The sequence below is a fragment of the Hydrogenophaga sp. ZJX-1 genome (genome assembly GCF_048590325.1).
In the GTDB taxonomy this organism is placed as follows: domain Bacteria; phylum Pseudomonadota; class Gammaproteobacteria; order Burkholderiales; family Burkholderiaceae_C; genus Hydrogenophaga.
Genome location: NZ_JBMBRA010000005.1, coordinates 1 through 108,570, shown reverse-complemented (window position 1 = coordinate 108,570; position 108,570 = coordinate 1). Strand labels below are relative to the sequence as shown.

The 108,570-nt window shown below is 67.2% G+C and carries 117 protein-coding genes (1 of these 117 only partly in view); 69 read left to right on the top strand and 48 right to left on the bottom strand.

The window, feature by feature from the left end; all coding sequences use genetic code 11:
- From ACN5W5_RS15495 to ACN5W5_RS15460, 8 genes are all read left to right on the top strand, one after another.
- A protein-coding gene (locus ACN5W5_RS15495) for a 2Fe-2S iron-sulfur cluster-binding protein (protein ID WP_420049393.1) crosses the window boundary here: on the top strand, positions 1 to 103 show its final stretch. It extends 578 nt beyond the left edge of the window; the window shows 103 of its 681 coding nt (coding positions 579–681); its start codon lies beyond the left edge, outside the window; its stop codon occupies positions 101 to 103.
- Positions 100 to 633, top strand: a complete 534-nt coding sequence (locus ACN5W5_RS15490) for an NADP oxidoreductase (RefSeq protein WP_420049392.1) — start codon at positions 100 to 102, stop codon at positions 631 to 633. The genes ACN5W5_RS15495 and ACN5W5_RS15490 overlap by 4 nt, the downstream gene beginning before the upstream one ends.
- Entirely contained in the window at positions 626 to 2,152 is a 1,527-nt protein-coding gene (locus tag ACN5W5_RS15485; protein ID WP_420049391.1) for a Ni/Fe hydrogenase subunit alpha, read from the top strand. Before ACN5W5_RS15490 ends, ACN5W5_RS15485 begins: the two co-directional genes overlap by 8 nt.
- Positions 2,149 to 2,631 carry a hydrogenase maturation protease gene (locus ACN5W5_RS15480; RefSeq protein WP_420049390.1) on the top strand — a complete coding sequence of 161 codons (483 nt, stop codon included), beginning with the start codon at positions 2,149 to 2,151 and terminating at the stop codon, positions 2,629 to 2,631. Before ACN5W5_RS15485 ends, ACN5W5_RS15480 begins: the two co-directional genes overlap by 4 nt.
- Positions 2,628 to 3,623 carry a HupU protein gene (locus ACN5W5_RS15475; RefSeq protein ID WP_420049389.1) on the top strand — a complete coding sequence of 332 codons (996 nt, stop codon included), beginning with the start codon at positions 2,628 to 2,630 and terminating at the stop codon, positions 3,621 to 3,623. Before ACN5W5_RS15480 ends, ACN5W5_RS15475 begins: the two co-directional genes overlap by 4 nt.
- A 7-nt stretch (positions 3,624 to 3,630) precedes the next feature.
- Positions 3,631 to 5,088, top strand: coding sequence for a nickel-dependent hydrogenase large subunit (locus ACN5W5_RS15470; RefSeq protein ID WP_420049388.1), 1,458 nt, complete (start codon positions 3,631 to 3,633; stop codon positions 5,086 to 5,088).
- Position 5,089: 1 nt separating this feature from the next.
- Positions 5,090 to 6,433, top strand: coding sequence for an ATP-binding protein (locus ACN5W5_RS15465; protein WP_420049387.1), 1,344 nt, complete (start codon positions 5,090 to 5,092; stop codon positions 6,431 to 6,433).
- 236 nt (positions 6,434 to 6,669) lie between these two features.
- Positions 6,670 to 7,428 carry a sulfite exporter TauE/SafE family protein gene (locus ACN5W5_RS15460; protein ID WP_420049386.1) on the top strand — a complete coding sequence of 253 codons (759 nt, stop codon included), beginning with the start codon at positions 6,670 to 6,672 and terminating at the stop codon, positions 7,426 to 7,428.
- Between the two features lie 19 nt (positions 7,429 to 7,447).
- On the opposite strand, the gene ACN5W5_RS15455 is transcribed toward ACN5W5_RS15460, so the two are convergent.
- Together ACN5W5_RS15455 and ACN5W5_RS15450 are read right to left on the bottom strand one after the other, a co-directional pair.
- The gene (locus tag ACN5W5_RS15455) at positions 7,448 to 7,648 is read right to left on the bottom strand and encodes a hypothetical protein (RefSeq protein WP_420049385.1); all 201 of its coding nucleotides are present in this window, start codon (positions 7,646 to 7,648) and stop codon (positions 7,448 to 7,450) included.
- A 12-nt stretch (positions 7,649 to 7,660) separates the two neighbouring features.
- Positions 7,661 to 7,855 carry a hypothetical protein gene (locus ACN5W5_RS15450; protein ID WP_420049384.1) on the bottom strand — a complete coding sequence of 65 codons (195 nt, stop codon included), beginning with the start codon at positions 7,853 to 7,855 and terminating at the stop codon, positions 7,661 to 7,663.
- A gap of 305 nt (positions 7,856 to 8,160) precedes the next feature.
- Here ACN5W5_RS15450 and ACN5W5_RS15445 point away from each other — a divergent pair, with 305 nt between their 5' ends.
- Together ACN5W5_RS15445 and ACN5W5_RS15440 are read left to right on the top strand one after the other, a co-directional pair.
- Complete coding sequence (locus ACN5W5_RS15445) at positions 8,161 to 8,748, top strand: hypothetical protein (protein ID WP_420049383.1); 588 nt, start codon at positions 8,161 to 8,163, stop codon at positions 8,746 to 8,748.
- Between the two features lie 2 nt (positions 8,749 to 8,750).
- Entirely contained in the window at positions 8,751 to 10,148 is a 1,398-nt protein-coding gene (locus ACN5W5_RS15440) for a hypothetical protein (RefSeq protein ID WP_420049382.1), read from the top strand.
- 42 nt (positions 10,149 to 10,190) lie between these two features.
- Here the strand turns inward: ACN5W5_RS15440 and mrdA are convergent, their stop codons facing one another.
- From mrdA to ACN5W5_RS15420, 4 genes are read right to left on the bottom strand one after another with little or no spacing between them, the layout of a single operon-like run.
- Complete coding sequence (mrdA, locus tag ACN5W5_RS15435) at positions 10,191 to 12,170, bottom strand: penicillin-binding protein 2 (RefSeq protein WP_420049381.1); 1,980 nt, start codon at positions 12,168 to 12,170, stop codon at positions 10,191 to 10,193.
- 2 nt (positions 12,171 to 12,172) lie between these two features.
- A complete protein-coding gene (gene mreD / locus ACN5W5_RS15430) occupies positions 12,173 to 12,703 on the bottom strand; it encodes a rod shape-determining protein MreD (protein ID WP_420049380.1) in 531 nt (176 codons plus the stop codon).
- Complete coding sequence (mreC, locus tag ACN5W5_RS15425; protein WP_420049379.1) at positions 12,700 to 13,626, bottom strand: rod shape-determining protein MreC; 927 nt, start codon at positions 13,624 to 13,626, stop codon at positions 12,700 to 12,702. Before mreC ends, mreD begins: the two co-directional genes overlap by 4 nt.
- A 52-nt stretch (positions 13,627 to 13,678) precedes the next feature.
- Complete coding sequence (locus ACN5W5_RS15420; RefSeq protein WP_177136899.1) at positions 13,679 to 14,722, bottom strand: rod shape-determining protein; 1,044 nt, start codon at positions 14,720 to 14,722, stop codon at positions 13,679 to 13,681.
- A 267-nt stretch (positions 14,723 to 14,989) separates the two neighbouring features.
- Between ACN5W5_RS15420 and gatC the strand changes: the two genes are divergently transcribed.
- From gatC to gatB, 3 genes are read left to right on the top strand one after another with little or no spacing between them, the layout of a single operon-like run.
- Positions 14,990 to 15,289, top strand: a complete 300-nt coding sequence (gatC, locus tag ACN5W5_RS15415) for an Asp-tRNA(Asn)/Glu-tRNA(Gln) amidotransferase subunit GatC (protein WP_177136900.1) — start codon at positions 14,990 to 14,992, stop codon at positions 15,287 to 15,289.
- The gene (gatA, locus tag ACN5W5_RS15410; protein WP_420049378.1) at positions 15,286 to 16,776 is read left to right on the top strand and encodes an Asp-tRNA(Asn)/Glu-tRNA(Gln) amidotransferase subunit GatA; all 1,491 of its coding nucleotides are present in this window, start codon (positions 15,286 to 15,288) and stop codon (positions 16,774 to 16,776) included. Before gatC ends, gatA begins: the two co-directional genes overlap by 4 nt.
- A 2-nt stretch (positions 16,777 to 16,778) precedes the next feature.
- Entirely contained in the window at positions 16,779 to 18,233 is a 1,455-nt protein-coding gene (gatB, locus tag ACN5W5_RS15405; RefSeq protein ID WP_420049377.1) for an Asp-tRNA(Asn)/Glu-tRNA(Gln) amidotransferase subunit GatB, read from the top strand.
- Positions 18,234 to 18,365: 132 nt separating this feature from the next.
- Here the strand turns inward: gatB and ACN5W5_RS15400 are convergent, their stop codons facing one another.
- Both ACN5W5_RS15400 and pyrE read right to left on the bottom strand, forming a co-directional pair.
- Positions 18,366 to 19,010: a DUF4124 domain-containing protein gene (locus ACN5W5_RS15400; protein ID WP_420049376.1), complete on the bottom strand. Its 645-nt coding sequence runs from the start codon at positions 19,008 to 19,010 to the stop codon at positions 18,366 to 18,368.
- Positions 19,011 to 19,019: 9 nt separating this feature from the next.
- On the bottom strand, positions 19,020 to 19,736 hold the full coding sequence (gene pyrE, locus ACN5W5_RS15395) for an orotate phosphoribosyltransferase (protein WP_420049375.1): 717 nt from the start codon (positions 19,734 to 19,736) through the stop codon (positions 19,020 to 19,022).
- On the opposite strand from pyrE, the gene ACN5W5_RS15390 reads away from it, so the two are divergent.
- From ACN5W5_RS15390 to ACN5W5_RS15320, 15 genes are all read left to right on the top strand, one after another.
- Entirely contained in the window at positions 19,735 to 20,538 is an 804-nt protein-coding gene (locus ACN5W5_RS15390) for an exodeoxyribonuclease III (protein WP_420049374.1), read from the top strand. The genes pyrE and ACN5W5_RS15390 overlap by 2 nt on opposite strands.
- Positions 20,539 to 20,923: 385 nt before the next feature.
- The gene (locus tag ACN5W5_RS15385) at positions 20,924 to 21,682 is read left to right on the top strand and encodes a class II aldolase/adducin family protein (protein WP_420049373.1); all 759 of its coding nucleotides are present in this window, start codon (positions 20,924 to 20,926) and stop codon (positions 21,680 to 21,682) included.
- A gap of 47 nt (positions 21,683 to 21,729) precedes the next feature.
- Positions 21,730 to 23,292, top strand: coding sequence for an ABC transporter substrate-binding protein (locus tag ACN5W5_RS15380; protein ID WP_420049372.1), 1,563 nt, complete (start codon positions 21,730 to 21,732; stop codon positions 23,290 to 23,292).
- 12 nt (positions 23,293 to 23,304) lie between these two features.
- A complete protein-coding gene (locus tag ACN5W5_RS15375) occupies positions 23,305 to 24,279 on the top strand; it encodes an ABC transporter permease (protein ID WP_420049371.1) in 975 nt (324 codons plus the stop codon).
- 9 nt (positions 24,280 to 24,288) lie between these two features.
- The gene (locus tag ACN5W5_RS15370; protein WP_420049370.1) at positions 24,289 to 25,131 is read left to right on the top strand and encodes an ABC transporter permease; all 843 of its coding nucleotides are present in this window, start codon (positions 24,289 to 24,291) and stop codon (positions 25,129 to 25,131) included.
- On the top strand, positions 25,128 to 26,765 hold the full coding sequence (locus ACN5W5_RS15365; RefSeq protein ID WP_420049369.1) for an ABC transporter ATP-binding protein: 1,638 nt from the start codon (positions 25,128 to 25,130) through the stop codon (positions 26,763 to 26,765). The genes ACN5W5_RS15370 and ACN5W5_RS15365 overlap by 4 nt, the downstream gene beginning before the upstream one ends.
- On the top strand, positions 26,762 to 27,670 hold the full coding sequence (locus ACN5W5_RS15360) for a 2-hydroxyacid dehydrogenase (RefSeq protein ID WP_420049368.1): 909 nt from the start codon (positions 26,762 to 26,764) through the stop codon (positions 27,668 to 27,670). Before ACN5W5_RS15365 ends, ACN5W5_RS15360 begins: the two co-directional genes overlap by 4 nt.
- A gap of 36 nt (positions 27,671 to 27,706) precedes the next feature.
- Positions 27,707 to 29,095, top strand: coding sequence for an aspartate aminotransferase family protein (locus tag ACN5W5_RS15355; protein ID WP_420049367.1), 1,389 nt, complete (start codon positions 27,707 to 27,709; stop codon positions 29,093 to 29,095).
- A gap of 85 nt (positions 29,096 to 29,180) precedes the next feature.
- Positions 29,181 to 30,218, top strand: a complete 1,038-nt coding sequence (locus ACN5W5_RS15350; RefSeq protein WP_420049366.1) for a histone deacetylase family protein — start codon at positions 29,181 to 29,183, stop codon at positions 30,216 to 30,218.
- Positions 30,215 to 31,459: a Zn-dependent hydrolase gene (locus tag ACN5W5_RS15345; RefSeq protein WP_420049365.1), complete on the top strand. Its 1,245-nt coding sequence runs from the start codon at positions 30,215 to 30,217 to the stop codon at positions 31,457 to 31,459. Before ACN5W5_RS15350 ends, ACN5W5_RS15345 begins: the two co-directional genes overlap by 4 nt.
- A gap of 70 nt (positions 31,460 to 31,529) precedes the next feature.
- Positions 31,530 to 32,414 (top strand): DMT family transporter, encoded by an 885-nt coding sequence (locus ACN5W5_RS15340; RefSeq protein WP_420049657.1) that lies wholly within the window; start codon positions 31,530 to 31,532, stop codon positions 32,412 to 32,414.
- A 43-nt stretch (positions 32,415 to 32,457) separates the two neighbouring features.
- Positions 32,458 to 33,150: a GntR family transcriptional regulator gene (locus ACN5W5_RS15335; RefSeq protein ID WP_420049364.1), complete on the top strand. Its 693-nt coding sequence runs from the start codon at positions 32,458 to 32,460 to the stop codon at positions 33,148 to 33,150.
- Between the two features lie 37 nt (positions 33,151 to 33,187).
- The gene (locus tag ACN5W5_RS15330) at positions 33,188 to 34,216 is read left to right on the top strand and encodes a histone deacetylase family protein (protein ID WP_420049363.1); all 1,029 of its coding nucleotides are present in this window, start codon (positions 33,188 to 33,190) and stop codon (positions 34,214 to 34,216) included.
- Complete coding sequence (locus ACN5W5_RS15325) at positions 34,216 to 35,316, top strand: phosphotransferase (protein ID WP_420049362.1); 1,101 nt, start codon at positions 34,216 to 34,218, stop codon at positions 35,314 to 35,316. Before ACN5W5_RS15330 ends, ACN5W5_RS15325 begins: the two co-directional genes overlap by 1 nt.
- Positions 35,309 to 36,586, top strand: a complete 1,278-nt coding sequence (locus ACN5W5_RS15320; RefSeq protein WP_420049361.1) for an aspartate aminotransferase family protein — start codon at positions 35,309 to 35,311, stop codon at positions 36,584 to 36,586. Before ACN5W5_RS15325 ends, ACN5W5_RS15320 begins: the two co-directional genes overlap by 8 nt.
- A gap of 63 nt (positions 36,587 to 36,649) precedes the next feature.
- Here the strand turns inward: ACN5W5_RS15320 and ACN5W5_RS15315 are convergent, their stop codons facing one another.
- The 3 genes from ACN5W5_RS15315 to ACN5W5_RS15305 all read right to left on the bottom strand — a co-directional run bounded on the left by ACN5W5_RS15315 (position 36,650) and on the right by ACN5W5_RS15305 (position 38,876).
- Positions 36,650 to 36,988: a chaperone modulator CbpM gene (locus ACN5W5_RS15315; RefSeq protein ID WP_420049360.1), complete on the bottom strand. Its 339-nt coding sequence runs from the start codon at positions 36,986 to 36,988 to the stop codon at positions 36,650 to 36,652.
- Positions 36,985 to 37,893, bottom strand: a complete 909-nt coding sequence (locus ACN5W5_RS15310) for a DnaJ C-terminal domain-containing protein (RefSeq protein WP_420049359.1) — start codon at positions 37,891 to 37,893, stop codon at positions 36,985 to 36,987. Before ACN5W5_RS15310 ends, ACN5W5_RS15315 begins: the two co-directional genes overlap by 4 nt.
- A 92-nt stretch (positions 37,894 to 37,985) precedes the next feature.
- Positions 37,986 to 38,876 (bottom strand): class I SAM-dependent methyltransferase, encoded by an 891-nt coding sequence (locus ACN5W5_RS15305; RefSeq protein WP_420049358.1) that lies wholly within the window; start codon positions 38,874 to 38,876, stop codon positions 37,986 to 37,988.
- Positions 38,877 to 39,020: 144 nt separating this feature from the next.
- Here ACN5W5_RS15305 and ACN5W5_RS15300 point away from each other — a divergent pair, with 144 nt between their 5' ends.
- From ACN5W5_RS15300 to ACN5W5_RS15290, 3 genes are all read left to right on the top strand, one after another.
- Positions 39,021 to 39,914, top strand: coding sequence for a LysR family transcriptional regulator (locus tag ACN5W5_RS15300; protein ID WP_420049357.1), 894 nt, complete (start codon positions 39,021 to 39,023; stop codon positions 39,912 to 39,914).
- Between the two features lie 336 nt (positions 39,915 to 40,250).
- Positions 40,251 to 41,207: a LysR family transcriptional regulator gene (locus tag ACN5W5_RS15295; RefSeq protein WP_420049356.1), complete on the top strand. Its 957-nt coding sequence runs from the start codon at positions 40,251 to 40,253 to the stop codon at positions 41,205 to 41,207.
- 43 nt (positions 41,208 to 41,250) lie between these two features.
- A complete protein-coding gene (locus ACN5W5_RS15290; protein WP_420049355.1) occupies positions 41,251 to 41,889 on the top strand; it encodes an MBL fold metallo-hydrolase in 639 nt (212 codons plus the stop codon).
- A gap of 21 nt (positions 41,890 to 41,910) precedes the next feature.
- Here ACN5W5_RS15290 and ACN5W5_RS15285 read toward each other — a convergent pair whose 3' ends face one another.
- Positions 41,911 to 42,147 (bottom strand): hypothetical protein, encoded by a 237-nt coding sequence (locus ACN5W5_RS15285; RefSeq protein WP_420049354.1) that lies wholly within the window; start codon positions 42,145 to 42,147, stop codon positions 41,911 to 41,913.
- 231 nt (positions 42,148 to 42,378) lie between these two features.
- Between ACN5W5_RS15285 and ACN5W5_RS15280 the strand changes: the two genes are divergently transcribed.
- The 3 genes from ACN5W5_RS15280 to ACN5W5_RS15270 are packed head-to-tail and all read left to right on the top strand — an operon-like array spanning position 42,379 to position 45,289.
- A complete protein-coding gene (locus tag ACN5W5_RS15280) occupies positions 42,379 to 43,125 on the top strand; it encodes an endonuclease/exonuclease/phosphatase family protein (protein ID WP_420049353.1) in 747 nt (248 codons plus the stop codon).
- Positions 43,122 to 44,330 (top strand): cardiolipin synthase ClsB, encoded by a 1,209-nt coding sequence (clsB, locus tag ACN5W5_RS15275; RefSeq protein ID WP_420049352.1) that lies wholly within the window; start codon positions 43,122 to 43,124, stop codon positions 44,328 to 44,330. The genes ACN5W5_RS15280 and clsB overlap by 4 nt, the downstream gene beginning before the upstream one ends.
- Entirely contained in the window at positions 44,327 to 45,289 is a 963-nt protein-coding gene (locus ACN5W5_RS15270; protein ID WP_420049351.1) for a lysylphosphatidylglycerol synthase domain-containing protein, read from the top strand. Before clsB ends, ACN5W5_RS15270 begins: the two co-directional genes overlap by 4 nt.
- A gap of 320 nt (positions 45,290 to 45,609) precedes the next feature.
- On the opposite strand, the gene ACN5W5_RS15265 is transcribed toward ACN5W5_RS15270, so the two are convergent.
- A complete protein-coding gene (locus tag ACN5W5_RS15265; protein ID WP_420049350.1) occupies positions 45,610 to 46,476 on the bottom strand; it encodes a M48 family metallopeptidase in 867 nt (288 codons plus the stop codon).
- Positions 46,477 to 46,523: 47 nt separating this feature from the next.
- Here ACN5W5_RS15265 and ACN5W5_RS15260 point away from each other — a divergent pair, with 47 nt between their 5' ends.
- Positions 46,524 to 47,942, top strand: coding sequence for an AmpG family muropeptide MFS transporter (locus tag ACN5W5_RS15260; protein WP_420049349.1), 1,419 nt, complete (start codon positions 46,524 to 46,526; stop codon positions 47,940 to 47,942).
- On the opposite strand, the gene ACN5W5_RS15255 is transcribed toward ACN5W5_RS15260, so the two are convergent.
- Positions 47,908 to 49,470 (bottom strand): class I adenylate-forming enzyme family protein, encoded by a 1,563-nt coding sequence (locus ACN5W5_RS15255; RefSeq protein ID WP_420049348.1) that lies wholly within the window; start codon positions 49,468 to 49,470, stop codon positions 47,908 to 47,910. The genes ACN5W5_RS15260 and ACN5W5_RS15255 overlap by 35 nt on opposite strands.
- Positions 49,471 to 49,616: 146 nt before the next feature.
- Here ACN5W5_RS15255 and ACN5W5_RS15250 point away from each other — a divergent pair, with 146 nt between their 5' ends.
- Entirely contained in the window at positions 49,617 to 50,348 is a 732-nt protein-coding gene (locus ACN5W5_RS15250) for a response regulator (RefSeq protein WP_420049347.1), read from the top strand.
- Positions 50,345 to 51,622, top strand: a complete 1,278-nt coding sequence (locus ACN5W5_RS15245) for a sensor histidine kinase (protein WP_420049346.1) — start codon at positions 50,345 to 50,347, stop codon at positions 51,620 to 51,622. The genes ACN5W5_RS15250 and ACN5W5_RS15245 overlap by 4 nt, the downstream gene beginning before the upstream one ends.
- A gap of 337 nt (positions 51,623 to 51,959) precedes the next feature.
- On the opposite strand, the gene ACN5W5_RS15240 is transcribed toward ACN5W5_RS15245, so the two are convergent.
- From ACN5W5_RS15240 to radA, 7 genes are all read right to left on the bottom strand, one after another.
- Complete coding sequence (locus ACN5W5_RS15240; RefSeq protein WP_420049345.1) at positions 51,960 to 52,790, bottom strand: glycosyltransferase; 831 nt, start codon at positions 52,788 to 52,790, stop codon at positions 51,960 to 51,962.
- A gap of 4 nt (positions 52,791 to 52,794) precedes the next feature.
- The gene (locus ACN5W5_RS15235; RefSeq protein WP_420049344.1) at positions 52,795 to 53,004 is read right to left on the bottom strand and encodes a zinc-finger domain-containing protein; all 210 of its coding nucleotides are present in this window, start codon (positions 53,002 to 53,004) and stop codon (positions 52,795 to 52,797) included.
- A gap of 118 nt (positions 53,005 to 53,122) precedes the next feature.
- Complete coding sequence (locus tag ACN5W5_RS15230) at positions 53,123 to 54,061, bottom strand: branched-chain amino acid transaminase (protein ID WP_420049343.1); 939 nt, start codon at positions 54,059 to 54,061, stop codon at positions 53,123 to 53,125.
- Positions 54,062 to 54,121: 60 nt separating this feature from the next.
- On the bottom strand, positions 54,122 to 54,562 hold the full coding sequence (locus ACN5W5_RS15225) for a glycerate kinase (protein ID WP_420049342.1): 441 nt from the start codon (positions 54,560 to 54,562) through the stop codon (positions 54,122 to 54,124).
- A complete protein-coding gene (locus ACN5W5_RS15220) occupies positions 54,559 to 55,755 on the bottom strand; it encodes an acyltransferase family protein (RefSeq protein WP_420049341.1) in 1,197 nt (398 codons plus the stop codon). The genes ACN5W5_RS15225 and ACN5W5_RS15220 overlap by 4 nt, the downstream gene beginning before the upstream one ends.
- Entirely contained in the window at positions 55,752 to 56,885 is a 1,134-nt protein-coding gene (locus tag ACN5W5_RS15215) for an acyltransferase family protein (protein WP_420049340.1), read from the bottom strand. The genes ACN5W5_RS15220 and ACN5W5_RS15215 overlap by 4 nt, the downstream gene beginning before the upstream one ends.
- 21 nt (positions 56,886 to 56,906) lie before the next feature.
- Positions 56,907 to 58,280, bottom strand: a complete 1,374-nt coding sequence (gene radA, locus ACN5W5_RS15210) for a DNA repair protein RadA (RefSeq protein ID WP_420049339.1) — start codon at positions 58,278 to 58,280, stop codon at positions 56,907 to 56,909.
- Between the two features lie 71 nt (positions 58,281 to 58,351).
- Here radA and ACN5W5_RS15205 point away from each other — a divergent pair, with 71 nt between their 5' ends.
- Positions 58,352 to 59,494, top strand: a complete 1,143-nt coding sequence (locus ACN5W5_RS15205; RefSeq protein WP_420049338.1) for a hypothetical protein — start codon at positions 58,352 to 58,354, stop codon at positions 59,492 to 59,494.
- A 16-nt stretch (positions 59,495 to 59,510) separates the two neighbouring features.
- On the opposite strand, the gene ACN5W5_RS15200 is transcribed toward ACN5W5_RS15205, so the two are convergent.
- Together ACN5W5_RS15200 and ACN5W5_RS15195 are read right to left on the bottom strand one after the other, a co-directional pair.
- Positions 59,511 to 59,807, bottom strand: coding sequence for an antibiotic biosynthesis monooxygenase family protein (locus tag ACN5W5_RS15200; protein WP_420049337.1), 297 nt, complete (start codon positions 59,805 to 59,807; stop codon positions 59,511 to 59,513).
- Positions 59,795 to 60,847 carry an NAD(P)H-dependent flavin oxidoreductase gene (locus ACN5W5_RS15195; RefSeq protein ID WP_420049336.1) on the bottom strand — a complete coding sequence of 351 codons (1,053 nt, stop codon included), beginning with the start codon at positions 60,845 to 60,847 and terminating at the stop codon, positions 59,795 to 59,797. Before ACN5W5_RS15195 ends, ACN5W5_RS15200 begins: the two co-directional genes overlap by 13 nt.
- Before the next feature lie 105 nt (positions 60,848 to 60,952).
- Here ACN5W5_RS15195 and hpaR point away from each other — a divergent pair, with 105 nt between their 5' ends.
- The 13 genes from hpaR to ACN5W5_RS15130 all read left to right on the top strand — a co-directional run bounded on the left by hpaR (position 60,953) and on the right by ACN5W5_RS15130 (position 71,241).
- Entirely contained in the window at positions 60,953 to 61,447 is a 495-nt protein-coding gene (gene hpaR / locus ACN5W5_RS15190; protein WP_420049335.1) for a homoprotocatechuate degradation operon regulator HpaR, read from the top strand.
- Between the two features lie 10 nt (positions 61,448 to 61,457).
- The gene (locus tag ACN5W5_RS15185; protein ID WP_420049334.1) at positions 61,458 to 62,120 is read left to right on the top strand and encodes a fumarylacetoacetate hydrolase family protein; all 663 of its coding nucleotides are present in this window, start codon (positions 61,458 to 61,460) and stop codon (positions 62,118 to 62,120) included.
- Positions 62,117 to 62,890 carry a fumarylacetoacetate hydrolase family protein gene (locus tag ACN5W5_RS15180; RefSeq protein WP_420049333.1) on the top strand — a complete coding sequence of 258 codons (774 nt, stop codon included), beginning with the start codon at positions 62,117 to 62,119 and terminating at the stop codon, positions 62,888 to 62,890. The genes ACN5W5_RS15185 and ACN5W5_RS15180 overlap by 4 nt, the downstream gene beginning before the upstream one ends.
- Entirely contained in the window at positions 62,887 to 64,359 is a 1,473-nt protein-coding gene (gene hpaE, locus ACN5W5_RS15175; RefSeq protein ID WP_420049332.1) for a 5-carboxymethyl-2-hydroxymuconate semialdehyde dehydrogenase, read from the top strand. Before ACN5W5_RS15180 ends, hpaE begins: the two co-directional genes overlap by 4 nt.
- A 340-nt stretch (positions 64,360 to 64,699) precedes the next feature.
- Positions 64,700 to 65,626 carry a 3,4-dihydroxyphenylacetate 2,3-dioxygenase gene (gene hpaD, locus ACN5W5_RS15170; RefSeq protein ID WP_420049331.1) on the top strand — a complete coding sequence of 309 codons (927 nt, stop codon included), beginning with the start codon at positions 64,700 to 64,702 and terminating at the stop codon, positions 65,624 to 65,626.
- 14 nt (positions 65,627 to 65,640) lie between these two features.
- Complete coding sequence (locus ACN5W5_RS15165) at positions 65,641 to 66,093, top strand: 5-carboxymethyl-2-hydroxymuconate isomerase (RefSeq protein WP_420049330.1); 453 nt, start codon at positions 65,641 to 65,643, stop codon at positions 66,091 to 66,093.
- Positions 66,094 to 66,100: 7 nt separating this feature from the next.
- A complete protein-coding gene (gene hpaH, locus ACN5W5_RS15160; RefSeq protein WP_420049329.1) occupies positions 66,101 to 66,928 on the top strand; it encodes a 2-oxo-hept-4-ene-1,7-dioate hydratase in 828 nt (275 codons plus the stop codon).
- A 33-nt stretch (positions 66,929 to 66,961) separates the two neighbouring features.
- Positions 66,962 to 67,723 carry a class II aldolase/adducin family protein gene (locus tag ACN5W5_RS15155; RefSeq protein WP_420049328.1) on the top strand — a complete coding sequence of 254 codons (762 nt, stop codon included), beginning with the start codon at positions 66,962 to 66,964 and terminating at the stop codon, positions 67,721 to 67,723.
- Positions 67,720 to 68,754 (top strand): 2-dehydropantoate 2-reductase, encoded by a 1,035-nt coding sequence (locus tag ACN5W5_RS15150; RefSeq protein ID WP_420049327.1) that lies wholly within the window; start codon positions 67,720 to 67,722, stop codon positions 68,752 to 68,754. The genes ACN5W5_RS15155 and ACN5W5_RS15150 overlap by 4 nt, the downstream gene beginning before the upstream one ends.
- Positions 68,751 to 69,560 carry a 4-hydroxy-2-oxoheptanedioate aldolase gene (gene hpaI, locus ACN5W5_RS15145; protein ID WP_420049326.1) on the top strand — a complete coding sequence of 270 codons (810 nt, stop codon included), beginning with the start codon at positions 68,751 to 68,753 and terminating at the stop codon, positions 69,558 to 69,560. Before ACN5W5_RS15150 ends, hpaI begins: the two co-directional genes overlap by 4 nt.
- 117 nt (positions 69,561 to 69,677) lie before the next feature.
- The gene (locus ACN5W5_RS15140; protein WP_420049325.1) at positions 69,678 to 70,298 is read left to right on the top strand and encodes a TetR/AcrR family transcriptional regulator; all 621 of its coding nucleotides are present in this window, start codon (positions 69,678 to 69,680) and stop codon (positions 70,296 to 70,298) included.
- Complete coding sequence (locus ACN5W5_RS15135) at positions 70,295 to 70,621, top strand: YciI family protein (RefSeq protein ID WP_420049324.1); 327 nt, start codon at positions 70,295 to 70,297, stop codon at positions 70,619 to 70,621. Before ACN5W5_RS15140 ends, ACN5W5_RS15135 begins: the two co-directional genes overlap by 4 nt.
- Positions 70,618 to 71,241, top strand: coding sequence for a DNA-3-methyladenine glycosylase I (locus ACN5W5_RS15130; protein WP_420049323.1), 624 nt, complete (start codon positions 70,618 to 70,620; stop codon positions 71,239 to 71,241). The genes ACN5W5_RS15135 and ACN5W5_RS15130 overlap by 4 nt, the downstream gene beginning before the upstream one ends.
- On the opposite strand, the gene ACN5W5_RS15125 is transcribed toward ACN5W5_RS15130, so the two are convergent.
- Positions 71,226 to 71,639 carry a VOC family protein gene (locus ACN5W5_RS15125; protein WP_420049322.1) on the bottom strand — a complete coding sequence of 138 codons (414 nt, stop codon included), beginning with the start codon at positions 71,637 to 71,639 and terminating at the stop codon, positions 71,226 to 71,228. The genes ACN5W5_RS15130 and ACN5W5_RS15125 overlap by 16 nt on opposite strands.
- A 68-nt stretch (positions 71,640 to 71,707) precedes the next feature.
- Here ACN5W5_RS15125 and ACN5W5_RS15120 point away from each other — a divergent pair, with 68 nt between their 5' ends.
- Positions 71,708 to 71,977, top strand: coding sequence for a hypothetical protein (locus ACN5W5_RS15120; RefSeq protein ID WP_420049321.1), 270 nt, complete (start codon positions 71,708 to 71,710; stop codon positions 71,975 to 71,977).
- 243 nt (positions 71,978 to 72,220) lie between these two features.
- Positions 72,221 to 72,466: a DUF2789 domain-containing protein gene (locus tag ACN5W5_RS15115; RefSeq protein WP_420049320.1), complete on the top strand. Its 246-nt coding sequence runs from the start codon at positions 72,221 to 72,223 to the stop codon at positions 72,464 to 72,466.
- A 197-nt stretch (positions 72,467 to 72,663) separates the two neighbouring features.
- Here ACN5W5_RS15115 and ACN5W5_RS15110 read toward each other — a convergent pair whose 3' ends face one another.
- The 19 genes from ACN5W5_RS15110 to ACN5W5_RS15020 all read right to left on the bottom strand — a co-directional run bounded on the left by ACN5W5_RS15110 (position 72,664) and on the right by ACN5W5_RS15020 (position 88,360).
- Positions 72,664 to 73,458, bottom strand: coding sequence for a 2-keto-4-pentenoate hydratase (locus tag ACN5W5_RS15110; RefSeq protein ID WP_420049319.1), 795 nt, complete (start codon positions 73,456 to 73,458; stop codon positions 72,664 to 72,666).
- Positions 73,459 to 73,498: 40 nt separating this feature from the next.
- Positions 73,499 to 74,887: an amidase gene (locus tag ACN5W5_RS15105; RefSeq protein ID WP_420049318.1), complete on the bottom strand. Its 1,389-nt coding sequence runs from the start codon at positions 74,885 to 74,887 to the stop codon at positions 73,499 to 73,501.
- A gap of 73 nt (positions 74,888 to 74,960) precedes the next feature.
- On the bottom strand, positions 74,961 to 75,755 hold the full coding sequence (locus ACN5W5_RS15100; protein WP_420049317.1) for a 1,6-dihydroxycyclohexa-2,4-diene-1-carboxylate dehydrogenase: 795 nt from the start codon (positions 75,753 to 75,755) through the stop codon (positions 74,961 to 74,963).
- A 2-nt stretch (positions 75,756 to 75,757) separates the two neighbouring features.
- Positions 75,758 to 75,949: a 2-hydroxymuconate tautomerase gene (locus ACN5W5_RS15095; protein WP_210829613.1), complete on the bottom strand. Its 192-nt coding sequence runs from the start codon at positions 75,947 to 75,949 to the stop codon at positions 75,758 to 75,760.
- 13 nt (positions 75,950 to 75,962) lie between these two features.
- Positions 75,963 to 77,003, bottom strand: coding sequence for a 4-hydroxy-2-oxovalerate aldolase (gene dmpG / locus ACN5W5_RS15090; RefSeq protein ID WP_420049316.1), 1,041 nt, complete (start codon positions 77,001 to 77,003; stop codon positions 75,963 to 75,965).
- A 14-nt stretch (positions 77,004 to 77,017) separates the two neighbouring features.
- A complete protein-coding gene (locus ACN5W5_RS15085; RefSeq protein ID WP_420049315.1) occupies positions 77,018 to 77,932 on the bottom strand; it encodes an acetaldehyde dehydrogenase (acetylating) in 915 nt (304 codons plus the stop codon).
- Positions 77,933 to 77,951: 19 nt separating this feature from the next.
- The gene (dmpH, locus tag ACN5W5_RS15080; RefSeq protein ID WP_420049314.1) at positions 77,952 to 78,740 is read right to left on the bottom strand and encodes a 2-oxo-3-hexenedioate decarboxylase; all 789 of its coding nucleotides are present in this window, start codon (positions 78,738 to 78,740) and stop codon (positions 77,952 to 77,954) included.
- Between the two features lie 19 nt (positions 78,741 to 78,759).
- Positions 78,760 to 79,536 (bottom strand): 2-oxopent-4-enoate hydratase, encoded by a 777-nt coding sequence (gene dmpE / locus ACN5W5_RS15075; protein WP_420049313.1) that lies wholly within the window; start codon positions 79,534 to 79,536, stop codon positions 78,760 to 78,762.
- Between the two features lie 14 nt (positions 79,537 to 79,550).
- Positions 79,551 to 80,420, bottom strand: coding sequence for an alpha/beta fold hydrolase (locus ACN5W5_RS15070; protein ID WP_420049312.1), 870 nt, complete (start codon positions 80,418 to 80,420; stop codon positions 79,551 to 79,553).
- Entirely contained in the window at positions 80,417 to 81,871 is a 1,455-nt protein-coding gene (locus ACN5W5_RS15065; protein WP_420049311.1) for a 2-hydroxymuconic semialdehyde dehydrogenase, read from the bottom strand. Before ACN5W5_RS15065 ends, ACN5W5_RS15070 begins: the two co-directional genes overlap by 4 nt.
- A gap of 22 nt (positions 81,872 to 81,893) precedes the next feature.
- The gene (locus ACN5W5_RS15060) at positions 81,894 to 82,325 is read right to left on the bottom strand and encodes a GlcG/HbpS family heme-binding protein (protein ID WP_420049310.1); all 432 of its coding nucleotides are present in this window, start codon (positions 82,323 to 82,325) and stop codon (positions 81,894 to 81,896) included.
- A gap of 147 nt (positions 82,326 to 82,472) precedes the next feature.
- The gene (locus ACN5W5_RS15055) at positions 82,473 to 83,417 is read right to left on the bottom strand and encodes a catechol 2,3-dioxygenase (RefSeq protein ID WP_420049309.1); all 945 of its coding nucleotides are present in this window, start codon (positions 83,415 to 83,417) and stop codon (positions 82,473 to 82,475) included.
- A 22-nt stretch (positions 83,418 to 83,439) separates the two neighbouring features.
- Positions 83,440 to 83,811, bottom strand: coding sequence for a 2Fe-2S iron-sulfur cluster binding domain-containing protein (locus tag ACN5W5_RS15050; RefSeq protein ID WP_420049308.1), 372 nt, complete (start codon positions 83,809 to 83,811; stop codon positions 83,440 to 83,442).
- A gap of 5 nt (positions 83,812 to 83,816) precedes the next feature.
- Positions 83,817 to 84,881: an NADH:ubiquinone reductase (Na(+)-transporting) subunit F gene (locus tag ACN5W5_RS15045; protein ID WP_420049307.1), complete on the bottom strand. Its 1,065-nt coding sequence runs from the start codon at positions 84,879 to 84,881 to the stop codon at positions 83,817 to 83,819.
- 7 nt (positions 84,882 to 84,888) lie between these two features.
- Entirely contained in the window at positions 84,889 to 85,245 is a 357-nt protein-coding gene (locus tag ACN5W5_RS15040; RefSeq protein ID WP_420049306.1) for a phenol hydroxylase subunit P4, read from the bottom strand.
- Positions 85,242 to 86,801, bottom strand: coding sequence for an aromatic/alkene/methane monooxygenase hydroxylase/oxygenase subunit alpha (locus ACN5W5_RS15035; protein WP_420049305.1), 1,560 nt, complete (start codon positions 86,799 to 86,801; stop codon positions 85,242 to 85,244). Before ACN5W5_RS15035 ends, ACN5W5_RS15040 begins: the two co-directional genes overlap by 4 nt.
- Positions 86,802 to 86,824: 23 nt before the next feature.
- Positions 86,825 to 87,094: an MmoB/DmpM family protein gene (locus tag ACN5W5_RS15030; RefSeq protein WP_305362195.1), complete on the bottom strand. Its 270-nt coding sequence runs from the start codon at positions 87,092 to 87,094 to the stop codon at positions 86,825 to 86,827.
- A gap of 34 nt (positions 87,095 to 87,128) precedes the next feature.
- Positions 87,129 to 88,124, bottom strand: a complete 996-nt coding sequence (locus tag ACN5W5_RS15025) for an aromatic/alkene monooxygenase hydroxylase subunit beta (RefSeq protein WP_420049304.1) — start codon at positions 88,122 to 88,124, stop codon at positions 87,129 to 87,131.
- A 35-nt stretch (positions 88,125 to 88,159) separates the two neighbouring features.
- Positions 88,160 to 88,360, bottom strand: a complete 201-nt coding sequence (locus ACN5W5_RS15020) for a phenol hydroxylase subunit (protein ID WP_420049303.1) — start codon at positions 88,358 to 88,360, stop codon at positions 88,160 to 88,162.
- Positions 88,361 to 88,696: 336 nt separating this feature from the next.
- On the opposite strand from ACN5W5_RS15020, the gene ACN5W5_RS15015 reads away from it, so the two are divergent.
- The gene (locus ACN5W5_RS15015) at positions 88,697 to 90,376 is read left to right on the top strand and encodes a sigma 54-interacting transcriptional regulator (protein WP_420049302.1); all 1,680 of its coding nucleotides are present in this window, start codon (positions 88,697 to 88,699) and stop codon (positions 90,374 to 90,376) included.
- Positions 90,377 to 90,384: 8 nt separating this feature from the next.
- Positions 90,385 to 91,212: a GntR family transcriptional regulator gene (locus tag ACN5W5_RS15010; RefSeq protein WP_420049301.1), complete on the top strand. Its 828-nt coding sequence runs from the start codon at positions 90,385 to 90,387 to the stop codon at positions 91,210 to 91,212.
- On the opposite strand, the gene ACN5W5_RS15005 is transcribed toward ACN5W5_RS15010, so the two are convergent.
- The 3 genes from ACN5W5_RS15005 to ACN5W5_RS14995 form a co-directional block, all read right to left on the bottom strand.
- Complete coding sequence (locus tag ACN5W5_RS15005; protein WP_420049300.1) at positions 91,112 to 91,732, bottom strand: MarC family protein; 621 nt, start codon at positions 91,730 to 91,732, stop codon at positions 91,112 to 91,114. The two genes, ACN5W5_RS15010 and ACN5W5_RS15005, sit on opposite strands and share 101 nt — an antisense overlap.
- A 110-nt stretch (positions 91,733 to 91,842) precedes the next feature.
- Complete coding sequence (locus ACN5W5_RS15000) at positions 91,843 to 92,370, bottom strand: MaoC family dehydratase (protein ID WP_420049299.1); 528 nt, start codon at positions 92,368 to 92,370, stop codon at positions 91,843 to 91,845.
- A gap of 13 nt (positions 92,371 to 92,383) precedes the next feature.
- Positions 92,384 to 93,154, bottom strand: coding sequence for an SDR family oxidoreductase (locus tag ACN5W5_RS14995; RefSeq protein WP_420049298.1), 771 nt, complete (start codon positions 93,152 to 93,154; stop codon positions 92,384 to 92,386).
- 83 nt (positions 93,155 to 93,237) lie between these two features.
- Between ACN5W5_RS14995 and ACN5W5_RS14990 the strand changes: the two genes are divergently transcribed.
- From ACN5W5_RS14990 to ACN5W5_RS14975, 4 genes are all read left to right on the top strand, one after another.
- Positions 93,238 to 93,837: a 2-hydroxychromene-2-carboxylate isomerase gene (locus ACN5W5_RS14990; protein WP_420049297.1), complete on the top strand. Its 600-nt coding sequence runs from the start codon at positions 93,238 to 93,240 to the stop codon at positions 93,835 to 93,837.
- A 32-nt stretch (positions 93,838 to 93,869) separates the two neighbouring features.
- The gene (locus ACN5W5_RS14985) at positions 93,870 to 94,553 is read left to right on the top strand and encodes a dienelactone hydrolase family protein (protein WP_420049296.1); all 684 of its coding nucleotides are present in this window, start codon (positions 93,870 to 93,872) and stop codon (positions 94,551 to 94,553) included.
- 102 nt (positions 94,554 to 94,655) lie between these two features.
- Positions 94,656 to 95,588: an amidohydrolase gene (locus ACN5W5_RS14980; protein ID WP_420049656.1), complete on the top strand. Its 933-nt coding sequence runs from the start codon at positions 94,656 to 94,658 to the stop codon at positions 95,586 to 95,588.
- Positions 95,589 to 95,590: 2 nt separating this feature from the next.
- A complete protein-coding gene (locus ACN5W5_RS14975; protein WP_420049295.1) occupies positions 95,591 to 96,241 on the top strand; it encodes a glutathione S-transferase family protein in 651 nt (216 codons plus the stop codon).
- A gap of 41 nt (positions 96,242 to 96,282) precedes the next feature.
- On the opposite strand, the gene ACN5W5_RS14970 is transcribed toward ACN5W5_RS14975, so the two are convergent.
- Positions 96,283 to 97,404 carry a magnesium transporter CorA family protein gene (locus ACN5W5_RS14970; protein WP_420049294.1) on the bottom strand — a complete coding sequence of 374 codons (1,122 nt, stop codon included), beginning with the start codon at positions 97,402 to 97,404 and terminating at the stop codon, positions 96,283 to 96,285.
- A gap of 33 nt (positions 97,405 to 97,437) precedes the next feature.
- Positions 97,438 to 98,439 (bottom strand): porphobilinogen synthase, encoded by a 1,002-nt coding sequence (gene hemB / locus ACN5W5_RS14965; protein WP_420049293.1) that lies wholly within the window; start codon positions 98,437 to 98,439, stop codon positions 97,438 to 97,440.
- A gap of 318 nt (positions 98,440 to 98,757) precedes the next feature.
- On the opposite strand from hemB, the gene ACN5W5_RS14960 reads away from it, so the two are divergent.
- The 10 genes from ACN5W5_RS14960 to tuf form a co-directional block, all read left to right on the top strand.
- Complete coding sequence (locus tag ACN5W5_RS14960) at positions 98,758 to 99,885, top strand: hypothetical protein (protein WP_420049292.1); 1,128 nt, start codon at positions 98,758 to 98,760, stop codon at positions 99,883 to 99,885.
- Between the two features lie 270 nt (positions 99,886 to 100,155).
- Entirely contained in the window at positions 100,156 to 100,584 is a 429-nt protein-coding gene (locus tag ACN5W5_RS14955; protein WP_420049291.1) for a CopD family protein, read from the top strand.
- 9 nt (positions 100,585 to 100,593) lie between these two features.
- Entirely contained in the window at positions 100,594 to 101,709 is a 1,116-nt protein-coding gene (locus ACN5W5_RS14950) for a VanZ family protein (protein ID WP_420049290.1), read from the top strand.
- A gap of 9 nt (positions 101,710 to 101,718) precedes the next feature.
- Positions 101,719 to 102,057: a (2Fe-2S) ferredoxin domain-containing protein gene (locus tag ACN5W5_RS14945; RefSeq protein WP_420049289.1), complete on the top strand. Its 339-nt coding sequence runs from the start codon at positions 101,719 to 101,721 to the stop codon at positions 102,055 to 102,057.
- Positions 102,058 to 102,123: 66 nt separating this feature from the next.
- The gene (locus tag ACN5W5_RS14940) at positions 102,124 to 102,747 is read left to right on the top strand and encodes an alpha/beta hydrolase (RefSeq protein WP_420049288.1); all 624 of its coding nucleotides are present in this window, start codon (positions 102,124 to 102,126) and stop codon (positions 102,745 to 102,747) included.
- The gene (locus tag ACN5W5_RS14935) at positions 102,636 to 103,967 is read left to right on the top strand and encodes a D-alanyl-D-alanine carboxypeptidase family protein (RefSeq protein WP_420049287.1); all 1,332 of its coding nucleotides are present in this window, start codon (positions 102,636 to 102,638) and stop codon (positions 103,965 to 103,967) included. The genes ACN5W5_RS14940 and ACN5W5_RS14935 overlap by 112 nt, the downstream gene beginning before the upstream one ends.
- Before the next feature lie 179 nt (positions 103,968 to 104,146).
- Positions 104,147 to 104,524, top strand: coding sequence for a 30S ribosomal protein S12 (rpsL, locus tag ACN5W5_RS14930; protein WP_056266875.1), 378 nt, complete (start codon positions 104,147 to 104,149; stop codon positions 104,522 to 104,524).
- 153 nt (positions 104,525 to 104,677) lie between these two features.
- A complete protein-coding gene (gene rpsG, locus ACN5W5_RS14925; RefSeq protein ID WP_068169697.1) occupies positions 104,678 to 105,148 on the top strand; it encodes a 30S ribosomal protein S7 in 471 nt (156 codons plus the stop codon).
- An 81-nt stretch (positions 105,149 to 105,229) separates the two neighbouring features.
- Positions 105,230 to 107,332 (top strand): elongation factor G, encoded by a 2,103-nt coding sequence (gene fusA / locus ACN5W5_RS14920; protein WP_420049286.1) that lies wholly within the window; start codon positions 105,230 to 105,232, stop codon positions 107,330 to 107,332.
- Between the two features lie 111 nt (positions 107,333 to 107,443).
- Positions 107,444 to 108,570: elongation factor Tu (gene tuf, locus ACN5W5_RS14915; RefSeq protein ID WP_420049285.1), on the top strand; the 1,127-nt coding region annotated here is incomplete at its 3' end.

Sequence of the window (108,570 nt, the reverse complement as noted above, 5' to 3'; positions counted from 1 at the left end):
CGCCGCCCACATCTGCCCGGTGGGCGCGTTGCTGCCCAAACGGGTGGGGTTTGCGGTGCCCATTGGTCAGCGGACCTTCGACGACACGGAGACACGCGGATGAGTGCCAAGAATCCCGCTCCCGCCAAGCTGCGCGTGGCCACGGTCTCGCTGGCCGGCTGCTTCGGTTGCCACATGTCCTTTCTCGACATCGACGAGCGCTTGTTCGACCTGATCGAGCACATCACCTTCGACCGCTCGCCGCTGACAGACATCAAGACCGTGGGCCCATGCGACATCGGCCTGATCGAAGGCGGTCTGTGCAACGCGGAGAACGTCGAGGTGCTGCGCGCCTTCCGCGCCAACTGCCGGGTGCTGGTGGCGGTGGGTGCCTGCGCCATCACCGGGGGCCTGCCGGCCTGGCGCAACCACCTGGATGTGGGGGACATTCTGCGTAAGGTGTACGGCACCGTGCCCGACGACCCCGAACTTCCGCTGCCGCTCAACCGGGTGCACCCCGTCCACGAGGTGGTGCGCATCGACCACTCGCTGCCCGGCTGTCCGCCACCGGCCGACGCGTTCTGGCAACTGCTGCAGGACCTGATGGCCGGGCGCGATCCCGTGCTGAACAAGGGGCTGATCCGCTATGACTGAACCCGCCCGCTCTCTCGAAACCGCCGCCGACCCCCAGGGCCTGCGTCGCATCGTGATCGATCCGGTCTCGCGCGTGGAAGGCCACGGCAAGGTCACGCTGCTGCTCGGCGACGACAACCGCGTGCAGCAGGTGCGGCTGCACATCGTCGAGTTCCGCGGCTTCGAGCAGTTCATTGTCGGCCGGCCCTACTGGGAGGTGCCGGTGATGGTGCAGCGCCTGTGCGGCATCTGCCCGGTCTCGCACCACCTGGCCGCCTCCAAGGCGCTGGACCGCGTGGTCGGCGGCTGGCCCGTGCCCGAAGCCGCCGACAAGATCCGCCGCCTGATGCATTACGGGCAGATCGTGCAGAGTCACGCGTTGCACTTCTTCCACCTGTCCTCTCCCGACCTGCTGTTCGGCTTCGATGCCGACGTTGCTCAGCGCAACATCGTCGGGGTCGCAATGGCGCACCCGGAGGCCGCACGCCAGGGCGTGATGCTGCGCAAGTTCGGCCAGGAATGCATCCGCATCACCGCTGGCAAGCGGGTGCACGGCACCGGCTCGGTGCCTGGTGGCATGAACCGGGCGGTGGATGTGGCCGAACGCGATGTGCTGCGCGCGCAACTGCCCCAGGTGCTGGCCTGGGCCGAGGCGGCGGTCGATCTGGCCGAGCGCCTGCACACCGGCTTGCCTCAGCACCTCGTCGGTTTCGCCGACACCCCGGCGGCCATGATGTCGCTGGTCGGTCCGGGCGGCGCGATGGCGTTCTACGATGGCAGCCTGCGCATGCGCGAGGCCGACGGCCGCATCGCGGTCGACGGTTTCGAAGACCAGCGCTACCGCGAGCTGATCGGCGAGGGCGTCAAGCCCTGGACCTACATGAAGTTCCCCTACCGCCTGGCCCTGGGGCCCGACGCCGGCTGGTACCGCGTCGGTCCGCTGGCACGCGTGCAGAACTGCGACTTCATCCCCACGCCCCGCGCCGAAGCGCGGCGCCAGGCCTTCGTGGCCGCGCACGGTGGCCGGCCGGTGCACGCGGTGCTGGCCACCCACTGGGCGCGCATGATCGAGATGCTGCACGGCGTGGAAGTGGTGGCGCAATTGCTGGACGACCCGGCCATCCTCGGCGGCCCGCTGCTCGCCTCCGGCGAGCGCCAGCGCAGTGGCGTGGGCATCATCGAAGCGCCGCGCGGGACCCTGATCCACGAGTACGCCGTGGGCGACGACGACCTCGTCACGAGTTGCAACCTGATCGTCTCGACCACCCACAACAACCAGGCCATGAACGAGGCGGTGCGTTCGGTCGCGCTGCGCTACCTCGACGGCCAGACCATCACCGAGCCGCTGCTCAACCACATCGAGGTCGCCATCCGCGCCTACGACCCCTGCCTGTCGTGTGCCACGCATGCGCTGGGCCAGATGCCGCTGGCGGTGACGCTGCGCGACGCGCGCGGCGAGGTGCTCGACCACGTGCACCGCTCGTCCCGCGGCGACACCGTGCGCGGCACCCGGCCGCATTCGGCGGAGGTGGCGCAATGACTGCCAAGGTGGCGCCGCTGCTGGTGTTCGGCTGGGGCAACCCGGGCCGTGGCGACGACGCGCTCGGCCCGCTGCTGGTCGAACAGCTGGCCGACCGGGCGCGGTCGCAGCTGCCGGCGGGGCGGATCGAATGCCTCACCGACTTCCAGCTGCAGGTCGAGCACGCGCTGGACCTCGTGGGCCGCGAACGCGTGCTGTTTGTGGACGCCGCCGTCGGCCTGCAGACCCCGTTTGCGGTCAGCACCGTGGTGCCCGCGCCGGTCGCCGGCTTCACCACCCACGCGCTGGCGCCCGAGGCGCTGCTGCAGATCTACCGCGATCTGGAACGCGCCGAGCCGCCAGCCTGCACGCTGCTCGCCATCCGCGCGCAGCATTTCGAGCTCGGTGAAGCGCCGGGTGAACAGGCGCTGGCCGATCTGGCCTTGGCCCTGGCCTGGGCGATGGCGTGGGCCGGGCTGACCGAGGAGATCCCCGCATGAATGTGCTCTGGCTTCAAAGCGGCGGCTGCGGTGGTTGCAGCATGTCGCTGCTGTGCGCCGACACCACCGATTTCCAGGGCCACCTGCGCGATGCCGGTGTGAACCTGTTGTGGCATCCCTCGCTCTCGATGGCGAGTGGCGAAGAGGTGATCGCGCTGCTGCACTCGGTGCTCGACGGCGGCACCCGGCTCGACGCGCTGTGCGTCGAAGGTTCCTTGCTGCGCGGCCCGAACGGCAGCGGGCGTTTCCACATGCTGGCCGGCACCGGCCTGCCCATGATCCACTGGGTGCGCGAGCTCGCGGCCAAGGCGCGCCACGTGCTGGCGGTGGGCAGCTGCGCAGCCTGGGGCGGCATCACGGCGGGCGGTGACAACCCCACCGACGCCTGTGGCCTGCAATACGAAGATGACCGCATCGGTGGCCTGCTCGGCGCGGATTTCCGATCGGGCAGTGACCTGCCGGTGATCAACATCGCAGGCTGTCCGACGCACCCGAGCTGGGTGATCGACACGCTCATGGCGCTGGCCGCCGAGGGCTTCGCGGCCGACGACCTCGACCCGCTGAACCGCCCGCGTTTCTACGCCGACCAGCTGGTGCACCACGGCTGCACCCGCAACGAGTACTACGAGTTCAAGGCCAGTGCCGAAAAGCCCTCCGACCTGGGCTGCATGATGGAGCACATGGGCTGCAAAGGCACGCAGGTGCACGCCGACTGCAACACCCGGCTGTGGAACGGCGAGGGCAGCTGCACGCGCGGCGGCTACGCCTGCATCGCCTGCACCGAACCCGGCTTCCAGGAGCCCGGCCACCCGTTCCACGAAACGCCCAAGCTCGCCGGCATCCCGATCGGTCTGCCCACCGACATGCCCAAAGCCTGGTTCGTGGCCCTGGCTTCCTTGTCCAAGAGCGCCACGCCCAAGCGGGTGAAGAACAACGCGGTGGCGGATCACCTCGTGGTGAAACCTGCCGTTCGCAAGACACGCTTGAAATGAGCACGCCATGAGCCGGCTTCTTGTGGGTCCTTTCAACCGCGTCGAGGGTGATCTCGAAGTCTCGCTCGATATCGCTGACGGCCGCGTGACCTCTGCCCAGGTCAACGCCACCATGTACCGCGGCTTCGAGCAGATCCTGCAGGGCAAGGTGCCGCACGACGCGCTGGTCTATGTGCCGCGCATCTGCGGCATCTGCTCGGTGTCGCAGTCGGTGGCGTCGGCGCGTGCGCTGGCCGATCTGGGCGGCATCACCATGCCGGCCAACGGACAACACGCGACCAACCTGATCCTGGCGACCGAAAACCTGGCCGACCACCTGACGCACTTCTACCTGTTCTTCATGCCGGACTTCGCCCGTCCGGTCTACGCCGCCCACCCCTGGCACGCCGAAGCCTTGCGCCGCTTCGCGCCCGACCACGGCGAGCAGGTGCGTGCGGCCACGGCGGCGCGCCAGCGCTGGCTCACGCTGCTGGGCACGTTGGGCGGCAAGTGGCCGCACACGCAGTCGGTCGAACCGGGAGGATCCACCCGTGCCATCGACGCCGCCGAACGTGTGCGCCTGCTGGCGAAAGTGCGCGAGTTCCGCAGCTTCCTGGAGCGCCAGCTGTTCGCCGCGCCGCTCGAAGCCGTGGCCTCGCTGTCCAGCGAAACCGCGCTCTGGGACTGGCACGCGCAGGACCCGCTGGGCGGCGATCTGCGCTTCTTCCTCACCTTGGTTCGCGACCTGCAGCTGGGCACGCTCGGTCCCGGTCCTGGGCGCTATCTGAGCTACGGTGCCTACGCCCAGCCGGGCGGCGGCTGGGCCTTGCCCGGCGGCGTGTGGCGCTCGCAGGCCGGCACGGTCGAAGCGCTGAACCCGCACACCATCACCGAAGACGCCACCCACGCCTGGCTGGCCCACGCACGCGAGCCGCTGCACCCGCTGCACGGCATCACCCGGCCCGAGCCGGACAAGCCCGGCGCCTACACCTGGAACAAGGCGCCGCGCCTGGGCGGCGAGGTGGTCGAGACCGGCGCCATCGCGCGCCAGCTCGCCAGCGGCATGCCCCTGGTGCGCGACGCCGTGACGCGCCACGGCGGCACGGTCTACACGCGGGTGCTGGCGCGGCTGATCGAACTCGCGCGCGTGGTGCCGATGATGGAAGACTGGCTGCAGGCGATGCGCCCGACCGAGGCCTTCTGCGTGCCGACGACGCTGCCCGACGAGGGCAGTGGCGTGGGTCTGAGCGAGGCCGCGCGCGGCAGCCTGGGCCACTGGCTGGTGGTGCGGCGCGGGCGCATCGCCAATTACCAGATCGTCGCGCCCACCAGCTGGAATTTCTCGCCACGCGACGCGGCCGGCACGCCTGGTGCGCTGGAGCAGGCGCTGGTGGACGCACCGGTGCGGGAAGGCGAAAAGACCCCTGTTGCTGTCCAGCACATCGTGCGATCGTTCGACCCCTGCATGGTCTGTACGGTGCATTGACATGAGCAAGCCCCGTTCCCCCAGCCCCTTGCCCACCGCGCCCATGGAAGGTGTGGACGAATCCACCTGGCTGGACGTGATCCAGAAGATGGACGAGGTCTACACGCGGCTGATCGACGACGAGGTCGAGCTGGAGAAGAAGAACACCGAGCTGGAGCAGTCGCAGCAGTTCATCTTCAGCGTGCTGACCTCGATGTCGGACGTGCTGGTGGTGTGCGACGAGCGCGGCCTGATCGAGCAGGCCAACGCGGCGTTGTGCGAGCTCGTGGGTCGGCGCGAAGACCAGCTGCGCGGCAGCAGCCTGGCCGACCTGCTGGCCGACGCCGCCAGCGTGGACGCCGCGCGCGCCGCGATGGACCGCAGCGATGCACCGCGCGCCGGTCAGGGCATCGAGCTCAACCTGCTCGACCGAGCGGGCCAGCCGGTGCCGGTGGACGCGAACTGCACACCGCGCATCGGCCCCAACGGCCGGCGTGTCGGCACCGTGTGGGTGGGCCGGCCCACGGCCGAGCTCAAACGCGCGTACCACGAGATGCGCGCCGCACACGAGGCCTTGAAGCGCACCCAGCAGCAACTGCTGCATTCGGAAAAGATGGCCTCGCTCGGCCAGCTCGTGGCCGGCGTGGCGCACGAGCTCAACAACCCGATCAGCTTCGTGCTCGGCAACGTGCACGCGCTGCGCAAGTACTGCGACCGGCTGCAGACCTACATGGCCGCGCTGCACGCGCACGAGCCCGAGCCGGTGCTGCAGGCGCTGCGGCAGAAGCTGCGCATCGAACACCTGCTGGGCGATCTGCCCTCGCTGATCGAGGGCACGCTCGAGGGCGCGCAGCGCACCGCCGACATCGTGCACGGGCTCAAGCGGTTTTCGGCCATGGACCCGGAGGAGCGCACGCCGGTGAACCTGGTCGAGGTGATCGATCGCGCGATCCACTGGGTGCAAAAGGGGCGACCGACGCCGGTGGACGTGCGCTGGCAGGCGGGCGCGCCCTGCACCGTGATGGGCAGCGCGGGCCAGTTGCAGCAGGTGATGATGAACCTGCTGCAGAACGCCTTCGATGCCGTGGGCGGCCCCGGGGTGGCCTCGCCCTGTGTGTGGGTGAGCCTGGCCTGCGCAGACGCACAGGCGCATGTGAGCGTGCGCGACAACGGACCCGGCGTTCCGCCCGAGCACCTGCTGCGCATCTTCGACCCCTTCTTCACCACCAAGCCGGTGGGCAAGGGCACGGGCCTGGGCCTGTCGATCAGCTACGGCATCGTCGAGCAGCACGGCGGGCGCCTGAGCGCGCGCAACGCCGAAGGTGGCGGGGCCGAGTTCGTGCTGGAGCTGCCCAAGGCGCAGTGACGCGCGCTCTCCTCTCCGGAGCGCGTGCCTGAACCCAGTGCACGCCGAGGATCCGGCTTCGCCGGTCCCAGGGCGTGGTCCCCCTCGGGGGGACGCCGCGCAGCGGCGCAGGGGGGGCGTTCCCCGCGTGCCTGAACCCAGTGCACGCCGAGGATCCGGCTTCGCCGGTCCCAGGGCGTGGTCCTCCTCGGGGGGACGCCGCGCAGCGGCGCAGGGGGGGCGGCGACAATCCCCACATGGAACTGTTGCTGGTCTCTGTTGCTTCGCTGTTCGCGGGTTTTGTCGATTCGATCGTCGGTGGCGGCGGGCTGATCCTCGTCCCGGCGCTGTTCGCCGTGTTTCCCAACACCCACCCCGCCACGCTGTTCGGCGTCAACAAGGGCGCGTCGATCTGGGGCACGGGGGTGGCCACGCTGCAATACGCGCAGCGGGTGCAGATGCCCTGGCGCGCGTTGCTGCCGGCGGCGGCCGTGTGTTTCGTGGGCTCGATGCTGGGCGCCTGGACGGTGACGGTCATCTCGCCCGATTTTCTGCGCCGCGCGCTGCCGCTGGTGCTGCTCGGTGTGCTGCTCTACACCCTGGCCCGCAAGGACCTGGGCCGTCACCACACGCCGCACTTCACGGGCCGCCAGGAGGCGATGGCCGCCGCCACGCTGGGTGCCACCATCGGCTTCTACGACGGCTTCTTTGGCCCTGGCACCGGCAGCTTTTTCGTCTTTCTGTTCGTGCGCTGGCTGGGCTACGACTTCCTGCACGCCAGCGCCAGCGCCAAGCTGCTCAACACCACCTCCAACCTGGCGGCGCTGATGTTGTTCGCCTGGAAGGGCCACGTCTGGTGGCATTTCGCACTGGTGATGGCCGTGGCCAACGTGGTCGGCAGCCTGCTCGGCACGCGGCTGGCGCTCAAGCACGGCAGCGGCTTCGTTCGCGCGGCGTTCATCGTCGTGGTCACGGCGCTGATTCTCAAGACCGGCTACGACGCCTGGGCACGATAGGCCCAGCCCGGGGGGGTCTTCAGACCTGCTGGCAGAGCTTGTGGGGCTGCTCCCAGCCCGAACCGAAGCGCGGCCAGTCGACCAGCACACCTTCATCGGTCTGGGCCACGACGCGGCCATCAAGGCGGTCGATGCTGCCTTTGTTGAAACGGTTGACGCGGGCACCGGTGGTGAACCGGGGCGTTTCGATGTCGAACAGGGATTTGAGGAAATTCAGCATGGCATTTCTCGCTCAGTAAGCACCGGAACTGTTGTGCCCCAGATGGGCTTGGTCCCAACGGCGCTGCATGTCTTCCAGCTGAGAGAGGCTGGTTGCCGTGCCGAGGTAAGTCTCCAGCGTGTCGGATGTGCCGACGCTGGCGCGGTTGAAGAAGTCGCGGAGGGTGCGGGTCACGCGGGACCAGAGGAATGGGGTGGGTGTGTTCATGATGTATCGGACTAGGGTTTACCCTAATTATAAATATGCTCATCATGAAAGCCAATGTCATAAGTTATGCTAATTAAGCATCGGAAGCCACTCCCCAAGGTATGACGGGGGACCAGGGCTGCGTGAACACAGACGTTGTTCAAAGCAGGCCATCCCGGGTGGCGCCCCTGAACGCAGGTAGACTGAGGCCAAAAGTTCTCAAAGGAGGTCCCTTGTTGTTCGAACACCGACTGCCATTCGCCTTGTGCCTGAGCCTGACGCTGTGGGTCACGGGCTGCCAACCCCAATCCACCACGGAGTCCACGATGACCCCAGATGTCCCAGCGAGTCCCGGCGCCGGCAAGAACGACAAGTCCGCGCAACAGCACCTCTATCGCCTCAACCCCACGCCCAAGCAGGGTTACGAGCTCGTGCTGACCCTCCAGGACGCACCGGGGCCCTTCAAGAAAATGGGCTGGAGCGCGCTGTACCAGGCCAAGGGCTGCAATTACGTCGTCAACGACTTCGCCGGGGTGCGGGGGGAGCCGGAACACACGGTGGAGCTGCCCTTCACCGAGCGCCCCGATGACAGCTTCGCCGCCACCGTCTACCTCGATGCCATGCTGGATGAGGACTACTACGGCAATGGGGTGTGCAAATGGCAGATGGTCAGGGTGGGCGCAGGGGTCATGGCAACGGGGGCTCCGGTTGAGTCCTCATTCAGAGCGAGCTTGCAGCCGGATCAGGTGTTGGCAGAGAAGCCGGTGCAGCTGTACTTTTTGAAAAGGTATTACCCCATGAGCGAGAGTGGAGGGGTGGCTAGCTTAGGAAGTCTGACGCGAGAGCGGTATTTGGAGCGTGATCGCGGTCACCTGTTTTCCATGACGTTGACACCTGGGAAAGTGCAGCCATGAGCATGAGCAGCCAAGACCATGCCGATCTTGCGAAAGACGCATACAACAGCCGCAAGGTGACCGGCATCAACGACGATCCCGTGCAGATTGGGCAACACCAATACAAAATTCTTGCTCATCACGACAATCCGAGCACCGGCTATCAGGGCACCATTTACCAACGCGCAGACACCGGTGCCATCATCGTGGCCCACCGGGGGACGGAGTTTGATCGTGAGGCCTTCAAGGACGGGCTGCTCGCCGACGGTGGCATGGTGCTCAGCCGTTCCAACCTGCAGACACCCGACGCGATCGCCCTTGTCCGCCAAGCCATGGTCTTCTCTCGGAGCAGAGCGGACGAGTTTGGTGTGAGTCAGCTCCCCATCACCGTCACCGGCCACTCCCTCGGCGGCACGCTGGCGCAGGTGACGGCCCACCACTTCGACCTGCGCGGAGAAACCTTCAACGCCTACGGCGCCACCAGCCTGGGCCTGCGCATCCCGGCCGGGGGCAGTTCGGTCACCAACCACGTCATGGCCGGCGATCTGGTCAGCGCCGCCAGCGCCCATTACGGCCAGGTCAAGGTGCACGCCACGGCCCAGGAAATCCAGACCCTGAATGCCCACGGCTACGACAACAAGACCCACTGGAGCGACCCATTGCGCGGTCGCGGCCCCATCCAGCTGGCCACCGGATTCACCCCGCCCACCACCACGGCCGCCGCCGTCGCCATGGCCGACAGCCACAAGATGCACCACTTCGCCAGCGTGGACGCCAACGGCCGACCCGACCGCTCCGTGCTGGAGGACCCGGCCACCGTGCAGCGGGCGCAGGACAACGTCACGCGCATCGGCGAGTACCGGCGCGATGTGCAGGGCATGCGCGGCGTCATCACCGCCGTCGGCCGGGGGCCCGTGGGCAATGTCCTGGATGCCGTGGATGTCCTGCGTGGCCCTCTGCCGCCCGGCGAACCTGCGCGGCGCGAGCGCGAAGCCGGTGCGCCGTCGGTGCAGTCACCTGCGTTCCGACCGCAGGCCACCGGGCCGGCGCTCTCACGGACCTCCCAGGCGCTGCTGAGCGACAGCCAGCGCGAAGTGCGCCAGCTCGCCGCTACCCACCACCTGCCCTGGGACCGGGGCCTGGACAACACGGTCTGTTCGTTGGCCCGTTGCGCGCGGGAAAACGGCCTGAGCGGCATCAACCTGCTGCGGGTGAACAACGGCCAGATCCGGTTTGGCCAGCACGAACATGGCGTGCTCAAAGACGGTGTGCTCGACGCCCGGCAGGCGGCCAACACGCCGGCCGCCGATTCGCTGTCGCGGCTGGCGATGCTCGACCAGCAGGCAACCCTGGAACCCCGCGACGCGATGCAGCCCGGCTGGATGCGGTCCCAGCACGGGCCACAGCTGCGTGCGATGTGAGTTTGTCGAGGCGCCACGGCCCTGGCCCCGGCCAGAAGATCGCTACGGTGCGGTTGCGGGGGACGTCAGCGGCGTGAGCGGTGGCCAGGGCATCGCGCTGGCCTTGAGCGGAGTGCCGATCGGGGCGGCGGCATGTCCCAGCTGTACCGCCTTGAGGTCTTCCGGATTCGGGTACTGGTCGAGCAGCAGGTAGTCGAACACACGCCGCGCAATGGGCGCGGCGTGTGCGGCGCCAAAGCCGGCGTTCTCCACCACCACCGCCAGCGCCACCCGGGGGTTGTTGACCGGTGCAAAGGCGAGATAGAGCGCGTGGTCACGCTGGTGTTCTTCGAGCCTGCGGGCGTCGTAGCGGTCTTTCTGGCCGATGGTCACGGCCTGCGCCGTGCCGGTCTTGCCGCCGCTCTCGTAGCCGGCACCGGCAAAAACGCGCGTCGAAGTGCCTTCGGTGGTCACGCCCTGCATGGCCCGCAGCACCACGTCGATGTTCTCCCGCTTGTAGCCCAGGTTGACCGGTGCACTCGCCCCCAGGGGGCTGCGCTGCCGGGTCACCACGTTTTCCGTGGCGAGCGTGAGGTGGGGCGTGTACTTGATGCCGCCATTGGCCAGTGTGGCCATGGCGTGGGCGAGCTGCAGCATGGTGAAGTTGTTGTAGCCCTGGCCGATGCCCAGCGAGATGGTCTCGCCGGCGTACCAGCGCTGCTGTTCGGGCCGCTTGTAGTTGCTGCGCTTCCAGTCCGTGCTGGGCAGCACGCCGCGCACCTCGCCCTTGAGGTCGAGGCCGGTGATCTGGCCAAAGCCCAGCGGCTTCATGAAATCGTGCATGGTGTCCACGCCCATTTCATTGGCCAGCGAGTAGTAGTAGGTGTTGCTCGACTTGACGATGCTGCGGTACATGTCGACCGCGCCCAGGCCGCCATCGCCGTGGCTGCGGAAGCGGTGGTTGCCGAACATCCAGTAGCCCGGATCGTTGATCACGGTGGATGCGCTGCGTGTGCCGAGCTCCAGTGCCCCCAGTGCCATGAACGGCTTGTAGGTGGAACCCGGCGGGTAGGTGCCTCGCAGCGCCCGGTTGAGCAGGGGCTTGTCCAGCGATTCGTTGAGGGCTTTCCAGTTTTCGGTATCGATGCCTTCGACGAACAGATTGGGGTCGAAGGTGGGCTTGCTCACGAAGGCCAGCACCTCGCCGTTGCGCGGGTCGATCGCCACCAGCGCGCCGCGGCGTTCGCCGAACATGTCTTCGACCAGCTTCTGCAGCTGGATGTCGATCGCCAGCACCACGGTGTTGCCCGGCGTGGCCGGCGTGTTGGCCAGCGAACGCACGGCGCGGCCACCGGCCGAGGTCTCCACGCGCTCAAAGCCGGTGATGCCGTGCAGCTCGCGCTCGTAGCTCTGTTCGGCGCCGAGCTTGCCGATGTGTTCGGTGCCCCGGTAGTTGGCCTGCTCTTCATCGGGCCATTCTTCGATGGACTCTTTTTCGCGCTGGTTGATGCGCCCGATGTAGCCGATCACGTGGCTGGCGACTTCGCCATTGGGGTAGCTGCGCAGCAACCTCGCGCGCACATCCACGCCGGGAAAGCGGTAGCGCTGCACCGTGAAACGGGCCACTTCTTCGTCGGACAGCCGGGTGCGGATCGGCAGCGAGTCGAAGCTGCGGGACTCTTCACGCAGCTTGCGGAAACGCCGTTTGTCCCGCGGCTGGATGTCCACCAGCTGGCCCAGCTCTTCGATGGTGGCATCCAGGTCTTCCACCTTGGCGGGGGTGATCTCCAGCGTGTAGGCCGAGTAGTTGGTCGCCAGCACACGGCCATGGCGGTCCAGGATCTGACCCCGGTTGGGCACCACCGGCAGCACGGCGGTGCGGTTGCTCTCGGCTTGCGCGAGCAGGTCCTCATGGCGCATGACCTGCAGGTAGACCATGCGCGCGGCCAGCAGACCAAAGGCGACCAGCACCGCCAGTCCGGCCGTCAGCACCCGGGTGCGGAACTGGGCGAGGTCGGCTTCGACGTTGCGCAGCTCAGTCATGCTCACAGAGGCCGGTTGTCGTCAGGATTCGGAGCGCGGCGCTGCGGTGCCAGCAGCAGCACGCTGACCACAGGCCACAACGCAGCTTCGATCACCGGCGCGAGGAAAAACGACCAGCCCGGAAACGCGCCACCCGCCACCATGCGCACGAGCAGCTCCAGCAGATGCGCCGCCATCAGCAGGGGCAGCACCTGCACCGCCTGGGTGGGCACGCCGAACCAGAGCAGGCGCCGGTGCATGGAGACGGCGAGGAAGCCCAGCACGGTGTAGGCCATGGCGTGCTGACCGAGCAGGGCGCCTTGTTGCACGTCCATGGTCAGGCCGAACACGAAGGCAACGCCGACGCCGATGCGCAGTGGCTGGTGCACGCTCCAGAACACCAGCGTGATCGCCAGCAGATCGGGCACCCAGGCGGCACGCCCCCACAGGCCGGTGTTCATGAGCATGTTGAGCACCAGGGCGCCCAGCAGGCTGAACCAGATGAACAGCGGGTTGGCGGGCAGCAGCAGCTGCTGGCCGGGACGCATGATCATGGTCGTGCACTCCCGATCCGGGCCTGCGGCGCCGCAGGGGTTGCTTGCAGGGGCGAAGGCGGCAGGTGTTCACCCACCGGCGCCAGCACCAGCACGTGCAGCGCCCCGTGCACCCGCGCCAGCGGCGTGCAGCTGATGCGGTTGAAGGCGGACTCGGCGCGGTGGCCCACGGCGTTGACCCGGGCCACCGGGAGGCCGGGCGGGTAGACGCCGTCCACACCGCTGGTGGTGAGCAGATCGCCCTCGACGATGTCCACATTGGCCAGGGTGTAGCGCAGTTCCAGCGCGTCGCCCTCGGGTCCGGGTTGGCCGAACGCCACACTGCGCACGCCGGTGCGCGTATTGAGCACGGGAATGGCCTGGTCGCGGTCGATCAGCAGGGTGACTTCGGACACCAGCGGATAGACACGGGTGACCTGGCCGAGCACGCCGCTGTCGTCGATCACCGGCGAGCCGAGTGCGATGCCGTGGGCCTGACCCCGGTCGATCACGATGCGGCGCGAGTAAGGGTCGGCGGCGTCGTACAGCACCTGCGCGCCCATCGACGGGGTCGTGATGCGTTCGCGCATGGACAGCAGCTCGCGCAGGCGCTGGTTCTCCAGCGCCAGTTGCTCCACCTGCAGCGCCCGTTCGGACTGGGTGGCGAGCTGCTGCATGGCAGCGCTTTCCCGTTGCTGGGCCTGGTGCAGGCTGGTGAAATAGCCGCCCATTTGACCCGCCGCCTGGACCGGTTGCATCACCAGCCACTGGAGCGGGTACAGGACCGTCGCCACGGCGCCGCGCACCGGCGCGGTGATGCGAAAGCGCAGGTCGGCCACCATCAGAAACAAGGCCACGGCGCTGAACACCATGAGCTTGGACAGGGCCGAAGGCCCCTGCTTGAAGAAGGGGGGCGGGGTGCGGTCCAGGGTGCCCAGTGGCATGTCGGGAAAGGCTCGCGGGTGGTGCGGTCAGGCCGGAAACCGGCGCGGGGACTTATTCGCTGGTGAAGATGGTGCCCAGGCGCTCCATGCGCTCCAGGGCCATGCCACAGCCGCGCACCACGCAGGTCAGCGGCTCTTCGGCCACCAGCACCGGCAGACCGGTTTCTTCGGCCAGCAGGCGGTCAAGGTCGCGCAGCAGCGCGCCGCCGCCGGTCAGCATCATGCCGCGCTCGGCGATGTCGGCCCCCAGCTCGGGCGGCGTGTGTTCCAGCGCCATCTTGACGGCCGAGACGATGTTGTTCAGCGGGTCGGTCAGGGCTTCGAGGATTTCGTTGCTGGAGATCGTGAAGCTGCGCGGCACGCCCTCGGACAGGTTGCGGCCCTTGACTTCCATTTCCCGCACTTCACTGCCGGGGAAGGCCGATCCGATGTTTTTCTTGATCGCTTCGGCGGTGGGCTCGCCGATCAGCATGCCGTAGTTGCGGCGGATGTAGGCAATGATGGCGTCGTCGAAGCGGTCGCCGCCGACGCGCACGCTGCCCTTGTAGACCATGCCGCCGAGGGAGATCACGCCGACTTCGGTGGTGCCGCCGCCGATGTCGACGACCATGGAGCCCGACGCGTCGGACACCGGTAGGCCGGCGCCGATGGCCGCGGCCATGGGTTCTTCAATCAGGTAAACCTCGGAGGCCCCGGCGCCCAGCGCCGATTCGCGGATGGCGCGGCGCTCGACCTGGGTCGAGCCGCAGGGCACGCAGATGATGATGCGTGGGCTCGGCTTGAACATCGAGCGCGGGTGCACCATCTTGATGAACTGCTTGAGCATCTGCTCGGTAACGGTGAAGTCGGCGATCACACCGTCCTTCATCGGGCGGATGGCTTCGATGTTGCCGGGCACCTTGCCGAGCATGGCCTTGGCTTCCTTGCCCACCGCCTGGATCGTCTTCTTGCCCTGGGGGCCGCCTTCGTGGCGGATCGAGACCACCGAAGGTTCGTCCAGCACGATGCCCTTGCCGCGAACGTATATCAGGGTGTTGGCGGTGCCAAGGTCAATGGCCAGGTCGGTCGAAAACTGCCGACGGAATGCTTCAAACATGGTGCAAAAATCCTGTGGGGCATGGCAGCAGCTTCGTGCGGCCATCGCCTGGTGTCTGTACGGGGAAGTCGGGGTCTACAAGTCTTTGATTCAGCGACAAAAACTGTTTCGGCGCGGGATTTGCCGCTAAACCTTGGATAATACCGCATCCCCTGTGCATAACTTCGCCCATCAAGGGGCTAAATCTTCCCTTTACACCCCGTTTCAGCGCACTTGGGGCGCTGTTTGGGTGGTTTCTTTTTTCTTACTCCGGAACCGAGTTCTGCCATGTCCCTGACCCTGTCCGACATCGGGCGCATCGCCAACCTGGCGCGCCTGGAACTGAGCGGTACCCAAAGCGAGCGCATGCTGGGCCAGCTCAACGGTTTTTTTGACATCGTCGAGCAGATGAACGCTGTCGACACCACCGGTGTCGAGCCGCTGGCCCATCCCACCGCCGTGATCGATCACGTCAGCCTGCGCCTGCGCCCGGACGTGGCGAGCGAACCCAACAACCGCGAAGCGAACCAGAAGAGTGCGCCCGCCGTCGAGCGCGGTCTGTTCCTCGTGCCCAAGGTGATCGAATGAACGAGCTCCACCACCTGGGCGTGGCCGAACTGGCCGCCGCCATTGCCGACAAGAAGACCTCCAGCGTCGAAGCCGCGCAGCACCTGCTCGCGCGCGCCAAGGAACACCAGAACCTCGGCGCCTATCTGGCGTTCAACGAAGACTTGACACTGGCCCAGGCCCAGGCCGCCGACGCACGCATCGCTGCGGGCGAGCGAGGCCCGCTGCTCGGCGTGCCGCTGGCGCACAAGGACATCTTCGTCACCCAGGGCTTCCCCACCACCGCCGGCAGCAAGATGCTGGCCGGTTACCAGAGCCCGTTCGACGCCACCGTGGTGAGCCAGCTCGCCGCCGCCGGCGCCGTGACCCTGGGCAAGCTCAACTGCGACGAGTTCGCCATGGGCTCGGGCAACGACAACTCGGCCTACGCGCCGGTGCACAACCCCTGGGACGCGGCGCGCGTGCCGGGCGGTTCCTCGGGCGGCTCGGCCGCCGCCGTCGCTGCGCGCCTGGTGCCCGCCGCCACCGGCACCGACACCGGTGGATCGATCCGCCAGCCCGCCAGCTTCACCGGCATCACCGGCATCAAGCCCACCTACGGCCGCTGTTCGCGTTACGGCATGGTGGCCTTCGCCTCCAGCCTCGACCAGGCCGGTCCGATGGCGCGCAGTGCCGCCGACTGCGCCACGCTGCTCACCGCCATGGCCGGCCCCGACATCGACCGCGACTCCACCAGCCTCGACCACCCGGCCGAGGACTACACGCGCCTGCTGGGTCTGCCGCGCGAGGGCGCGACCGCTGCGCAACCGCTCCAGGGCCTGCGCATCGGCCTGCCGAAGGAGTTCTTCGGCGAAGGCTGCGCGCCGGACGTGCTGGCCGCCGTGCGCGCTGCGTTGTCCGAATATGAAAAGCTCGGCGCCACGCTGGTCGACATCTCGCTGCCGCGCACCGAACTGTCCATCCCGGTCTACTACATCATCGCGCCGGCCGAAGCGTCGTCCAACCTCAGCCGCTTCGACGGCGTGAAGTTCGGCCACCGCGCCGCCAGGTTCGACGACCTGGCCGACATGTACAAGAAGTCGCGCAGCGAAGGCTTCGGCCCCGAGGTGCAGCGTCGCATCATGATCGGCACCTATGTGCTGAGCCACGGTTACTACGACGCGTACTACCTCAAGGCACAACAGATCCGCCGCCTGATCGCGCAGGACTTCCAGCAAGCCTTCACCCAGTGCGACGTGATCGCCGGCCCGGTGGCGCCCACGGTGGCCTGGAAGATCGGCGAGAAGAGCGACGACCCGGTCGCCAACTACCTGGCCGACATCTACACCCTGTCCACCTCGCTGGCCGGCCTGCCCGGCATGAGCGTGCCGGCCGGCTTCGGCGCGGCGAACATGCCGGTGGGCCTGCAACTGGTGGGCAACTACTTCAAGGAAGGCGAGCTGCTGCAGACCGCGCACGCCTTCCAGCAGGCCACCGACTGGCACACCCGCGCACCTCAAGGTTTCTGAATATGAGTTCCAGCAAATCCCTCCTGGTGCAAGGCTACGAGGTCGTGATCGGCTTCGAGACCCACGCCCAGCTCGCCACGCAGTCCAAGATCTTCAGCCGCGCGCCCACGGCCTTCGGCGCCGAGCCCAACACGCAGGCCTGCGCGGTGGACCTGGCGCTGCCCGGCACGCTGCCGGTGATGAACCGCGGCGCGGTGGAGCACGCCATCCGCCTGGGCCTGGCGCTGGGTTCGCACATCGCCGAACAGAGCGTGTTCGCGCGCAAGAACTACTTCTACCCCGACCTGCCCAAGGGCTACCAGATCAGCCAGTTCGAGATCCCGGTGGTGCAGGGCGGCGAGGTGAGCTTCTTCCTCGGTGACGAGAAGAAGACCGTGCGCCTGGTGCGCGCGCACCTGGAAGAAGACGCGGGCAAGAGCCTGCACGAAGAGTTCCACGGCATGAGCGGCATCGACCTGAACCGCGCCGGCACGCCGCTGCTGGAGATCGTGACCGAGCCCGACATGCGTTCCAGCGCCGAGGCCGTGGCCTACGCGAAAGAGTTGCACAAGACGGTGACATGGATCGGCATCTGCGACGGCAACATGCAGGAAGGTTCGTTCCGCTGCGACGCCAACGTCTCGGTGCGCAAGCCCGGTGCGGAGTTGGGCACGCGCCGCGAGATCAAGAACCTGAACTCGTTCAAGTTCATGCAGCAGGCGATCGACTACGAGGTGCGCTGGCAGATCGAGCAGATCGAAGACGGCCACGCCATCCAGCAGGCCACCGTGCTGTTCGATCCCGACACCGGTGAGACGCGCGCCATGCGCACCAAGGAAGACGCGGCCGACTACCGCTATTTCCCTGATCCGGATCTGCCACCGCTGGTGATCGCACGCGACTGGGTGGAGCAGGTGAAGGCCGGCATGCCCGAACTGCCGCGCCAGATGGCCGAGCGGCTGGTGCAGACCTACGGCCTGCCCGAATACGACGCCACCACGCTCACGCAGAGCCCGGCGATGGCCGCCTACTTCGAGACGGCGGCCAAGGCCTGCGGCCAGCCGAAGCTGGTGAGCAACTGGATCATGGGCGAGGTGTCTCGCCGGCTCAATGCCGAGGAGCGCGACATGGCCGGTGCGCCGGTGAGTGCTGCGCAACTGGCGGCGCTGATTGGCCGCATCGCCGACGGCACCGTGTCGAACAACGCCGCCAAGCAGGTGATGGACGCGCTGTGGAGCGGAGAGGGCCGCGATGTGGATGCCGTCATCGAAGCCAAAGGCCTCAAGCAGATGAACGACGCCGGCGCGCTGGAGAAGATCATCGACGAGGTGATGGCCGCCAACGCGCCCATGGTCGAACAGTTCCGCGCCGGCAAGGACAAGGCCTTCAACGCGCTGGTGGGCCTGGTCATGAAAGCCAGCAGGGGCAAGGCCAACCCGCAGCAGGCCAACGACCTGCTCAAGCAAAAGCTTCAGTGAAGAGCAGGGGCACCAGCTTCGGGCTATCTCCGGAGCGCGTGCCCCACCCAGCAAACGCCGAAGAACCGGCTCCGCCGGGCCAAAGGCGTTGTCCCCCTCAGGGGGAAGCCGCGTCAGCGGCGCAGGGAGGGACTACTTCTGTCCCCAGAGCTGACGCAGCTTCACCAGCTCTTCGTCGAAGCGCGCGTTCAGGCGCTGTTTTTCCTGGGTCTGTTCCACCACGAAGCGCTGCTGGACCGCCACCTGCTGTTCGTTGTCTTCCAGCTTGCGGCGCAGCCACTGCGGCGCTTTGCTCACGTCGTTCTGGTAGAACTCCAGTTCGGCGCTGATGTCCTTGCGCTGGTCGAGCAGGGTCTGGGCGCGTTTGTTGACCGCGCTGATCACGTCGTCGATCTGGGCCAGCGCGTCGGCGCGCTCCTTGTCGTGCACGGGCTTGTTCGGGTAGCGGATCAGCAGCGCCCGATCCCGGCGCTTTTCTTCGGCAATGCGGGCCTGCAAGGCTTCTTCGGCCTTCTTCTGGGCGTCGATCCTGGCACGTTCCTCGGCCGTGTAGCTCGGTGGCACGACCCGCTTGACCGTCCCGGAGCCCGTGAGTTCGCGCTGTTCACGGTCCAGGCATTCGGTGATCGGGCGGTCCGATGTGATGCGCCGTCCTTTGCCGTCAATGCAGGTGTAGATGCCTTTGCCCTGGGCCAGCGCCACCGTCGACACCACCATCAGCACCACGCCCCATGCGATGGACGTTGACGGGAGCAGCAGGCGAAGTGGAGCGGGCAAAGCAGGTCCTCAGGCTACGCCGTAGCGCTGGCGGTAGGCCAGCACCCGGTCGCGGTGGCTGGCAAGTTCGTCGCCAGTGTTCTGCCGCAGATACTGCAGCAAATCGGCCAAGGTCGCAATGGCACAGACCTGCAGGCCGAGCTGGTTGCGCACGTATTGCACCGCGCTGTGCTCCACGTCACGCTGCACGCCGTCGGCGCCGACCTCGGTGGCCTTCTCCTGGCGGTCCAGCGCGATCGCTACCGCGTGCGGCTTGGCGCCAGCGGCCTGGATCAGGGCGATGGATTCGCGCGCGGCGGTGCCGGCCGACATCACGTCATCGACAATCAGCACCCGCCCCTGGAGTGGCGCGCCCACCAGCGAACCCCCTTCACCGTGGTCCTTGGCTTCCTTGCGGTTGTAGGCAAAGGGCACGTTGCGCCCCAGGCGCGCCAGCTCGATGGCGACCGCCGCACCGAGCGGAATGCCTTTGTAGGCGGGGCCGAAAATCATGTCGAATTCGATGCCGCTCTCCAGCAGGGCTTTTGCATAGAATTGCGCGAGCCGACCGAGCTTGGCGCCGTCATCGAACAGGCCGGCGTTGAAAAAGTAAGGCGAGAGCCGCCCCGCCTTGGTCTTGAACTCGCCAAAGCGCAGCACGCCCGAGTCCACGCAGAACTGCACGAAGTCCTGCGCCAGCGCACCGTCTTTTGTTCCGGCAGCCGCCGAGCCCGCTTCCAACACCATGGGGAAATCCTTGTTCAAACTGACCAGCCTCAACCTCAACGGCATCCGCTCCGCCAGCAACAAAGGGCTGGAGGCGTGGCTTGCCAAGCATGCGCCCGATTGTATTTGTGTGCAGGAAGTCAAAGCGCAGGCGCCCGACGTGAGCGGGCGCTTCGAGGCCATCGCCGGGCTCAAAGGCCACTTTCACTTCGCCGAGAAGAAAGGTTACTCCGGCGTCGCCGTCTACACGCGCCATGAGCCCAGCGATGTGGTGGTGGGGTTCGACGGCGGCGAGTTCGACGCCGAAGGCCGTTACGTGGAACTGCGCTTCGACACGCCCAAGGCGAAGCGCTCCATCATCAGCGTGTACTGCCCCAGCGGCTCTTCAGGCCCCGAGCGCCAGGAGGCCAAGTACCGCTTTCTCGATGTGTTCTACCCGCACCTGATGGCGCTCAAAGGCCAGCGCGAGTTCATCATCTGCAGCGACGTCAACATCGCGCACCAGAACGCCGACCTGAAGAACTGGCGCAGCAACCAGAAAAACAGCGGCTTCCTGCCCGAAGAGCGCGCCTGGATGACGAAGCTGCTGACGGAAGGCGGCCTGGTCGACGTGTACCGCCGCCTGCAGCCCGACACCACCGAGACCTGCTACACGTGGTGGAGCAACCGTGGCCAGGCCTACGCGAACAACGTGGGGTGGCGGCTGGATTACCACCTGGCCACGCCGGCGCTGGCCGAACACGCGCGCACCGAAGCGATCTACAAGGGCGAGAAGTTCAGCGACCACGCGCCCATCACGATCGAATACGACTTTCAGCTCTGATGGTGGCGGGCGCACCAGAGGCGAAGCCTCAAGCCCTTTTCTTGACGGGTTGAAGCGGGGACACCCGCCCGCAGGCCGTGCCCGATCGGCCGCACTGCCCGGCGACCGCCTTGCTGGGCGTGTTCAGGTGACCGGGCAACCGAAGCGGTGCTGCCGAGGATCGTGCGCCCGCACGGCAAACAGCCATTGCCGCCCATATTTGGTGCGATCTGCGCACCTGAAACCACCTTTTTGATCGAGATCAACGGGTTTTTACCGATTCTGTGCTTGGCACGGATTCTGCACTATGCATTCTGTCGACAGATGACAGTAAACATTAGAGCAAACCGTGACCTCAGCCCAACGAAATACCCCCTTGCACGCGCTTGCCGGCGCAAATCCCGCCATGTCTGCCGCCGAGCGCGAAGTGCGTGGCGACCTGGCCGCCGCCTACCGGCTGATTGCCCAGTACGGCATGGATGACAGCATCTATACGCACATCTCGGCGCGCGTGCCGGGCACGAAAGACCAGTTCCTGATCAACCCTTTCGGCATGCTGTTTCGGGACGTGACCGCCTCCTCGCTGGTCAAGATTGACCTGGACGGCCATGTGGTCGAGCCCAGCCCCCACGACGTCAATCCGGCGGGCTTCACGATCCACAGCGCCGTGCACGCGGCCCGGCACGACGCCGTCTGTGTGCTCCACACCCACACGGTGGCGGGTGTGGCGGTGTCGTCGCTGGCAGGCGGGCTGCAGCCCTGCAACCAGTGGGCGCTGCAGTTCCACAACCGCGTCACGTACCACGCGTTCGAGGGCATTGCCTTGAACCATGAAGAGCGTGAGCGCCTGGTGGCCGACCTGGGCCCGACTTCGAACGCGCTGATCCTGCGCAACCACGGCCTGGTGACACTGGGCCGCAGCGTGGCCGAGGCCTTCATCCTGATGCACAACCTGGAGCGCGCCTGCCGCGTGCAGGTGGCCATCCAGGGCACGGGTCAACCCGTGAACCCGGTGCCCGAAGAGGTCTGCGAGCTGACCGCGCTCCAGTACGCCAGTGGTGACACCAACCGCCTGGCTTCCGCGCCCACCGACCCCTACGCCCGCGAATGGCGCGCCCTGTTGCAACGGCTGGAACCTGCCAGCACGGCCTCGTTCCGCGATTGAGATTTCTCCCTCCTTCCCCTGCCCCACACACTGAAAGGCCCGCACCCATGAAACGCCGCCACCTGATCCAAGCCGTCCCCGCCGCCTTCGGCCTGTCCATTGCAGGGGTGCCCCTGCACAGTTTGGCCCAGGCCAAGAAAGGCGTTGTCAACGTGCTGGTCCAGCCCGAACCGCCGGGCCTGATGATGGGCATCGTGCAGAACGGTCCTACCCAGCTGATCTCCGGCAACATCTACGAAGGCCTGCTGCGCTACAACGAAAAACTGGAGCCGCAACCCCAACTGGCCCTGTCCTGGACCGTCAGCCCGGACAACAAGACCTATGTCTTCACGCTCAAGCCCAACGTGAAATGGCACGACGGCAAGCCCTTCACGGCCGACGACGTGGTGTTTTCGTGCGACGTCTTCCTGCGCAAGACGCATGCGCGCCTGCGTGCCAGCCTGGCGCACGTGGACTCCATCAAGGCGCTGAACCCGCTCGCCGTGGAGTTCAAACTCAAGCAGCCGTTCGGACCCTTCCTGGGCCTCTTCGAGAACGGCACCATGCCCATGCTGCCCAAGCACATCTACGAAGGCACCGACTTCCTGAACAACCCGGCCAACGCCACGCCCATCGGCACCGGACCGCTGAAATTCAAGGAATGGGTCAAGGGCACCTACATCCACCTGGTGGCCAACGAGGCCTACCACCAGGCCGGTGCGGTCACGGTGGAGAGCGTGTATTTCCACGTGATCCCCGACGCCGCCGCACGCGCCGCGGCGTTCGAATCGGGCAAGGTCGACATCGCGCCGGGCGGCACGGTGGAGTACTTCGACGTCAACCGCTTGGCCAAACTGCCCGGCACTTCGGTGACCACCAAGGGCTGGGAGTTCTTCGCGCCGCACAGCTGGCTGTGGATGAACAACCGCACCGCGCCGATGAACAACGTCAAGTTCCGCCAGGCCGTGTGGACCGCCATCGACCGCGAGGCCATGGCCAAGATCGCCTGGTACGGTTTCGCCAAGCCGGCCACCGGGCCGTTCAACAGCCACATCGCTTTTGCCAGCGACGACGTGACCAAGTACCCGCGCGACCTCAACAAGGCCAAGAAGCTGCTGGCCGAGTCGGGCTACAAGGGTGAGACGTTGCGCCTGTTGCCGCTGCCCTACGGCGAGTCCTGGCAGCGCCAGGCCGACATCGTGCGCCAGAACCTCACGCAGGCCGGCATCAAGATCGACATGGTCGCCACCGATGTGGCCGGCTGGAACCAGCGCTGCAACGAGTGGGACTTCGACCTTGCTTTCACCTACGTCTACCAGTACGGAGACCCGGCACTCGGCGTGGCTCGCAACTACACCAGCAGCAACATCGCCAAGGGCTCGCCGTTCAACAACGTGAGCGGCTACGTGAACACGAAGGTCGACGAAATGTTCGCCGCCGGTGCGAAAGAGGGCGACCTGGCCAAGCGTAAAGCCATCTATGCGGAAGTGCAGAAGATCCTGGTGGACGAGGTGCCTGTGGCATGGCTGCACGAGATCAATTTCCCCACGCTGTACCGCAGCAAGATCCAGAACGTCGTGAGTTCGGGCATTGGCCTGAACGACAGCCTGGGTCGCATCAAGATCGGCTGAGCAGACCCCGCCATGAAACGTCTCCAGTTCATGTCCGTGCGAATCCTGCAAGGCCTGCTGGCCTTGCTGCTGATCGCGACCGTCAACTTCTTGCTGGTGCGCGCGGCGCCGGGCGACCCGGTGTCCATCATGGCGGGTGAGGCGGGTGCATCCGACCCGCAGTTCGTGGCCCAGCTGCGCGCCCAGTTCGGGCTGGACCAGCCGCTGCCCACGCAGCTGGCCAACTACTTGGGCCATGTGCTGCAGCTTGACCTGGGTTACTCCTACCGCCAGCAGCAGCCCGTGGTCGACCTGATCCTGGAGCGCCTGCCCGCCACGCTGCTGCTGACCGGCACCGCCTTCGCGCTGTCGCTGGCCATGGGCATCGGCCTGGGTGCGCTGGCCAGCCGCAACGCTGGCAAATGGCTGGACAGCGCCATCACCGTGGTGGCGCTGGTGTTCTATGCCACGCCGCTGTACTGGCTCGCGATGATGGCGGTGCTGCTGTTCACCGTGCAGCTGGACCTGCTGCCGGCCTTTGGCTTTTTCACCGTCGGCGCGGACCTCACGGGCTTGGACCGTGTGCTCGACATCGCCCAGCACCTGATCTTGCCGGCCGGCACCCTGGGCCTCTTCTACATGGCTGTCTACGCCCGCATGACGCGCGCCGCCATGCTCGAAGTGGCGCAGATGGACTTCGTCAAGACCGCGCGCGCCAAGGGCGTGCCAACTGGCCGCATCCAGCGCAAGCACATCCTGCGCAACGCGTTGCTGCCGGTGGTCACGCTGGCCGGTATCCAGGCCGGCGGAATGATCGGCGGCGCCGTGCTGACCGAAACCGTGTTCGCCTGGCCCGGCATTGGCCGGCTGATGTTCGATGCGCTGCTGCAGCGCGACTACAACCTGCTGCTGGGCTGCTTCCTGTTCACCGCGGCGATGGCCGTGCTGTTCAACCTGATCACCGACTTCGTCTACACGCTCGTGGACCCACGCATCGAACTGAGCTGAGGAACCCTGATGAAAAGCAGTTTCTGGCGGCGCTTTTGCCGCAACAAGGGCGCCGTGTTCGGCCTCATCGTGTTGATGCTGGTGGCACTCGTGACCGTGCTCGGCCCCTTCGTTGCCCAGCACGACCCCTGGGACATGGTCGGCATGCCGTTCGCCCAACCGTTGGCCGAGCAGGGCATGCCGCTGGGCACCGACACCCTGGGCCGCGACATCCTGTCGGGCATCGTGGCCGGCGCCCGCGTCTCGCTCCTGATTGGCGTGGTGTCCACCGTGGTCTCGTTGCTGATCGGTGTGTCCATCGGTGCCATCTCGGGTTACTTCGGCGGCTGGGTCGATGCCACGCTGATGCGCTTCACCGAGTTGTTCCAGGCGATCCCGAGCTTCGCGCTGGCCATCGTGCTGGTGGCGATCTTCGAGCCCTCGGTGCAGTCCATCGTGGCGGCAATTGCCGTGGTGTCGTGGCCACCCGTGGCACGGCTGGTGCGCAGCGAGTTCCTGACCCTGCGCCAGCGCGACTTCGTGGCAGCCGCCCAGTTGGCCGGGCAGTCCACGCCGCGCATCATCCTCACGCAAATCCTGCCCAACGCAGCCTCGCCCATCGTGGTCATGGCCTCGCTGATGGTGGCCACGGCCATCCTGCTCGAATCGTCCCTGAGCTTCCTGGGCCTGGGAGACCCGAACCAGATGAGCTGGGGCTACATGGTCGGCTCGGCGCGCACGGTGCTGCGCCAGGCCTGGTGGATGGCGGTGTTCCCGGGCCTGGCCATCCTGCTCACGGTGCTGGCGCTGAACCTGGTCGGTGAAGGCCTGAACGACGGATTGAACGCACGCGCAGACGGGAGGGGCAAATGAACAAGGAGATTCCCATGCAACCGGTGCTCGACATCCAGGCCCTCGACATCCGCCTGCCCTCTGGCGCCGACCGCGCGCTGGCCGTGCAAGGCGCCTCGCTGCAACTGATGCCGGGTCAGACCCTGTGCGTGGTCGGTGAATCCGGCTCTGGCAAGTCCATGATCGCCAACGCCATCATGGGGCTGCTGCCAAGGCCGCACGTGGAGCCCGTGGCCGGCCGCATCCTGTTCGACGGGCAAGACCTGCTGCAGTTGGGCGAACAACAGCTACGCACCTTGCGCGGCCGGCGCATGGGCATGGTGTTCCAGGAGCCCATGACGGCGCTGAACCCGGTGATGCGCATCGGGGATCAGATCGCCGAGGTGTTCGACGCGCATGTGCAGTTGGGTGCCGCCGAGAAGCGCCAGCGCATCCTCGCCGCGCTGGCCGACGTGGGCCTGCCGGAACCCGGGCTGTTGATCGACAGCTACCCGTTCCGCCTGTCCGGCGGCCAGCGCCAGCGCGTGATGATCGCCTGCGCGCTGGCGCTGGAGCCCGCGCTGCTGATCTGCGACGAACCCACCACCGCGCTGGACGTGACCACGCAGGCGCAGATCCTCCAGCTGATACGCGAGCTGCAGCAGCGCAAGGGCACGGCCGTGCTGTTCATCACACACGACTTCGGCGTGGTCTCCGAGATCGCCGACCAGGTGGTGGTGATGCAGACCGGCCAGGTGGTCGAGGCCGGCTCGGCCGCCGCCGTGCTGGCCCGCCCGCAGCATGCCTACACGCGCAAGCTGATCGCCGCCATCCCGAACGGCCAGATGCGTGGGTCGGCCGACCAGCGCTCTATCGAGCATGTGCTTCAGGTGCAGGACCTGCGCAAGACCTACGTGACCGGTGGCAGCCTGTTCAGGAAAGGCCGGCACGTCGAAGCCGCCAAGGGCCTCTCTTTCGACGTGCGGCGTGGCGAGACGCTGGGGCTGGTGGGCGAGTCGGGCTCGGGCAAGTCCACCGTTGGCCGATGCATCGTCGGCCTGGCGCCGTTCGACAGTGGCCGCGTGCTGTTCAAAGGCCGCACGCTGCAGTCGGGTGCGCAGTTCCGCGCACAGACGCAGGGCAAGATCCAGATGGTTTTCCAGGACCCGTATGCCTCGCTGAACCCGCGTCACCGCATCGGTGCGGCCATCGCGCAGGGGCCGATCGCGCAAGGCAAGTCCAGGGCCGAGGCCATGGCCGCCGCCGTGGAACTGCTCCAGCTGGTGGGCCTGGGCCCCGAGGCGGCCGACCGTTTCCCGCACGAGTTCTCGGGCGGCCAGCGCCAGCGCATCGGCATCGCGAGAGCGCTGGCCATGGAGCCTCAGCTGCTGGTGGCCGACGAGCCGGTGTCGGCACTCGACGTGTCGGTGCAGGCGCAGGTCTTGAAGCTGTTCTCCGAAGTGCGCGAGCGCTTCCAGCTGGCCATGGTCTTCATCACGCACGACCTGCGCGTGGCCGGGGAGATGTGCGACCACATCGCCGTCATGCAGCGCGGCGAGATCGTCGAATACGGCGAGACGGCGAAGGTGCTGGCCAATCCGCAGCACGCCTACACGCGCACGCTGATCGAGGCACAGCCGCGGCTGTCGGCCGCGGTCGAGGCGGTGGCGGCATGACGCTCAACATCGCCCTGGTCTCCGACCAGATCGCCATGGACTACCTGCGACCGGCCTTCCAGGCGCGCTTCCCGGAGGCCCGGCTGCACCGCATCGACACCGAGGTACAGGAGCTCGATGCGCTGGAGGCCATCGACGCCGTGGTCTGCTGGTCGCCCCCGCCGGGGCTGCTGGCGCGCATGCCGCGCCTGCGCCTGGTGCAGTCCGTCGGCGCCGGCACCGACCACATCACGCGCGACCCCGCGCTGCCCGACGTGCCGGTGTGCCGCATTGTCGACGCCGACATGGCGGCGGGCATGAACGCCTACGTCGCCTGGGCCGTGGTGCACGGCCAGCGCCACATGGGCCGCTACCTCGACAACCAGCGCCGCCATGCGTGGGAAGAGGCGCCCATCGTGCCGCCGGGCCGGCACCGCGTTGGCATCGCCGGCCTGGGCGTGCTCGGCCAATCGGTGGCGCACGCGCTGGTGGCCATCGGCTACACGGTGCGCGGCTGGAGCCGCAGCCCCAAGAGCAACCTGCCCGCCGGCATCGAAGCCTTCCATGGCGACGCAGCTCGTGGCGATTTTCTGGCCGGCTGCGACACGCTGGTCTGCCTGCTGCCCCTGACCGACGACACGCGCGGCATCCTCAACGCCGATCTGTTCGCGCAACTGCCGCCCGGCGCCCGCCTGGTCAACGCAGGCCGTGGCGCGCATCTGGTCCAGAACGACCTGATCGAGGCACTGGACAGTGGCCAGCTCGCCTCGGCCGTGCTCGACGCCTTCGTCGAAGAGCCACTGCCACCGGGCCACCCGTTCTGGCCGAACCCGCGCATCACCATCACGCCACACGTCGCAACCCGCACCGAGCCGCAGACCATCGCGCAGCAGATCCACGACAACCTGGCCCGGCTGAGAGGCTGAGCCGGGCCTGACAACACCCCAAGACAACCCCAGGCAATGCATCCCATGACCGAACACCGCAGCACCGGCGCCAAAGACGTCGCCACCCACCTGCATTCCTACACCAACCTCGCGGCCTTGCCGAACACGCCGCCTATGGTGATCGTGGGCGGCGACGGCATCCACGTCATCGACGACCAGGGCCGGCGCTACGTCGAAGGCATGTCGGGCCTGTGGTGCGCCTCGCTGGGCTTCTCCAACCAGCGGCTGGCCGACGCCGGCGCGAAGGCCTTGAAGACCCTGCCGTACTACCACACGTTCAACCAGCGCACCAACGTGGCTGTGGCCGACCTGGCCGAGCGACTGCTCGCGCTGGCGCCCGTGCCCATGGCGCGCGTGTTTTTCGCCAACTCGGGCTCCGAGGCCAACGACAGCGCGGCCAAGATGGTCTGGTACTACCACAACGCCATCGGCCAACCGGCCAGGAAGAAGATCATCGCGCGGCGCAACGCCTACCACGGCGTCACCGTGGCCGCGGCCAGCATGGGCGGGCTGGACGGCAACCACCGCGACTTCGACCTGCCCCTGGCCACCACGCCCGCGCGCTTCCTGCACGTGGACTGCCCGCACCACTACCGCTACGCCGAGCCCGGCGAGACCGAGCAGGATTTCTCCACGCGCCTGGCCGCGCAGCTGGAGCAGACCATCCTCGCCGAAGGCCCGGAGACGGTCGCCGCCTTCATCGCCGAACCCGTGATGGGCGCGGGCGGCGTGCTGGTGCCGCCCGCCGGCTACTTCGAGAAAGTGCAGGCCGTGCTGCGCAAGCACGGGGTGCTCATGATCGTCGACGAGGTGATCTGCGGCTTCGGGCGCACCGGCAACATGTTCGGTAGCACGACGTTTGGCATCGAGCCCGACATCCTGACCTGCGCCAAGGCCTTGTCCTCGGGTTATGTGCCGATCTCGGCCGTGATGGTCAACGACAAGGTGCACCGCGCGATCGCCGCCCACAGCGGCAAGCTCGGCAGTTTCGGCCACGGCTACACCTACTCGGGTCACCCGGTCGCCTGCGCCGTGGCGCTGGAGACGCTCAAGGTCTATGAGGACGAGCGCCTCGTCGAGCACGTGCGCGAACTGGCCCCCGCCTTCCAGGCCGGCCTGCAGGTTTTCGCCGGGCGGCCCTGGGTCGGCAACGTGCGTGGCGTGGGCCTGATCGGCGCCATCGAGCTCGTGGCCGACAAGGCCACGCGCACGCCGTTCGGGGTCGAGCGCAAGGCCGGCCACCGCTTCGCCGCGCTGGCGCTGGAAGAAGGCCTCATCGTGCGCGCCATGGGCGACAGCATCGGCCTGTGCCCGCCGCTGATCATCACGCAGGCGGAGCTGGACGACCTGCTCGCGCGCCTGACCCGCGCGATGGACCGCTTCGACGCCGAGCTGAAATCATGATGCCCTCACGCTCTTCACATCGCGTATCACTGCCCCCCGAAGGGGCGCTTCAATGCCTTCGGGCGGCCGGACGGTAATGATGACCATGCAAGCCTTCTTCTCCGACGACCAGTTGCTGCACGACCCGCAGCAGTACATGCGCGTGGGCCGCATCTGCAAGCCCGCCGACCTGCCCACGCGCGCCGAAGCGCTGCAGCGCGCGCTGGCCGCGCGCGGCATCACGGTCAGCGTGCCGCGCGAGGCCGGCCGCGAGGCCCTGGAGCAGGTGCACGCCACCGATTACCTGGACTACCTGGAATCGGCGTTCGAGCGCTGGCAGAAGATCGAGTCGTTCGGTCTGCAGCCGGGCATCGAGGTGCTGCCCAACATGTCGCCGCATGGCACACGCCAGGGGGTCTGCCCCTCGCCCTCGGTGCTGGCACAGACGGGTTGGTACGTCGGTGACCTGTCCTGCCCCATCGGCCCGAACACCTGGCGTTCGGTGCTGCGTTCGGCGCACGCCGCACTGGCCGCCGCCGAGACGGTGCGCAAGACAGGCGGCGTCGCCTACGCGCTGTGCCGGCCATCGGGCCACCACGCCCAGCGTGCGCGCGCGGCGGGCTTCTGCTACGTGAACAACAGCGCCATCGCCGCCGTCACGCTGCGCCAGACCCACGCCCGTGTGGCTGTGCTCGACATCGACGCCCACCACGGCGACGGCACGCAGCAGATCTTCTACGAGCGGGGCGACGTGCTGACCGTGTCCACGCACGCCGACCCGTCCAACTACTACCCCTGGTACACAGGGTACGCGCACGAGCGCGGAACGGGGGAGGGCGAAGGCTTCAACCTGAACCTGCCGCTGGCGCACGGCAGCGGCAACGCCGAATTCGCCCAGGCGCTGGACCAGGCGGTGGCGGCCATCGAGCGTTTCCAGCCGCAGGCCCTGGTGCTGCCGCTGGGCTTCGATACCTACAAGGACGACCCCATCAGCGTGCTGAAGTTCGACATGGAGGCCTTCCGCCTGGCCGGCGCGCGCGTGCGCGCACTGGGCCTGCCCACGGTGGTGGTGCAGGAAGGCGGTTACATGGTCGAGGCCATCGGTGGGGCGCTCGACGCGTTCCTGGAGGGGTTGAACGCATGACGGTCTCTGTGAATGGCCAGCGCCTCTGGCAGAGCCTGATGGACCTGGCCCGCATCGGCGCCACGCCCAAGGGCGGCAACTGCCGACTCGCTTTGAGTGTCCTGGACGGCCAGGGCCGCGACCTGGTGGTCGGCTGGATGCGCGAGGCCGGTCTGGCCATCACGGTCGACCAGATCGGCAACATCTTCGGTGTGCGTCCGGGGCGCGACCCGCAGCGCCGCCCGGTCATGACCGGTAGCCACATCGACACCCAGCCCACCGGCGGGCGCTTCGACGGCTGCTACGGCGTGATGGCCGGGCTGGAGGTCATGCGCACGCTGAACGACCACGGCATCACCACCGAGGCACCGCTGGCGCTGGCGATCTGGACCAACGAGGAAGGCACGCGCTTCGTGCCCGTGATGATGGGATCGGGCGTGCACTGCGGCGTGTTCCCGCTGGAGACCGCGCTGACCGCCACCGACCTGGATGGCCTGGCCGTGCGCGACGAGCTCGCCGCCATCGGCTATGCCGGCAGTGCGCCCATCGGCACGGTGCAGGCCGCGTGTTACCTGGAGGCGCACATCGAGCAGGGCCCGATCCTGGAGGCCGAGCAGACCGTCGTCGGCGTGGTCACCGGCTCGCTGGGCCTGCGCTGGTACGACGTGACGGTCACCGGCATGGAGGCCCACGCCGGCCCCACGCCCATGGCGCTGCGCCGCGACGCGCTGTACGCGGCCACGCACCTGATGCAGACCGTGATCGAGATCGCCAACGACCCCGCGTTCGCGCCGCTGGGTCGTGGCACGGTGGGCGTGGTCAGGGTGCACCCGGCCTCGCGCAACGTGATCCCCGGCCGCGTCGATTTCACGGTCGACCTGCGCCATGAAGACGCCGCGCTGCTCGATCAGATGGAGCAGCGCTTTCGCGTTGCGGCCGCCGCGCTCGCCGCGGGCGAGACCACGGGCACGCGTGTGGACGTGCAGATCGTCGACGTCCAGCAGTTCTCGCCCACGCCGTTCGACCGCGCGCTGGTCGAATGTGTGCGCAGCGAGGCCCGGGCGCGCGGCAGCTCGCACCGCGACATCGTGACCGGTGCCGGCCACGACGCCGTCTACATGGCGCGCCGCGTGCCCACCGCGATGATCTTCGTGCCTTGCAAAGACGGCATCAGCCACAACGAGGTGGAAGACGCCGATCCGCGCCATCTGGAGGCCGGCGCCAACGTGCTGCTGGGCGCCATGCTGGCGCAAGCCGAATGAGCACGGTCCGGCCGTTCCGAAGGCGCTCAGCCCCGCAGTGCGCGGCACGGAGGGTCGTCCAGTGAACGCGGTGCAAACGGTCGCCACCGCGCCGCGCCGCGACAGCACGGCCATCGGCATCGCGCTGTTCCTGTGCGCGCTGGTGCTGTTTGCGGTCTACGACGCCTTCGCCAAACAGATGGTGGCCATTTACCCGCCAGAGATCGTCAACCTGGGCCGCTACATCTTCATCGGCGCCATCGCGCTGGTGCTGCTGTTGCGCCATGGTGACTTCAGGCTGTGGCGCCAGCCGCACCAGAAGCTTCTGACGGCGCGCAGCGTGTCGCTGGCCATCGTGGCCACCTGCTTCATGACGGCGCTGGTCACCATGCCGCTGGCCGAGGCCACGGCGATCTACTTCACAGCGCCGCTGATGATGGTGGCGCTGTCGCCCTGGCTGCTGGGGGAGCGCGTGGGCCGCGCGCAGTGGACGGCCGTGCTGCTGGGCTTCGCCGGCATGTTGTGCATCGTGCGCCCGGGCGGCAGCCTGCCGCTGGTGGGCACGCTGCTGATGGCCGTGTCGGCCGTCTGCTACGCGCTGTTCCAGGTGCTCACGCGCCGGCTCTCCGGCCTGGTGCCGGCGCCCGTGCAGTTCGCCCACATGGCGCTGGCCTGCCTGCTGGTCACCAACCTGCCGGTGCTGTTCATGCCGCACATCACGTTGCCGCCCTGGCCCGAGATGGCGCTGCTGATTGGCGGCGGCGCCGTCAGCGGCGGCGCGCAGCTCTTGCTGCTGGCGGCGTTCCGCCGGGTTGGCGCGGCCACGCTGGCGCCGCTCAACTACGTGCAGCTGCTGCTGGCCGTGCTGATCAGCACGCTGTGGTTCCAGCGGCCGCCGGACGCGCTGGCGCTGGCTGGCATGGCACTGATCGTTGCCGCCGGGGTGTATCTGGCGCGGGCGCGCCGACCGGCATGATGCGCGACAGGCAATGTGACACATGCAAAACAAGGAGCACACCATGACATCCAGCCGGGCCAAAGCCGCACCTGCCCCCGCCTTTTCATCGATCCAGGTGCCTGACCTCGTCGGCGTGGTCGAGGCGCAGTTGCAGGAGGCCATCCTGTCGGGCCGCATCCCGCCCGGCGGGCGCATCGTCGAAGCCGAGCTGGCCAGGCAGATGGGTGTGAGCCGCGCACCCGTGCGCGAGGCCGCGCGCCGCCTGGAAAGCCTGGGCCTGCTGGTCTCGCGTCCGCGCCATGGTTTCGCGGTGCGCACCGTGTCACCCAAGCAGGTCAACGACCTGTACGAGGTGCGCATCCAGCTCGAACTGCTGGGTGCCGCGCTGGCCTGCCAGCACGCCAGTGACGCCGAGCTGGCCCAGCTCGACGCGCGCGTGGACGACATGGTGGCGCGCGCCGAGGCGCTGACCACCGTCGAGCGCGTGGCGCTGGACCTGGACTTCCACTTGACCATCAGCACGCTGTCGGGCAATGACTACCTGCACCGCCTCTTCGACAACATGCAAGCCGAGGTGCGCATGTTCCTCGCGCTCAGCGCAGACAGCTACGGCGACCTCAAGGACCTGGCCGAGTCGCACCGCCCCATCGCCCACGCGCTGGCGCGCCGCGACGTGGCCGCCGTGCAGCACGCGCTGCGCTTCCATCTGGAAGACGCCAAAGCCCACGCCTGCGCCCTGTTTTCGAAGAACTGAAGAACCATGCGCCCCACATGAGAACCATGAGCCCCACATGAAAGTCATCTACAGCGATCAGCACATCGGCCACGACCCGCAGCAATTCATCGTTCGCGGGCGCATGAAGCGCAGCAACGAGCAGCCCGAGCGCGGCACGCTGCTGCTGAACGCGGCTCGCCAGCAAGGCCACACCATCGTGGCGCCCGACGACCACGGCCCGGGTCCGCGCGCAGCCATCCACACGCCCCAGTACCTGCGCTTCCTGGAGACGGTGTGGGAACGCTGGCAGCAACTCGACGGTGCGTCCGACGAGGTCTTGCCCAACGTGCACCCGTTTCCGAACCAGCCCTTCACCTACCCCGACAGCCTGGTCGGCCAGGCGGGTTACCACATGGGCGACATGGCCTGCGCCATCGGCCGCCACACCTGGCATGCGGCCACCTGGTCGGCCCATGTGGCCACGCACGCCGCGCAGCTGGTGCTGGACGGCGAACGGGCGACCTACGCGCTGTGCCGTCCGCCCGGCCACCACGCCTACGCCGACCGTGCCAACGGCTTCACCTACCTCAACAACGCGGCCATCGCGGCCCAGCACCTGCGCCAGCAGCACGACCGCGTCGCGATCCTGGACATCGACGTGCACCACGGCAACGGCACGCAGGGCATCTTCTGGCGGCGCAAGGACGTGCTGACCATTTCCCTGCACGGCGACCCGCATTTCTGCACGCCCTTCTTCACCGGCCATGCGCACGAAGTCGGCGAAGGTGATGGCCTGGGCTACAACCTGAACCTGCCGTTGGCGCGCGGCACGCAGGACGAGGGATTCCTGCAGGCGCTGGCGACGGCAAACGCCACGATCCGCGCGTTCGCACCCGGCGCACTGGTCGTGGCCCTGGGCTTGGACGCGCACGAGCACGACCCCTACCAGGCACTGGCCGTCAGCACCCCGGGCTTCGCGCGCATCCTCGGCGATATCGCCCGTCTGGGCCTGCCGACCGTGCTGGTGCAGGAAGGCGGCTACCTGTCGGAAGACCTGGGCCCCAACCTGGCCAGCGCGCTGGGTGGATTCGAGAAGGCCGCGTGATGCTGCAAGACCTCGACGCAGCCATCTGCGCGGCCCTGCCCGAGGCCGCGGTGCTGACCGCGCCATCCGCGCCAGTGCGAGCCGACTGGGCCACCGACCTGCTGCAACGCCTCTACGGACTCTCCGGCACGCTCAAGCCGCTGACCGGCGAGCGCGACGCCAACTTTCTGCTGGAGCCGTCGGACGGCGGCGCACGCCGCATGCTCAAGCTCTCGCACCCGGACGAAGACCCGCTGGTCGCCGACTTCCAGACCCAGGCCCTGCTGCACGTGGCCACCACCGACGCGGGCCTGCCGGTGCAGCGCCTGCTGCCCGACCGGCACGGCGCCCCTTCGGTGCAGATCGAAGACGCCGAAGGCCGCACCCGTGTGGCCCGCGTGTTCAGCTACCTCGAAGGCCTGCCGATGCCGCAGGCACCGCGCTCGGCCGCACAGCGGCTCAGTGTGGCGCGCATGCTGGCCCGGCTGGACCTGGCCCTGTTGGGCCTGCGTCACGCCGCCGGCGCGCGCGAGCTGCCCTGGGACATCCAGCGCGCCGACCGCGTGCGCCCGCTGCTTGTGCACGTGGCCGACCCGGCGCGCCGCGCGCTGGTCGAGGCCGCGCTCGACGGTTTCGAGCGGCGCGCCAAGCCCCGGCTGGCAACGTTGCGCCGCCAGCCCATCCACAACGACTTCAACCTCTACAACCTGCTGGTCGACCCGGACGCGACCGACCGTGTGTCGGGCATCCTGGACTTCGGCGACATGGTGGAAGGCCCGCTGGTCGACGATCTCGCCGTGGCTGCGTCCTACCAGATCGACGAGACCAGCGATGCACTGGCCACGATCGCGCCGTTCGCGGCCGCCTACCACGCGGTGTCGCCGTTGCAGGAAGCCGAGACCGCCTTGCTGCTGGACCTGGTGCGTGCGCGCCTGGTCATGGTGGTGGCCATCAGCGGCTGGCGCGCCGCGCGCCAGCCCGACAACGCGGCCTACCTGATGCGCAACAACGCCATCTCGTGGGCGCGGCTCGCGGCCTGCGCCGCGCTGACGCCCGATCAGGTGCAGTCGGCCATCCATGCGGCCTGCCGCACGTCCACCCTGGAACCCCTTCATGACTGAACCCAGCCCCACGTCCGAGCTGCTCGCGCGCCGCGCACGCCTGCTCGGTCCAGCCTACCGCCTGTTCTACGAACAGCCCTTCCACCCCGTGCGTGGCGAAGGCGTGTGGCTGTTCGATGCGGCCGGCACGCCCTACCTGGACGCTTACAACAACGTGGTCTGCGTGGGCCATGCGCACCCGCACGTGGTCGAGGCCATCGCGCGCCAGGCCGCGACGCTGAACACCCACACGCGTTATCTGCACGACGGCATCCTCGACTACGCCGAGCGCCTGCTGGCCACCATGCCGGCCGCATTGGGCCATGCCACGTTCACCTGTTCCGGCAGCGAGGCCAACGACCTGGCCATGCGCATCGCCACGGCCCACACGGGTGGCAAGGGGCTCATCGTCACGCGCTTCGCCTACCACGGCGTGACCTCGGCCATCGCCTGCGCCTCGCCCTCGCTGGGCAAGTTCGTGCAGATCGGCGAACACGTGCGCCTGGTGGACGCGCCCTCGGGCGGCGATGACGACACCGGCCGCCGCTTCGCCGACGGCGTGAGCGCCGCCATCGCCGACCTGCGCGCGCACGGCATCGCGCCGGCGGCGTTGATGGTGGACACGGTGTTCTCCAGCGACGGCATCTTCACCGGCCCGACCGGTTTCCTGCGCGAGGCCGTGGAGGCCATCCACGCGGCCGGCGGCGTGTTCATCGCCGACGAAGTACAGCCCGGTTTCGCGCGCACCGGTGAAGCGTTCTGGGGCTTCATGCGCCATGGCGTGGTGCCCGACATCGTCACCATGGGCAAGCCCATGGGCAACGGCCACCCGGTCGCGGGCCTGGTGGTCAAGCCCGAGGTCATGCGGGCCTTCGGCCAGACCAGCCGCTACTTCAACACCTTCGGCGGTAACCCGGTCTCGATGGCCGCGGCATCGGCCGTGCTGGACGTGATCGAACAGCAGGACCTGCAGCGCAACGCCTTGCGGGTGGGCCGCTACCTGCGCGAAAGCCTGGCCGCACTGGGCCAGCGCCATGCCCTGGTGGGCGAGGTGCGCGGCGCCGGCATGTTCGTGGGCGTGGAGCTGGTCGACGACCGTTCCACACGCACACCGGCGGCGGCCGACGCCGCGCGCGTGGTCAACGGCCTGCGCGAGCGGCAGGTGCTGCTCAGCGCCACGGGCGAGCACGCCAACGTGCTCAAGATCCGGCCACCGCTCGTGTTCACGCGTGAGCACGCCGACCTGCTGGTGCAGCGGCTGGACGAGGTGCTGACGGCCATCGCGGGGTGATGGCCCCACGGTGGACCAGTGCCGTCCCCCTCCCGCCGAAGGCGAGAGAGCGGGGGACTCATTTCAGTGCCGCACCGGCAGCTGCGCCTGCAGCGAGCGCACCTGCTGCTCCAGCGTTTCGATGCGCTGGATGTGGTCCAGCAGCAGCGCCACGGCAAACAGGTCGAGGTCGAAGTCCTGGCGCAGCTTGCTGACGGTGCGCATGCGCGTGACGCAGTCGGCGCTGAACAGGCGCAGGTCCGCCTCGGACGGGCCGGTCTGCAGCGGCCGCAGCGCGCCGTATTCCACCAGCTCTTCCACGTCGGCGGTGCTGATGCCGCAAACCCGCGCCAGCTCGGGCAGCGTGACGCTCTGAACCTCGTCGAGCCAGACCCATTCGACGGCTTGCATGTCGGTGTTCATGAAGTGGCTCCTGTTGGCGCGGTGCGCGGATGGAACGAAGAGTCCTTGGCGAGCGCTTCGAACAGCTCGCGTTCGCGCTCGGTGAGGGTGGCGGGCACGTCGATCAGCACCACGGCGTAGAGGTCGCCCGGGGCGCTGCGGCCGTTCGCCAGGCCGCGCCCGCGCAGCCGCAGCTTGCGGCCCGAGCGCGTGCCGGGCGGCACGGTCAGTGTCACCGGACCGTCCAGTGTGGGCACTTCGGCTTCCGTGCCCAGCGCCGCTTCCCAGGGCGTGAGCACCAGGTCGAAATACAGGTCCTGGTGGTCGGTGCGGAAAATGCGGTGCGGCGCCAGCGTGATGTGCAGGTAGATGTCGCCATCGGCGCCGCCGTTCTGGCCTTTGCCGCCTTTGCCGCGCAGCCGGAGCTTCTGGCCATCGCGCACGCCGGGCGGCACGGTCACTTCCAGCGTGCGCTCCTGGCCGCCGTCGTCCAGGCTCAGGTGCACGGTGCGCCCGCGGTGGGCGTCTTCCAGGCTGATGCGAATGGTGGTTTCCAGATCGCGTCCGTCCCGGGGCAGAGGTCCCTGCGGATGGCGGCGGCCCCGGCCCATGGCGGCGAGCAGGTCTTCGAGGTCCATCTCGTCAAACACCGGGCCGTTCGTGGCGTGGTCGCGGCGCCATTGCGGCGGCGGCGAAAACGGCTCACCGGCCGGGTGCCTGCCCAGCTCGTCGTAGGCGGCGCGTTTTTCGGGGTCCTTCAGCGTCGCGTAGGCCTCGGCCACCTCCTTGAAGCGGGCCTCGGCCCCCGGCGCCTTGGACATGTCCGGGTGGTGCTCGCGGGCGAGCTTGCGGTAGGCCTTCTTGATGGCGTCGATGTCCGCATCACGCGGCACGCCCAGGGCCGCGTAATAGTCTTTGTACTTCATGCAAAACTCCCGGGGACACAGCTTGGGTGACCAGAATAACCGGGTCTGTGCACTGGTGTACCCTGAGCGCCTCCCGCTCCACCCAGATCGCTTCAGCGCTGCGCCGCCGTGAGCAGCAGCTCGTTGGGGCCGACCCAGCCCCCGGGCGTGTTGAACTGGCCGAGGCGCTCCTCCATGTCGGCCCACGCGGCCTCGGCGGCTTCGGGTGCCAGCCGCCCGAGGATCTGCTGGATGGGGCTGGCCGAGGCGCGCACGAAGTCAAGATAGTGGCGCGCCGTGGGCAGGCGAAAGGGCGCGTCCAGCGCTGTGGTGGCCACCTGCCGGAAGCCGGCGGACTGGAACAGCTGATCGCACAGGCCCGGCCGACCCAGGCTCAGCAGGCCACCGGGCTGGTAGGGGTTGCGCGGGGGCAGCCCGGCGTGGCGCAGGGCGGTGGCCATGAGCAGGCCGATGCAGGGGTTGCGCTCGGGTCGCGAGAACACCACGGCGCAGATGCCGCCACCCGTGCGCAGCGCCCGGTGCATGGCGCGCAGGCCTTGCTGGGGATCGGGAAAGAACATCAGGCCCAGGCGGCACACCACGGCGTCGAAGCTGGCGGGCGGCACCGGCAGGGCCTCGCCGTCGGCCACCAGGGTCTGGACGTTGTCGTGACCGGCCAGGCGCGCGTTGTCCCGCGCCAGCGCCAGGATGGCCGGCGACAGGTCGGTCGCGAGCACGCGGCCCGTCGGACCCACGCGCTGCGCGATGTCCAGCGACTGGTCGCCCGCGCCGGCGGCCACGTCGAGCACCGCGTCGCCGGGGCCGACGCCGGCCATGTCGATCATGGCGTCCGTCGCGGGGCGCAGCCAGGCACGGATCTCTTCGGTGTGGGCGTTCCAGCCAGGGGCAGAGAGGTCCCATTGTTCGCGGGCGGCGGCCTTGAACGCCGGGCCGTCCGGGGGTGTGATGTCGATGTTGGCGACAGGGGCTGAGGTGGTGGTCATGGTGGACTCCTCGGGAGGTGGTGGCGGTGCGGGATGGCCCGGCCAGTCTGTGCCGTCGACACCGCCACCACAAGCCGCAGGCTCGCATAATGGGACCGCAGAAATGCATCACCCGAGGCATCTGCCCACCCGAGGTCGCCCGCCATGTTCGACTGGAATGACCTGAAGTACCTGCTGGCGGTGGCGCGGCACCAGAGCACCACCGCCGCCGGGCGCGCCCTGCAGGTGAACCAGTCCACGGTCCAGCGCCGGCTCGCCGAACTGGAGCGCGGCCTGGGGCAAGCGCTGGTGGTGCGCCACCCCAGCGGCTACCGGCTCACGGCCTATGGGGAGCAGCTGCTGCCGCTGGCGCAGGATGTGGAGCGCGCCGCACTGGCACTGGCCCGGCATGTGGAAACCTTCCAGCGCGATGTGTCGGGTGTGGTGCGCGTGACCTGCCCGGAACCGCTGATGTTGCGGCTCTCCCGCTCGACGCTGCTGGAGCGCTTCCGCGCCCGCTATCCCGGGCTGGAGGTGGCGTTCGTGATGAGCGACAAATACCTCGACCTGGCGCAGGGTGATGCGGACATGGCCCTGCGCTCGGGCGACACCGAAGACAACGCCCTGATCGGCCGCAAGGTGGGCGATTCGCTGTGGGCGGTGTACGCCAGTCCGAAGTACATCGCTCGACGCGGTGAGCCCGACAGCGTGCAAGAGCTGGTGCAGCACGACTGGGTCGGCTTTGACGAGAGCATGGCCCAGCACCGCGCATCGGCATGGTTGCAGCATGTCGCCCCAGCGGCCCGTGTGGTGGCGCGCAACGACAGCGTGCTCGGGCTGGTCTATTCGGCGAAGGCCGGCATGGGCCTCGCCGCGCTGCCGACCGCGCTGGGTGACGCCGAGCCCGACCTGGTGCGGGTGCTGGGGCCGATCCCCGAGCTGGCGCGCATCTGGCGCGTGCTCACCACGGCGGAGCTGCGGCACACGCCGCGCGTCGCGGCGCTGTTTGACTTTCTGGTCGACGAGGTCGATGCCTTGCGGCCCATCATCACCGGCTGAGGCGGGTGATGGGGTCGTCCGTCAAGGGGCTTGCCCGGCACTGTGGTGCGTGCTGCGATCACGCGCCCATCTTCATCGAATGCGATTTCCCGTTCTGCGGTCGGACTCCTTGTGCCGGGAAGCCAAAGGCCCCGCACTTCCGGTAAGAGGTGCTTTTTGCCGGCATCGGGTGCCTGGTCGGCGGGTGTCTTCTGGCGGGTGGCTGGAAGAGATGGTCGGCAAAGTTGGTGAACGCATTAGAGGGGCGCCTGAATCATCTGTCCAATACAGATTAAGCAACTTGCCATCTTGAAACGAGATAATAGGTGCCGTCCTGAATCCCATTGCCCGCCCACCATGGAACTCCGCCAATTGCGCTACTTTGTGGCCATCGCCGACAGCGGCAGCTTTTCCAAGGCGGCCGAACGGGTGTTTGTCGCCCAGTCGGCGCTCAGCCACCAGGTGGCCCAGCTCGAAGACGAGCTGGGTGGCAGTCTCTTTCACCGCTCACGCCGCGGCGTCGAGCTGACCGACGCCGGGCAGCGCTTTTTTCCCCACGCGGTCTCGATCCTGCGGCAGGCCGAGGAGGCGTTGCACAGCGCGCGCCAGACCGACGATGAGCCACGTGGCAAGGTGGTGTTCGGCATCCCGCACAGCGCGTCCAACGCGCTGGCGCTGCCCCTGCTGCGCGAAGTCCACCAGCGCTTCCCCCGGATCGAGCTTGAACTGACCGAGGAGCTCACGGGCAACCTCACGCGGCAGCTGCGCACCGGGCAGATCAACCTGGCTGTGCTGTTCGACGATGGCCACCTGGGCGGTTTCACCCGCACGGGCCTGCTGAGCGAGCAGCTGTGCCTGATCGAGCCCGCCGGCCCCGGCACCACCTCGGGCGCCACGATCACGCTGGCCCAGGCACTGGCGCAACCGCTGATCCTGCCGGCGAGTCCGCACGGTGTGCGCCCCCTGATCGAGGCGGCTGCGGCCCGGGCCGGCCTTGCGCCGCCCCAGGTGTTTGCCGACATCAGCTCCATCAGCATCCTGCGCACCACGCTGCTGGCGGGGCTGGGTCGCACCCTGTTGCCCGTCATGCCGTTGCGGCCGGAAATCGAAGCCGGCCTGCTGGTGGCGACGCCGGTGGTGAACCCGCCCCTGGAGCGGGTCCTGGTGCTCTGCGCATCGGTCCACATCCCCTTGTCGTCGGCGTCCCAGGCCGTGGCCGGGCTGGCCGTGGCCTTGGTGCAGCGGCTCTGCACCGAGGGGCACTGGCCCGGTGGAACCCTGCTGCCGGGCGATGCCAGTTTTTCCGCGACCTGATTGATACAGTACCGCCAGTCCCTCAAAGCCGGCCCGCAGACCCATGTTCCAGTACCGCACCGTTCCCGTCACTGCTTTTGCCCAGAACTGTTCCATCGTCTGGTGCGATGAAACCCTGGACGCCGCCATCATCGACCCGGGGGGAGACCTGGAGCGCTTGCTGGCCGAAGTGAAGCGCCTGGGCGTCACGCTCAAGGCGATCTGGCTCACCCACGCCCACATCGACCACGCCGGCGGCACGGCCGAACTCGCCGCGCAGCTGAATCTGCCGATCATCGGCCCGCACCCGGGTGACCAGTTCTGGATCGACGGCCTTCCGCAGCAAAGCGCGATGTTCGGTTTTCCGCCAGCGGGCCATTTCACGCCCACGCGCTGGCTGGCCGATGGCGACACGGTGCAGATCGGCCACTGCACGCTCAACGTGCGCCACTGCCCTGGCCACACACCGGGCCATGTGGTGTTCCAGTCGCCCGAAGCGCGGCGCGCTTTCGTGGGCGACGTGCTGTTCGCCGGCAGCATCGGGCGCACGGACTTTCCGCAAGGGAATCACGCGCAACTGATCAGCAGCATCAGGGAGCGCCTCTGGCCCATGGGCGATGAGACGGTGTTCATCCCCGGGCATGGCCCGGAGAGCACGTTTGGCGAAGAGCGGCGCTTCAACCCGTATGTGAAGGGCGGCTGAACCGCTCGCCCGTTCACGGGCTCAAAGGCCGAGCAGCTTCTTGGCTTCGCCGAGCGCCTTCATGGACTCGTCGTGCTTGCCCGCCTTGTGCATTTTTTCGCCTTCCGCACGCAAGGACTTCACCTTGTCCATGTCGGACATGGACAGGCTCGGGTTGGTGCCGAGCTTGGCGTCGATCGCTTTCATTTCGTTGGGGCAGCTGTTGGCAAACGCCACGGAACACCACAGCAAGGCGGACACGGTCACCAGGGTTTTCATGCTTGTCTCCTACGGGTGGGCGTCGGCAGGCGCCGACTGGCGGATGCTAGCCGCGTCGTGCCCGCCCGTACAGTGTTTGCCCCTTTGGTCGTGGGGTGGTGGATGGCAGGGCAGGGGCGCCGGCGTGGTTTGCGGGGTTGAAAACGTCTGTGCGATGACGCACAGTCATGCGGGTTCCAACGGACCAAGATGGGAAGCTGCCCTGCCTTCCCTTTATCCGTACCCGAGAACATGAGCATCCTCCCGGCTTCGCGGTACCTGCGCGTGCTGACCGTCAACATCCACAAGGGCTACAGCGCCTTCAACCGCCGCTCCGTGCTGCACGGCCTGCGCGAGGCGGTGCGCGCGGTGGGCAGCGACCTGGTGTTCCTGCAGGAGGTCGAAGGCGGCTCGGGTGCCGCGAGCGCGCAATACGAGTTCCTGGCCGACCAGATCTGGTCCGACCACGCCTACGGACGCAACGCGGTGGCCGAGGGCCTGGACCACGGCAACGCGGTGCTGTCCCGCTTTCCGATTCTGCACAGCGCCAACCACGACATCTCGCTGCCCGGCGTCGAGCCGCGCGGCCTGCTGCACTGCGTGCTGGCCATGCCCGACGGCTTGCCCGATCTGCAGGTGATGTGTGTGCACCTGGGGCTGAGGGAGGCGCACCGGCGCCACCAGCTGGAGTGCCTGTGTGAGACGGTGCGGCGCGAGGTGCCCGCCGATGCGCCGCTGATCGTCGCCGGCGACTTCAACGACTGGCGTTCGCGCGCCGACGCGAGCCTGAATCCCTGCGGACTGACCGAGGTGTTCCGCCACCACCTGGGTGCGCACGCGCGCAGCTTTCCGGCGGGGTTGCCGCTGCTGCGACTCGACCGCATCTACGTGCGCGGCGTGGCCGCGGCCCGGCCGCTGCCGCTGCCGCACAGGCCCTGGTCCGGGCTGTCCGACCACGCGCCGCTGGCCGCCGGCATCGATCTGCAGGAGGCGCCATGAACTCGCACTGGGTGCCGGGCAACCGCATCACGCTGCTGGAGAACGGCGAGGTCTACTTCCCTCGCGTGTTCGAAGTCATCGCCGCGGCCGAGCACGAGGTGCTGCTCGAAACCTTCATCCTGTTCGACGACAAGGTCGGGCGCGAACTGCAGCAGGCGCTGCTGGGCGCGGCCGGCCGCGGTGCCGTGGTGCATGTGCTGGTCGATGGCTGGGGTTCGCCCGACCTGCCGCCGTCGTTCACCCAGCCGCTGCTCGACGCGGGCGTGCGGCTGCGCAGCTTCGAGCCGGCCCGGCGCCTGCTGGGCGCGCGCATCAACATGCTGCGGCGCATGCACCACAAGCTGGTGGTGGTGGATGGCCGACGGGCCTTTGTCGGCGGCATCAACTATTCGCTGGACCACCTGGCCGAGTTCGGGCCGCTGGCCAAGCAGGATTACGCGGTTGAGGTCGAGGGCCCGCTGGTGGGCCAGATCCAGGCCTTCTGCCGCGCCAACCTGGACGGGCCCCAACCCGCGCGCCACGACTGGCTGCAGCGCTGGCGCGCGATCCGCCATCGGCGCTCCGGACTGGAAGCCGTGGGCGAGGGCGCGGTGGCGGCCTTCGTCACGCGCGACAACCGCGGCCACCGCACCGACATCGAGCGCCACTACCGCGTTGCGGTGCGCAGCGCGCACGAACGTGTGCTGATCGCCAACGCCTATTTTTTCCCCGGCTACCGGTTCCTGCGCGACCTGCGCGCTGCGGCGCGCCGCGGCGTTCGGGTCGACCTGATCCTGCAGGGCTGGCCCGACCAGCCCTGGGTGCAGAAGGCCTCGGCGCTGCTGTACGGCCACCTGATGCGCGCCGGGGTGAACGTCTACGAGTACGTTGAGCGCCCGTTGCACGCCAAGGTGGCGGTGGTCGATGACCTGTGGGCCACCGTCGGATCGAGCAACCTCGACCCGACCAGCCTCAGCCTGAATCTGGAGGCCAACGTGGTGGTGCGCGACGGCGCGTTCGCCCGGCTTCTGAGTGGGCGCCTCGAACACCTGATGCAGCGCGGGTGCCAGCGCGTGCAGCTGCCGACGCCAGGGCGGCTGCGCTCGGCCTGGATCGCGCTGCGCAGCCTGGTGGTCTTCCACGTCCTGCGCCGCTACCCGACCTGGGCACGGCTCACCGGCACGAGCGCGCCGCAGGTGGTTCCCATGAGGACCGACTCAGCATGAAGCCCTGGGCCCGCACCACCTGGTTGTGGTTCAAGCGGGTGGCACCTTGGGCGCTGGCGGCGCTGGTGCTCACGCTGGTGGTGCGGCAGGCCCGCACGGTGGACTGGCCCGCGGTCTGGCAGGCGCTGCAGCAGATGCCGCCTGGTCGGCTGGCGGCGGCGGCCGGCCTGGCGCTGCTCAGCCATGGCCTGTACGCCAGCTTCGACCTGATCGGACGCCGGCTCACGGGCCACCGGCTGTCCACGCTGCGAACGCTCGGCACCGCTGCCATCAGCTACGCCTTCAACCTCAACGCCGGCTCGCTGGTGGGCGGCTTCGCCCTGCGGCTGCGGCTGTACACGCGCTGGGGCCTGTCCGCGTCGACGGTGGCGCAGATCATTGCGCACAGCATGGCGACCAACTGGCTGGGTTATTTGTGGGTGGGCGGCGCGGTGCTGCTGTGGACGCCGCCGCGCCTGAGCGACGGCTGGGCGCTGCCCGATCCGGCCCTGCGCGCCATCGGGCTGGCGATGGTGTTGGTGGCGCTGGCCTACCCGGTGCTGTGCTGCTTCGTGCGCCCGCGCCGGCTGGCGTGGCGCGGCCAGTCGCTGACGCTGGCCAGCGGCCCCCTGGCGGTGTGGCAGCTGGTGGCGGGTGGCGCGAGCTGGCTGCTGATCGGCGCCACCGTCTGGAGCCTGTTCGGTGGCCGCATCGACTACCCCACCGTGCTCGGTGCCCTGCTGCTGGCGGCGCTGGCCGGTGTGCTGACGCACGTGCCGGCGGGCCTGGGTGTGCTGGAGGCGGTGTTCGTGGCCACGCTCGGCACCCGCCTGCCGTTGGTCGAGGTGCTCGCCACGGTGCTGGCCTACCGCGCCGTGTACTACCTGTTGCCACTGGCGCTGGCCTTGCCTGCCTACGCGCTGAGCGAGGCGGCTGCGCGGCACCGGACCGGTGCGGACCGGGCGCCGGCCCAACGATAGTCCGGGCCGCCCCAAGGCAGGCCCAGCCCCCTCGAGGGGCAGCGACCCGCGCAGCGGCGGAGTGTGGGGGGAACGGGCCAGCCGCCGGGCCGCCCCAAGGCAGGCCCAGCCCCCTCGGGGGCAGCGACCCGCGCAGCGGTGGAGCGTGGGGGAACGGGCCAGCCGCCGGGCCGCCCCAAGGCAGGCCCAGCCCCCTCGGGGGGCAGCGACCCGCGCAGCGGCGGAGCGTGGGGGAACGGGCCAGCCGCCGGGCCGCCCCAAGGCAGGCCCAGCCCCCTCGGGGGGCAGCGACCCGCGCAGCGGCGGAGCGTGGGGGCTACCTACCCCTTCTGCGCCCGCTCGTACAACCCCTGTACCTTGGGCACATTCGCCTCCAGGTCGCGGATGCGGTTCGGGCCGGTGGGGTGGGTCGAGAGAAAGCCGATGCCTGGGCCCCCCGTCTGGGCGGCCATCTTCTGCCACAGGCTCACGCTGGCGCGGGGCTGATAGGCGCCGCGTGCCGCGAGCTCCAGGCCCACCAGATCGGCCTCGGACTCGTCCTCGCGGCTGAACCGCAGCGTGAGCAGCTGCGTCCCCAGCCCGGCGGCCACGTTGCCCAGATCGCCCAGCCCCAGCAGCTGGGCGCCCAGCCGCAGGCCGAGGTCGGTGGCGCTGCTCTTGGCCAGCCGTTCACGCGCGTGTTCGCGCAGGGCGTGGGCCATCTCGTGGCCCATGATCATGGCGGCTTCGTCGTCGTCCAACTTCAGCTGGCTCAGGATGCCGGTGTAGAAGGCGATCTTGCCGCCGGGCAGGCAGAAGGCGTTGAGCTGGTCGCTGTTGATCAGCACCACTTCCCAGCGCCAGTCTCTGGCGCGCGGGTTCCAGGCAACGGTGTGCGGAATGAGGCGTTTCGCGATCGCGTGCAGCCGCCGGGTCTGCGGGTGGCTGGCGGGCAGCAGGGCGTTTTGCTGCTTTGCTGCCTGCACGGTCTGCACAAACTGCTGGCTGCCGGCCTGTTCGATCTGATCGGCTGGCACGAGCTTGCGCAGGCTGGACGCTTTGCCCACGTCGACCTGGGCGGCTGCGGGCAGGGCGGCCGCTGCCGCGCCCGCGAGCACGAAGGCGCGGCGCGCCTGCCAGGGTCCTCGCTGGGGTGCCGGTTGGGGTGTGGGTGCGGAGGCTGTCTTGAGGTCGCAGAGAAAACACATGGGTCAATAATAGGCAAAGCCCCCGCCGGGCGCACCCACCTGCCGCAATGACCGAGAACGCCGTCACGCCTTCGACCCCACCAACCACCGCACGCCCCACCTGGAGCGAGACCCTGCGGGCCTATCTGGAGCCCGCCAGCCTGCGCATGTTCGCGCTCGGCTTCTCGGCCGGTCTGCCGCTGTTGCTGGTCCTGGGCACGCTGAGCTTTCGCCTGCGCGAGGCGGGACTGGACCGGACGACCATCGGTTACCTGAGCTGGGTGGGGCTGGCGTATGGCTTCAAGTGGTGCTGGTCGCCGCTGGTGGACCGGCTGCCCATCCCCTTGCTCACGCGCTGGATGGGGCGGCGGCGCAGCTGGCTGCTGCTGTCGCAGGGCGCGATCATGGCGGCGCTGGTGGGCATGGCGCTGTCGGACCCGCGCACCGGGCTGAACGTGGTGGTGTGGTGCGCGCTGGCGGTGGCCTTTGCCTCGGCCACGCAGGACATCGCGCTGGACGCCTTTCGCATCGAGTCCGCCGACACGCGGCACCAGGGCGTGCTCGCCGCGACCTACCAGACGGGCTACCGGCTGGCGATGATCTGGGCAGGGGCGGGCGTGTTGTGGCTGGCGGCGCGTGCCGAGGTGGCGCCGGTGGCCCAGGCCGCTGTCGCGGCGGTCACCGCCGCCGCTGATGCCGCGAAGCCCGTGCCGGGTGCGCTGTACCAGAACGCCGCCTGGACCTCGGCCTACCTCGTCATGGCCGCGAGCATGCTGGTGGGGGTGGTGACGGTGCTGTTCTCGCGCGAACCGGTGCAGCTCGCCGTGCCGCCCGCGCGCAACGCGGCCGAGTGGTTCCGGGGCGCCTTCGTCGAGCCGTTCGCCGACTTCCTCCAGCGCTACGGCAAGCAGGCCTTGCTGATCCTCGCACTGATCGGCGTGTACCGCATCAGCGACGTCGTGATGGGCATCATGGCCAATCCGTTTTACGTGGACATGGGCTACACCAAGGACGAGGTGGCCGCGGTGACCAAGGTCTACGGCGTGATCATGACCCTGGTGGGCGCCTTCATCGGCGGCGCGCTGTCGCTGCGCTGGGGCGTGATGCGGGTGCTGATGCTGGGCGCCATCCTCTCGGCCGCGAGCAACCTGCTGTTTGCGTGGCTGGCCGGTCATGGTCACGACGTGACGGCGCTGATCGCCGTGATCTCGGCCGACAACCTGAGCGCGGGCGTGGCCTCGGCCGCCTTCATCGCCTACCTGTCGAGCCTGACCAACGTCACCTATTCGGCCACGCAGTACGCGCTGTTCAGCTCCATGATGCTGCTGGCGCCCAAGTGGCTGGCGGGCTATTCGGGGGCGTTCGTCGATGCCTACGACTACCCGACCTTCTTCACCGCCACGGCTTTCCTGGGCGTGCCGGTGTTGCTGCTGGTCTGGCTCGCCACGCGGCTCATTCCGCTGCCGGAGCGTCCAGCAGGCGTTTGAGCTCGGCCTTCTGCACCTTGCCGAGCGCGGTCTTGGGCAGGGCGTCGACACGCATCCAGCGGCGCGGCCACTTGTAGCGGGCCAGACGCCCGTCGAGGAAACGCTGCAGGGGTTCGGCCCAGTCCGGTTGGTCGTGCTCCCCGGGCTGCAGCACCAGCACCGCGACCGCCACCTCGCCCCAGCGCGCGTCGGCCTGGCCGATCACACTGCACTCGACCACCAGCGGGTGTTGCAGCAGCAGGTTTTCGATCTCGGCCGGGTAGATGTTTTCGCCGCCGGAAATGATCATGTCCTTGGACCGGCCGACCACGGTGAAGCTGCCGTCGGGCGCCTGTTGCGCCAGGTCGCCGCTGTGGAAGAAGCCGTCGGCGTCGCAGGCCGCGCGGTCGGGCCAGTAGCGCCGGACCACATTGGGCGCCCGGATGCAGAGCTCACCCACGGCACCAGGCGCCACCACCGCACCCAGGGCGTCGCGCAGCGCCACCTCGACGCCGGGCGCCGGCCAGCCGCAGGAGCCGGCATGGTCCTGGGCGTGTTCGGCTGGCAGGGCGATCGAGAAAGGGCCGGTTTCGGTGCTGCCGTAGACGTTGCAGACCGGCACGCCGCGCGCATGAAACGCGGCCAGCGGTGCGGGCGGCAGCAGGCTGGACCCGGCCCAGACCGCGCGCAGGCTGGACAGATCGGTGCCGGTCCACCGCGGGTGTTCGGTCAGCGCCTTGAGGGTGGCGGGCACCTGCAGGGTGAGGGTGGGGCGTTCGTGCGCGATGCAGTCCAGCGTGGCAACGGCATCGAAACGTGAAAAGAGCAGCACACGCGCGCCGACCGACAGCGCCGGCAGCGTCTGGAGGCACAGGCCGCCGACGTGGAACAGCGGCAGCACGGTGAGCACGGTGTCGCTGGCCGTCAGGCCCTGGACCTGGGCGGCGATGGCCATGTTGGCCAGCAGGTTGCCCTGGGTGTGCACCGCGGCTTTGGGGGCGCCCGTGGTGCCCGAGGTGTAGACCAGCAGCACCGGTGCGTCCCATGCTTCGGCGTCCTCCGGGCTGTCCGGGTCCGTGGTGGTGTTCAACCGGCCAGGCAACTGCGCCATCGGAACGAGGTGGCGGGCGGTCGGCGAGGGGCAGGGCAGCGACTGGGCGGCCGATGCGAAGTGGGCGTCGTGCACCAGCACCCGAGGCTGGCAGTCGGCCAGCACGGCGGCCCACTCGGCGGCGGCGAGTCGGTGGTTCAGCGGCACCAGCAGCGCACCGAGCCGCGCCAGCGCAAACAGCAGCACGATCTGCAGCGGGTGGTTCAGCCCCAGCCAGGCGACCCGGTCACCGGCCTGCACCCCGTGTTGCGTCTGCAGGTGGCAGGCGACGGCCGCGGTCCAGCGCGCCAGCTCCGCAAAGTCCGTGTCAGGGCCCGCAGGCGCTGCGGGTTCGCGCGCACTCAGCGCGAGAGCGCCCGGCCGTTCGCGCGCCAGGCGCCGCAACAGGCTGTCCAGCGAACGGGCGGGCGGGGCGATCGGGGTCGGGAACTGGGCCATTTACCGAACTTTACGCGACCGGCGCACCGGGTTCACACACGCGCGCGACCATATGCATGGCCGGGCTCACCGATCCGCCGCCGGGCCGTCCCCGCAAAGGCGCGGGACGTTTGGAGGGCTCTATCCCGCCCGCTACACTGAATGCCATGACCTCCCCGACCCCCACCCGCCTCCTGATGATCGAAGACGATGCCCGTCTGGCCCAGATGGTCACGGACTACCTCGGCCAGTCGGGCTTCGCGGTCACGCACGCACCCGCCGGCGAAGAAGGGCTTGAGCAGCTGCAGCTGATCCAGCCCGAGCTGGTGATCCTGGACCTGATGATGCCCGGCATGGACGGACTGGAAGTGTGTCGCCGCATCCGTGCCATGCCCAACGAGAACGCGCGCGTGCCCGTGCTCATGCTCACCGCCAAGGGCGACCCGATGGACCGCATCATCGGCCTGGAACTGGGGGCCGACGACTACCTGCCCAAGCCTTTCGAGCCGCGCGAACTGCTCGCGCGCATCCGCGCCGTGCTGCGCCGCCGGGGCGAGCCGGGTGGGTCTGCGGCCGCGACGCGCAGCTCGCCCGTGCTGCGCTTTGGTTCGCTGGAGATCGACCGCGATGCGCGCACGGTGCAGGTCGCCGGACAGCTGTGCGAGCTCACGTCCTACCAGTTCGACCTGCTGGTGGCGATGGCCGAGCGCGCCGGGCGCGTGCTCACGCGCGACCAGATCATGGAGGCCGTGCGTGGCCGCGAGCTCGAAGCGTTCGACCGCAGCATCGACGTGCACATCGGTCGCATCCGCACCGCCATCGAGGTCGACAGCAAGGACCCCAAGCGCATCCTCACCGTGCGGGGTGTGGGCTACGTTTTTGCCAAACAACAAGAATGAAAAGCCTTTGGGGTCAGCGGCTGTACCTGCGCATCTGGTTCGCCGTGGTGGCGGCCGTGGCGGTGCTGACGCTGGTGGTGGGCTGGCTCTGGCAGATGGCGCTGGACCGCGATCGCGAGGAACGCGATGCCCGGGTGGCGCGCGAGATTGTCCTGCGCAACGGGGCGGGTGAAGAGGTGGGGCGGTCGCCCGCCAAGGCGGTGCGCATTCCGGGCCAGGGGCTGGAGTTCCAGGTGGAGATGAAGGACGGCCACACGCTGTACGTGTTGCTGCCGCGGGCCAACCGCGCGCCCGGCAGCTTGCCGTCCCGGCGCAGCCTGTTCGGCTTGCAGTCGCCTTTTGGTTTCGCCTGGCTGCTGGGACTGGTGGCGCTGGCGGTGGCGCTGGGGGCTTACCCGATCGTGCGCCGTCTGACCAAACGGCTGGAAGCCCTGCAAAAAGGCGTGGAGCGCTGGGGCCAGGGCGACCTGAGCACGCGCCTGCCCGTGCAGGGACAGGACGAGGTGGCGTTTCTGGCGACCCGGTTCAACGCCGCGGCCGAACGCGTGCAGACCCTGCTGCTGTCGCACAAAGCCCTGCTGGCCAACGCCTCGCACGAGTTGCGTTCGCCGCTCGCGCGCATCCGCATGGGGCTGGAACTGCTGGGACACGACCGTGCCGGGGCCAGTCAGCGTGCCGAGATCGCGCGCAGCATCGAGGAACTGGACCAGCTGATCGACGAGATCCTGCTGGCCAGCCGGCTGGACGCGCGCGACGCCAACGACGCTTCCGCGCTGGGTCCGACCGAAGAAGTCGACCTGGTGGGCCTGGCGGCCGAGGAGTGCGCCCGCACCGGTGCCGATCTGGAGATCGCGCCCGGCGGATCGACGCTGCTGGTGCAGGGCCACCCCAGGCTGTTGCGCCGCCTGTTGCGCAACCTGCTGGAGAACGCGCGACGCTATGGTCGCCCGGTCTCTGGCGCGGACGCAGACCCCGGAGAGCCCCAGGTGCGCCTGACGCTGTCGCAGCGGCCCGGCTCGGGGTCCCTGGCGCCAAAAGGCGCTTCGGCGATGGCGGTCCTGTGGGTGGACGACCGGGGGCCGGGGGTGCCGGCCGAGCTGCGCGAGCGCATCTTCGAACCCTTCTACCGCCTGCCGGGCGCCAGCGAAAAAGAAGGCGGGGTGGGTCTGGGGCTGGCTCTCGTCAAGTCCATCGCCGAGCGCCACCTGGGTTCTGTGCGTTGTGAATCCCGTCCGGGTGGCGGTGCCCGGTTCGTGGTCGAGTTGCCGTTGTGAGCTGCAACCCGGTCGGGGATGCGCCAAAGGCCCTGCGGTGGACCACAAGGCCCTTGTTTTTGGCAAATGGGGGTGTCAATTTCCTACAAAAAGGGCCGTTGCTCCCCCAAATGGGGGATGTTCGAAACCCATGCGGCAGCGCACAATTCACCCCGTTGCTGTCACAACATTCCGAAAATTGCAGATCCGGCAAACTCCATACGTTGATCCAATCGTTTGAAACTGGTCTCCCAACGACGTCCTTCCAAGGACTTTCAAAGCCACCGCAAGGTGGCTTTTTTTTGCCCGCCTGACGGCTTGGGCAGCGGATCGTGTCGGGGCGGTAGGGACCAAACACTCAGAGGCGGTCGATGCCCCGGTCCGAGAGGGTCTTGCCACCCTTGCGCACTTGCTGGGCCGTTTCCTTGTTCTTTTCCTTGCCCGCCAGGTCGGCATAGTCCCGTTCGTGCTCCAGATGCAGCACCGGCGCGGTGTACCGCAGGTGCCGGCCCCGGATACCCGCGTTGTTCAGCCGGTACCCGAGTTCGATGTCTTCTGCCCCGTAGCCGAAGTTCTCGTCAAAGCCGTTCACCTTGATCAGGTTGATGCGCCAGGTGGAGCTGTTGCCGCCGTTCCAGGTTTTGCTGACCGGGGTCAGGGTCTCGGCCAGGCCCGACAACCACGCCGGGTAGAGCCCGGCTTTCAGACGGCTGCCGAAGCTGTCCAGGGCCTGGTGGGCGGACAACCACTGCGCTGTGAATACCTCGCCGGATTCGATCTGCTCCCTGGCGATGGCGTTGCTGGTGGGCAGGTTCAGGCGGATCACGCCACCGGTGCAGAACCGATCCGGTTTGCTCAACGCGAGATGGCGTTCGACAAACACCCGCCCCGGCACACAGTCGCCATCCAGAAAAATCAGGTACTCCGCCGTGGAGCTGGCTATGGCTTTGTTCAGGATGCGGTTTTTCCGGAATCCATGGTCCGAGTGCCAGATGTGGCGAAGCCGCGGACCAAACGACAAGGCCCATTCGTTCAACAGATCGCGGGTGGCCTGCCCGGAGCCGTCGTCGGCAACGCACACGTTGAAGTCGGCGACGGATTGCCGCCGCAGGGCACACAAGGCCAGATCCAGGGCACGGGGGTTGTTGTAGGTTGAGACAACAACCTCGACGCTGCCCGGCCCGGCCATGAATTCAGTGCCGGTGCGCGAGCTGCTCGTTGGCGCCCAGGCGGTACACGGTGCCGCAATACGGGCAGCGCGCTTCACCGGTCTTGGCCACGTCCAGGTACACCTTGGGGTGGCTGTTCCAGAGCTTCATGTCGGCCTTGGGACTGGGGCAGAAGATGCCGCCCTGGTGGTTCAGATCGGAAGCCTTGAGTTCGATGGGGGATGTGGTGGTCATGTGGAATCTCTTGCAAAAACAAGGTCGCGTGGGACTGTTTCAAGGACACCGCGGAACCGGCTTTGCCGGGCCGCTGGTGTCGCCCCCTGGGGGGTGGCGCCGCAAGCGACGCGGGGGGTCAAACTTTCGTCAGCCAGTGGGCGTACTTGTCGTTGCGGCCGTTGACGATGTCAAAGAACGCGCTCTGGATCTTTTCGGTGATCGGGCCCCGGCTGCCGGCGCCGAGTTCGATGCGGTCCAGCTCGCGGATCGGGGTCACTTCGGCGGCGGTGCCGGTGAAGAAGGCCTCGTCGGCGATGTAGACCTCGTCGCGCGTGATGCGCTTCTGCACGATCTCCAGGCCAAGGTCCTTGGCGATGTGGAACACGGTGTTGCGGGTGATGCCGTTGAGGGCGCCGGCCGACAGGTCGGGCGTGTAGATCACGCCGTTCTTCACCACGAAGATGTTCTCGCCCGCGCCTTCGGACACGAAGCCCGAGCTGTCCAGCAGCAGGGCCTCGTCGTAGCCCTCGTCGGTCACTTCCATGTTGGCCAGGATGGAGTTGGTGTAGTTGCTCACCGCCTTGGCCTGCGTCATGGTGATGTTGACGTGGTGGCGGGTGTAGCTGCTGGTCTTGACGCGGATGCCGCGCTTCAGACCTTCTTCACCCAGGTAGGCGCCCCAGGCCCAGGCCGCGACCATCAGGTGGATGGTGTTGCCCTTGGGGCTGACGCCCAGCTTCTTGTCGCCGATCCAGGTCAGGGGGCGGATGTAGCAGCTCTCCAGCTTGTTTTCGCGCACCACGGCTTTCTGGGCTTCGTTCACTTCTTCCTTGGTGAACGGCAGCTGCATGCGCAGGATCTTGGCGCTGTTGAACAGGCGCTCGGTGTGCTCTTCCAGACGGAAGATCGCCGTGCCGCCCGCCGCGTTGTAGGCGCGCACGCCTTCGAAGGCGCCACAACCGTAGTGCAGGGTGTGGGTCAGCACATGGATCTTGGCGTCGCGCCAGTCGACCATCTGGCCGTCCATCCAGATCTTGCCGTCGCGGTCGGACATCGAGGGAATCACGGGGCTCATGCGGGGTCCTTTGGGGTGTATTGATCGATGGCCTGGGCGCAGACCGGCCAAACCCCGATTTTACGGCGCCGTCCCTGTGGCCGGCGCCTGGGCCGTTTCGTCTTCGGGTGCCGGTCGGGCCAGGTCCCAGCTCACCAGCCGGCCGTCGCGAAAGTGCGCCGTGACCGACGACTGGCTGGCATCGGTCCAGCGGTACTGCTCGGGCTGTTCGCCTTCGGGCGTCAGGCGTTCACCCAGCGCGCGCGTCATGGCGATCACGTGCATCAGCGTCACGCCCGGCTTGAGCTTGGCGTTGAGCATCACGGCGCTGGCTACAAAACCGATGGGCTGTTTCGCTGCGCGCTGCATGATGTTCATGAGGCGGGTGAAATGCAGCAGCAGCCACATCAACAGGCCGCCTCCTGCGGCGGCCAGGCCGGGCCAGCCCCAGGCGCGCCAGGCACCATAAAAAAGGACCAGGCCGGCGGCGAGAAACAGCAGGCTGCGAGAGTGTTTTTTCATGTCACCACGGGCTCCGGGGTTCTTTTGTGACTGCGGGCAAAGCGGTCGAGTACGGGTTTTTCGATCCAGCGGTAGCTGGCGGCGGCCAGCGGGAAGGTGATCAACAGGCAGACCAGCAAGGCCAGTGCGCTGCCGCCGGGTGTGCCCCAGAGCCCGGGAAACAGCTTGGGCAGCAGGCGCTGCACCGGGAAGTGCCAGAGGTAGACGCCGAAGCTCACCTCGCCCAGCCAGACCAGGGGGCGCGAAGCCAGCCAGCCACAACCGCGCAGCGGCTGCAGCATCAGCGCGATCATGCCCGCGATCAGGAGGCTCAGCACCAGGTCGGACAGCAACAGCACGGCGTCGTCCTGCAAGGCCACCCCTTTCTTGCCGAGCAGCACGTAGTGGAAGCCCAGGTAGAGCGCTGCCACCAGCAGCAGCATGCGCTGGCGCGCGCCGTCGGTCAGGCGCAGCGCGAAATGGTTGATCGCAAAACCGGTGGCGAAGACGAACAGCACGCCGGGCAGCACATTGCGGATGAAGAGCAGCGAAGGGTGAAAGCTGAAGCTGCTGTGGTGCAGTCCGGCGATGCCAAAGCGCCAGACCAGGGTGATGGCCAGGCTCGTGAGCAACAGGGTCCAGACGCCGGTGCGGCGGTAGAACAGGATCATGAAGGGCAGGGCCAGATAGAACGACAGCTCCAGGGGCAAGGTCCAGTACACCCCGTTGTAGATGGCCGTGCCGCCGGGCATGGGGGCAAACCACAGCAAGGCGTTGCCCAGCACCTGCTGCCAGCGAAAGTCGCTCACCAGTCCGGTCAGGTAAACAAACGGAAGCAGGATCAGCAGCTGGGCCCAGAGCCCGGGGTAGATGCGCAGGGCGCGGCGCTGGTAAAAGCGCAGGACCTGACCCGGGTTCAGGGGCGCGCGCCAGAGATTGGCCGCGAGCAGGTAACCCGAGAGCACAAAAAACCAGTTCACGCCGATCCAGCCGAACTGCACCAGGAACAGCGGGTCCCAGGTCGTGCCCAGAAAAGGCAGGTCCTGCCAGGCCTTGGCCAGCGCGGGGTAGCTGCCACGCCAGTGGTAGAGCAGCACGGCCATGGCCGCCAGGCCGCGCAGGCCGTGCAGAACGGGGTTGAACGCCAGCGCTGCACCTGTCGGGCGGATCGCCTCGGATGCCGGTTCGCCGGAAACAGGGAGCGCCATCGTCATGGTGTGGCCAGCGCCGTTGCCGCGTGCGAGCGCCGGTGGCGGGCGAAGCGGTCCAGAACCGGTCGCTCCAGCCAGTAGTAGCTCATCATGGCCAGGGCCAAGGTGATCGCCAGGCAGATCAGCAAGGCCACAAAACCGCCGGTCGCGGTGACGAACATGTCGGGCAGCAAGCGGTGCAGCGTGCTCAGCACTATCAGGTGCCACAGGTAAATGCCGTAACTCAGTTCACCGAGCCAGACCAGGGGCCGGGACCCCAGCCACAAGAAGCCGGTCAGTGGGTGCAGCAACAGGCCCACCAGGCCGGCGATGGCCACCGAGAGCGCCGTGCGCCAGCCAAACACCTCCCAGCCGCGGCGCGCGAATTCGACGCTGATCGGTTGACCCAGGTGCAGCAGCACGACATACGCAAGGCCGAACACGCACAGCAGCAGGTAGCGCTGGCGGTTCGTCAACTGGGGCGCGAAATGGTTCAGGGCAAAGCCCAGGACGAACACAATCTGCAGACCGGGCCCCACGACCCTGAGCAGTACCACGAGTGGCGTGTAGTCCGGGTCGCCCCGCATCCAGTGCAAGCCAAAGTGGGTGAACAGATTGATCAGCAGCACGCCCAGCAAGACGGTCCAGATGTTGGTCTTGCGATAGGCCATCAGGATGAACGGCAGCATGAAATAGAACGACAGCTCCAGCACCAGCGTCCACACCACGGGGTTGTAGGACGGAAAGCCGTACGGCAGGGGCCGGATCCAGAGCACCATGTTGGCCAGCGTGCGTTTCCAGTCGATGACCGGCAACCAGTCCAGTTGATGGAAGACCAGCAACACGATGAACAGTTGAAGCCAGATCGCCGGAAAGATTCTCAGCACCCGCCGTTTCCAGAACTGCAGCACATCGCGCCATTGCAGCGGCGAATGCCAGATGGTGGCGGCCAGCACATAGCCCGAGAGCACAAAAAACCAGTCGACGCCGATCCAGCCCATCTTGACAAAGAACATCAGGTCCCAGTGCATGCCCAGGAAGGAGACGTTTTCCAGGGCCCGGGTCGTGGCGGGAAACACACCCGTCCAGTGAAACAAAAGTACACCAAGGGCGGCTATTGCACGCAGGCCGTGCAGCGCGGGGTTGAAAGTCATGACCGGAGAATAAATGAAGCCCTACAGGCCACGGACCACGTCCATGGCCTCATCGATGCGTTCCACCGGGTGGATGGTCAGGCCCTCGAAGGCCTTGTCGTTCTTCTTCGGCAGGTTGGCCTTGGGCACCACCGCCACGCTGAAGCCGAGCTTGGCCGCTTCCTTCAGGCGCTCCTGGCCACGTGGCGCGGGGCGCACCTCGCCCGCCAGACCCACCTCGCCAAACGCGATGAAACCCTTGGGCAGCGGCTTGCCGCGCAGGCTGCTGGTGATGGCGAGCATCACCGCCAGGTCGGCCGCGGGTTCGCTGATGCGCACGCCGCCCACGGCGTTGACGAACACGTCCTGATCCATGCAGGCCACACCGGCGTGGCGGTGCAGCACGGCCAGCAGCATGGCCAGGCGGTCGCGGTCCAGGCCCACGCTGAGGCGGCGCGGGCTGGGCCCGCCGCTGTCCACCAGCGCCTGGATTTCCACCAGCATCGGCCGCGTGCCTTCCAGCGTCACCATCACGCAGCTGCCGGGCACCGGCTCCGAGTGCTGCGACAGGAAGATCGCGCTCGGGTTGCTCACGCCCTTGAGGCCGCGCTCGGTCATGGCGAACACGCCGATCTCGTTCACCGCGCCGAAGCGGTTCTTGATGGCGCGGATCAGGCGGAAGCTCGAATGCGTGTCGCCTTCGAAGTACAGGACGGTGTCCACCATGTGCTCCAGCACGCGCGGGCCGGCCAGTGCGCCTTCCTTGGTCACGTGGCCCACCAGCACGATGGCCGTGCCGCTGGCCTTGGCCGCGCGGGTCAGGTGCGCCGCGCATTCGCGCACCTGCGCCACCGAGCCGGGCGCGCTGGTGAGCTGCTCGGAATACACGGTCTGGATCGAATCGATCACGGCGATGGCGGGCCTCACATGGTCCAGCGTGGCGAGGATCTTTTCCAGCTGGATCTCGGCCAGCACGCTGACCTGCGAGCCGTCCAGCCCGAGCCGGCGCGAGCGCAGTGCGACCTGGGCGCCACTTTCTTCGCCGGTCACGTAGAGCGTTTTCTGACCGGAGCGCTGCAGCGAATCCAGCGCCTGCAGCAGCAGGGTGGATTTGCCGATGCCCGGGTCGCCACCGATCAGCACCACCCCGCCTTCGACGATGCCGCCGCCCAGCACGCGGTCCAGTTCGTCGTGGCCGGTGGGCGTGCGCTGCACGTCCGTGGCGTCGATGTCGGCCAGGGTCGTGACTTCGGCCGTCTTGGCCAGCGAGGCGAAGCGGTTCTTCGCCGGCGCGGTGGATTCGGCCACCGATTCGATCAGCGTGTTCCAGGCGTTGCAGTGCGGGCACTTGCCCAGCCACTTGGGACTGCTGCCGCCGCATTCGTTGCAGGTGTATTGGGTTTTATCTTTGGCCATGTGGCAGGCAATATAGTCGAGTCCCGCCGGGCCGGCTCCGGCCCGCCTGCCCCTCTGGACCGCTTTCGCCCGTGCCCCACCATCCCACCCCGCCGCCCGCTTCGGCCTTGCGCGCGCTGCCGCCCGGCGAACAGCCACTGACGGCCGCCGCGCGGGCCTTCAACCTGCAACTGACCCGCGTCGACAAACTCAAGGCGCAGCTGGCCGAACTGGACGCCCTGGCGCAGTCGCACCGTGTGGAGCTGCACCGCTGGGTCGCGCCCCTGCAGCAGCGCCAGCGCGATTGCATGCGCGAACTGGCCCTGGGTCTGGCCGCGAGCCTGCAGGGCAAGACCCTGAGCCGCTTGCAGCAGGCGATGGCGACCGAGGCCTTGTGCCGGCTGGCGCAGACCCTGGCCGAGGACGGCGACAGCGCCATGGCCGCGCTGCACGATGAACACAGCCCTCAGACACTGGCGCAGAAGAAGCAGGCCGCGGCCGACGCCCTGCGTGAGCGGCTGGAGCAGGCGCTGGGCGAACCGCTGGACGAGGCCGGAGAAGACGCGTCGGTGGAAGAGCTGTTGCGCGCCGGCATGGCGCGGCTGCGCGAGTCGCAGGACGAAGAACAGGCGCGGCGCCAGGCGAAGGCGAAGGCGCGCAAGGCACGGCAGAAACCCGGCGCGGAGCAGACGCTGGCCCAGGTGCAGCAGGCCGATGCCGAGACGCAGCTGCGCACGCTGTTTCGCCAGCTCGCCAGTGCCCTGCACCCGGACCGCGAGCCCGATGCCCAGGAGCGCCTGCGCAAGACCGCGCTCATGAGCGAGGCCAACGCCGCCTATGGCCGCAAGGACCTGGTCACGCTGATGCAGATCCAGCTGCGCGCCGAGCTGGCCGACCCGGCCGCTGTTTCGCGCCTGGCCGAAGACAAGCTGGCCGCGCTGACCCTGTTGCTCAAGCAGCAGGTGGCCGGGCTGGAGCGCGAGCGCGCCGCGCGCCAGCAGCGCCTGGCGGGCGAGTTCGACCTGCCGCCGGGGCAGGTGGCCAACCCGAACACGCTGAAACAGCACCTGCTGGCCCAGGTGGACGCGCTGGAATCAGCGGTGGCGCAACTGGAGCGCGACCTGGAGCAGGTGCAGGAACCCGCCGGCCTCAAGCGCTGGCTCAACCAGCAGCGCGAGCAACGCAGCGCATCGACCCGAACCCGCATCGACCGCGATCTCGACGACTATTTCTGAGCCGTCCACTGCGGACTCACACGGCAGGGTGGCTGTAGCGCCGTTTCACTTCGGCGATCTCCACCGAATACGCGGCGTACCAGCGCTCGCGCCCCAGCTTCTGCGCGGCCAGGTGGTCGGTGTGCTGTTTCCAGGCGCGGATGCTGGCTTCGTCGGGCCAGTAAGAGAGCGCGATTTCCTGATCGCCTTCGGTGGCGGCGGTGAAGTCGAGGCAGCCGAACTGCGTCAGCGCCAGTTCGCGCATTTGCGCGGCCATGGCGCTGTATTCGGCGTCGAGGGCGCGCGCCTTGGCGCGGAAGATCACAACAAACATTCAAAACCCCGGGTGAGCTGGTGGGTGATCTCGGCCGCCGGCAGCGACCGGCAGCCGCTGGCGTTTTGACCCGACCACAGCGGTGAAAAATCGCCACGGCCCAGCGCTTCAAAGTGCGCACGCAGCGGCGCCATGGCGGCGGTGGCGAGCGGGAAGGCCGGCGTGGCCGCGCTCATGGGGCCGAGCTCGCGCATCACGCGGTTGACGATGCCGCGCGCCGGCCGACCGGTGAACAGGTTGGTGAGCGCGGTGTGTCGCGCGGCCTCGCTCCGCAGGGCGGCGCGGTGCAGGGCGCTGGTGGTCGCCTCCGGGCAGCACAGGTAGGCCGTGCCCACTTGCACCCCGGCCGCGCCCAAGGCCATGGCCGCGGCCACGCCCGCCGCATCGGCGATACCCCCGGCCGCGATCACCGGCATGTCCACGGCGGCCACGACCTGCGGCAGCAGGGCGAATGTACCGACCTGGGTCGTCAGGTCGTCGGTCAGGAACATGCCCCGGTGGCCACCGGCTTCGGAACCCTGCGCGATCACCGCGTCTGCGCCGTTGGCCACCAGCCAGCGCGCTTCTTCGACCGTGGTGGCCGACGACAGCACCACGCTGCCCCAGCCCTTCACGCGCGCCAGCAGGTCGGGCGCGGGCAGGCCGAAGTGGAAGCTCATCACCGGCGGGCGGAAGGGCTCGATCGCATCGGCCGTGGCGTGGCTGAAGGGCACGCGGCCAGCGCCCGTGGGCACGGTGCTGATGTCAAGCCCGGCCTCGGCGTAGAAGGGCGCGAGTGCTTCGCGCCAGCGCGCCTCGCGGGCCGCATCGGGCACGGGGGGCGTGTGGCAGAAAAAGTTGAGGTTCCAGGGGCGGGCCGTGCCTTGGGTGAGCGCCTTCAGTTCGGTCTGCAGCGCCTCGGGCGTGAGCATCGCGCAGGGCAGCGAACCGAGGCCCCCCGCATTGCAGACGGCCACGGCCAGCGCCGCGCCTTGTACGCCCGCCATCGGGGCCTGGATCAACGGGCGTTCGGTGCCCAGCAGGGCGAACAGTGTGGTCATGTCCGGCATTGTCCGCCCGTCGGCCTTGTTCATGCCGACCCTGGTCCGGTGTCGGGTTAACCCGGATTTGAGTGACTTCGAAAAATCATTTAACATATTAAATAAATGAGCGACACACAGCCTTCCTTCGTCCACCGCAACCTGCCCCGCCTGCTGCTCGAAGCGCGCGAGGCCGTGATGCAGCACACCCGGCCCAGCCTGCGCGAGCACGGTCTGTCGGACCAGCAGTGGCGCGTGCTGCGCGTGCTCGGTGAACACGCGGGCGACCCCGCGGGCGTCGAGACCGGCCGCGTGGCGCGCGAGGCCTTGCTGCTCGGCCCCAGCCTCACCGGCGTGCTCAACCGCATGGAGCGCGACGGCCTGATCAGCCGCGCGCGTTGCCCGCAGGACGCGCGCCGCACCGTGGTGCGCGCCACCCGCGCGGGCCTGAAGCTGGTGGCCACGCTGTCAGAGACGATCGAAGCGCACTACGCGTGGATGGAAGCGCAACTGGGCAAGGCGCAGCTGGCCCAGCTCTACACCCTGCTCGACAGCGTGATCGCGCTGGAAGTGCCCGATGCCGATGCGGTCGAGGGCTGGACCGAAGAGGACGCCGCATGAAGGAACCGACATGAACACCCCCTGGACCCCGCCGTACCTGCCGCAGGGCACGGTCTACGGCACCCTGCTGAACTTCCGGCGCGAACACGCGCTGTGGGCGCCACGCATGCACGAGGCGCCCTACAAGGCGCCGCCGCAGGCGCCGGTGCTCTACATCAAGACCGCCAACACCTTCACGCCGTCGGGCCACGCCATCCCGCTGCCCCACAAGGTCGCCGAGGTCGATGTGAGCGCGTCGCTCGGTCTGGTTGCGGGCGAGGGCGGCCGCGTCGCGAGCGCCGTGCTGTTCAACAACGTGGCGATTCCGCACGAGAGCTACTTCCGCCCGTCGGTGAAGTTCCGCTGTGTGGACGGCTTCCTCGGTGTGGGGCGCGATGCCGTGGCGCTGGGCGCCCTGGGGGGTCTCGACGGCCTGGCCGGGCTCGTGATCGAGCTGCGCATCAATGGTGTGCACCGCCAGACCGTGGCGCTGGCCGATCTGGTGCGCGACGCGGCCACGCTCTGGGCCGACGTGAACGCCTTCCAGACCTTGCGGCCGGGCGACGTGCTGATGCTCGGCACCGATTGCCTGCCCGACGGCACCCGCCCGCGCGCCAAAGCCGGCGACGCGGTGGAGATCCTGGCCACCGGCTTCAAGCCGCTGGTGAACGCCTTCGTCGGAGAACAGACATGAAAAGAGCCCGCATCGCCTGGGCCGGCGCGGTCCACGACGCCATCGAAGCCGATGGCCAGCTCGAACTGCTCACCCCCGCTTTCAAAGGTCGCCGCGTGACTTTCGATGAGGTGGTCTGGCTGCCGCCACTGGCGCCCGTTGACCGCGCGCGCACCGTGCTCGCGCTGGGTCTGAACTACGCCGATCACGCCAAGGAACTTGATTTCAAGGCACCTGAAGAACCGCTGGCCTTCGTCAAGGGAGAGTCCTCGCTGATCGGTCACCGCGCCTACACCGTGCGACCCGACGGTGTGCAGCTCATGCATTACGAATGCGAACTCGCGGTGGTGATCGGCAAGCCTGCGAAGCGCGTGAAGAAGGCCGATGCCTTGCAGTACGTGGCCGGCTACACCGTGGCCAACGACTACGCGATCCGCGACTACCTGGAGAACTGGTACCGCCCCAACCTCAAGGTCAAGAACCGCGACACCTGCACGCCCATCGGCCCCTGGCTGGTGGACGCGGCCGATGTGGCCGACCCGATGAACCTCGCACTCACGACCACCTTGAACGGCCAGCTCACGCAGCAGGGCAACACGAAAAACATGATCTTCGACGTGCCCACACTGATCGAGTACTTCAGCGGCTTCATGACCCTGGTGCCCGGCGACCTGATCCTCACCGGCACACCCGACGGCGTGGTCGACTGCCAGCCCGGCGACGTGGTCGTCACCGAGATCGAGGGCATCGGCGCTCTCACCAACACCATCACTGCACAAGGACAGGCATGACCCGCATCGACCACCTCATCAACGGCAAAACGGTCGCGGGCAGCACCTACTTCGAAACCGTCAACCCGGCCACGCAGGGTGTGCTGGCCGAGGTCGCCTCGGGCACCGAGGCCGAAGTGAACGCCGCGGTGCAGGCCGCCAAGGACGCCTTCCCGGCCTGGGCCGGCCTGCCAGCGACCGAGCGCGCCAGGAAGATCCGCGCGCTCGGCGAGCTGATCGCCAAACACGTGCCGGAGATTGCGAAGACCGAGACCGACGACACCGGCCAGGTGATCGCGCAGACCGGCAAGCAGCTGATCCCGCGCGCGGCGGACAACTTCACTTACTTCGCCGAGATGTGCACCCGCGTGGACGGCCACACCTACCCCACGCCCACGCACCTGAACTACACGCTGTTCCACCCGGTGGGTGTGTGCGCGCTGATCAGCCCGTGGAACGTGCCCTTCATGACGGCCACCTGGAAGGTCGCACCCGCGCTGGCGTTCGGCAACACGGCGGTGCTGAAGATGAGCGAACTGTCGCCCATGACCGCCGCGCGCCTGGGCGAGCTGGCGCTGGAAGCGGGCATCCCGGCCGGCGTGCTCAACGTCGTGCACGGTTTCGGCAAGGAAGCCGGCGAGCCGCTGTGTGCCCACCCCGATGTGCGCGCGATTTCCTTCACAGGTTCCACCGCGACGGGCAACCGCATCGTCAAGACCGCGGGCCTGAAGAAGTTCAGCATGGAGCTGGGCGGCAAGAGCCCGTTCGTTGTCTTCGACGACGCCGATCTGGACCGTGCGCTCGACGCCGCACTCTTCATGATCTTCAGCAACAACGGCGAGCGCTGCACGGCGGGCAGCCGCATCCTGGTGCAGCAGAGCATCTATGCCGACTTTGCCGCGAAGTTCGCCGAGCGTGCGAAGCGCATCGTGGTGGGCGACCCACAGGACGAGAAGACCACCATCGGGCCGATGATCTCCAGGGCACACCTGGCCAAGGTGCGCAGCTACATTGAGCTGGGCCCGAAGGAGGGCGCGACGCTGCTGTGCGGCGGCCTGGACCGGCCGAGCTATGCCGCCGAACTGCCTGCGCATGTGCAGGCCGGCAACTACGTCTGGCCGACGGTGTTCGCCGACGTGGACAACCGCATGAAGATCGCGCAGGACGAGATCTTCGGCCCGGTGGCCTGCCTGATCCCGTTCCGCGACGAGGCACACGCGATCGAGCTGGCGAACGACATCGCCTACGGCCTCTCCAGCTATGTGTGGACCGAGAACATCGGCAAGGCGCACCGCGTGGCGGCTGCCGTGGAGGCGGGAATGTGTTTCGTGAACTCGCAGAACGTGCGCGATCTGCGCCAGCCGTTCGGTGGCACGAAAGCGTCGGGTACGGGGCGCGAGGGTGGCACCTGGAGTTACGAGGTGTTTTTGGAGCCCAAGAACGTGGCGGTGTCTCTCGGTTCGCACCACATTCCGCATTGGGGGGTGTGATTTGTTCTCCGCTGTTTCGCTCAAAGGGGTGGGCAGGATCGAACGGCCGGGGCGCTCTGCTCCGCTCATGTCCCCCGGTCCGGGCTTTGCCCGACCCTCCTCCTTTACTTCGCTGCGCAGAACACCCCACCCGATCGATCCGACGCGAGGTGTTGGCACTCATGGGGCGACGGACCAGCCATGCAGTGGGTTGGCCGCGCCGGGTGCCTACCGCAGCGAAGTAAAGGAGGAGGGCTGCGCGCAGCGCAGACCGGGGGACATGAGCGTAGGTGGGCGCCCGGCGTGGTCAGCCCACGGGGCCAACGAAGCATTTCCCTCCATCTGACCGGAGACAAAACCCATGGGCAAAGTAGCACTCGTCGGCAAGATCACCCACGTCCCCTCCATGTACCTCAGCGAGCTTGACGGCCCGCGCAAAGGCACCCGTCAGGACGCCATCGATGGCCACATCGAAATCGCACGCCGCTGCCGAGAAGCCGGCGTGGACACCATCGTCGTCTTCGACACCCACTGGCTCGTCAACGCCAGCTACCACCTCAACTGCGCGCCTCACTTTGAGGGCACCTACACCAGCAACGAGCTGCCACACTTCATCAGCAACATGCCGTTTGCCATCCCCGGCAACCCCGAGCTCGGTCAACTGCTGGCCAAGGTGGCCAATGAACACGGCGTCGAAACCCTGGCCCACCACGCCACCACGCTCGGCCCGGAATACGGCACCCTCGTGCCCATGCGCTACATGAACGCCGACCAGCACTTCAAGGCCATCTCGGTCTCGGCGCTGTGCACGGTGCACTACCTCAACGACAGCGCGCGTTTGGGCTGGGCCATGCGCAAGGCGGTCGAAGACCACTACGACGGCACCGTGGCCTTCCTCGCCAGCGGGTCCTTGAGCCACCGCTTCGCGCAGAACGGCCTCGCGCCCGAATTCGCCTTCAAGGTCTGGAGCCCCTTCCTCGAAACGCTGGACCACCGCGTCGTGCAGATGTGGGAAAACGGCGAGTGGGCCGACTTCTGCGGCATGCTGCCCGAGTACGCGGCCAAGGGCCACGGCGAAGGCTTCATGCACGACACGGCCATGATGCTGGGTGTGCTGGGCTGGAGCGAATACGAAGGCAAGGCCGAGATCATCACGCCGTACTTCGGCGCCTCGGGCACCGGCCAGATCAACGCCGTGTTTCCCGTCACACCCGTCACCGGCAAAGCCATTCCCAAGGCGCAGGCTTCGACCGCCGATGGCTTCAGTCTCGTGAGTTCGCGCCTCTGAATCAAGGCCACCCCATGCCCCACCTCGTCATCCTCTACACCCCCAACCTCGACAAGCCCGCGGCCGAGGGCGGCGTCGACATGACAGGCCTGTGCCGCGCCCTGTGCGATGCCATGCTCGCGGTGCGCGACGAGCAGGACCGGCAGGTCTTCCCCACCGGCGGCACGCGTGTGCTGGCTTACCCCGCCGCGCACAGCGCCGTGTCCGATGGCGGCGCGGCCGGTATCGCGGCAGGGCTGGGCGCCGACTACGCCTTCGTCTACATGAACGTGCGCATGGCCAAGGGCCGCAGCGCCGTGGTGCACCAGCGCGTGGGCGAGGCGCTCAACGCCTGCGTGAAAGAGCGCTTCGCCGAACAGCTCGCGAAGCGTCCCATCGGCATCACCGTGCAGGTCGACGAAGGCCACGAGGTCTTCGACGCCAAGAACAGTTCGCTGCACCCGCTCTTTGCCCCCAGGAAAGCCTGACCCCACCATGTTCAGCCCCGAACTCATCGCCCAGCTCGCCGCCGAGCTGCAGCAGTCCCAGCAGACCCGAACCCCGGTCGAGCACTTCTCCAAGCGCCATCCCGGCATGACCGTCGAAGACGGCTACCGCATCGGCCGCGCCTGGGTCGAGCTGCAGAAGGCCGAAGGCCGAAAAGTCATCGGCCACAAGATCGGCCTGACCAGCCGCGCCATGCAGATCAGCAGCCAGATCGATGAGCCCGACTACGGCACCCTGCTGGACGACATGCTCTACGTCGCCCAGGCCGGTGAGGTGCTGGAGATCCCGGCGGCGAACTTCATCGCCCCGCGCGTGGAGGTGGAGCTGGCCTTCGTGCTCAAGGCGCCGCTGGCCGGCCCGGACGTCACGGTTGACGACGTGCTCGCCGCGACGGACCACATCACCCCCGCCATCGAGATCATCGACGCGCGCATCGAGCAGTTCGACCGCCACACCAAGGTGATGCGCAAGGTCTACGACACCATCAGCGACAACGCGGCCAACGCCGGCATCGTGATCGGCGCGGGCGACCCGGCATTCAAGGCCGACCCGCGCGCCACCAACCGCCCCTGGTGCGGCGCCATCCTGCGGCAGAACGGCGCGGTCGAAGAGACGGGCCTGGCCGCCGGCGTGCAGGGCGATCCGGCGATCGGCATCGCCTGGCTCACCAACAAACTCGCGCCCTGGGGCGAGACGCTGCAGGCCGGCGAGATCGTGCTCGCCGGCAGCTTCACGCGGCCCGTGGCGGCGAAGGCGGGCGACCTGTTCGAAGCCGACTACGGCCCGCTGGGATGCCTGCGCTTCCGCTTTGTCTGACCGCACACACATATATATAGAAGGAGACCCCGCATGGCCGACGCCTTCCTCAAACCCGCCCGCTTCAGCGACGCCGAATGGCAGGCGCGCGTGCAGCTCGCCGCCTGCTACCGCATCTTTGCCCACCTGGGGTGGCAGGAGCTGATCTACAACCACATCTCCCTCCGAGTCCCAGGCCCGGACGACCACTTCCTCATCAACCCCTTCGGCCTGCACTACACCGAGGTCACCGCGTCCAACCTGGTCAAGGTCGATGTGGACGGCAACATCATCGGCAACAGCGACTGGCCCATCAACCCGGCTGGCTTCACCTTCCACGGCGCCATCCACGCCACCCTGCCCGACGCGCACTGCGTGATGCACGTGCACACCACGCCGACCATGGCCGTGTGCTGCAGCGAAGAAGGCCTGAGCTACACCAACTTCTACGCCGCGCAGCTCTGGGGCCAGGTGGCGTACCACGACTTCGAGGGCATCACCGTGCACCGTGAAGAGGGCGCACGCATCCTCGCCAGCGCGGGCGGCAAGCGCGTGCTGCTGCTGCGCAACCACGGCCCGGTCGTCATCGGCGCCACGCTGGCGCAGGCCTTCAACCTCCTGTGGCTGGTGCAGCGCGCCTGCGAAATCCAGGTGGCCTCGGCCACGCTGGGCCCACAGCGCCAGATCCCGGTGCCGGTGCTGGAAAGCTGCGTGCGAGACTCGCTCAACTTCAATCCGAAATACGGCGCCGGCGAAGACTCCTTCGCCGCCATGCAGCGCCTGATCGACCGCATCGACCCGGGGTACCGCGCATGAGTGATTCACCGAACTTTAAGAAGATTGCGATTGTTGGCGTCGGCGCCATCGGCGGCCTGTTCGCGGGCTGGCTCGGTTCGCGCCTGCCGGCGGGCCAGATCCAGCTCTCCGCCGTGGCGCGCGGCGACACGCTGCGCACCCTGCGCGAGCAAGGCCTGACCTGGGTCGATGGCGATGGCACGGAACACCGCGTCGCGGTCAACGCCAGCGACGACCCGGCCAGCCTCGGTGTGCAGGATCTGGTGATCGTCTCGGTCAAGGGCCCGGCCATGCCCGTGGTCGCGCCCGCCGTGCGCGCGCTCATGGGGCCGCACACGGTGGTGCTCGTCGCCATGAACGGCGTGCCCTGGTGGTTCTTCGACGGGCTGCCGGGCGAAGCCGCCGGCCTGCAACTGCAGACCGTGGACCCGGGCGGCGTGACGGCCGCGCAGATCCCCACGTCGCAGGTCATCGGTTGCGTGGTGCACGCCAGCGCCGCCGCGCCGATGCCCGCGCGCATCGAGCGCATCAAGAACAACCAGCTCATCATTGGCGAGCCGGCCGGCGGCGTGACCCCGCGCGTGCAGGCCGTGGCCGAGCTGCTCACGCAGGCCGGTTTCGGCGTCACCGTGTCCGAGCGCATCCAGCGCGACATCTGGTTCAAGCTCTGGGGCAACATGACCATCAACCCCATCTCGGCCATCACCGGCGCGCCCTGCGACCGCATCCTGGACGATCCGCTGGTGCGTGGTTTTGTCAGCGCGATCATGCTGGAGGCCAAGGCCATCGGCGCGCGCATCGGCATCCCCATCGACCAGAGCCCCGAAGACCGCCACGCCGTCACGCGCAAGCTCGGCTCGTTCAAGACCTCGATGCTGCAGGACGTGGAAGCCGGCCGCCCCATCGAGCTCGACGCCCTGGTCGGCGCCGTGCGCGAGATCGGGCAGCACCTGGGAGAAGCGACACCGAACATGGACGCGCTCATGGGCCTCACAAGATTGATGGGCCAGATGCGCGGCCTCTACCCCGAACCGACGAAGACACCGCAATGAAGATCCCCCAGAACACCTTCCGCGACGCCCTCAAGGCCGGCCAACCCCAGATCGGCTGCTGGGTCGGCTTCGCCTCGCCCGACGTGGCCGAGGCCCTGGCCGGCTGCGGCTTCGACTGGCTGCTGATCGACGGCGAACATGCGCCCAACGACCCGCGCACCGCGCTCGACCAGCTGCGCGCGATTGCGCCGTACAGCAAGACCCACGCCGTCGTGCGCGCGGTGCAGGCCGACGTCGCCCTGGTCAAGCAGTACCTCGACATCGGCGCGCAGACCCTGCTGATCCCGATGATCGACACCGCCGAGCAGGCCGCGCTCATGGTGCAGGCCATGCGCTACCCGCCCGAAGGCATCCGCGGCATGGGCGCGGCGCTCGCGCGCGCCTCGCGCTGGAACCAGGTCGACGACTACCTGAACCAGGCCAATGGCCAGATGTGCCTGCTGGTGCAGGCCGAGACCGTGACCGCGGTGAACAACCTCCAGGCCATCGCCGAGACCGAGGGCGTGGACGGCGTGTTCTTCGGCCCGGCCGACCTCTCGGCCAGCATGGGCCACCGGGGCCAGCCCGGCCACCCCGAGGTGCAGAAGGTGATCCTCGACGGTATCGCCACCGTGCGCGCCGCCGGCAAGGCCGCCGGCATCCTCGCGACCGACCCGGCCCTGGCGCAGCAGTACCTCGACGCGGGCGCGCTGTTCGTGGCGGTGGGGGTGGACACGACGCTGCTGGTGAAGGCGGCAAGCGGTCTGGTGCAGCGGTTCTGTGCCGACGCCTCCAAGGGGCCGGCTGCGCCTTCGGGCGGGTACTGAGCAGCCCGCAGACGCCGCACCTCGACGCGTCGCTGCGGTTGCGTGGTTTAGGACGCTTGTCCTATACTGTCTAGGCCAACTGTCCTAGAACGCCTCGCCCACCATGCCCACGCCATCATGAGCGCCGTCGAAGCCGTGCCCACCACCCGCCAGCGGATCGTCGAAGCGGCGGACACCCTGTTCTACCAACGGGGGTTCGAGAAGACCTCCTTCGCCGACATCGCCGACGCCGTGGGCCTCTCGCGGGGCAACTTCTACTACCACTTCAGAACCAAGGACGACATCCTGGCGGCGGTCATCGCGCTGCGTTCGGACAGGACCCAGTCCATGCTGGCCTCCTGGACGCAGGACGCCGCCACGCCGGTGGACCGGTTGCGCTGTTTCGCCGAGATGCTGGTGCGCAACCGGCACGACATCCAGCGCTACGGTTGCCCGGTGGGCACGCTGTGCGCCGAGCTGGCCAAGCTGGACCACCCCGCGCAGGGCGACGCCGGCATGATCTTCGGCCAGTTCCGCGACTGGTTGCGCACCCAGTTCAAGGACCTGGGCCTGGCGCAACACGCCGACGGGCTGGCGATGCACCTGCTGGCACGCAGCCAGGGCATCGCGGCGCTGGCCAACGCCTTCCACGACGAAGCCTTCATCCAGCGCGAAGTGGATCTGATCACCGTCTGGCTCGCCACCCTCGTCCCACCTGCGGAGCCCGCAAAACAGCCCCGACGAAAGACCGCCTCATGAACCCTTCCAGCCCCACCGTGTTCATCGTTTTTCTGAGATTCGGCCCGAATCGCGCACAGGCGGGCCAGTGGATGGCCGGGCACAAACAATGGATTCAGGACGGCATGGCCGACGGCAGCTTCCTCATGGCCGGCTCGCTCGAAGACGCACAGGGCGGCCTGGTGGTCGCCGCTGGTACCGATGCCGCAGCCATTCATGCCCGCGTCGCGCAAGACCCCTTCGTGCTGCACGGCGTGGTGACGGCCGACATCCACGCCGTTGCCCCCTCGGTCATGTCGCAGGGCCTGTCCGAACTGCTCGCCAGCAGCGGGGGAGCCGCATGAACACCGCCCAGACCGTGAACGGTAGCGACGGCCAGCCGCGCTGCCGCTGGTGCGCGGCCGCGCCGGAGTTCGAGCCGTACCACGACCACGAATGGGGCTTTCCGGTGGGCGACGACATCCGTCTGTTCGAGAAACTCTGCCTCGAGAGCTTCCAGTCGGGCCTGAGCTGGCGAACCATCCTCGCCAAGCGCGAGAACTTCCGAAAGGCATTTGACGGGTTCGACTTTCACCGCATGGCCACCTACGGCGAGCGCGAAATCGTCCGCCTGCTGCAGGACGAAGGCATCGTCCGCCACCGGGGCAAGATCGAAGCCGTCATCCACAACGCCGGCCGCGCCATCGAACTCCAGGCCGAGTGCGGTTCACTGGCGGCCTACTTCTGGCGCCACGAGGTGGACCGCGCCACAGCCGCGCCACCCCAAACCGTGTCGACTTCACCCGAGGCGGTGGCGCTGGCGAAGGACCTGAAAAAGCGCGGCTGGAAGTTTGTCGGACCCACCACCGTCTACGCCTTCATGCAGGCCATGGGCCTGGTGAACGACCACGTGCCCGGTTGCATCGTGGCCCGGCAGGTGGACCAGGCGCGGGCGGTGTTTGCGGCCGCTCACTCGGGCAGGTGACAGACCGCTTCGACGTTGTTGCCCTCGGGGTCGATCACGAAGGCGCCGTAGTAATTGGGGTGGTAGTCCGGGCGCAGGCCGGGCGCGCCGTTGTCCTTGCCGCCAGCGGCCATCGCCGCCTGGTAGAAAGCGTCCACCTGCGCGCGGCTGCTGGCGCGCCACGCCAGATGGCAACCCGATGTGGCCGCCGGCCCGCCGTACGGCGAAGGCCCGTCGATGAACCAGACGTCGGCCTTCTTGCCGTCGGGCTCGGCGGCGTCCGGGTAGGCCATGCCGACCATGTTGGAACCGTAGTTCCCTTCAAAGCAGACGCTGTAACCCAGCGGCGCCAGGGCTGCGCTGTAGAAGGCCTTGGCCTTTGCGATGTCCGTCACGCGAAAAGTCATGTGGTCCAGCATGGTGGGGTCCTTGAGTGAGTGAGTGGGTGGGTGTGTCTGGTGTGCAAGATGGCACCACAAAACTGTACATGCATACAGCAATTTGGAGAAGGGTCTGGTGCAGTCCGCTCGTCCACCCCGAGGTGCAGAAGGTCATCCTCGACGGCATCGCCACCGTGCGCGCCGCCGGCACCCTCGCCACCGACCCGGCGCTGGCTCAGCAGTACCTCGACGCGGGCGCGCTGTTCGTGGCGGTGGTGATGGACACGACGCTGCTGGTGAAGGCGGCGAGCGGGTTGGTGCAGCGGTTCATTGCGGGTGCGTCAAAGGGGCCAGCTGCGCCGTCGGGTGGGTACTGAGGGGCCGGGTTCTATTCGATCCAGACGAGGTCTGACAAAGGCTGCCTCCAGACGTTCGAACTTGACGGCTGAACGTTCGCGAGCGCCGCAAACGGTCATTCGTTGAACTGGACTCAGGAGTTGACCAGTTGCGGTTTTCCTGGGGAACGTCAACACTCGTGTTGGTACTGGGGTGAAGCGGTCGTGAGGTAGCCTATGACTCCATCATCGAATGATGGTGTTTGAACAACAGGAATCACAGCCATGGAACATTCATTTCATCGTTTCTCTGAACTGTTTTCCCAGTTGGGCCTCCGCACGGACGCGGCAGGCATTGGGGCGTTCCTGATGGAGCACTCACCATTGCCGGACGACGTGTTGCTGGCCGATGCCTCTTTCTGGACTCCGGCCCAGGCGGCGCTGTTGCGTGAGGAGCTGCTGGAGGATGCGGACTGGGCCGAAGTGGTCGATCAGTTGAATGTCGCCCTGCGTACCCCAAAAGATCGGTAGAGCCGCAGAGCTTCAACGACTTCTGTCGAGCGATCAGTATGGGCGGCCAAGCGATCGCAGCGGCTTTTCTCGTCTAAAGGCTGGCAACTGCCGTTTGGCATAGACCCATCGAACGACAAGTGTCGCTGCGTTGCTGTCGTTGACAGAGATCGTCGCTGGTGCGTAAGACGGTTGAGCCGTTTCAAAACGGTGTCTTTTCATCGACGCCGGACCGCTATCTCAAGCGACCAAGTGCTCCCGGCGGAGAACTCCCCCACCAGCCGTCCACCCACATCCAGCCCACAAGCCGCCGTCAACCCCCCCGTGATCACCAGATCCCCCGCCTCCAGCCGCTGATCGAACGCAGCCAGTTCCCGCGCCAGCCGCGCCACCGCGTCCAGCGGGTGGCCGTCGGCGTCGGCGCCCACGCCCTGGCCCAGCGTGTGGTCGCTGCCGTCGTGCAGGCGCACCGCCACGGTGTCGAGCGCCATCAGGTTGGTCACCGGCAGGCGCGGCCCGACGACGACCTGGCCGGCGGACGAGTTGTCGGCGGTGTTCTGTTCGAGGTTGAAGCGGTAGCCGGTCCAGGTGGAGTGCACGACTTCGAGGCAGGCGTAGGCGCCTTCCACGGCGGCGGCCACGGTGTGGCGGTCGACGGGCGCCTGCCGCGCGTCGAGGGCGGTCTTCAGGCGCAGCCCGATCTCGGGTTCGACGCGCGGCTGCACCAGGCGCTCGTGCACCGCGTCGCCCGAGCCCAGCAGCATCCAGTCGGTCAGCGGCCCGATGTTGGGTCGGTCAATGCCCATCTGGCGGCGCATCACCTCGGAGGTGTAGCCCAGCTTCCACCCGATCACGCGCTCGCCGGCGGCCAGGCGCAGGGCGAGCAGCGCGCGCTGGATGGCGTAGGCGGTGACGAGGTCGGGCGTGCCGAGGGTGGCTTCGGCGTCCAGCGTGCGCCCGGCCTGGCGGGCGGCCCAGATGCGTTCGGCGAATTGGGCGGGGGTCTGGGTCATGGGGGGCTCCGCCTGAAAGGGGTTGAGGGTGGCGCGCCGGCTAGGACAGGTCGGGTGCGCCCAGCAGCGCGTGGCCCTGGCCGATCAGGGCTTCGATGCCGAGCGCGATGCCGATCAGCCGCGCTTCGGTGTGCGGCGGGCCCATCAGCTGCAGGCCCACCGGCATGCGGTTCGCGTCGAGGCCCACGGGCATCGTCAGCGCGCACCAGCCGAACAGGTTGCTGATGGCGGTGTTGTGCATGGCCTGCATGTTGGCCGGTGCGTAGGTCTCCACCGTGGCGATGTCGGCCAGCCGCGGCGGCGAGGCGGGCACGGTGGGCGTGAGCAGGACGTCGACATCGTCGAACACCCGGGCCGCGCCCGCGCCGCAGCGCTGCAGCACGGCCTTGCGCCGCAGGTACTCGACGGACGACACCTGCTCGGCCCAGCGCACGCGGTCGCGCACCACCGGGTCCAGGCGCTCCACCTTATGCGGGAAATGCAGGTCGAGGTAGGCCGCGAGTTCGGACGCCGCCAGGCCGCCGCGGCGGAAGATGTCGAAGGCTTCTTCGCAGTGCGGCAACGGGAGGCGGACCACCTGTGCGCCGGCCTGGGCGAGGCGCTCGATGGCCGCTTCCACGGCGGTGGCGATGCTGGGATCGATGTCGTCCCAGAAGTGGTTCGTCGGCACGCCGACGCGCAGGCCTTGCAAGCGCACCGGCGCGGGCGCGGGCAGGCCCTGGCTCTCGGGGTCGAGGGCGGCGAACGCGTAGGCCAGGTCTTCCACCGTGCGGGTGAGCAGCCCCGCGGTGTCGAGCGAGGACGACAGGGGCACGATGCCCTCGACCGGCCAGCGCCCCACGGTGGTCTTCAGGCCCACCTGCCCGGTCATGGACGCGGGCACGCGCACCGAACCGGCGGTGTCGGTGCCCAGCGCCAACAAGGCGCTGCCCTGCACCAGCGAGACGCCCGCGCCCGCGCTGGACCCGCCGGGCACGCGGTGCTCGGCGCGCGACCAGGGGTTCCAGGGCGTGCCCCAGTGGGCGTTGACGCCGAGGCCGCCGAACGCGAACTCGACCGTGTGTGTCTTGCCGACCACGATGCCCAGCTGCCGCTGCAGCCGCGCGACGAGCGGCCCGGCCGCCTGCCAGGCCTCGGGCAGGGCTTCGTCGCTGCCGGCGAACACCGGCAGGCCGGGCACGCCGTACAGGTCCTTCACCGACACCGGCAGACCCATCAAGGGGCCGAGGTCCATGCCCTGGTCCAGCAGGCTGTCGACCGCTTCGGCGGTGGCACGGGCACGGTCGCCGTTCCAGGTCTTGTAGGCGTTGAGCCGGTGTTCGGTGCGCGCGTGGTTCTGCGCGCAGGTCTCCACCAGCGCCACCGCCGTCAGTTCACGGCGGCGCAGTCGGGTGGCGTGTTCGGCCAGCGAAAGGTGGGCATCGTTCAAGGGCCTTCTCCTCGGGGTGTGGTGAACAGGGGGGGGCCCCATTGTCACCAACCGGCCGTCAGGTCTCCGGCCGTCAGCCGATGGCACCGCCGCCCACGAACAGCACCTGGCCGGTGATGTACGAGGCTTCGGGCGCGCCCAGAAAGCCGATGGCCGCGGCGATCTCCTCCGGGGTGCCCAGGCGGTTCATCGGCGTGTCGCGCAGCGACTGGGTGTAGATCGCCTGCATCCAGCCGGTCTCGGCCTCGCTCAGCGGCTGCGGGTTGCGCGGCACGATGCGCTGGCCGTTGTCGATGGCGCCGGGCGAGACGCAGTTGACGCGCACGCCGAACTCGGCGAGTTCCATCGCCATGGCGACGGTCATCGCGTGCACGCCGCCCTTGGCCGCGGCGTAGGGCACGCGGTAGATGCCGCGCGTGGCGATGGAGCCGACGTTGACGATGGCGCCCTGGCCCTGGCGTTTCATCTGCGCGGCCATTTCGCGGCAGCACCACAGCGTGGGCCAGAGCGAGCGGTTGATCTCGCGCTGCATCTCGTCGGGCGTGTACTCCCAGAACGGCTTGGCCCAGATGGTGCCGCCCACGTTGTGCACCGACACGTCGATGCGGCCATGGGCCTGTAGGGCCGCCTGGACCACGGCCTGCGCGCCTTCGTGATGCTCCAGGTCAGCGGCCACCAGCAGGGCGTCGCCGCCGTCGGCGGTGATCTGGTCGCGCACCGCTTCACAGGGGCCGGCGGCGCGGTCCGCCAGCACCACGCGCGCGCCCTCTGCCGCCATGCGCAGCGCGCAGGCCCGGCCGATGCCCTGCGCGGCGCCGGTCACGACGACCACGCGCCCCTGGTAGCGGTGGGCGGCGATCCCGGTCATGGTCAGCGCCCGAGGTCTTTGGCGCTGACGCCCGCGATGCCCCAGTTCTCCTTGGGCATCTCGTGGATCCAGACGCGGATGGTTTCCTTCTTCGCGTCGGTGGCATCAACCAGCGCCTGGGTGACCTTCTCGATCACGGCCTTCTTCTGCTCGGGCGTGCGGCCTTCGAGCATGTAGATCTGTGCGAACGGCATGGTGGTTGTCTCCTCAGGCGGCGCGCCGCTGCTCGCGCGCATCGCGTGCGCGGGCCATGGTCATCGCGGTGTCTTCGATCATGTCTTCCTGGCCGCCGACCATCTTCTTGCGGCCGAGCTCGACCAGGATGTCGCGCGCCGACAGGCCGTACTTGACGGCGGCGCGCTTGGCGAACAGCAGGAAGCTGCCGTACACGCCGGCGTAGCCCAGGGTGAGCGCGTCGCGGTCGATGCGGATCGGGAAGTCCATGATGGGCGTGACCAGGTCTTCGGCCACGTCCTGGATCTTCCAGACGTCGACGCCGGTGCTCACGCCCATGCGGTCGAGCACGGCCACCAGCACTTCCATCGGCGTGTTGCCCGCGCCCGCGCCCAGGCCGGCGGCCGCGGCGTCGATGCGGTTGGCGCCGCACTCGATGGCGGCGACCGAGTTGGCCACGCCCATGGCGAGGTTGTGGTGGCCGTGGAAGCCCAGCTCGGTTTCGGGCTTGAGCGCGTCGCGCACCGCCTGCAGGCGGGCCTTCACGTCACCGGGCAGCATGTAGCCGGCCGAGTCGGTGATGTAGATGCAGTTGGCGCCGTAGCCCTCCATCAGCTTCGCCTGTTTCACCAGGCCTTCGGGGCTGTTCATGTGGGCCATCATCAGAAAGCCGACGGTGTCCATGTCGAGCTTGCGCGCGTAGGTGATGTGCTGCTCGCTCACGTCGGCCTCGGTGCAGTGCGTCGCCACGCGGATGGTGTGCACGCCCAGGCCGTGCGCCATCTTCAGGTGGTCGACGGTGCCGATGCCCGGCAGCAGCAGCGCCGAGACCTTGGCCTGCTTCATCAGCGGGATCACAGTGCCCAGGTACTCCTCGTCGCTGTGGGCCGGAAAGCCGTAGTTGACGCTGGAGCCGCCCAGGCCGTCGCCGTGGGTGACCTCGATCAGTGGCACACCTGCGGCGTCGAGGCCGCAGGCGATGCTCTTCATCTGGTCGAGCGTCATCAGGTGGCGCTTGGGGTGCATCCCGTCGCGCAGGGTCATGTCGTGCAGGGTGATTTTTTTCTGGCTCATGGGGGTTCTCCGGATCAGGCGGCGACCGGTTCGAGGACCAGTTCACCTTTCAGGATTTCTTCGGCAAACATCTCGGCGGTGCGCGCGGCGGCGGCTGTCATGATGTCCAGGTTGCCGGCGTATTTGGGCAGGTAGTCGCCCAGGCCCTCGACCTCCATGTAGACCGAGACGCGGTTGCCGTCGAAGACCGGGCCGTTGACCAGCTGGTAGCCCGGCACGTACTTCTGCACTTCCTTGATCATGTCGTGCACGCTCTTGGTGATCGCGGCCTGGTCGGGTGTGCCTTCGGTCAGGCAGTGCACCGTGTCGCGCATGATCAGCGGCGGGTCGGCCGGGTTGATGATGATGATGGCCTTGCCCTTCTTGGCGCCGCCCACCTTCTCGACCGCGCCGGCCGTGGTGCGGGTGAATTCGTCGATGTTCTTGCGCGTGCCGGGGCCGACCGATCGGGACGACACGGTGGCGACGATCTCGCCGTAGGCCACGGGCTGCACGCGGCTGACGGCGTAGACCATCGGAATCGTGGCCTGGCCACCGCAGGTGACCATGTTCACGTTCATCTCACGCTGGCCGACGTGCTGTTTCAGGTTGACCGGCGGCACGCAGTAAGGGCCAATGGCCGCGGGCGTGAGGTCGATCATCATCGCGCCCTGCTCGTTGACCTTGCGCGAGTTTTCGGCGTGCACATAGGCGCTGGTGGCGTCGAACACGATCTGCACGCCGTCGGCCTTCATGTGCGGGATCAGGCCATCCACGCCGTCGGCGGTGGTCTTGATGCCCATTTCCTTCGCCCGCTTGAGGCCGTCGGAGTTGGGGTCGATGCCGACCATCCACACGGGTTCCAGCACGGGGCTGCGCTGCAGCTTGGCCAGCAGGTCGGTGCCGATGTTGCCGGGCCCGATGAGGGCGCACTTGATTTTCTTGCTCATGGGGTTCCTTTTCTGAATCTCAAACGAAGCGCAGGCCGGTACTGCCCATGCCTTGCACCTTCAAAGTCACAGAGTCGCCGGCCTGGACGGACACCGCTTCGGTGATGCCGCCGGACAGAATCAGCGTGCCCGCGGGAATCTCTTCGCCGCGTTCGCCCAGGTGGTTGGCCAGCATGGCGATGGCGGTGGCGGGGTGGCCGAGAACGGCCGCGCCGGCACCGAAGGCCACGGGCTGGCCGTTCTTCTCCATCACGATGCCGACGGTGCGCAGGTCCTGGCCGTCCACCTTCATGGGCTGGCCGCCGACCACGAAGCGCGCGGCCGAGGTGTTGTCGGCGATCACGCTCTTGAGGTCGAACTTGAAGTCGCGGTAGCGGCTGTCGATCACCTCGATGCCGGGCAGCACGAAGTCGGTCGCGGCGAGCACGGTGCCCATGTGGCAGCCCGGGCCGCTGAGCGCGCGCTTGAGCACAAAGGCGATCTCGGGCTCGACCTTGGGGTGGATGAGTTCGCTGGTCTTCACCTCGCCGCCGTGCGGCACGGCGTAGTCCTCGGTCATGAAGCCGAACACGGGCGAGCTCACGCCCATCTGCTTCATCTTGGCGAACGAGGTCAGGCCGGCCTTGAGGCCCGCGAGCTTCAGGCCGCGCGCCTGCTTGCGCGCGAGCAGGGCGGCCTGGATCGCGTAGGCGTCTTCCCAGTCCATGTCCGGGTGGTCGTCGGTGATCTTGGTGGTGTCCCTGGCCTGCAGCTGGCAGTTTTCCAGGTGTTCGGCGAGGGCGTCGATGGTGGCTTTGTCGAGTTTCATGGGGTGGTGCTCCGCGGGTTCAGTTGAAGCGCACCGAGCACTCGCCCAGCCCGCCGATGGAGACGCGGAAGAAGTCGCCCTTGGCGGCCGGGAACATGGCGGCCAGCGCGCCCGAGAGCACGACCTCGCCGGCCTTGAGCGGAATGCCCAGACGGCCCATGGTGTTGGCCAGCCAGGCCACCGCGTTCAGCGGCGAGCCCAGGGCGGCGGCGCCGGCGCCGGTGGCGACGACCTCGCCGTTCTTCTCCAGCACCATGCCGCAGGTCTGCAGGTCCAGCGCCAGCGGGCTGACCGCGCGGTCGCCCAGCACGAACACGCCGCACGAGGCGTTGTCGGCCACGGTGTCGGTGATCTTGATCTTCCAGTCGCGGATGCGCGAGTCGACGATCTCGAAGCAGGGCATCACGCACTCGGTGGCGGCCAGCACGTCGGCCACGCCCACGCCGGGGCCCATCAGGTCGCGCTTGAGCAGGAAGGCGATCTCGCCCTCGGCCTTGGGCTGGATCAGGGTGGAGATGTCGATGGCCTCGCCCTGGTTGACGATCATCGCGTCGGTCAGGTAGCCGAAGTCGGGCTGGTGCACGCCCAGCATGTTCATCACGGCGGCCGAGGTCACGCCGATCTTCTTGCCAACCACGCGCTCGCCGTCCTGCAGGCGGCGCTGCAGCATGCGCTCCTGGATGCGGTAGGCCTGCTCGATGCTGATGTCGGGGAAGCGGTTGGACAGCGGGTCGACGACCTGGCGGTCGCGCAGCGCGGTGTAGAGCTCGTCGCCCAGGGTTTCAATGGAGATCATGGTGTGTGGGTGCTTTAGGTGGAGGTTTTGGCGGCTTGGGTGTCCGCTTCTTCAAGGAAATTGGCGACCAGCTGCGCGAAGCGCGCGGCGTGTTCGATCTGCGTCCAGTGGCCGCAGTGGCCGAACACGTGCAACTGGCTGTTGGGCATCCACTGGCTCAGCGTGAGCGAGTTCTGCAGCGGGATCACCTGGTCCTCGCGGCCATGCACGATCAGCGTCTCGTGCGGCAGGGCGCGGATGGCGGCTTCGGGGCTGGCCATGGCGTCCACCCAGCGCTGGCGCGGGGCCGGGAACATGGCCGAGAACGACTCCTGGAAACCGGGGCGGATGCTGGCCTGGTAGCGCAGCTCGGCCAGCTCGTCGGTGACGAGGGCGCGGCTGTAGGCGAAGATGTCCAACAGGCGCTTCATGTTTTCCAGCGAGGGCTGGTAACCCCACACGGCGTCGAGCCCCGGCGTGATCGGAAACGGCACACCGACCGAACCCATGAGCACCAGGCGGCGCACGCGCTGTGGTGCGCGGATGGCGAGCGCCAGCGAGAGCGCGCCGCCAAAGCTGTTGCCCACCACGTCGGCCTGCTCGATGCCCATCGCGTCCATGAGGTCCAGCGCCTGCTGCACCCAGGTGTCCATGGTGTAGGCGATGCCGGCGGGTCGGTCGGTGTAGCCGAAGCCCACCATGTCGGGCGCGATCACGCGGCGGTCCTGCGAGATCACGGGCATCGCCAGGCGCCAGTTGGCCCAGGCGCTCACGCCGGGGCCCGAGCCGTGGATGAACAGCACCGGCGGCTGGCCCGGCTTGGAGGCGCCCAGGTCGTGCACGTTGCTGTTGAACGTGCCGGTGCGGACGCTCAGTGCGATTTCAGGGTTGTGAGGGGCGTTCACAGTTTCACCATGACGTTTCTGAGTTCCGTGTAGAACTCCAGCGAATGCACGCCGCCTTCGCGGCCGATGCCCGAGGCCTTGGCACCACCGAAGGCGGTGCGCAGGTCGCGCAGGAACCAGCTGTTGATCCAGCACAGGCCCACCTCGATGGCGGCGGCCATGCGGTGCGCGGTGCCGAGGTTCTGGGTCCACACGGTGGTGGCCAGGCCGTAGTCGGTGGCGTTGGCCAGGGCAATGGCTTCTTCTTCGGTGTCGAACGGTGCGATGTGGCAGCAGGGGCCAAAGATCTCTTCGCGGACGATGGGCGAGCTCTCGGGCAGACCGGTCCAGATCGTCGGTTGCACGAAATGGCCGTTGGCGAATTCGCCAGGCATCGCGGGCACGCCGCCACCGGTGACGACGGTTGCGCCTTCGGCCCTGGCTTTTTCGTAATAGCCCAGCACCTTCTGCTTGTGCTCGGCGGAAATCAGAGGGCCCAGGTTCACGCCGGGTTCGTCGGACGGGCCCACCTTCAGGCCTTCGGCGCTGGCCTTGAGCGCGGCCACGAACCGGTCGAAGATGGGCCGCTGCACGTACACGCGCTCGGTACCCAGGCAGACCTGGCCGCAGTTCTCGAACGCGCTGCGCGTGATGCCCGCAACGGCCTTGTCGAAATCCGCGTCGGCGAACACGATGCCGGCGTTCTTGCCGCCGAGCTCGAAGCTCACCGGGCGCACGCCCTTGGCGGCGGCGGCCATGATGGCCTCGCCGGTGCGGGTCTCGCCGGTGAAGGTGATGCCGTTGACGCGTGGGTGTTTGGTGATGAATTCGCCCGCCGATCCGGGGCCGAAACCGTGCAGCACCTGGTACACGCCCTTGGGCACGCCCACCGCGTTCATCACCTCGCCCAGCAGGGTGGCGGTGGCGGGGGTCTCTTCCGAAGGCTTGACGATCACGGTGTTGCCGCAGGCCAGCGCGGGGCCGACTTTCCAGGTCATCAGCAGCAGCGGCAGGTTCCAGGGGCAGATCACGCCGACCACGCCGAGCGGTGAGCGGATGGCGTAGCTCACGGCGGTGCCGCCATCGGGCGTCGTCATCTGGAAGCTTTCGGTCGGCACGTTCTTCACGATGTCGGCGAACACCTTGAAGTTGGCCGCGCCGCGCGGGATGTCGATGTGGCTGGCCAGCGAGCGCGGCTTGCCGGTGTCGGCCAGTTCGGCCGCGAGGAAGTCGTCAAAGCGGCGGTTGATCTCGTCGGCCACGGCGTGCAGCAGTTCGGTGCGCTTGACCACGCTCATGCGACCCCAGTCGCCCTTGAGCGCCGCGTGGGCGGCGTCGACAGCGGCGTCGACCTCGGCCTGACCGGCTTCGTGAACCAGGCCGACCACCGCGTTGGTCGCCGGGTTGCGGTTCTCGAAGGTCTTGCCGGTGGCGACGAACTCGCCGTTGATGAAGTTGTGGAACTGTTTCATGGTGCGTGAGGGAAGTGGGAAATCAATCCAGGCCCAGGGCCTTCAGGCCGGCGGCGGCGCAGGCTTCGTCCTGCTCGGCCGATCCGCCGGAGACGCCGATGCCGCCAATGCGCGCGCCGCGCTCGGCGATGGGCAGGCCGCCGCCGAACAAGACCAGCCGTTGGCGCTGGTTCAGGCCGATGCGCAGCAGCTCGTCGTCACCGATCACACCGCCCCACTGCGACGTGGGGAAGCCGAAACTGGCGGCGGTGTAGGCCTTGTCGATCGCGATGTCGATCGAATGCAGAAAGGCATGGGGCATGCGCAAGAACGCGGCGAGCGTGCCCGAAGCATCGGTCACGGCCACGTTGATGCGTATGCCCAATGCTTCTGCGTGCGCCACCGCCGCCTGACAGGCCAGCGAGGCCGCCGATGCGGTGATGACGGAAGAGGGAACTGAGAGAGGGAGTGACATGAAAAGAAGACGAGGTGTTGGCGTGAAGTGACTTCCATCCAGGGGCATCGAGGGTCCGGCTCTGCCGGCCCAAGATGCCGTCCCCCCTCCAAGCGCCGCAGGCGCGCCAGAGAGGGGGGAAGCCGCGTCAGCGGCGCAGGGGGGTGATCACGTGTACACGTCGGTGAACGAAGCGACCAGGTCACCCGTGTGATAGAAGATGCCGCTGCCCAGCATGTCTTCGGTCCAGGTGGTGACCGGACGATCACGCTGCGCCAGGTAGCCCAGGCCCGCAAAGGTCTCGTTGCGGTTGCCGCTGGGGTCGAAGAAGTAGATGGTCTCGCCGCGCGTGATGCCGTGGCGCGTGGGCGCCACGTCGATGCGCACCTTGTTCTTGGCCATCACGTCCGCCGCCTTGAGCACGTCGTGCCACGAGTCCAAGAAGAAGGCGATGTGGTGCAGGCCGCTGCGCGGACCGCCCACGAAGGCGATGTCGTGCGGCGTCGTGGTGCGGCTCATCCAGGTGGCGGCCTGCATGTTGCCGTCGGGGCCGACCAGCACCTGCTCGGTCAGGAAGAAGTCCAACGCCTCGGTCATGAAACGCGTGTTGTCGGCCACGGTGTTGATGCCGGCTTCCGGGTTCATCTCGCACATCAGCAACAGGTGGTCGAGCCAGTGGGCACCGGCGCCCTTGAGGCCGTCCGGCCACGGGTCGGGGTTGGTGGTGCCGACGTCGGTGCCCACGTATTCCTTCATGGCGTACAGGCGCATCTCGTGGCCACTGGGCAGGTTGAACTGCAGCATGCGGCCGGTCGAAGGCAGCGTGCCTTCGGGCAGCATCGTGGTCTTCACGCCCCAGGCTTCCACGCTTTTTTGCAGCGCGTCCAGGTCGGCGTCTTTCTCGACCTTGTAGGCCACGTGGTTCAGGCCGGCCTGGTCCGACGGCGTGAGGATGAGGGAGTACTTGTCCCACTCGTCCCAGCACTTGAGGTAAACGTTGCCGGCCTTGTCTTTCATGGTCGTCTTCAGACCGAGCACGTTTTCGTAGTGCCGGACCGCGGCGTCCATGTCCATCACTTTCAGGCTCGCGTGCCCGATGCGCATCACACCCATGATTTGTCTCCTGTGAGTTGGTTTACTGCTGCTGAGGGATCGGGCTGGCAGTCGCAGACTCTGCGCGCCCTTTTGAAAACGGCTTGTTCAATTTGCCGGCCACTTCGAGGTCGACCGGCGTCTGGGGCGCCACGCGGCAGGCCAGCGTGTAGCCCAGGGCTTCTTCTTCCGCGGTGACGTGGGCGCGGCTGATCGGACCGAGCGCCCGGATGTTTCCGTCCAGGATGCGGACCTTGCAGACACCACAACCGCCATTGACGCAGCCGACCGGGATGCCCTTGCGACCCAGCCGTACCATGCCCTGCAGCAGACTCTCGTTGCCGGCGCAGGGAAAGGTCTCGTCCGTCTGGGCGACGTGCACGACGAACTTGGGGCGGGTGTCGAAGATGGACATACCGGTCAGACCCGCTGAAACAGGGGGCTGCGCGTGGCCTGGGTGTCGGCCGCCGAGAGGAACTTCTCGGTGTAGATGTCGCGCTCGAACAGGCGGCCCTGCATCAGGGTGCTGATGCAGGCCTCGATCATGGGCGGCGGGCCACACAGGTAGGCCTTGCGGCCGGCGAAGTTGCCGCCGAAATGCGCCTTGGCCGCCTCGTGCACGAATCCTCGGAAACCATTCCAGTCCGAGCCCTCGGGCTCGTGCGACAGCGCCGGCACATAGGTGAAGTTCGGGTGCTGCGCGGCGAGCGCGCGGAACTCGGCGTCGTAGTACAGCTCCTCGCGCGAGCGCTGGCCGTAGACCAGGGTGATCGGCAGCGTGCAACCGCGCGAGAGCAGGTCCGCGATCATCGAACGCGGGCTGGAGAGGCCCGAGCCGCCGGCCATGAACAGCATCGGCTGCTGCGCCGATTCGCGCACGAAGAAACGGCCGTAGGGACCCGACACGCGCAGACTGTCATTGGCCTTGAGCTGCTCGTGCAGCCAGGTGGTGCCGGCGCCGCCGGGCAGCTTGCGCACGTTCAGCTCGATGCGGGTCGTGGCCGCCACGTCGGCAGGGTCGTTGGCGATCGAAAACGCGCGGCTCTGGCCGAGACCCGGAATCTCCACCTGCACGTACTGCCCCGCCTGAAAGTCGATGGGCTTGTCCAGCTGCAGGTGGATCGCCTTGATGGTCGGCGTGAGGTCTTCGATGTGGCCGACGGTGGTGGCGAAGTCGCGCACCGGGATCACGCGCGCATCGGGCTCCTCGTCGATCTCGGCCTCGATGGTGGTGTCGCTCTGCAGCGTGCAGCAGCAGGCCAGGGTCTTGCCGTCGTCGCGCTCGAAGTCCATCAGCGCGAACGGGTTGGCCGCCCCGTGGTCCACCTCGCCGTCGCAGACCTGCACCTTGCAGGTGCCGCACAGGCCGTGGCCGCAGGCGTGCGGCAGGTAGATGCCCTGCCGCAGCGCCGCGTCCAGCACCGTCTGGCCGTCCTCGACCTCGATGGTCGCGCCCAGCGGTTCGATCGTCAGTTGGTAGCTCATGGCCGGATCAGCTGAACGAGCCCTTGATGCCCGTCAGGCCCGGCGAGCGGAAACGGATCGCGTCCTTGTGCACCAGCCCGTTGTCGGCCAGCGACTTGGCCGGATCGGGTTGCCAGGGCTGGCCGTTTTTCTTCCACTCGGCCTTGTTCCAGTCGATCTGGGCGAAGTCGGGGTGGTAGCCGTAGATGCCGGGCAACACCGCTGCGGACAGCGCGCCAAACGGCGTGTCCGGCGGCAGCGGCAGACAGAACGGCGCGCAGAACATGAGGTGGTCTTCCCAGCCGATGTAGAGCAGGGGCGCGGGGAAGTTCTCGCGCACGTCCTTCATCGGGAAGTCGTAGGTACCGATCGCAGTCACGCTCATTTCGCTTCTCCTTGTGCGCCTTCACCGCGCCATGCAGCGAAGTTCTTCTGGTCTTCCGAGCCTTCGAAATCGAAGTTGTCGCGGCCCACGTTCATCTCGTAGTAATCGAGCACGGCCATCAGCGGATCGAAGCCTTCGGCGGTCGGGTCGGTGCCGGGCTTGAAGCAGTGGCCCTGGTAGATCTGGTGCACCGGCAGCCAGCTCTGCACGTATTTCTGTGGCTCGTGGTCGAAGATGCCCTTGCAGTGGTCCGAGCAGAAGTGGTACTTGTTGCCGAAGTAGTCGGACTCGCGGTAGCAGATCTTGGTCGGGTCACCCTCTTCGGTGAACAGCATGGGGATCTGGCAGGTCGTGCACAGCATGGGCAGCGTCTTGTTGTAGAAGCGGTTGCCGGCTTGCTGCTGCTCGCGGAAGTACTCCAGGCGCGGGCGGTAGTACTTGTCGAAACTGTCCGGGTACTTCTCCGACAGCCACTGCATCTCTTCTTCGCTGGGCACCCAGGTGTGGAAGGGGGCTGCGGCGTTGTAGTTGTAGAAGGTGTTCCAGGCCTGGTGGCTGATGTGGTCCTTGCCCTCGCAGGCCTGCTTCCAGCCGGCGGGCTCACGGATGCCGTAGCGCGCCAGGTCCTTGAAGAGGGCGCCGCCGTTTTCTTCGGCGTACATCTCCCAGGCTTCTTTCCAGCTCATCACGCGCTTGGGCAGCATGTAGTCCTGCATCATGGCCACGAGGGTGAGCAGGCGGTAGCCGCGCCAGAACCACTTGTCGATCCAGCCCTGCACGATGGGCACGTTGGCCGGGTCCTGCTCCAGCAGGAACTTGATGCACTCGATGCCCAGCGTCATGTGGCGCGACTCGTCGCTCTGCGCGCTGAAGCCGAAGGTCACGGTGGACATGTCGCCGTTGTGCGCCGCGCCGCTCATGAAGGGCACGAAGAGCAGGTTGGTGAGCACGTATTCGAACGAGAAGCTCACCGCCACCAGAAACTCGAACGGGCCGCCGGTGATGGCGTCTTCGAAGAAGCTCTTGGGCACCGACAGGTACCAGACGCGGTCGAACCAGTGGTTGGACTGGTGCATGCCGTTGAAGTACTTGTTGTAGTGACTGATGGCGTGCGTTTCGGTCTGGTAGTGGCGCAGTTCGTCCACGCTCTGCATCTGCGCGGCCACGCGCGCACCCTCGCCGGTGAACTGGCGACCCACGTGGGCGAAGCCGCGGTGGGCGTAGTACTCCAGCGGCGTCACGCCCTGGATGAAGAGCTTGAGCGCGTTGATGTAGCGCGCGTCGGTCACACCCAGCTGGCCGTTGTTCTGCGCAAAGGCCTCGATCACGGCGTAGAGCTTTTTCTCCTTCTCGCCCTGGTATTTCCAGTAGGCGTCCATGGTGAGGCGGAACGGGTCTTCCCACTTGTTCCAGTCGTGGATCTTGATGCCCTCGTACTTGTCGTAGGGGAACACCTTGTCCATGGGCTGGTAGGAGGTTTCCCAGCCCAGACCGCGGGTCATGGCGGCGTAGCGTTCTTTCAGGCCGAGCTTTTTCTTGGTGACACGGGTGTCCATGTTTGTCTCCTGGTGCGTTGTGTTCAGTGCTTCCAGCTGAGCGTCAGCTGGTCGTCGTCTTCGTCGATGTGGCCCGAGAGCGTGACGAGGTTGACGTGGATGGCCTGCAGGTCGTAGGGGCGACCGGTGATCTCTTCGATGGTTTCGCGCCGGATCGTCAGACGGCCGGGGGCGTCGATCTTGACCATGCCGGGCGAGTGCACGACGCGGGCGGCGGTGTTGTCTGCGGCAATGGCCTCGATCACGGGCCGGGACTCTTCGTTGTCCTGGAAGGCGATGAATACGTTGGACATGGGGGGTTCCTGGTGGGGGCGGGAGGGACGTTCGTCAGGCCAGCACACCGGCCTTGCGGCTGCGGGTGTTGAGCTTGTCGCGGGCTTCGGTCAGGGCCGATTCGCCGTGTTCGCCCAGCGCCAGACGGGCCACGGGCGACAGCGCGGCCTGCGCGCGATCGGCCCAGTCCTGGGTCCACTGCGCGATCAACAGGCGGTTGGCATCACTTTCACCGGCCGCGGCCTTCACCACGGCGTCGATCCAGCGCGCGGTCTCGTCGTGCCATTCCGGCATGAACGCGGTGAGCATGGCCACGGCCGTACCGCCTTGCAGGGCGATGTGGTCATCCACGAAGCTGCTGTAGATCAACGGGTAGAGCAGGCCGTCCAGCGCGAGGTTTTGCGCCACGAAGAGCTCGAACGGGTCCTGCACCACCAGGCTGTCTTCCACGTAGCGGCGCAGACCCTGCCACTCGGGCGCGTCCAGCCAGGCTTGTTTGCCCGTGTCCAGCACCTCGGGATCGGCCAGCGCCAGGCCCAGGCGGGTGAGGTATTGCGCGACGCCCAGGTTGTCCATCGCGTGGAACATGGCGGGCGCCGTGAAGGCGGTGCCGTAACCATAGGCCGCGATCGACGCGTTGTTCATGTTCGCGCCCCAGGCGGCGTGGCGCAGCGGGAGCAGGATCGCCAGCGCTTTTTCCCGCACCGCGTCGGGGATCATGGCCACCATGCCGCGCTGGTCGACGAACTGGAAGTTGGATTCCACCGCGTCCTGCTGGCGTGCGCGGGTCATGGTCCAGTTGGCGTAGTAGAACTGGCGCGGGTCCTTGAGCACATACCAGTCGGCGAGCTGGACACGGCTGCGTGAAGCGTCAAAGAGCTCGTGCGCCGGGTCCCAGGTGGGCCGGTAGTGGAAGTTGGTCATCGGCTGGGCGCCGAGCGTGGCCTCCTGGTAGCGCGACGCGGCCTTCTCATGGCCAATGTATCTGGCGACGTGGGCAAAGGTGTTGCGCAGCGGGGTGATCTCGCGCGCCTGCAGGTCGATGTTCATCGGGGCTTGTCTCCGTTGGAATGGTTGTCGAACACTCACGCGTCCAGACGCTGCACTTGGTTGTTGGCGCAGAAGGCCTCGAAGGCGGCTTCGGGCAGCATCAGTTCCACCGCCAGCTCGGGCCAGCCGATCGAGAACTCGAAACTGACCAACCCGTCGGCGCGCCGCTCCATCACGCGCACGAAACGCAGGGAGGTGTCGCAGGCGGGCAGGGGGAGGTCGGTGCTCGGGTTCATGGCGGTTGTGGCGATCGTGGACGTGCTCTTCTTTGCAGGCACCGTGCCAATGAAGCCGCGGAAGATCGAAAATCTCGATATTTAAGGGAAATCCCTAGGAAAATGGCCAAGCTGCTGTGCAGCATTCGTATGAGTTCTGCTCAACTGATAGCGTGAGTAATGGCAAAAGTGGGGTGCTTTGCGTCCGAATTTGACGATTTGAAGAGGTGGTTGAAGGCGTTTTTTCTCAAATGAGAAAAAACCGAAGTTCGGGCAGGTGGGTTGCCGTGGAGGTGGCATTCGGTGAAAATATCGAGATTCAAGAGGGTCATCAGAACCCGATCACTGGAGACACCGTTGGACGCTGCTTTGACCTACCCCCCCGACCAGGACCTGCGCCGGCTGTTGCGCTTCGAACCCGATAGCGGCGCCATCTGGCTCGGCGAGCGGCGCATGGTGCTGTTGCACACGGCCGCGCTGACGGCCTTGCGGCACGACCTCATCACCTCGGTCGGCAAAGAGCAGGCGCGGCGTTTGCTCACCCGCATGGGCTACGCCTGCGGCCTGCACGACGCGGGCTTTGCCGCCAAGATCCGCGGTTCGCGCACGCTGGAAGAGATGTTCATGGTCGGCCCGCAGTTGCACATGCTCGAAGGCGCGGCGCGGGTCACGCCGGTGGTGCTGAAGATGAACGCCGAGGCCGGGCAGTTCGAAGGGGAGTTCCGCTGGGACGACTCCTGGGAAGCCCATGCCCACCGCCTGAACTACGGCGTGGTCGACGAGCCGGCGTGCTGGACCTTGCTGGGCTACGCCAGCGGCTACACCAGTGCCTTCATGGGCCGGCACATCCTGTTCAAGGAGACGCGCTGCGGCGCCTGCGGCGACGACCACTGCCACATCGTGGGCCGACCGATCGATGAATGGCCCGATGGCGATGCGCACCGCCAGTACTTCGAAGACGATTCCCTGCTGGAAAAGATGGACGCGCTGAGCCAGCAGGTCGAGGCGCTCAAGAGCAGCCTCGGGCCGACCGAGGCCGGCGGCATGCTGGTCGGTTCTTCGCCCGGTTTCCAGCGGGCACACGACCTGATGCTGCGGGCTGCCGGCACCCAGGTCTCGGTGCTGCTGACCGGGGAGACCGGTGTGGGCAAGGAGCGCTTTGCCCGCGCGCTGCACGAGCACTCGGAGCGCGCGGCGGGGCCTTTCGTGGCGGTGAATTGCGCGGCGTTGCCGGCCGAGCTGATCGAGGCCGAACTCTTTGGCGTGGAGAAGGGCGCGTTCACCGGGGCGCATGCCGCGCGGGCAGGGCGCTTCGAGCGCGCCGAAGGTGGCACGCTGTTCCTCGATGAGGTCGGTGACCTGCCGATGCCGGCCCAGGCCAAGCTGCTGCGCGTGCTGCAGGAGGGCGAGATCGAACGCCTGGGCAGTGAGAGCGCGCGGCGGGTGAACGTGCGCCTGGTGGCGGCAACCAACGTCCAGCTCGAAAGCGCGGTCGAACGCGGGCTGTTCCGCCGCGACCTGTTCTACCGCCTGAACGTCTACCCCATCTGCATCCCGCCGCTGCGCGAACGGCCGAGCGACATCGAACCGCTCGCGCGGCACCTGCTGGCGCGCTTCACCGCGTTGCACCAGAAGCGCCTGGCCGGCTTCAGCGACCGGGCCCTGCTGGCACTCACCCGGCACGACTGGCCGGGCAATGTGCGTGAACTGGAAAACCTGGTCGAGCGTGGCGTGATCCTGGCGGCACAAGGCTCGGTGATCGAGGTCGAGCACCTGTTTCCCAACCAGCCGGACGTGGCGCACGACGGCATCGACCCCCAGGGCCGGCTCGCCCGCCGCGCGCCGCAGGACGAACAGGCCCTGTGCGAGCGCGTGCTCGACAGCGGCGTGCCCATCGAATCGCTGGAGGCGCAGGTCCTGGCGCTGGCGGTCGAGCGCAGCCGTGGCAACCTCTCCGGTGCGGCGCGGCTGCTGGGCATCTCGCGCGCCCAGCTCGCCTACCGCCTCAAGCGCCAGCAACCCGCTGAAACCGACTGACCCGCACCATGCTGCAAGAGCTGCTCCAACCCGCCCGTCCGATCGGCCCGGTTCCCAGGCCTGAGGAACCCGAGCCCCGCACCCTGACCGAACGCGCCTACCGCGCGCTGCGCCACGACATCGTCTGTGGCCAGTTGGCGCCGGGCCTGCGATTGCGGGTCGAACACCTCAAGGATTCCTACGGCGTGGGCGCCGGCACGCTGCGCGAGGCGCTGGCCTTGCTGGTGTCGGACGCGCTGGTGACGGTCGAGGGGCAGCGGGGCTATCGGGTCAGCGCGATTTCACTCGAAGACCTGTGCGATCTGACCGACACGCGGGTGCGGCTGGAGACCGAGGCCCTGCGCCAGTCGATCCGGCAAGGCGATGCGATGTGGGAACGGGCGCTGCGAGGGGCTTTTGCCGAACTGAGCGAAGCCGAAGCGGGCGGCGCTGCGCGCGATCCGCAGCAATGGGAGCGGGCGAATCGCCGCTTTCACGAGGCGCTGATCGCCGGCCACGTCTCGCCGTGGACGCGCCACCTGCTGGACATTCTCTACCGCCATGGCGAGCGCTATCGGCACGTGGCCATCCGTTTGGGCGCCACGGCCCACGTGGAGCGCGATGTGCACGCCGAACACGAGAGCATCTATCTGGCTGCGCTGGCGCGTCAGGAGGCGCGCGCCGCGCTGGCGCTGGAAGCACACATCCGCCTGACCTGCGACCTGCTCACCCGGCACGCCGATGAAGCTGTTGCCATCACTGCCCCAGCGCCGGAAACAGCTTGGTCAGGCCAGCCGCCATCACCTCCACCGACAGCGCGGCCAGGATCAGGCCCATCAGCCGGGTCATCACGTTGATGCCGGTCTGGCCCATCAGGCGCGCGATGGGTTTGGCGAGCGAGAAACACACGGCGGTGGCCAGGGCGATCACCACGCCGTAACCCACCAGCGCGGCGTGCTGGAAAAAGGTCTTGGCCTGGTCGGCGTAGATCACCACCGTGGACATGGTGGCCGGGCCGGTGAGCAGCGGGATGGTGAGCGGCACCACCGCGATGGAGGCGCGGGCTGAGGCGTCGTCCACTTCGCCCTGCGTGGTCTTGGCCTCGGCCGGTTGTGCGTTCAGCATCGACAGCGCCGAGGTCAGCAGCAGCATGCCGCCGCCGACCTGGAAGCTCGCCAGCGAGATGCTGAAGAACTCCAGGATCTGCAGGCCGATGATGGCGCAGGTGGCGATCACCGCGAAGGCGCTGATCGACGAGATCAGGATGGTGCGCCGGCGCTGCGCCGAGGTGAAACCCTGTGTGTAGTGGATGAAGAAGGGCACGATCGCCAGCGGGTTGACGATGGCGAGCAGGGTGATGAGGGGCTTGAAATCCATGGCCGGCATTGTGGGGCAGGAACCGTGCGCCCGCGCTGCATCAGCGGATTTCAGGGGGCATTCATGCGCTGCCGCCGTAGCGATCCGGCGCCGGGCCGCCCCAGGCTGGATCAGCCCCCTGGGGGGGCAGCGACCCGCGCAGCGGTGGAGCTTGGGGGCTCAAGCTCTCTTCTTCGGAACATGCCGTAGCCTTCCATGTGCAGCACCTTGTCGCCGTGCTGGTTGAACATCTCCCACACCGTGCGCACCAGGCCCACGTCGGGCCGTTTGCTCATGGCGCGCTTTTCGGTGATGGTGTGCTGCAGCCGCAGCACGTCGCCGGGGTAGACCGGCTTGGTCCACTTCAGGCTCTCCAGCCCGGGCGAACCGAGGCTCGATGTTTCGTGCAGGAAATTCGTGACCATCAGCCGCATGGCCATGGCGCAGGTGTGCCAGCCACTGGCGCTCAGGCCCCCGAACACCGAGGCCTGGCCGGCTTCTTCGCTCAGGTGAAAAGGCTGCGGGTCGAACTGGCTGGCGAAGGTGATGATTTCTTCTTTGGTCGGCGAGAGGCTGCCCAGGTCGCGCACCTGGCCGATTTCCAGGTCTTCCCACCAGATCTTGATGTGCGGGCTTTGTTCGGGTGTGGTGGCGGTCATGTGGTTGATCTCCTCATCGGCCACCGGACACGTCCAGCAGGCTCATGGTGGTGTAACTCGCGGCGTCCGACAGCAGCCAGACGATGGCCTGCGCCACCTCGTCGGCCGTGCCGCCGCGCTGCATGGGCACCTGGTGCTTGAGCTCGTTGACGCGGTTGGGCAAGCCGCCCGAGGCGTGGATCTCGGTTTCGATCAGGCCCGGCCGCACCGCGTTGACGCGAACGCCTTCGGCTGCGACTTCCTTGGCCAGTCCGATGGTGAACGCATCGATGGCGCCCTTGGCCGCCGCGTAGTCCACGTACTGCCCCGGTGAGCCCAGGCGCGACGCCGCGCTGGACACGTTGACGATGGCGCCGCCTTCGCCGCCGTGCCGCGTGCTCATGCGGCGCACCGCTTCGCGCGCGCAGAGCATCGAACCGATCACGTTGATGTCGAACATGCGGCGCCAGCGTGCCACGCTCATCTCGTCAACCCGCGCGGTCACGTCCACCACGCCCGCGTTGTTCACCAGCCCGGTGAGCCGCCCGAACTGGGCGTCCACCTGCTCGAACATGCGCAGCACCTGCGCCTCGTTGGCCACATCGGCCTGCACCGTGATCGCGGTGCCACCCTCGGCGCGGATCGCTCGCGCCACCTCGTCAGCGGCTGGCGAATTGCTTGAGTAGTTCACCGCCACGGCCCAGCCCTGGCGTGCGGCGAGCAAGGCGGTGGCCGCACCGATGCCGCGGCTGCCACCGGTCACCAGCAAAACCTTCTTTTCCGTTGCGCCGTCTTTCTGATCCATAACCTGTCTCCTGCAAAAGCCGCCGGTATGGCTTACAACACCGGCTGTACCGCCCTTCATTACAACAGTGTCAGGAGACCGCCATGCGTCGCACAGTCGACTATTACTTCGCTCCCCAGAGCCCCTGGATGTACCTCGGCCACGAGCGCTTTGCCGACCTGCTGCAGCGCACCGACACCCAGGTGCGTGTGCTGCCGGTGGACTTCGGCAAAGTGTTCCCCGTGTCGGGCGGTTTGCCGCTGCCGCAGCGGGCGCCCCAGCGCCAGGCCTACCGGCTGGTGGAGCTGCGCCGCTTCAGCGAGGCGCTCGACATCCCGCTCAACCCGCAGCCGCGCTGCTTCCCGGTGGCCGGCGACCCGGCGGGCTGGCTGATCACGGCCGTGGCCGAGCAGGACGGCGACGCCGCCGCGATGCGGCTGACCGGCGCGGTGGGCCGGGCGGTGTGGGCGCAGGAGCGCGACATCGCCGACGCCACCGTGCTGGCCGAGCTGCTGGACGAATGTGGGCTGGACCCGCAGCGCCTGGCGCAGTCGCAGCAGGACGGCGCGAAAGCGCTGTACGCCGCACACACCGCGCAGGCGATTGACGCCGGGGTGTTCGGTGCGCCAAGCTACGTCATTGATGGCGAAGTTTTCTGGGGCCAGGACCGGCTCGATTTCGTCGAACGCCGGCTGTCGGCCTGACCGCTTTTCTGACAACAACACTGGAGCATTCCATGGGGCAATTCACCAACCTCACCGCCGCCGACGGCTTCACGTTCCCCGCCTACGTGGCGCAACCCGCCGGCCAGCCCAAGGGCGGCCTCGTCGTGTTGCAGGAAATCTTTGGCGTCAACGCCCACATCCGCGCCGTGGCCGATGGCTACGCGGCCGACGGCTATTTTGTCGTCGCACCGTCCACCTTTCACCGCGTCAAGACCGGTGTGGAGCTGGGCTACGCCGAAGCCGACATGCAGGCCGGCATGGCGCTCAAAGCCGCGGTGGAGGCGCTGCCCGTGCCGGGCGTGATGCCCGACATCCAGGCCGCCATCGACCACGCGGCGCAGGGGGGCAAGGTCGGCATCCTTGGCTACTGCTGGGGCGGCCTGCTGACCTGGCGCGCGGCGAGTGCGCTCAACGGCCTGTCAGCCGCCGTGCCTTATTACGGCGGCGGCATGACCACCGAGGCCGAGGCGGCGCGCCAGCCCCGCGTGCCGGTGATGGCCCATTTCGGCGAACAGGACCACTGGATTCCGCTGGACAGCGTGCGCGCCTTCGAGAAGGCACAGCCCGGTGTGACGGTGCACGTCTACGCCGCGAACCACGGCTTCAACTGCGACCACCGCGGCGCCTGGAACGCCGAGGCCGCGAAGCTCGCGCGGGAGCGCACGCTGGCCTTCCTGGCGCAGCACCTGGGCTGAAATCATGAGCGCCTCCCGGCCGTTCCGAAGGCGCTCAGCCCCGGAGCGCGCAGCGCGGGGGGTATTCCAGTGAGCGCCGCCGGCCTGACGCGGTTCTCCGGGCTGGCCCTGGTGGCCGGCTGGGTGCTGTCGGCCGCGGCGCAGGGCGCCTACACCGGGCCCTTGTTCGATGCCCACCTTCACTACAACGACGAGGCCTGTGTACACGATGCACCTGCGCCGGGCTGCCCGCATCCATTGCCGGACGTGCTCGCGCGCATGCAAACCAGCGGGGTGCGCGCCGTGCTGGCGAACTCCCGCCCCAACGACGGCACCCGCGCCCTGGCAAAGGCGCGCGAGCAGACCCGCGCCGCGGGCGTGACCGTGGTGCCGTTCGTGCGGCTCTACCGCAACCGGGCTGACTACAACAACTGGTTTCGCGACGGCACCATCGTTGACCTGGTGCAGGCCGAACTGGCCAAAGGCACGCCCGCCGGCCCCTTCCGCGGACTCGGCGAGTTCCACCTGTACGACAGCGCCAATGCCAACGGTCCGGTGGCGAAGCGGCTCATGGCGCTCGCCGAGGACAAAGGGCTGGCGATCCTGGCCCATGTGGACGATGCGGCCATTGACCTCCTGATGGCGCACACGCCGTCAAAGGGGCAGATCGATCCGCCACCGGCCCACACCATGGCGGAACGTGGGGGTGCCGGATTTCGCCTCATCTGGGCCCACACCGGTATCGGCGGCACGCCGGTGGCGCGGGTCGACGAACTCATGGCGCGCTACCAGCGCCTGATGGGTGAGCTCTCCTACCGGCCGGGCCTCACCTGCGAGGGGGGCCAGTTGTGCCCCGAGTGGCGCACGCTGCTGCTCAAGTACCCGGACCGCTTCCTGATCGGCTCGGACACCTGGATCAACCAGCGCTGGCTCTCCTACGGCGAACTGATGCAGGGCTACCGCGTCTGGCTCGGCGGCCTGCCGGCCGACGTGGCGCGGCAAATTGGCTGGGACAATGGGGCACGCCTGTTTGGCGTGCCCACCCCGAAGAACTGACCATGATCCAGCTGCATTACTACCCCAGCACCGCCAGCATGGTGCCGCACATCCTGCTTGAAGAACTGGCCGTGCCCTACGAGCGTGTGCTGGTGGACCGCGCGCAGGACGTGCAGAAGACCATGGCCTACCTGAAGCTGAACCCGAACGGCCTGATCCCGGTGCTCACCGACGGCGATCTGGTGCTGTACGAGACCGCCGCGATTTGTCTGCACCTGTGCGACACGCACCCGGCCAGCGGCCTGGCACCCGCGCTGGGCACCCCCGAGCGCGCGCACTTCTACAAGTGGCTGATGTGGCTGACGAACACGTTGCAAGCCACATTGATCGTCTATTTTTACCCCGATCGCTGGGTGAATGCCGGCAACGCGGCGGGCGCCGCCGAGGTCCGGCACCACGCCGAAATCCGCATCAACAACCTCCTGAAGCAGCTCGACAACGAGCTGGCCCGCCATGGTGGCCCCTGGTTCATGGGGGCGGCCTACACCGCGCTGGACCCCTACGTGTTCACCCTGTGCCGCTGGACGCGCAACTTTGCCGGTGCGCCCGCCCGCAGCAAGCGCCAGCTGGGTCCGTACCTGCAGCGCATGCTGGACCGGCCTGCGGTGCAGCGGGCATTGGCCAACGAGGGTTTGAGTCCGCCCTTTGTCTGAAGTGTGAGGGTGGGAGAAAAACGCTCCTGCGGCGCGGGGGGCTACCGTCCTGATCGCGCCAGGTAGCGCTTGCGCCAGAACAGCACGCTGAGCACCACGGCCGTGAGCATCATCGAGCCCATGGCCCACCAGAAGCCCGACTCCTTGTGCAGCAGCGGAATGAACTCGAAGTTCATGCCGAAGATGCCCGCGATCAGGTTCAGCGGCAGGAAGATGGCGGTCAGCGCCGTGAGCGTGCGCATGATGTCGTTGGTGCGGTTGCTCTGCGCCGAAAAATGCATCTGCACCGCGGTCTCGGCGTTCTGCTCCAGCCGGCGCACGTTGTGCACCACGCGTTCAATGTGCTCCAGCACGTCGCGGCTGCGCACCTTGAGCAGCTCCAGTCCGCGGTGGCCGCCAAAGTGGTCGCTGGTGCCCTCGACCACTTCCCAGCCGGCCAGCGCCTCGATCCAGTCCTGAATCGCCGCGCGCTGGTCTTCGCAGATCTCGTCCAGGTGGTGCAGAGAAATGCGCGCATCCAGCAGCGAGCCCCAGTTGTTGAAGCGTGTCGAGGGATGCAGCAGTTCGGTTTGCCAGTGGTCCAGCTGGCGCGTGAGCTCGCGCCGCAGATCGAGGTAGCCGTCCACCATCTGGTTCACGATGCGCAGCATCAGGTCGGCCGGCCCGCTGGGCAGGTTCACGCCGGCGGCACGCGAAGCGGCCGACGCCGCCGCGAGCAGGCGCGTGGCGTACTGGTCGAGCACCGTGCAGCCCGCGGGGTGGACCGTGAGCAGCACGCGGTCGAACACCGCAAACCCGACCGGGCTGGTGTCGATGCGCCGCAGCACCGGCGGGCCGCCGCGTTTGATGTGTTGGGTCAGGACCTGACCGGGGTGAGCGAGGTCGGTTTCGCTGTGTCCAGCGGCAAGCCGGCGGAACACCAGGACGTCGTACTGCGATGTGTAGTCGAAGTGCGACGGCAACTGGTTGTTGAGCAGGTCAGACACGTGCAGGTCGACCAGCGTCACGCTGTGCAGGGCCTGCAGCGTGGACTGGATATGCGCCTGCTCCAGTTCGAACTCGCGCCGGCCACAGGCGATCCAGACAAAGCTGCGCGGCGCCAGTTCGGTGGGCAGCGTCCCGGTTTCGTTCACGGCACCGGGCAGGACGTGGAAGATGCGCATGCGGTGGTTGCCGGGAGGCTGTGGCGGGGTGGATCAGCCGCGCAGCAGACGGGCCGCGTCGCGTGCGAAATAGGTCAGCACGCCGTCGGCGCCCGCGCGCTTGAAGGCCAGCAGGCTTTCCATCATCACCGCGTCGTGGTCCAGCCAGCCGTTGATCGCGGCGGCCTTGAGCATGGCGTATTCGCCGCTGACCTGGTAGGCGAAGGTGGGTACCCGGAACTCGTCCTTCACGCGGCGCACGATGTCCAGGTAAGGCATGCCGGGCTTGACCATCACCATGTCGGCGCCCTCGGCCAGGTCCAGCGCCACTTCGCGCAGGGCTTCGTCGCTGTTGCCCGGGTCCATCTGGTAGACCTTCTTGTCGGCTTTGCCCAGGTTGGCGGCCGAGCCCACGGCGTCGCGGAACGGACCGTAGAAGGCGCTGGCGTACTTGGCGCTGTAGGCCATGATGCGCGTGTGCACCAGGCCCTTGGCCTCCAGGGCACGGCGGATGGCGCCGATCCGGCCGTCCATCATGTCGCTGGGCGCCACCATGTCCACACCGGCTTCGGCCTGCGTGAGGGCCTGCTGCACCAGGATCTCGACCGTGGGATCGTTCAGGATGTAGTTGTGCTCGTCCAGCAGACCGTCCTGGCCGTGGCTGGTGAACGGGTCAAGTGCCACGTCGGTCATCACGCCCAGCTGCGGGAACTCTTTCTTCAGTTCGCGCACCACCCGCGGCACCAGGCCGTCCGGGTTCATGGCTTCTTTGCCATCGGGCGTCTTGAGCGACTGGTCGATCACCGGGAACAGCGCCATCACCGGAATGCCCAGTTTCACGCAGTCTTCCGCCACCGGCAGCAGCAGGTCCAGGCTCAGGCGTTCCACGCCGGGCATGGAGCCCACGGCCTCGCGCCGATGGGCCCCATCCAGCACAAACACCGGGTAGATCAGGTCGGCCGGGCTGAGCCGGTGCTCGCGCACCAGGTCGCGGGTGAACGCATCGCGCCGCAGACGGCGGGGGCGGGACAGGGGGTAGGGGGCTGGGGAGTGCATGTTCGTATTGTGGCAAAGCCGCAGTGGGTGGACGATCCAGTTCGGTTGAAATACGGTCTTCAAAGTGTCTGAAACTACCGGGTTTCAATTCGTAAAAAGATGGCGGTGATTGAAAAACCCAGGAGTTTGTGTTGAACTCTGCCATAAGAAGAAAATACAAGCGCGCGCCTGCTGTCCTGGGTCGTCGAAGGTATTTTTTGATCTTCCGATCGGCCGTCCGCATCGAAACGCCCAGCGGGTGATGCGGCATGACCGGGTGCACCGTCTGCATGTAACGGATCGATTGGATCCTGGCTTCTTTATTTACCGAGCTCTGCCATGTTGCAAACCAAGAAAAACCCTGTCACGTCCCCCGTGGGTGCTAAACCGGCGGCAGCCGGCGCGTCCGAAGCCTGGTCGCTCGACGACCATTGGCCCGAGCTGGTTGCGGGACTCGCCGAACAGTTCACGGAAAACGTCAGCTCCCTGCAAAACCAGATCGACCAGCTGCTGGCCAAAGGGCGCATCAACAAGCTGGAACATCGGGCCCTGAGCGTGCCGGCCGAGCGCATCAAGCTCGCGGGCATCAGTGCCCAGCAGATCAACCGGTTCTACAGCGGTCGCATCCGCCAGTCGCATGAGAAGGTGGACATGGCGCAGCTGGTTGAAGGGGTGTTGCAGGAGCGCAAGCAGGAGCTGGGCACGCTGGGCATCGCCTTGCGACGCAAGCTCAAACAGGTGGAGGTGCTGATCGACCCCACGGTCGCACACACCTTCGTCAACGCCGTGCTGGACTGGGGCCTGCCGTTTGGCAACCGGGTCGACATGCGCTTGGACCTCAACGCCTGGCCGCAACATGCGCGTTTGCAGATGCGCGTGGCCAATGACGGCGTGCCCCCGTCAAGTGCCGCGTCGACGGACAGCCTGAGCTGGATGCTGATACGCCAGATCGCGCTGGTGTCGGGCGGTGTCGAGATCGAACGCGAAGTCAACGAGGAGGGTGTGAGCTTCACGGCCATGTTCACGCGCACGGTGCAGGCCGTCGACGGCATTTCGGCGGTGGACCTGTCGGACGAGCACTCGTCGATGTTCAAGTCGCTGTCGGGCACTTATGTGCTCACCATTTCACCCAGCTTGCAGATCCGTGCCGACGTGCGTGACGCGTTGCGAGAGATAGGTATTTCTTCGGACAGTGTTGTGGATTTCCAACAAGCCCGCGATGCCATCAAGAGCCGCATGCCCAGCCTGATCGTGGTGGACTCTGAAATCAAGGACGATGACTTTGATGCCTTCCGCCGCGACCTGCTGCGCGAGGTGTTCGAGTTCCCGTTCGTCGAGATTTCGCCGGATGACAGCTCGTTCGACATGTCGGGCTTTGGCGAGTTTTCCATGGCCAAAGTCGGGCGCGGCAATATTCGCGAGGCGCTGGGGACGGCCGTGATGTTCGAACTGGCCAAAATGATGTAATTAATTGGCATTATTTTTGCTGGTGCTGATTCCGGATATGTCAGATCTGACAGGGGATAGATAGGAAATTTCTTTCTTCTGCTGTAACATTCGCTTGGGCAAGCCGAAGGGTGAGCTCCCCGCTTTTCCTCCCTGAGCGGGTGCCTTAGTGTGTGACAGCAAAAAGGCTTCCTAACCCGGCCCTGTGGGCCGGGTTTTTTTTTGTCCTTCGTGGTGGCCCAACCCACTGGGCCCAACATGTCGATGGCCCCTGGTGGCTAAACTGCCAGCATGCTCTGGGTCAAATCCTTCCACATTGTTTTCATCGCCAGCTGGTTCGCCGGTCTGTTCTACCTGCCCCGGATTTTTGTCAATCTGGCCATGGTCCCGCCCGAAAGTGTTGCGGAGCGCGAGCGCTTGCTGCTCATGGCGCGCAAGCTGATGCGCTTCACCACCCTGTTGGCTGTTCCAGCGGTGGCACTCGGCCTGTGGCTCTGGCTGGGTTATGGGATCGGTCTGGGCGCTGGCAATGGCTGGATGCACGCCAAGCTGTTCGTCGTGGCGCTGATCCTCGGCTATCACCATGCTTGCGGCGTCATGCTTCGCAGGTTTCAGCAAGGCATCAACCGCCGGGGTCATGTCTGGTACCGCTGGTTCAACGAGGCGCCGGTGATCATGCTGGTGGCGGTGGTGCTGCTGGTGGTGATCAAGCCTTTCTGAGGCCCATGGGTGGTCACGACTCCGCGTTCTTCGGCCTGGCCGCTCGCGTTGCTGTTTGCGGCGCTGGTGGTCTATGCGAGTCTGTACCCGTTTCAGGGCTGGCGCATGCAGGGCGTGGAGCCGATGGCCTTCATGCTGGCACCGCTGCCGAAGTACTGGACTGCATTCGATGTGGTGAGCAACTTTCTGGGCTACGCCCCGCTGGCGTTTCTGCTGGCGCTGTCCCTGCTGCGCTCTGGTGCCGGGGGATGGTCCTGGTTGCTGGGCTTCACCCTGCCGCTCCTGCTGTCGTTCGGGGTGGAAACGCTGCAGAACTACCTGCCCATGCGGGTGGCCTCCAATCTTGATCTGGCGCTGAACGGTGCCGGAGCCATGCTGGGTGCAACAGCCGCCTGGGTCCTGGAGCGACTGGGCGGACTGCGTCGCTGGAGCCAGTTCCGGGCCGACTGGTTCGTGCCGGGCGCACACGGCTCGCTGGTGCTTCTGGCTTTGTGGCCGGCCGCCTTGCTCTACCCGGTCTCGGTGCCGTTTGGCCTGGGGCAGGTCTGGGACAGGCTGGAGATGGAGCTGGCCCACCTGCTGGCGGAGACGCCGTTTCTGGCCTGGGTGCCGTTCCGGGTTGAAAACCCGCTGCCGTTGAGCCCACTGGCCGAGGCGTTTTGTGTGGCGCTCGGGTTGCTGGCGCCGCTGCTCATGGGTTTTGCGGACATGCGTTCGCTGTCGCGCCGCGTGGGATTTCTGGTGGCCTTTTTTGTGTGCGCGCTGGCTGTTGCCGGGTTGTCATCGGCGCTGACCTACGGTCCGGACCATGGCTGGGCGTGGATCACTTCCCAGGCCTTGTTGGGACTGGCCTTGGCGTTCGCCGCCGGACTGGCACTGCTCGCCCTGCCGCGCCGGGTCTGTCATGCGCTCATGTTGCTGTGTCTGGCCACCTCGCTCAGCCTGCTCAATCGTGCGCCAGTAAGTCCTTACTTCGATCAGTCGCTTGAAGTCTGGGAACAAGGGCGCTTCATTCGCTTTTATGGTCTTTCACAGTGGCTGGGGTGGGCGTGGCCTTTTGCGGCCTTGCTCTTTGGCCTGCGCGCCATCGCCCGACACCCCGGTGCCAGACAGGGCGCCCACTAAAATCGACCCATGTCTGAAAACAAGTCGTATTACGAGCGCCACATCTTCTTCTGTCTCAATCAGCGGGAAGGTGGTGAGGATTGTTGTGCTCAGCACAAGGCCCAGGCCGCCTTTGATCGCTGCAAATCGCAGGCGAAGGCACAAGGCCTGCTCGGGCCGGGCAAGGTCCGGGTCAACAAGGCGGGCTGCCTGGACCGTTGCGCAGGCGGGCCGATTGCGGTGGTGTACCCGGAAGCGGTCTGGTACAGCTATGTCGATGAAAGCGACATCGACGAGATCGTGCAGTCCCATTTGCGCGACGGCGTGGTGGTGCAGCGCCTGCTGACCCCGTCGGACGTCGGGCGCTGAATGAGTTTGCCTGGCGATCAGGTTCTTGCACACGGCGCTGGCGGCGACCGGCCCGGGGGGACATCAATGAACGCTCAGACCGAATACCTGTTGCAAGACGGACCGGCCGGTGCGTTGGAGGTGGCGATAGACCGGCCAACGGGCGACCCGGTCGGGGTTGCGGTGCTGGCTCACCCGCACCCATTGCACGGTGGAACCCTGAGCAACAAGGTCGTTCAGACCCTGGCGCGTGCCTGTGTGCTGGCGGGTTGGACGGCTGTCCGCTTCAACTTCCGCGGCGTCGGACGCAGTGAGGGGGCTTACGACGAAGGACGCGGCGAGTTGGACGATTTGCTGTCGGTGATCGAAGGGCAGGCACCTTCGGGCCCGTTGTGCCTGGCCGGGTTTTCATTCGGAGCGTTCGTCACCAGCCATGCGGCGAGCCAGCTTCACGCCCAGCGCGAGATCCGTCGGCTGGTTCTGGTGGGCACAGCCGCCAGTCGGTTTGAAGTCGCTCCGGTCGCGGCGGAACTTCACTCGCGCACTCTGGTCATCCATGGCGAGCAGGACGATACCGTGCCACTGGCGTCTGTCATGGAATGGGCACGCCCTCAGGTATTGCCTGTGCTGGTGGTGCCCGGAGGAGGCCACTTCTTTCATGGGCAGTTGCCTTTGCTTCGGGAGCTGGTCCTGCGCCATCTGCGTGCCTGAAGCGGCCGCTCTTTTCCCTTTTTTATTTCAGGAACCGGATTTTGCTGCGTCGATTGTTTTCCCGTGCTTTGTTTCTGTTGGCCGTTGCTGTGGCGTTTTCGGCATCTGCCCAGGTGCCTCAGCCGCCTGAAGTGGCGGCCCGCGCCTATTTGTTGGTGGATGTGACCTCGGGTCAGGTGTTGGCGTCCAAAGATGCCGATCAGGCGGTGGAGCCGGCTTCGCTCACCAAGCTGATGACCGCCTACATCGTGTTTGATGCGCTGAAGACGGGCAAGCTCAGCCTGACCCAGACCTTTGGGGTGAGCGAGCGGGCCTGGAAAATGCCGGGTTCGCGCATGTTCATCGACCCCAAGATGCAGGTGCCCGTGGAAGACCTGATCAAGGGAATGATCGTGCAGTCGGGTAACGATGCCACCGTGGCGCTGGCTGAAGGGTTGGGCGGCAGCGTGGAACGTTTCGTGGAGTTGATGAACCAGCAGGCGAAGTCGCTGGGCATGAACGCCAGCAGCTTCAAGAACCCTGAGGGCCTCACGGTGGCTGGGCACACCACCACAGCACGTGACCTGGCTACGCTCGCCACCCGCCTGATGCGCGATTTTCCCGACTACGTGCCCTACTACGCCATCCAGCGTTACCGCTACCCCGGCACGCCCGCCGCCAACGACACCAACCGCAATCTGTTGCTGTTTCGCGACCCCAGTGTTGACGGCCTGAAAACCGGTCACACCAGTGCCGCGGGCTACTGTCTGGTGGCAACCGCTCACCGGGCGGTGCCGGCCTTGGGCAGTGGACCGCAGGGGCAGCGGCGGCTGTTGAGCGTGCTGCTGGGGGCTTCAAGCGAAAACGCCCGTGCAGCTGAAAGCCAGAAGCTGTTGAACTGGGGCTACACGGCTTTTGATGCGGTGCGGCTGGCGCCAGCAGGCGCGCCGCTGGTTTCGCCGCGTGTCTGGAAGGGTAAAGCGGAGGTTGTCAAGCTGGGGCGGCCCGAAGGTGTTGTGGTATCCGTTCCTGCAGGAGAAGGTGCGCGGCTGAAGACTGAAGTCGTCCGACCGGAACCCCTGGTCGCACCTTTGCTGCGCGGCCAGGCGGTAGGCACCTTGAAGGTGACCTTGGCCAGTGGTGCGCCGGTGGCCGAGGTGCCGCTGAGCGTGCTGGAGACGGTGGAAGAAAGCGGTGTCTTCGGCCGAGCCTGGGACGCTGTGCGTCTCTGGATTCAGTAACCAGGCCTGCAACACCCGGGGTGCAGCCCCCGCTGCAGGCCGTACAAACGGGTTTCGGTGAAGCGCCTTTCGCGCATTCGTTTGTCAGGATGACAAGCCCGTGCTACATTAGAGGGCTTTTCGGAATCTTCCGAGAAGTTTTCGTTTTCGCTTTTTTAAACGTTTAGGGACGTTTCTTCATGCCAACCATCAATCAACTCGTGCGCCACGGCCGGGAGGTCGAAAAGACCAAATCCAAGAGCCCGGCCATGGAAAACTCTCCGCAGCGTCGTGGTGTGTGTACCCGTGTGTACACCACGACCCCCAAGAAGCCCAACTCCGCTCTGCGTAAAGTCGCCAAAGTGCGTCTGACCAACGGTTTTGAGGTCATCTCCTACATCGGCGGTGAAGGCCACAACCTGCAGGAGCACAGCGTCGTGCTGGTTCGCGGCGGTCGTGTCAAGGACTTGCCTGGTGTGCGTTACCACATCGTGCGCGGTTCGCTGGACCTGCAGGGCGTGAAAGACCGCAAGCAGTCGCGCTCCAAGTACGGTGCGAAGAAGCCCAAGGCCAAGTAATTCCGGTTTTTCGGTGTTTGGCCGGCCGGCAAGCTGTGTCGAACGTAGTGACCCCAAAGCGCCATGTCGGCGTCGGGTCGAGTAAGTGAGGGCCTTGCTGGGTTCTCGCGGTGTCTGAAAAGACGCCAACTGAAGCAATTTTGAGGTGAAAAAATGCCACGTCGTCGCGAAGTCCCTAAACGTGAAATCCTGCCGGATCCCAAGTTCGGCAACGTCGAGCTCTCCAAGTTCATGAACGTGATCATGGAAGGCGGCAAGAAAGCTGTCGCCGAGCGCATCATTTACGGTGCGCTGGAGCAGATCGAGAAAAAGACCGGCAAAGACCCGGTCGAAGCCTTCTCTATCGCCATCAACAACGTCAAGCCCATGGTGGAGGTCAAGTCCCGCCGCGTGGGTGGTGCGAACTACCAGGTGCCCGTTGAAGTGCGCCCGGTTCGCCGTCTGGCGCTGTCGATGCGCTGGATCAAGGAAGCCGCGCGCAAGCGCAGCGAGAAGTCCATGGCCATGCGCTTGGCCAACGAGCTGATCGAGGCCACCGAAGGCCGTGGCGGCGCCATGAAGAAGCGTGACGAAGTGCACCGCATGGCCGAAGCCAACAAGGCTTTCAGCCACTTCCGCTTCTAAGTCCCGCTTTTCCCAGTCATCCAAGGCGAGCCCGCAAACCCCAGAAGGGGTGGCGGGCTTGCCCAATTCAGGAGTATTTCCATGGCACGCACTACGCCACTGGAGCGGTACCGCAATATCGGTATCTCCGCTCACATCGACGCCGGCAAGACCACCACGACCGAGCGCATTCTTTTCTACACGGGTGTGAACCACAAGATCGGTGAAGTGCACGACGGTGCCGCCACCATGGACTGGATGGAGCAGGAGCAGGAACGTGGCATCACGATCACCTCCGCCGCCACGACCTGCTTCTGGAAGGGCATGGACCTGTCCTTCCCCGAGCACCGCATCAACATCATCGACACCCCCGGCCACGTGGACTTCACCATCGAGGTGGAGCGCTCCATGCGCGTCCTGGATGGCGCCTGCATGGTGTACTGCGCGGTGGGCGGTGTTCAGCCCCAGTCGGAAACCGTCTGGCGCCAGGCCAACAAATACAAGGTGCCGCGTCTGGCCTTTGTGAACAAGATGGACCGCACCGGTGCCAACTTCTTCAAGGTTGTTGAGCAGATGAAGCTGCGCCTGAAGGCCAACCCTGTGCCGATCGTGATCCCGATCGGTGCCGAAGAGCACTTCAAGGGTGTGGTGGACCTGCGCAAGATGAAGGCCATCATCTGGGACGAAGCGTCCCAGGGCATGAAATTCACTTTCGAAGAAATTCCCGCTGAACTCCTGGAGCAGGCCAAAGAGTGGCGTGAAAAAATGGTCGAGGCTGCGGCCGAAGCCAGCGAAGAGCTGATGAACAAGTACCTTGAAGAAGGTGACTTGACCGAAGAAGAGATCACCCACGGTCTGCGCGTGCGCACGCTGGCGACCGAAATTCAGCCGATGCTGTGCGGTACCGCATTCAAGAACAAGGGTGTGCAGCGCATGCTCGACGCCGTGATCGAACTGATGCCTTCCCCGGTGGACATCGCCGACGTCACGGGCACGGATGACGACGAAGAAGTCACCAGCCGCAAGGCCGATGACAACGAGAAGTTCTCCGCATTGGCCTTCAAGTTGATGACCGACCCGTATGTCGGCCAGCTCACCTTCGTGCGCGTCTACTCGGGCGTGATGAAAAAGGGCGATTCGGTCTACAACCCGATCAAGGGCAAGAAAGAGCGCATCGGCCGTATCGTGCAGATGCATGCCAACAACCGTCTGGAAGTCGAAGAAATTCGCGCTGGCGACATCGCTGCCTGCGTGGGCCTGAAAGACGTGACCACGGGTGAAACCCTGTGCGATCCGGAGGCCATCATCATGCTGGAGCGGATGGTCTTCCCGGAGCCTGTGATTGCGCAGGCTGTGGAACCCAAGACCAAGGCCGACCAGGAAAAGATGGGCATTGCCCTGCAGCGCTTGGCCGCAGAAGATCCTTCTTTCCGCGTCAAGACCGACGAAGAGTCGGGTCAGACCATCATCGCCGGCATGGGCGAACTGCACCTGGAAATCATCGTTGACCGCATGAAGCGTGAATTCGGTGTGGAAGCCAATGTGGGCAAGCCGCAAGTGGCCTACCGCGAGACCATCCGCAAGACGGTGGAAGACTCCGAAGGCAAGTTTGTGCGCCAGTCCGGCGGCAAGGGTCAATACGGTCACGTGGTGTTCAAGATCGAACCCAACGAAGCCGGCAAAGGCTTTGAGTTCGTCGACGCGATCAAGGGCGGTGTGGTTCCTCGCGAATACATCCCTGCGGTTGAAAAGGGCGTGATCGAAGCCCTGACGACCGGCGTGCTGGCGGGTTATCCGGTGGTGGACGTGAAGGTCACGCTGCACTTCGGTTCCTACCACGACGTGGACTCGTCCGAAATGGCCTTCAAGATGGCAGCCATCTTCGGCTTCAAGGAAGGCTGCCGCAAGGCCAGCCCGGTGATCCTTGAGCCCATGATGTCGGTGGAAGTGGAGACGCCTGAAGACTACGCCGGCAACGTGATGGGCGATCTGTCCAGCCGCCGCGGCATGGTGCAGGGCATGGAAGACATGGTCGGTGGCGGCAAGGCCATTCGCGCCGAAGTGCCGCTGTCCGAGATGTTTGGTTATTCGACCACGCTGCGTTCCATGTCGCAAGGCCGTGCCACCTACTCGATGGAGTTCAAGCACTACGCCGAAGCACCGCGCAACGTGGCCGAAGCCATTGTTGCAGCGCGCGCCAAGTAAGTTTCAGCCGGTCTGCGATCACGCGCCGCCCTGTCCCCGTGCGGGGCGAATCAGCAGTGTGGTGCAGACCTAAAACCGTGACACGGGTTTGTTCTTTCTAGGAATTGAAAAATGGCAAAAGAGAAATTTGAGCGGACCAAGCCGCACGTCAACGTCGGCACGATCGGTCACGTTGACCACGGCAAGACCACCCTGACCGCGGCCATCACCACCGTGCTGGCGGCCAAGTTCGGTGGCGCCGCCAAGGCCTACGACCAGATCGACGCAGCGCCTGAAGAAAAGGCCCGCGGCATCACCATCAACACCGCCCACGTGGAATACGAAACGGCCAACCGCCATTACGCCCACGTTGACTGCCCCGGCCACGCCGACTACGTCAAGAACATGATCACCGGTGCCGCCCAGATGGATGGCGCCGTGCTGGTGTGCTCCGCCGCTGACGGCCCGATGCCCCAGACCCGCGAGCACATCCTGCTGGCCCGCCAGGTGGGCGTGCCTTACATCATCGTGTTCCTGAACAAGTGCGACATGGTCGACGACGCCGAACTGCTCGAACTCGTCGAAATGGAAGTGCGCGAGCTCCTGGATAAGTACGACTTCCCCGGCGACGCCACCCCCATCATCCACGGCTCGGCCAAGCTCGCCCTCGAAGGCGACAAGGGCCCCCTGGGTGAAGAAGCCATCATGAAGCTGGCCGACGCCCTGGACACCTACATTCCCACGCCCGAGCGCGCTGTGGACGGTGCCTTCCTGATGCCCGTGGAAGATGTGTTCTCCATCTCCGGCCGCGGCACCGTCGTGACCGGTCGTATCGAGCGCGGCATCGTCAAGGTCGGCGAAGAAATCGAAATTGTCGGTATCAGCGACACCCAGAAGACCACCTGCACCGGCGTGGAAATGTTCCGCAAGCTGCTGGACCAGGGTCAGGCTGGCGACAACGTCGGTATCCTGCTGCGCGGCACCAAGCGCGAAGACGTGCAGCGCGGCCAGGTGCTGTGCAAGCCCGGCTCCATCAAGCCCCACACCCACTTCACGGGTGAGGTGTACGTGCTGTCCAAGGATGAAGGTGGCCGTCACACGCCGTTCTTCAACAACTACCGTCCGCAGTTCTACTTCCGCACCACCGACGTGACCGGCTCGATCGAGCTGCCCGAAGGCAAGGAAATGGTCATGCCAGGCGACAACGTGTCGATCACGGTCAAGCTGATTGCCCCGATCGCCATGGAAGAAGGTCTGCG

Bases quoted from the DNA above. Each gene is read 5' to 3' on its own strand.
- ACN5W5_RS15490 (WP_420049392.1), top strand. From the start codon at position 100: ATGAGTGCCAAGAATCCCGCTCCCGCCAAGCTGCGCGTGGCCACGGTC.
- ACN5W5_RS15485 (WP_420049391.1), top strand. From the start codon at position 626: ATGACTGAACCCGCCCGCTCTCTCGAAACCGCCGCCGACCCCCAGGGC.
- ACN5W5_RS15480 (WP_420049390.1), top strand. From the start codon at position 2,149: ATGACTGCCAAGGTGGCGCCGCTGCTGGTGTTCGGCTGGGGCAACCCG.
- ACN5W5_RS15475 (WP_420049389.1), top strand. From the start codon at position 2,628: ATGAATGTGCTCTGGCTTCAAAGCGGCGGCTGCGGTGGTTGCAGCATG.
- ACN5W5_RS15470 (WP_420049388.1), top strand. From the start codon at position 3,631: ATGAGCCGGCTTCTTGTGGGTCCTTTCAACCGCGTCGAGGGTGATCTC.
- ACN5W5_RS15465 (WP_420049387.1), top strand. From the start codon at position 5,090: ATGAGCAAGCCCCGTTCCCCCAGCCCCTTGCCCACCGCGCCCATGGAA.
- ACN5W5_RS15460 (WP_420049386.1), top strand. From the start codon at position 6,670: ATGGAACTGTTGCTGGTCTCTGTTGCTTCGCTGTTCGCGGGTTTTGTC.
- ACN5W5_RS15455 (WP_420049385.1), bottom strand. From the start codon at position 7,648: ATGCTGAATTTCCTCAAATCCCTGTTCGACATCGAAACGCCCCGGTTC.
- ACN5W5_RS15450 (WP_420049384.1), bottom strand. From the start codon at position 7,855: ATGAACACACCCACCCCATTCCTCTGGTCCCGCGTGACCCGCACCCTC.
- ACN5W5_RS15445 (WP_420049383.1), top strand. From the start codon at position 8,161: ATGACCCCAGATGTCCCAGCGAGTCCCGGCGCCGGCAAGAACGACAAG.
- ACN5W5_RS15440 (WP_420049382.1), top strand. From the start codon at position 8,751: ATGAGCAGCCAAGACCATGCCGATCTTGCGAAAGACGCATACAACAGC.
- mrdA (WP_420049381.1), bottom strand. From the start codon at position 12,170: ATGACTGAGCTGCGCAACGTCGAAGCCGACCTCGCCCAGTTCCGCACC.
- mreD (WP_420049380.1), bottom strand. From the start codon at position 12,703: ATGATCATGCGTCCCGGCCAGCAGCTGCTGCTGCCCGCCAACCCGCTG.
- mreC (WP_420049379.1), bottom strand. From the start codon at position 13,626: ATGCCACTGGGCACCCTGGACCGCACCCCGCCCCCCTTCTTCAAGCAG.
- ACN5W5_RS15420 (WP_177136899.1), bottom strand. From the start codon at position 14,722: ATGTTTGAAGCATTCCGTCGGCAGTTTTCGACCGACCTGGCCATTGAC.
- gatC (WP_177136900.1), top strand. From the start codon at position 14,990: ATGTCCCTGACCCTGTCCGACATCGGGCGCATCGCCAACCTGGCGCGC.
- gatA (WP_420049378.1), top strand. From the start codon at position 15,286: ATGAACGAGCTCCACCACCTGGGCGTGGCCGAACTGGCCGCCGCCATT.
- gatB (WP_420049377.1), top strand. From the start codon at position 16,779: ATGAGTTCCAGCAAATCCCTCCTGGTGCAAGGCTACGAGGTCGTGATC.
- ACN5W5_RS15390 (WP_420049374.1), top strand. From the start codon at position 19,735: ATGGGGAAATCCTTGTTCAAACTGACCAGCCTCAACCTCAACGGCATC.
- pyrE (WP_420049375.1), bottom strand. From the start codon at position 19,736: ATGGTGTTGGAAGCGGGCTCGGCGGCTGCCGGAACAAAAGACGGTGCG.
- ACN5W5_RS15385 (WP_420049373.1), top strand. From the start codon at position 20,924: ATGTCTGCCGCCGAGCGCGAAGTGCGTGGCGACCTGGCCGCCGCCTAC.
- ACN5W5_RS15380 (WP_420049372.1), top strand. From the start codon at position 21,730: ATGAAACGCCGCCACCTGATCCAAGCCGTCCCCGCCGCCTTCGGCCTG.
- ACN5W5_RS15375 (WP_420049371.1), top strand. From the start codon at position 23,305: ATGAAACGTCTCCAGTTCATGTCCGTGCGAATCCTGCAAGGCCTGCTG.
- ACN5W5_RS15370 (WP_420049370.1), top strand. From the start codon at position 24,289: ATGAAAAGCAGTTTCTGGCGGCGCTTTTGCCGCAACAAGGGCGCCGTG.
- ACN5W5_RS15365 (WP_420049369.1), top strand. From the start codon at position 25,128: ATGAACAAGGAGATTCCCATGCAACCGGTGCTCGACATCCAGGCCCTC.
- ACN5W5_RS15360 (WP_420049368.1), top strand. From the start codon at position 26,762: ATGACGCTCAACATCGCCCTGGTCTCCGACCAGATCGCCATGGACTAC.
- ACN5W5_RS15355 (WP_420049367.1), top strand. From the start codon at position 27,707: ATGCATCCCATGACCGAACACCGCAGCACCGGCGCCAAAGACGTCGCC.
- ACN5W5_RS15350 (WP_420049366.1), top strand. From the start codon at position 29,181: ATGCAAGCCTTCTTCTCCGACGACCAGTTGCTGCACGACCCGCAGCAG.
- ACN5W5_RS15345 (WP_420049365.1), top strand. From the start codon at position 30,215: ATGACGGTCTCTGTGAATGGCCAGCGCCTCTGGCAGAGCCTGATGGAC.
- ACN5W5_RS15335 (WP_420049364.1), top strand. From the start codon at position 32,458: ATGACATCCAGCCGGGCCAAAGCCGCACCTGCCCCCGCCTTTTCATCG.
- ACN5W5_RS15330 (WP_420049363.1), top strand. From the start codon at position 33,188: ATGAAAGTCATCTACAGCGATCAGCACATCGGCCACGACCCGCAGCAA.
- ACN5W5_RS15325 (WP_420049362.1), top strand. From the start codon at position 34,216: ATGCTGCAAGACCTCGACGCAGCCATCTGCGCGGCCCTGCCCGAGGCC.
- ACN5W5_RS15320 (WP_420049361.1), top strand. From the start codon at position 35,309: ATGACTGAACCCAGCCCCACGTCCGAGCTGCTCGCGCGCCGCGCACGC.
- ACN5W5_RS15315 (WP_420049360.1), bottom strand. From the start codon at position 36,988: ATGAACACCGACATGCAAGCCGTCGAATGGGTCTGGCTCGACGAGGTT.
- ACN5W5_RS15310 (WP_420049359.1), bottom strand. From the start codon at position 37,893: ATGAAGTACAAAGACTATTACGCGGCCCTGGGCGTGCCGCGTGATGCG.
- ACN5W5_RS15305 (WP_420049358.1), bottom strand. From the start codon at position 38,876: ATGACCACCACCTCAGCCCCTGTCGCCAACATCGACATCACACCCCCG.
- ACN5W5_RS15300 (WP_420049357.1), top strand. From the start codon at position 39,021: ATGTTCGACTGGAATGACCTGAAGTACCTGCTGGCGGTGGCGCGGCAC.
- ACN5W5_RS15295 (WP_420049356.1), top strand. From the start codon at position 40,251: ATGGAACTCCGCCAATTGCGCTACTTTGTGGCCATCGCCGACAGCGGC.
- ACN5W5_RS15290 (WP_420049355.1), top strand. From the start codon at position 41,251: ATGTTCCAGTACCGCACCGTTCCCGTCACTGCTTTTGCCCAGAACTGT.
- ACN5W5_RS15285 (WP_420049354.1), bottom strand. From the start codon at position 42,147: ATGAAAACCCTGGTGACCGTGTCCGCCTTGCTGTGGTGTTCCGTGGCG.
- ACN5W5_RS15280 (WP_420049353.1), top strand. From the start codon at position 42,379: ATGAGCATCCTCCCGGCTTCGCGGTACCTGCGCGTGCTGACCGTCAAC.
- clsB (WP_420049352.1), top strand. From the start codon at position 43,122: ATGAACTCGCACTGGGTGCCGGGCAACCGCATCACGCTGCTGGAGAAC.
- ACN5W5_RS15270 (WP_420049351.1), top strand. From the start codon at position 44,327: ATGAAGCCCTGGGCCCGCACCACCTGGTTGTGGTTCAAGCGGGTGGCA.
- ACN5W5_RS15265 (WP_420049350.1), bottom strand. From the start codon at position 46,476: ATGTGTTTTCTCTGCGACCTCAAGACAGCCTCCGCACCCACACCCCAA.
- ACN5W5_RS15260 (WP_420049349.1), top strand. From the start codon at position 46,524: ATGACCGAGAACGCCGTCACGCCTTCGACCCCACCAACCACCGCACGC.
- ACN5W5_RS15255 (WP_420049348.1), bottom strand. From the start codon at position 49,470: ATGGCCCAGTTCCCGACCCCGATCGCCCCGCCCGCCCGTTCGCTGGAC.
- ACN5W5_RS15250 (WP_420049347.1), top strand. From the start codon at position 49,617: ATGACCTCCCCGACCCCCACCCGCCTCCTGATGATCGAAGACGATGCC.
- ACN5W5_RS15245 (WP_420049346.1), top strand. From the start codon at position 50,345: ATGAAAAGCCTTTGGGGTCAGCGGCTGTACCTGCGCATCTGGTTCGCC.
- ACN5W5_RS15240 (WP_420049345.1), bottom strand. From the start codon at position 52,790: ATGGCCGGGCCGGGCAGCGTCGAGGTTGTTGTCTCAACCTACAACAAC.
- ACN5W5_RS15235 (WP_420049344.1), bottom strand. From the start codon at position 53,004: ATGACCACCACATCCCCCATCGAACTCAAGGCTTCCGATCTGAACCAC.
- ACN5W5_RS15230 (WP_420049343.1), bottom strand. From the start codon at position 54,061: ATGAGCCCCGTGATTCCCTCGATGTCCGACCGCGACGGCAAGATCTGG.
- ACN5W5_RS15225 (WP_420049342.1), bottom strand. From the start codon at position 54,562: ATGAAAAAACACTCTCGCAGCCTGCTGTTTCTCGCCGCCGGCCTGGTC.
- ACN5W5_RS15220 (WP_420049341.1), bottom strand. From the start codon at position 55,755: ATGACGATGGCGCTCCCTGTTTCCGGCGAACCGGCATCCGAGGCGATC.
- ACN5W5_RS15215 (WP_420049340.1), bottom strand. From the start codon at position 56,885: ATGACTTTCAACCCCGCGCTGCACGGCCTGCGTGCAATAGCCGCCCTT.
- radA (WP_420049339.1), bottom strand. From the start codon at position 58,280: ATGGCCAAAGATAAAACCCAATACACCTGCAACGAATGCGGCGGCAGC.
- ACN5W5_RS15200 (WP_420049337.1), bottom strand. From the start codon at position 59,807: ATGTTTGTTGTGATCTTCCGCGCCAAGGCGCGCGCCCTCGACGCCGAA.
- ACN5W5_RS15195 (WP_420049336.1), bottom strand. From the start codon at position 60,847: ATGACCACACTGTTCGCCCTGCTGGGCACCGAACGCCCGTTGATCCAG.
- hpaR (WP_420049335.1), top strand. From the start codon at position 60,953: ATGAGCGACACACAGCCTTCCTTCGTCCACCGCAACCTGCCCCGCCTG.
- ACN5W5_RS15185 (WP_420049334.1), top strand. From the start codon at position 61,458: ATGAACACCCCCTGGACCCCGCCGTACCTGCCGCAGGGCACGGTCTAC.
- ACN5W5_RS15180 (WP_420049333.1), top strand. From the start codon at position 62,117: ATGAAAAGAGCCCGCATCGCCTGGGCCGGCGCGGTCCACGACGCCATC.
- hpaE (WP_420049332.1), top strand. From the start codon at position 62,887: ATGACCCGCATCGACCACCTCATCAACGGCAAAACGGTCGCGGGCAGC.
- hpaD (WP_420049331.1), top strand. From the start codon at position 64,700: ATGGGCAAAGTAGCACTCGTCGGCAAGATCACCCACGTCCCCTCCATG.
- ACN5W5_RS15165 (WP_420049330.1), top strand. From the start codon at position 65,641: ATGCCCCACCTCGTCATCCTCTACACCCCCAACCTCGACAAGCCCGCG.
- hpaH (WP_420049329.1), top strand. From the start codon at position 66,101: ATGTTCAGCCCCGAACTCATCGCCCAGCTCGCCGCCGAGCTGCAGCAG.
- ACN5W5_RS15155 (WP_420049328.1), top strand. From the start codon at position 66,962: ATGGCCGACGCCTTCCTCAAACCCGCCCGCTTCAGCGACGCCGAATGG.
- ACN5W5_RS15150 (WP_420049327.1), top strand. From the start codon at position 67,720: ATGAGTGATTCACCGAACTTTAAGAAGATTGCGATTGTTGGCGTCGGC.
- hpaI (WP_420049326.1), top strand. From the start codon at position 68,751: ATGAAGATCCCCCAGAACACCTTCCGCGACGCCCTCAAGGCCGGCCAA.
- ACN5W5_RS15140 (WP_420049325.1), top strand. From the start codon at position 69,678: ATGAGCGCCGTCGAAGCCGTGCCCACCACCCGCCAGCGGATCGTCGAA.
- ACN5W5_RS15135 (WP_420049324.1), top strand. From the start codon at position 70,295: ATGAACCCTTCCAGCCCCACCGTGTTCATCGTTTTTCTGAGATTCGGC.
- ACN5W5_RS15130 (WP_420049323.1), top strand. From the start codon at position 70,618: ATGAACACCGCCCAGACCGTGAACGGTAGCGACGGCCAGCCGCGCTGC.
- ACN5W5_RS15125 (WP_420049322.1), bottom strand. From the start codon at position 71,639: ATGCTGGACCACATGACTTTTCGCGTGACGGACATCGCAAAGGCCAAG.
- ACN5W5_RS15120 (WP_420049321.1), top strand. From the start codon at position 71,708: ATGCATACAGCAATTTGGAGAAGGGTCTGGTGCAGTCCGCTCGTCCAC.
- ACN5W5_RS15115 (WP_420049320.1), top strand. From the start codon at position 72,221: ATGGAACATTCATTTCATCGTTTCTCTGAACTGTTTTCCCAGTTGGGC.
- ACN5W5_RS15110 (WP_420049319.1), bottom strand. From the start codon at position 73,458: ATGACCCAGACCCCCGCCCAATTCGCCGAACGCATCTGGGCCGCCCGC.
- ACN5W5_RS15100 (WP_420049317.1), bottom strand. From the start codon at position 75,755: ATGACCGGGATCGCCGCCCACCGCTACCAGGGGCGCGTGGTCGTCGTG.
- ACN5W5_RS15095 (WP_210829613.1), bottom strand. From the start codon at position 75,949: ATGCCGTTCGCACAGATCTACATGCTCGAAGGCCGCACGCCCGAGCAG.
- dmpG (WP_420049316.1), bottom strand. From the start codon at position 77,003: ATGAGCCAGAAAAAAATCACCCTGCACGACATGACCCTGCGCGACGGG.
- ACN5W5_RS15085 (WP_420049315.1), bottom strand. From the start codon at position 77,932: ATGAGCAAGAAAATCAAGTGCGCCCTCATCGGGCCCGGCAACATCGGC.
- dmpH (WP_420049314.1), bottom strand. From the start codon at position 78,740: ATGAAACTCGACAAAGCCACCATCGACGCCCTCGCCGAACACCTGGAA.
- dmpE (WP_420049313.1), bottom strand. From the start codon at position 79,536: ATGATCTCCATTGAAACCCTGGGCGACGAGCTCTACACCGCGCTGCGC.
- ACN5W5_RS15065 (WP_420049311.1), bottom strand. From the start codon at position 81,871: ATGAAACAGTTCCACAACTTCATCAACGGCGAGTTCGTCGCCACCGGC.
- ACN5W5_RS15060 (WP_420049310.1), bottom strand. From the start codon at position 82,325: ATGTCACTCCCTCTCTCAGTTCCCTCTTCCGTCATCACCGCATCGGCG.
- ACN5W5_RS15055 (WP_420049309.1), bottom strand. From the start codon at position 83,417: ATGGGTGTGATGCGCATCGGGCACGCGAGCCTGAAAGTGATGGACATG.
- ACN5W5_RS15050 (WP_420049308.1), bottom strand. From the start codon at position 83,811: ATGTCCATCTTCGACACCCGCCCCAAGTTCGTCGTGCACGTCGCCCAG.
- ACN5W5_RS15045 (WP_420049307.1), bottom strand. From the start codon at position 84,881: ATGAGCTACCAACTGACGATCGAACCGCTGGGCGCGACCATCGAGGTC.
- ACN5W5_RS15040 (WP_420049306.1), bottom strand. From the start codon at position 85,245: ATGAGCGTGACTGCGATCGGTACCTACGACTTCCCGATGAAGGACGTG.
- ACN5W5_RS15035 (WP_420049305.1), bottom strand. From the start codon at position 86,801: ATGGACACCCGTGTCACCAAGAAAAAGCTCGGCCTGAAAGAACGCTAC.
- ACN5W5_RS15030 (WP_305362195.1), bottom strand. From the start codon at position 87,094: ATGTCCAACGTATTCATCGCCTTCCAGGACAACGAAGAGTCCCGGCCC.
- ACN5W5_RS15025 (WP_420049304.1), bottom strand. From the start codon at position 88,124: ATGAACATCGACCTGCAGGCGCGCGAGATCACCCCGCTGCGCAACACC.
- ACN5W5_RS15020 (WP_420049303.1), bottom strand. From the start codon at position 88,360: ATGAACCCGAGCACCGACCTCCCCCTGCCCGCCTGCGACACCTCCCTG.
- ACN5W5_RS15010 (WP_420049301.1), top strand. From the start codon at position 90,385: ATGCTGCAAGAGCTGCTCCAACCCGCCCGTCCGATCGGCCCGGTTCCC.
- ACN5W5_RS15005 (WP_420049300.1), bottom strand. From the start codon at position 91,732: ATGGATTTCAAGCCCCTCATCACCCTGCTCGCCATCGTCAACCCGCTG.
- ACN5W5_RS15000 (WP_420049299.1), bottom strand. From the start codon at position 92,370: ATGACCGCCACCACACCCGAACAAAGCCCGCACATCAAGATCTGGTGG.
- ACN5W5_RS14995 (WP_420049298.1), bottom strand. From the start codon at position 93,154: ATGGATCAGAAAGACGGCGCAACGGAAAAGAAGGTTTTGCTGGTGACC.
- ACN5W5_RS14990 (WP_420049297.1), top strand. From the start codon at position 93,238: ATGCGTCGCACAGTCGACTATTACTTCGCTCCCCAGAGCCCCTGGATG.
- ACN5W5_RS14985 (WP_420049296.1), top strand. From the start codon at position 93,870: ATGGGGCAATTCACCAACCTCACCGCCGCCGACGGCTTCACGTTCCCC.
- ACN5W5_RS14975 (WP_420049295.1), top strand. From the start codon at position 95,591: ATGATCCAGCTGCATTACTACCCCAGCACCGCCAGCATGGTGCCGCAC.
- ACN5W5_RS14970 (WP_420049294.1), bottom strand. From the start codon at position 97,404: ATGCGCATCTTCCACGTCCTGCCCGGTGCCGTGAACGAAACCGGGACG.
- hemB (WP_420049293.1), bottom strand. From the start codon at position 98,439: ATGCACTCCCCAGCCCCCTACCCCCTGTCCCGCCCCCGCCGTCTGCGG.
- ACN5W5_RS14960 (WP_420049292.1), top strand. From the start codon at position 98,758: ATGTTGCAAACCAAGAAAAACCCTGTCACGTCCCCCGTGGGTGCTAAA.
- ACN5W5_RS14955 (WP_420049291.1), top strand. From the start codon at position 100,156: ATGCTCTGGGTCAAATCCTTCCACATTGTTTTCATCGCCAGCTGGTTC.
- ACN5W5_RS14945 (WP_420049289.1), top strand. From the start codon at position 101,719: ATGTCTGAAAACAAGTCGTATTACGAGCGCCACATCTTCTTCTGTCTC.
- ACN5W5_RS14940 (WP_420049288.1), top strand. From the start codon at position 102,124: ATGAACGCTCAGACCGAATACCTGTTGCAAGACGGACCGGCCGGTGCG.
- ACN5W5_RS14935 (WP_420049287.1), top strand. From the start codon at position 102,636: ATGGGCACGCCCTCAGGTATTGCCTGTGCTGGTGGTGCCCGGAGGAGG.
- rpsL (WP_056266875.1), top strand. From the start codon at position 104,147: ATGCCAACCATCAATCAACTCGTGCGCCACGGCCGGGAGGTCGAAAAG.
- rpsG (WP_068169697.1), top strand. From the start codon at position 104,678: ATGCCACGTCGTCGCGAAGTCCCTAAACGTGAAATCCTGCCGGATCCC.
- fusA (WP_420049286.1), top strand. From the start codon at position 105,230: ATGGCACGCACTACGCCACTGGAGCGGTACCGCAATATCGGTATCTCC.